At 59.0% G+C, this 96,151-nt stretch carries 82 protein-coding genes and 2 rRNA genes; 55 read left to right on the plus strand and 29 right to left on the minus strand.

Translation table 11 applies throughout. The features are described 5' to 3' along the window. Positions 1–65 precede the first annotated feature (65 nt). The 3 genes from A8O26_RS09825 (at position 66) to mrdA (ending at position 5,359) form a co-directional block, all read left to right on the plus strand. A 23S ribosomal RNA gene (locus A8O26_RS09825) occupies positions 66–2,959 on the plus strand. Between the two features lie 168 nt (positions 2,960–3,127). Further along, positions 3,128–3,243, plus strand: a 5S ribosomal RNA gene (rrf, locus tag A8O26_RS09830). Between the two features lie 223 nt (positions 3,244–3,466). Further along, positions 3,467–5,359, plus strand: coding sequence for a penicillin-binding protein 2 (gene mrdA, locus A8O26_RS09835; protein ID WP_064117818.1), 1,893 nt, complete (start codon positions 3,467–3,469; stop codon positions 5,357–5,359). A gap of 59 nt (positions 5,360–5,418) precedes the next feature. On the opposite strand, the gene A8O26_RS09840 is transcribed toward mrdA, so the two are convergent. The 4 genes from A8O26_RS09840 to A8O26_RS09855 form a co-directional block, all read right to left on the minus strand. Further along, positions 5,419–6,090: a hypothetical protein gene (locus A8O26_RS09840; RefSeq protein WP_064117819.1), complete on the minus strand. Its 672-nt coding sequence runs from the start codon at positions 6,088–6,090 to the stop codon at positions 5,419–5,421. A gap of 84 nt (positions 6,091–6,174) precedes the next feature. Further along, the gene (locus A8O26_RS09845) at positions 6,175–6,381 is read right to left on the minus strand and encodes a helix-turn-helix domain-containing protein (RefSeq protein ID WP_007910409.1); all 207 of its coding nucleotides are present in this window, start codon (positions 6,379–6,381) and stop codon (positions 6,175–6,177) included. A 9-nt stretch (positions 6,382–6,390) separates the two neighbouring features. Then, positions 6,391–6,993 (minus strand): hypothetical protein, encoded by a 603-nt coding sequence (locus A8O26_RS09850; RefSeq protein WP_064117820.1) that lies wholly within the window; start codon positions 6,991–6,993, stop codon positions 6,391–6,393. Positions 6,994–7,229: 236 nt separating this feature from the next. Next, positions 7,230–7,868, minus strand: coding sequence for an NAD(P)H-dependent oxidoreductase (locus A8O26_RS09855; RefSeq protein WP_064117821.1), 639 nt, complete (start codon positions 7,866–7,868; stop codon positions 7,230–7,232). A 114-nt stretch (positions 7,869–7,982) separates the two neighbouring features. Between A8O26_RS09855 and A8O26_RS09860 the strand changes: the two genes are divergently transcribed. From A8O26_RS09860 to qhpG, 5 genes are all read left to right on the plus strand, one after another. Next, entirely contained in the window at positions 7,983–8,423 is a 441-nt protein-coding gene (locus A8O26_RS09860) for a MerR family transcriptional regulator (protein WP_064117822.1), read from the plus strand. Positions 8,424–8,548: 125 nt separating this feature from the next. Beyond that, on the plus strand, positions 8,549–10,453 hold the full coding sequence (locus tag A8O26_RS09865; RefSeq protein ID WP_064117823.1) for a sigma-54-dependent Fis family transcriptional regulator: 1,905 nt from the start codon (positions 8,549–8,551) through the stop codon (positions 10,451–10,453). Next, positions 10,453–12,171 carry an ABC transporter ATP-binding protein gene (locus A8O26_RS09870; protein ID WP_064117824.1) on the plus strand — a complete coding sequence of 573 codons (1,719 nt, stop codon included), beginning with the start codon at positions 10,453–10,455 and terminating at the stop codon, positions 12,169–12,171. Before A8O26_RS09865 ends, A8O26_RS09870 begins: the two co-directional genes overlap by 1 nt. Beyond that, on the plus strand, positions 12,161–12,838 hold the full coding sequence (gene qhpE / locus A8O26_RS09875; RefSeq protein WP_064117825.1) for a subtilisin-like serine protease QhpE: 678 nt from the start codon (positions 12,161–12,163) through the stop codon (positions 12,836–12,838). Before A8O26_RS09870 ends, qhpE begins: the two co-directional genes overlap by 11 nt. Continuing rightward, complete coding sequence (gene qhpG, locus A8O26_RS09880; protein WP_064117826.1) at positions 12,835–14,136, plus strand: flavin-dependent monooxygenase QhpG; 1,302 nt, start codon at positions 12,835–12,837, stop codon at positions 14,134–14,136. Before qhpE ends, qhpG begins: the two co-directional genes overlap by 4 nt. A gap of 77 nt (positions 14,137–14,213) precedes the next feature. Here the strand turns inward: qhpG and A8O26_RS09885 are convergent, their stop codons facing one another. After that, positions 14,214–15,704 (minus strand): aldehyde dehydrogenase family protein, encoded by a 1,491-nt coding sequence (locus A8O26_RS09885; protein WP_064117827.1) that lies wholly within the window; start codon positions 15,702–15,704, stop codon positions 14,214–14,216. 413 nt (positions 15,705–16,117) lie between these two features. On the opposite strand from A8O26_RS09885, the gene A8O26_RS09890 reads away from it, so the two are divergent. The 5 genes from A8O26_RS09890 (at position 16,118) to peaD (ending at position 21,357) form a co-directional block, all read left to right on the plus strand. After that, positions 16,118–16,318, plus strand: a complete 201-nt coding sequence (locus A8O26_RS09890; protein WP_064117888.1) for a hypothetical protein — start codon at positions 16,118–16,120, stop codon at positions 16,316–16,318. Between the two features lie 472 nt (positions 16,319–16,790). Further along, positions 16,791–18,371, plus strand: a complete 1,581-nt coding sequence (gene peaA, locus A8O26_RS09895) for a quinohemoprotein amine dehydrogenase subunit alpha (protein ID WP_064117828.1) — start codon at positions 16,791–16,793, stop codon at positions 18,369–18,371. Positions 18,372–18,453: 82 nt separating this feature from the next. After that, positions 18,454–19,884: a quinohemoprotein amine dehydrogenase maturation protein gene (gene peaB, locus A8O26_RS09900; protein WP_064117829.1), complete on the plus strand. Its 1,431-nt coding sequence runs from the start codon at positions 18,454–18,456 to the stop codon at positions 19,882–19,884. A gap of 1 nt (position 19,885) precedes the next feature. Then, a complete protein-coding gene (gene qhpC, locus A8O26_RS09905; protein ID WP_064117830.1) occupies positions 19,886–20,209 on the plus strand; it encodes a quinohemoprotein amine dehydrogenase subunit gamma in 324 nt (107 codons plus the stop codon). A gap of 29 nt (positions 20,210–20,238) precedes the next feature. Beyond that, the gene (peaD, locus tag A8O26_RS09910; protein WP_064117831.1) at positions 20,239–21,357 is read left to right on the plus strand and encodes a quinohemoprotein amine dehydrogenase subunit beta; all 1,119 of its coding nucleotides are present in this window, start codon (positions 20,239–20,241) and stop codon (positions 21,355–21,357) included. A 121-nt stretch (positions 21,358–21,478) separates the two neighbouring features. Here the strand turns inward: peaD and A8O26_RS09915 are convergent, their stop codons facing one another. Further along, the gene (locus A8O26_RS09915) at positions 21,479–21,883 is read right to left on the minus strand and encodes a lysozyme inhibitor LprI family protein (RefSeq protein WP_064117832.1); all 405 of its coding nucleotides are present in this window, start codon (positions 21,881–21,883) and stop codon (positions 21,479–21,481) included. 52 nt (positions 21,884–21,935) lie between these two features. Next, entirely contained in the window at positions 21,936–22,229 is a 294-nt protein-coding gene (locus tag A8O26_RS09920) for a hypothetical protein (RefSeq protein WP_064117833.1), read from the minus strand. Between the two features lie 142 nt (positions 22,230–22,371). Here A8O26_RS09920 and A8O26_RS09925 point away from each other — a divergent pair, with 142 nt between their 5' ends. Both A8O26_RS09925 and A8O26_RS30445 read left to right on the plus strand, forming a co-directional pair. Beyond that, positions 22,372–22,860: an SRPBCC family protein gene (locus tag A8O26_RS09925; protein ID WP_064117834.1), complete on the plus strand. Its 489-nt coding sequence runs from the start codon at positions 22,372–22,374 to the stop codon at positions 22,858–22,860. A 12-nt stretch (positions 22,861–22,872) separates the two neighbouring features. Next, entirely contained in the window at positions 22,873–23,007 is a 135-nt protein-coding gene (locus A8O26_RS30445; RefSeq protein WP_301336275.1) for a hypothetical protein, read from the plus strand. Positions 23,008–23,296: 289 nt separating this feature from the next. Here the strand turns inward: A8O26_RS30445 and acnA are convergent, their stop codons facing one another. Then, positions 23,297–26,038: an aconitate hydratase AcnA gene (gene acnA, locus A8O26_RS09930; protein WP_064117835.1), complete on the minus strand. Its 2,742-nt coding sequence runs from the start codon at positions 26,036–26,038 to the stop codon at positions 23,297–23,299. A gap of 222 nt (positions 26,039–26,260) precedes the next feature. Here acnA and rlmM point away from each other — a divergent pair, with 222 nt between their 5' ends. Next, on the plus strand, positions 26,261–27,334 hold the full coding sequence (rlmM, locus tag A8O26_RS09935) for a 23S rRNA (cytidine(2498)-2'-O)-methyltransferase RlmM (protein WP_064117836.1): 1,074 nt from the start codon (positions 26,261–26,263) through the stop codon (positions 27,332–27,334). Positions 27,335–27,513: 179 nt separating this feature from the next. Continuing rightward, on the plus strand, positions 27,514–27,765 hold the full coding sequence (gene tusA / locus A8O26_RS09940; protein ID WP_064117837.1) for a sulfurtransferase TusA: 252 nt from the start codon (positions 27,514–27,516) through the stop codon (positions 27,763–27,765). A gap of 134 nt (positions 27,766–27,899) precedes the next feature. Here the strand turns inward: tusA and A8O26_RS09945 are convergent, their stop codons facing one another. Continuing rightward, complete coding sequence (locus A8O26_RS09945; protein ID WP_064117838.1) at positions 27,900–29,309, minus strand: MATE family efflux transporter; 1,410 nt, start codon at positions 29,307–29,309, stop codon at positions 27,900–27,902. Between the two features lie 159 nt (positions 29,310–29,468). Between A8O26_RS09945 and pdxB the strand changes: the two genes are divergently transcribed. After that, positions 29,469–30,611: a 4-phosphoerythronate dehydrogenase PdxB gene (gene pdxB, locus A8O26_RS09950; protein WP_064117839.1), complete on the plus strand. Its 1,143-nt coding sequence runs from the start codon at positions 29,469–29,471 to the stop codon at positions 30,609–30,611. A 169-nt stretch (positions 30,612–30,780) separates the two neighbouring features. On the opposite strand, the gene A8O26_RS09955 is transcribed toward pdxB, so the two are convergent. Beyond that, the gene (locus tag A8O26_RS09955) at positions 30,781–30,960 is read right to left on the minus strand and encodes a PA1571 family protein (RefSeq protein WP_064117840.1); all 180 of its coding nucleotides are present in this window, start codon (positions 30,958–30,960) and stop codon (positions 30,781–30,783) included. 256 nt (positions 30,961–31,216) lie between these two features. On the opposite strand from A8O26_RS09955, the gene A8O26_RS09960 reads away from it, so the two are divergent. Beyond that, entirely contained in the window at positions 31,217–33,022 is a 1,806-nt protein-coding gene (locus tag A8O26_RS09960) for an ABC transporter transmembrane domain-containing protein (protein ID WP_064117841.1), read from the plus strand. An 82-nt stretch (positions 33,023–33,104) separates the two neighbouring features. Here the strand turns inward: A8O26_RS09960 and A8O26_RS09965 are convergent, their stop codons facing one another. Beyond that, positions 33,105–35,033 (minus strand): transglycosylase SLT domain-containing protein, encoded by a 1,929-nt coding sequence (locus A8O26_RS09965; RefSeq protein ID WP_064117842.1) that lies wholly within the window; start codon positions 35,031–35,033, stop codon positions 33,105–33,107. Between the two features lie 214 nt (positions 35,034–35,247). Here A8O26_RS09965 and A8O26_RS09970 point away from each other — a divergent pair, with 214 nt between their 5' ends. Further along, positions 35,248–37,170, plus strand: a complete 1,923-nt coding sequence (locus A8O26_RS09970) for an ATP-binding cassette domain-containing protein (protein WP_064117843.1) — start codon at positions 35,248–35,250, stop codon at positions 37,168–37,170. A gap of 174 nt (positions 37,171–37,344) precedes the next feature. Here A8O26_RS09970 and A8O26_RS09975 read toward each other — a convergent pair whose 3' ends face one another. Further along, complete coding sequence (locus A8O26_RS09975) at positions 37,345–37,782, minus strand: universal stress protein (RefSeq protein ID WP_064117844.1); 438 nt, start codon at positions 37,780–37,782, stop codon at positions 37,345–37,347. 103 nt (positions 37,783–37,885) lie between these two features. Here A8O26_RS09975 and A8O26_RS09980 point away from each other — a divergent pair, with 103 nt between their 5' ends. The 7 genes from A8O26_RS09980 to A8O26_RS10010 all read left to right on the plus strand — a co-directional run bounded on the left by A8O26_RS09980 (position 37,886) and on the right by A8O26_RS10010 (position 46,292). Continuing rightward, positions 37,886–38,323 (plus strand): hypothetical protein, encoded by a 438-nt coding sequence (locus A8O26_RS09980; protein ID WP_064117845.1) that lies wholly within the window; start codon positions 37,886–37,888, stop codon positions 38,321–38,323. Positions 38,324–38,848: 525 nt separating this feature from the next. Further along, positions 38,849–40,996 carry a fatty acid oxidation complex subunit alpha FadB gene (gene fadB / locus A8O26_RS09985; protein ID WP_064117846.1) on the plus strand — a complete coding sequence of 716 codons (2,148 nt, stop codon included), beginning with the start codon at positions 38,849–38,851 and terminating at the stop codon, positions 40,994–40,996. Between the two features lie 32 nt (positions 40,997–41,028). After that, the gene (gene fadA, locus A8O26_RS09990; RefSeq protein WP_007910465.1) at positions 41,029–42,204 is read left to right on the plus strand and encodes an acetyl-CoA C-acyltransferase FadA; all 1,176 of its coding nucleotides are present in this window, start codon (positions 41,029–41,031) and stop codon (positions 42,202–42,204) included. A 98-nt stretch (positions 42,205–42,302) separates the two neighbouring features. Next, a complete protein-coding gene (locus tag A8O26_RS09995; RefSeq protein WP_007961814.1) occupies positions 42,303–42,539 on the plus strand; it encodes a DUF1653 domain-containing protein in 237 nt (78 codons plus the stop codon). Positions 42,540–42,653: 114 nt separating this feature from the next. Next, complete coding sequence (gene topA, locus A8O26_RS10000; RefSeq protein ID WP_064117847.1) at positions 42,654–45,284, plus strand: type I DNA topoisomerase; 2,631 nt, start codon at positions 42,654–42,656, stop codon at positions 45,282–45,284. A 143-nt stretch (positions 45,285–45,427) separates the two neighbouring features. Continuing rightward, positions 45,428–45,952, plus strand: coding sequence for a DUF6586 family protein (locus A8O26_RS10005; protein WP_064117848.1), 525 nt, complete (start codon positions 45,428–45,430; stop codon positions 45,950–45,952). Positions 45,953–46,058: 106 nt separating this feature from the next. Next, a complete protein-coding gene (locus tag A8O26_RS10010) occupies positions 46,059–46,292 on the plus strand; it encodes a hypothetical protein (protein WP_008082203.1) in 234 nt (77 codons plus the stop codon). Between the two features lie 82 nt (positions 46,293–46,374). Here A8O26_RS10010 and sulA read toward each other — a convergent pair whose 3' ends face one another. Both sulA and lexA read right to left on the minus strand, forming a co-directional pair. Beyond that, the gene (gene sulA, locus A8O26_RS10015; RefSeq protein ID WP_064117849.1) at positions 46,375–46,848 is read right to left on the minus strand and encodes an SOS-induced cell division inhibitor SulA; all 474 of its coding nucleotides are present in this window, start codon (positions 46,846–46,848) and stop codon (positions 46,375–46,377) included. 10 nt (positions 46,849–46,858) lie between these two features. After that, the gene (lexA, locus tag A8O26_RS10020) at positions 46,859–47,467 is read right to left on the minus strand and encodes a transcriptional repressor LexA (protein ID WP_003226590.1); all 609 of its coding nucleotides are present in this window, start codon (positions 47,465–47,467) and stop codon (positions 46,859–46,861) included. A 229-nt stretch (positions 47,468–47,696) separates the two neighbouring features. Here lexA and A8O26_RS10025 point away from each other — a divergent pair, with 229 nt between their 5' ends. The 3 genes from A8O26_RS10025 to A8O26_RS10035 all read left to right on the plus strand — a co-directional run bounded on the left by A8O26_RS10025 (position 47,697) and on the right by A8O26_RS10035 (position 50,323). Then, complete coding sequence (locus A8O26_RS10025) at positions 47,697–48,404, plus strand: TetR/AcrR family transcriptional regulator (protein WP_064117850.1); 708 nt, start codon at positions 47,697–47,699, stop codon at positions 48,402–48,404. Between the two features lie 158 nt (positions 48,405–48,562). Beyond that, positions 48,563–49,573, plus strand: a complete 1,011-nt coding sequence (gene nagZ, locus A8O26_RS10030) for a beta-N-acetylhexosaminidase (protein ID WP_064117851.1) — start codon at positions 48,563–48,565, stop codon at positions 49,571–49,573. A 12-nt stretch (positions 49,574–49,585) separates the two neighbouring features. After that, positions 49,586–50,323, plus strand: a complete 738-nt coding sequence (locus tag A8O26_RS10035) for an S-methyl-5'-thioinosine phosphorylase (RefSeq protein WP_064117852.1) — start codon at positions 49,586–49,588, stop codon at positions 50,321–50,323. Between the two features lie 127 nt (positions 50,324–50,450). Here the strand turns inward: A8O26_RS10035 and A8O26_RS10040 are convergent, their stop codons facing one another. The 3 genes from A8O26_RS10040 to mfd are packed head-to-tail and all read right to left on the minus strand — an operon-like array spanning position 50,451 to position 57,179. After that, on the minus strand, positions 50,451–53,141 hold the full coding sequence (locus A8O26_RS10040) for a DEAD/DEAH box helicase (RefSeq protein ID WP_064117853.1): 2,691 nt from the start codon (positions 53,139–53,141) through the stop codon (positions 50,451–50,453). Positions 53,142–53,152: 11 nt separating this feature from the next. Continuing rightward, positions 53,153–53,719: a CsiV family protein gene (locus A8O26_RS10045; protein WP_064117854.1), complete on the minus strand. Its 567-nt coding sequence runs from the start codon at positions 53,717–53,719 to the stop codon at positions 53,153–53,155. A gap of 10 nt (positions 53,720–53,729) precedes the next feature. After that, the gene (gene mfd, locus A8O26_RS10050; RefSeq protein ID WP_064117855.1) at positions 53,730–57,179 is read right to left on the minus strand and encodes a transcription-repair coupling factor; all 3,450 of its coding nucleotides are present in this window, start codon (positions 57,177–57,179) and stop codon (positions 53,730–53,732) included. A 354-nt stretch (positions 57,180–57,533) separates the two neighbouring features. On the opposite strand from mfd, the gene A8O26_RS10055 reads away from it, so the two are divergent. Then, the gene (locus A8O26_RS10055; RefSeq protein WP_016986741.1) at positions 57,534–58,997 is read left to right on the plus strand and encodes a glyceraldehyde-3-phosphate dehydrogenase; all 1,464 of its coding nucleotides are present in this window, start codon (positions 57,534–57,536) and stop codon (positions 58,995–58,997) included. 170 nt (positions 58,998–59,167) lie between these two features. On the opposite strand, the gene A8O26_RS10060 is transcribed toward A8O26_RS10055, so the two are convergent. Continuing rightward, positions 59,168–60,469: an MFS transporter gene (locus tag A8O26_RS10060; protein ID WP_064117856.1), complete on the minus strand. Its 1,302-nt coding sequence runs from the start codon at positions 60,467–60,469 to the stop codon at positions 59,168–59,170. A gap of 162 nt (positions 60,470–60,631) precedes the next feature. Here A8O26_RS10060 and A8O26_RS10065 point away from each other — a divergent pair, with 162 nt between their 5' ends. Together A8O26_RS10065 and sthA are read left to right on the plus strand one after the other, a co-directional pair. Further along, the gene (locus A8O26_RS10065) at positions 60,632–61,576 is read left to right on the plus strand and encodes an FAD:protein FMN transferase (protein ID WP_253756799.1); all 945 of its coding nucleotides are present in this window, start codon (positions 60,632–60,634) and stop codon (positions 61,574–61,576) included. A 197-nt stretch (positions 61,577–61,773) separates the two neighbouring features. Beyond that, positions 61,774–63,168, plus strand: a complete 1,395-nt coding sequence (sthA, locus tag A8O26_RS10070) for a Si-specific NAD(P)(+) transhydrogenase (RefSeq protein WP_064117858.1) — start codon at positions 61,774–61,776, stop codon at positions 63,166–63,168. Positions 63,169–63,210: 42 nt separating this feature from the next. Here sthA and A8O26_RS10075 read toward each other — a convergent pair whose 3' ends face one another. After that, complete coding sequence (locus tag A8O26_RS10075; RefSeq protein WP_007910500.1) at positions 63,211–63,933, minus strand: glycerophosphodiester phosphodiesterase; 723 nt, start codon at positions 63,931–63,933, stop codon at positions 63,211–63,213. Positions 63,934–63,947: 14 nt separating this feature from the next. Then, complete coding sequence (locus A8O26_RS10080; protein ID WP_064117859.1) at positions 63,948–64,529, minus strand: PilZ domain-containing protein; 582 nt, start codon at positions 64,527–64,529, stop codon at positions 63,948–63,950. Between the two features lie 94 nt (positions 64,530–64,623). On the opposite strand from A8O26_RS10080, the gene A8O26_RS10085 reads away from it, so the two are divergent. The 3 genes from A8O26_RS10085 (at position 64,624) to A8O26_RS10095 (ending at position 67,873) form a co-directional block, all read left to right on the plus strand. Beyond that, positions 64,624–65,874 (plus strand): lipoprotein-releasing ABC transporter permease subunit, encoded by a 1,251-nt coding sequence (locus A8O26_RS10085; protein WP_064117860.1) that lies wholly within the window; start codon positions 64,624–64,626, stop codon positions 65,872–65,874. Then, positions 65,867–66,565, plus strand: coding sequence for a lipoprotein-releasing ABC transporter ATP-binding protein LolD (gene lolD, locus A8O26_RS10090; RefSeq protein WP_064117861.1), 699 nt, complete (start codon positions 65,867–65,869; stop codon positions 66,563–66,565). The genes A8O26_RS10085 and lolD overlap by 8 nt, the downstream gene beginning before the upstream one ends. 63 nt (positions 66,566–66,628) lie before the next feature. Next, complete coding sequence (locus A8O26_RS10095) at positions 66,629–67,873, plus strand: lipoprotein-releasing ABC transporter permease subunit (RefSeq protein WP_064117862.1); 1,245 nt, start codon at positions 66,629–66,631, stop codon at positions 67,871–67,873. Positions 67,874–67,994: 121 nt separating this feature from the next. Here A8O26_RS10095 and A8O26_RS10100 read toward each other — a convergent pair whose 3' ends face one another. Further along, entirely contained in the window at positions 67,995–69,344 is a 1,350-nt protein-coding gene (locus A8O26_RS10100; protein WP_064117863.1) for a heavy metal sensor histidine kinase, read from the minus strand. Then, entirely contained in the window at positions 69,344–70,024 is a 681-nt protein-coding gene (locus tag A8O26_RS10105; protein ID WP_064117864.1) for a heavy metal response regulator transcription factor, read from the minus strand. The genes A8O26_RS10100 and A8O26_RS10105 overlap by 1 nt, the downstream gene beginning before the upstream one ends. Before the next feature lie 165 nt (positions 70,025–70,189). On the opposite strand from A8O26_RS10105, the gene copI reads away from it, so the two are divergent. Further along, positions 70,190–70,723 carry a copper-resistant cuproprotein CopI gene (gene copI, locus A8O26_RS10110; protein ID WP_064117865.1) on the plus strand — a complete coding sequence of 178 codons (534 nt, stop codon included), beginning with the start codon at positions 70,190–70,192 and terminating at the stop codon, positions 70,721–70,723. A 61-nt stretch (positions 70,724–70,784) separates the two neighbouring features. Beyond that, positions 70,785–71,615 carry an NADPH-dependent 7-cyano-7-deazaguanine reductase QueF gene (gene queF / locus A8O26_RS10115; protein WP_064117866.1) on the plus strand — a complete coding sequence of 277 codons (831 nt, stop codon included), beginning with the start codon at positions 70,785–70,787 and terminating at the stop codon, positions 71,613–71,615. 125 nt (positions 71,616–71,740) lie between these two features. Here queF and A8O26_RS10120 read toward each other — a convergent pair whose 3' ends face one another. Both A8O26_RS10120 and A8O26_RS10125 read right to left on the minus strand, forming a co-directional pair. Continuing rightward, positions 71,741–72,004: a DUF4404 family protein gene (locus A8O26_RS10120; RefSeq protein ID WP_064117867.1), complete on the minus strand. Its 264-nt coding sequence runs from the start codon at positions 72,002–72,004 to the stop codon at positions 71,741–71,743. Between the two features lie 108 nt (positions 72,005–72,112). Then, complete coding sequence (locus A8O26_RS10125) at positions 72,113–72,733, minus strand: hypothetical protein (RefSeq protein WP_064117868.1); 621 nt, start codon at positions 72,731–72,733, stop codon at positions 72,113–72,115. 197 nt (positions 72,734–72,930) lie between these two features. Here A8O26_RS10125 and A8O26_RS10130 point away from each other — a divergent pair, with 197 nt between their 5' ends. Next, positions 72,931–73,620, plus strand: a complete 690-nt coding sequence (locus A8O26_RS10130) for an MlaA family lipoprotein (RefSeq protein ID WP_064117869.1) — start codon at positions 72,931–72,933, stop codon at positions 73,618–73,620. Positions 73,621–73,672: 52 nt separating this feature from the next. On the opposite strand, the gene A8O26_RS10135 is transcribed toward A8O26_RS10130, so the two are convergent. Then, positions 73,673–73,972: a PilZ domain-containing protein gene (locus tag A8O26_RS10135; RefSeq protein ID WP_064117870.1), complete on the minus strand. Its 300-nt coding sequence runs from the start codon at positions 73,970–73,972 to the stop codon at positions 73,673–73,675. 275 nt (positions 73,973–74,247) lie between these two features. Here A8O26_RS10135 and rssB point away from each other — a divergent pair, with 275 nt between their 5' ends. Both rssB and rssC read left to right on the plus strand, forming a co-directional pair. Next, positions 74,248–75,429, plus strand: coding sequence for a two-component system response regulator RssB (rssB, locus tag A8O26_RS10140; protein WP_064117871.1), 1,182 nt, complete (start codon positions 74,248–74,250; stop codon positions 75,427–75,429). Next, positions 75,429–75,911, plus strand: coding sequence for an anti-sigma factor antagonist RssC (gene rssC / locus A8O26_RS10145; protein WP_042560140.1), 483 nt, complete (start codon positions 75,429–75,431; stop codon positions 75,909–75,911). Before rssB ends, rssC begins: the two co-directional genes overlap by 1 nt. 199 nt (positions 75,912–76,110) lie before the next feature. Here rssC and tal read toward each other — a convergent pair whose 3' ends face one another. Then, on the minus strand, positions 76,111–77,037 hold the full coding sequence (gene tal / locus A8O26_RS10150; RefSeq protein ID WP_064117872.1) for a transaldolase: 927 nt from the start codon (positions 77,035–77,037) through the stop codon (positions 76,111–76,113). Positions 77,038–77,239: 202 nt separating this feature from the next. Then, entirely contained in the window at positions 77,240–78,193 is a 954-nt protein-coding gene (locus A8O26_RS10155; RefSeq protein ID WP_064117873.1) for a cellulase family glycosylhydrolase, read from the minus strand. A gap of 294 nt (positions 78,194–78,487) precedes the next feature. On the opposite strand from A8O26_RS10155, the gene A8O26_RS10160 reads away from it, so the two are divergent. From A8O26_RS10160 to A8O26_RS10195, 8 genes are all read left to right on the plus strand, one after another. Beyond that, positions 78,488–78,928, plus strand: a complete 441-nt coding sequence (locus A8O26_RS10160) for a low molecular weight protein-tyrosine-phosphatase (protein ID WP_064117874.1) — start codon at positions 78,488–78,490, stop codon at positions 78,926–78,928. Between the two features lie 39 nt (positions 78,929–78,967). Continuing rightward, entirely contained in the window at positions 78,968–81,196 is a 2,229-nt protein-coding gene (locus A8O26_RS10165) for a polysaccharide biosynthesis tyrosine autokinase (RefSeq protein WP_064117875.1), read from the plus strand. Between the two features lie 40 nt (positions 81,197–81,236). Beyond that, on the plus strand, positions 81,237–82,319 hold the full coding sequence (locus tag A8O26_RS10170; protein WP_064117876.1) for a glycosyltransferase: 1,083 nt from the start codon (positions 81,237–81,239) through the stop codon (positions 82,317–82,319). A 15-nt stretch (positions 82,320–82,334) separates the two neighbouring features. Then, positions 82,335–83,447, plus strand: a complete 1,113-nt coding sequence (locus tag A8O26_RS10175) for a polysaccharide pyruvyl transferase family protein (RefSeq protein ID WP_034156412.1) — start codon at positions 82,335–82,337, stop codon at positions 83,445–83,447. Then, entirely contained in the window at positions 83,444–84,676 is a 1,233-nt protein-coding gene (locus tag A8O26_RS10180; protein WP_064117877.1) for a polysaccharide biosynthesis C-terminal domain-containing protein, read from the plus strand. Before A8O26_RS10175 ends, A8O26_RS10180 begins: the two co-directional genes overlap by 4 nt. Continuing rightward, a complete protein-coding gene (locus A8O26_RS10185; RefSeq protein WP_064117878.1) occupies positions 84,667–85,770 on the plus strand; it encodes a hypothetical protein in 1,104 nt (367 codons plus the stop codon). Before A8O26_RS10180 ends, A8O26_RS10185 begins: the two co-directional genes overlap by 10 nt. Positions 85,771–85,782: 12 nt before the next feature. Beyond that, positions 85,783–86,829: an acyltransferase family protein gene (locus tag A8O26_RS10190; RefSeq protein WP_064117879.1), complete on the plus strand. Its 1,047-nt coding sequence runs from the start codon at positions 85,783–85,785 to the stop codon at positions 86,827–86,829. Between the two features lie 128 nt (positions 86,830–86,957). Further along, on the plus strand, positions 86,958–88,085 hold the full coding sequence (locus tag A8O26_RS10195) for an SGNH/GDSL hydrolase family protein (protein ID WP_064117880.1): 1,128 nt from the start codon (positions 86,958–86,960) through the stop codon (positions 88,083–88,085). A gap of 44 nt (positions 88,086–88,129) precedes the next feature. Here A8O26_RS10195 and A8O26_RS10200 read toward each other — a convergent pair whose 3' ends face one another. Together A8O26_RS10200 and galU are read right to left on the minus strand one after the other, a co-directional pair. Next, positions 88,130–88,534, minus strand: a complete 405-nt coding sequence (locus tag A8O26_RS10200; protein ID WP_064117881.1) for a hypothetical protein — start codon at positions 88,532–88,534, stop codon at positions 88,130–88,132. A 32-nt stretch (positions 88,535–88,566) separates the two neighbouring features. Next, positions 88,567–89,400 carry a UTP--glucose-1-phosphate uridylyltransferase GalU gene (gene galU / locus A8O26_RS10205; protein ID WP_064117882.1) on the minus strand — a complete coding sequence of 278 codons (834 nt, stop codon included), beginning with the start codon at positions 89,398–89,400 and terminating at the stop codon, positions 88,567–88,569. Positions 89,401–89,789: 389 nt separating this feature from the next. Here galU and galE point away from each other — a divergent pair, with 389 nt between their 5' ends. The 6 genes from galE to A8O26_RS10235 all read left to right on the plus strand — a co-directional run bounded on the left by galE (position 89,790) and on the right by A8O26_RS10235 (position 95,990). Further along, on the plus strand, positions 89,790–90,806 hold the full coding sequence (gene galE, locus A8O26_RS10210; protein ID WP_064117883.1) for a UDP-glucose 4-epimerase GalE: 1,017 nt from the start codon (positions 89,790–89,792) through the stop codon (positions 90,804–90,806). Between the two features lie 231 nt (positions 90,807–91,037). Beyond that, the gene (locus A8O26_RS10215) at positions 91,038–91,274 is read left to right on the plus strand and encodes a hypothetical protein (protein ID WP_007910552.1); all 237 of its coding nucleotides are present in this window, start codon (positions 91,038–91,040) and stop codon (positions 91,272–91,274) included. 144 nt (positions 91,275–91,418) lie between these two features. After that, on the plus strand, positions 91,419–92,480 hold the full coding sequence (locus A8O26_RS10220) for a polysaccharide biosynthesis/export family protein (protein WP_064117884.1): 1,062 nt from the start codon (positions 91,419–91,421) through the stop codon (positions 92,478–92,480). 11 nt (positions 92,481–92,491) lie between these two features. Next, complete coding sequence (locus A8O26_RS10225; protein WP_064117885.1) at positions 92,492–93,157, plus strand: YjbF family lipoprotein; 666 nt, start codon at positions 92,492–92,494, stop codon at positions 93,155–93,157. After that, positions 93,157–93,915: a capsule biosynthesis GfcC family protein gene (locus A8O26_RS10230; protein WP_064117886.1), complete on the plus strand. Its 759-nt coding sequence runs from the start codon at positions 93,157–93,159 to the stop codon at positions 93,913–93,915. The genes A8O26_RS10225 and A8O26_RS10230 overlap by 1 nt, the downstream gene beginning before the upstream one ends. After that, a complete protein-coding gene (locus tag A8O26_RS10235) occupies positions 93,912–95,990 on the plus strand; it encodes a YjbH domain-containing protein (protein WP_064117887.1) in 2,079 nt (692 codons plus the stop codon). Before A8O26_RS10230 ends, A8O26_RS10235 begins: the two co-directional genes overlap by 4 nt. Positions 95,991–96,151: the final 161 nt, after the last annotated feature.

The following is a 96,151-nucleotide window of genomic DNA, read 5'->3' on the forward strand; positions in this document are numbered from 1 at the left end:
TTGAGAAATTCGAATTTTCGGCGAATGTCGTCTTCACAGTATAACCAGATTGCTTGGGGTTATATGGTCAAGTGAAGAAGCGCATACGGTGGATGCCTTGGCAGTCAGAGGCGATGAAAGACGTGGTAGCCTGCGAAAAGCTTCGGGGAGTCGGCAAACAGACTTTGATCCGGAGATGTCTGAATGGGGGAACCCAGCCATCATAAGATGGTTATCTTGTACTGAATACATAGGTGCAAGAGGCGAACCAGGGGAACTGAAACATCTAAGTACCCTGAGGAAAAGAAATCAACCGAGATTCCCTTAGTAGTGGCGAGCGAACGGGGACTAGCCCTTAAGTGGCTTTGAGATTAGCGGAACGCTCTGGAAAGTGCGGCCATAGTGGGTGATAGCCCTGTACGCGAAAATCTCTTAGTCATGAAATCGAGTAGGACGGAGCACGAGAAACTTTGTCTGAATATGGGGGGACCATCCTCCAAGGCTAAATACTACTGACTGACCGATAGTGAACTAGTACCGTGAGGGAAAGGCGAAAAGAACCCCGGAGAGGGGAGTGAAATAGATCCTGAAACCGTATGCGTACAAGCAGTGGGAGCCCACTTTGTTGGGTGACTGCGTACCTTTTGTATAATGGGTCAGCGACTTATTTTCAGTGGCGAGCTTAACCGAATAGGGGAGGCGTAGCGAAAGCGAGTCTTAATAGGGCGTCTAGTCGCTGGGAATAGACCCGAAACCGGGCGATCTATCCATGGGCAGGTTGAAGGTTGGGTAACACTAACTGGAGGACCGAACCGACTACCGTTGAAAAGTTAGCGGATGACCTGTGGATCGGAGTGAAAGGCTAATCAAGCTCGGAGATAGCTGGTTCTCCTCGAAAGCTATTTAGGTAGCGCCTCATGTATCACTGTAGGGGGTAGAGCACTGTTTCGGCTAGGGGGTCATCCCGACTTACCAAACCGATGCAAACTCCGAATACCTACAAGTGCCGAGCATGGGAGACACACGGCGGGTGCTAACGTCCGTCGTGAAAAGGGAAACAACCCAGACCGTCAGCTAAGGTCCCAAAGTTATGGTTAAGTGGGAAACGATGTGGGAAGGCTTAGACAGCTAGGAGGTTGGCTTAGAAGCAGCCACCCTTTAAAGAAAGCGTAATAGCTCACTAGTCGAGTCGGCCTGCGCGGAAGATGTAACGGGGCTCAAACCATACACCGAAGCTACGGGTATCACCTTCGGGTGATGCGGTAGAGGAGCGTTCTGTAAGCCTGTGAAGGTGAGTTGAGAAGCTTGCTGGAGGTATCAGAAGTGCGAATGCTGACATGAGTAACGACAATGGGTGTGAAAAACACCCACGCCGAAAGACCAAGGTTTCCTGCGCAACGTTAATCGACGCAGGGTTAGTCGGTCCCTAAGGCGAGGCTGAAAAGCGTAGTCGATGGAAAACAGGTTAATATTCCTGTACTTCTGGTTATTGCGATGGAGGGACGGAGAAGGCTAGGCCAGCTTGGCGTTGGTTGTCCAAGTTTAAGGTGGTAGGCTGAGATCTTAGGTAAATCCGGGATCTTAAGGCCGAGAGCTGATGACGAGTTACCCTTTGGGTGACGAAGTGGTTGATGCCATGCTTCCAAGAAAAGCTTCTAAGCTTCAGGTAACCAGGAACCGTACCCCAAACCGACACAGGTGGTTGGGTAGAGAATACCAAGGCGCTTGAGAGAACTCGGGTGAAGGAACTAGGCAAAATGGCACCGTAACTTCGGGAGAAGGTGCGCCGGTGAGGGTGAAGGACTTGCTCCGTAAGCTCATGCCGGTCGAAGATACCAGGCCGCTGCGACTGTTTATTAAAAACACAGCACTCTGCAAACACGAAAGTGGACGTATAGGGTGTGACGCCTGCCCGGTGCCGGAAGGTTAATTGATGGGGTTAGCTAACGCGAAGCTCTTGATCGAAGCCCCGGTAAACGGCGGCCGTAACTATAACGGTCCTAAGGTAGCGAAATTCCTTGTCGGGTAAGTTCCGACCTGCACGAATGGCGTAACGATGGCGGCGCTGTCTCCACCCGAGACTCAGTGAAATTGAAATCGCTGTGAAGATGCAGTGTATCCGCGGCTAGACGGAAAGACCCCGTGAACCTTTACTATAGCTTTGCACTGGACTTTGAATTTGCTTGTGTAGGATAGGTGGGAGGCTTTGAAGCGTGGACGCCAGTTCGCGTGGAGCCATCCTTGAAATACCACCCTGGCAACTTTGAGGTTCTAACTCAGGTCCGTTATCCGGATCGAGGACAGTGTATGGTGGGTAGTTTGACTGGGGCGGTCTCCTCCTAAAGAGTAACGGAGGAGTACGAAGGTGCGCTCAGACCGGTCGGAAATCGGTCGTAGAGTATAAAGGCAAAAGCGCGCTTGACTGCGAGACAGACACGTCGAGCAGGTACGAAAGTAGGTCTTAGTGATCCGGTGGTTCTGTATGGAAGGGCCATCGCTCAACGGATAAAAGGTACTCCGGGGATAACAGGCTGATACCGCCCAAGAGTTCATATCGACGGCGGTGTTTGGCACCTCGATGTCGGCTCATCACATCCTGGGGCTGAAGCCGGTCCCAAGGGTATGGCTGTTCGCCATTTAAAGTGGTACGCGAGCTGGGTTTAGAACGTCGTGAGACAGTTCGGTCCCTATCTGCCGTGGACGTTTGAGATTTGAGAGGGGCTGCTCCTAGTACGAGAGGACCGGAGTGGACGAACCTCTGGTGTTCCGGTTGTCACGCCAGTGGCATTGCCGGGTAGCTATGTTCGGGAAAGATAACCGCTGAAAGCATCTAAGCGGGAAACTTGCCTCAAGATGAGATCTCACTGGAACCTTGAGTTCCCTGAAGGGCCGTCGAAGACTACGACGTTGATAGGTTGGGTGTGTAAGCGCTGTGAGGCGTTGAGCTAACCAATACTAATTGCCCGTGAGGCTTGACCATATAACACCCAAGCAATTTGCTTGCTTCGAGCTGAAAAGCGAAAGAGCACCAGATTGCGGTGTGTGAAGACGAAACGAACCGAAAGTTCGATGTTCACAAACACCGAAAGCTGTCACATACCCAATTTGCTGAAGCGAGGCCACAGGCCACGACTCAGTACCCGAATTTCTTGACGACCATAGAGCGTTGGAACCACCTGATCCCATCCCGAACTCAGCAGTGAAACGATGCATCGCCGATGGTAGTGTGGGGTTTCCCCATGTGAGAGTAGGTCATCGTCAAGATTAAATTCCGAAACCCCAATTGCGAAAGCAGTTGGGGTTTTGTTTTGCCCGCAGGAAAGTTTTTCAACGCTTTCGGGCCACCCCAACCGTCGCTCAAGCTGCCATTGGGGAAAAACCTTATGAAGTCGCCGGGCAGTTTTTGGTATGGTGCAGCTCGTTTTTTAACGGACTGATGTCATGCCCACGGATCGGCACTCATTTATGTCAAAGAGCTGCTGTAGAAATGCCTGAACCAATCCCGATCAAGGATCACGAAAAAGAGACGCGCCTGGTCAACAAACGATTGATTGCCTGCGCCTTGTTCGTCTTCGCTGTCAGCTGCGCGCTGGTCGTGCGTCTGTACATCCTGCAAGTGGTGGAGTTCGACTACCACTCGACCATTTCCGAAAACAACCGCGTTCACGTTTTGCCGATTCCGCCGACGCGCGGCCTGATCTATGACCGCAACGGCGTGTTATTGGCCGACAACCGTCCCAGTTTCAACCTGACCATCACGCGTGAGCGCGCTACTGACGTTAATCAGGAGCTGGACGAGGTCATCAATCTGCTGCATCTGCCCGGAGAAGACCGCACAGTCTTCGACAAGGCGATGAAGCAGTCCCGTCATCCGTTCACCCCCGTTACGCTGTTCTACGAGCTGACGGAAGAGCAGATCGCCGTATTGGCAGTGAATGAGTTCCGCTTGCCGGGACTCGATGTCGAGCCACAGTTCGTCCGTCATTACCCGCTTGGCGCACACTTTGCCCATTCGATCGGTTATGTCGGTCGCATCAACGAAAAAGAATCCAAGTCCCTCGACTCGGTGGAATACCGTGGCACCCAGTCCATCGGCAAGACCGGCATCGAACGCTTCTATGAAGAGCAGTTGCACGGGCACGTTGGCTACGAGGAAGTCGAGACCAATGCGCAAGGCCGCGTGCTGCGAGTGCTGAAACACACGGATCCGGTACCAGGAAAAAACATCGTCTTGAGCCTCGACGTCAAACTGCAGGAAGCCGCCGAGGCCGCTCTGGGCGATCGCCGTGGTTCCGTCGTTGCGCTTGATCCGTCCACCGGCGAAGTGCTCGCCATGGTCAGTAACCCGAGTTTCGATCCCAACCTGTTTGTCACCGGCATCAGCTCCAAGGAGTATTCGGCGCTGCGTGATTCCATCGACCGGCCGCTGTTCAACCGCGTTCTGCGCGGCTTGTACGCACCGGGTTCGACGATCAAGCCAGAAGTGGCGATCGCCGGCCTCGACGCAGGTGTGGTGACGCCGCAGACGCGCGTGTTCGATCCGGGCTACTACCAACTGCCGGACTTCGATCACAAATACCGTAACTGGAACCACAGCGGCGACGGCTGGGTGGACATGGACGCGGCGATTATGCGTTCCAACGACACCTACTTCTACGACCTGGCGCACAAGCTCGGCATCGATCGCCTGCATGACTACATGGCGATGTTCGGCCTCGGCGAGAAAGTCTCGCTGGACATGTTCGAAGAGTCTCCCGGCCTGATGCCATCGCAAGCCTGGAAGCGCGCCACGCGCCGCCAGGCCTGGTTCCCCGGCGAAACCGTGATCCTCGGCATCGGCCAGGGTTACATGCAGGTCACGCCGCTGCAACTGGCCCAGGCCACTGCGCTGATCGCCAACAAAGGCGTGTGGAATCGTCCGCACCTGGCCAAGACCGTCGATGGCGTAGCGCCGGTCGACGAGCATCCGATGCCGAACATTCTGCTGAAGAATCCGCGCGATTGGGATCAGGTCAACCATGGCATGCAGATGGTGATGCACGATGCCCGGGGTATCGCTCGCGCGGCAGCGGCGGGTGCGCAATACCGTATCGCCGGCAAAAGTGGTACGGCGCAGGTGGTGGCGATCAAGCAGGGCGAACGCTATAACCGCGAGAAGACCCTCGAGCGCCACCGTGATAACGCGTTGTTCGTTGGTTTCGCGCCGGCAGAGCATCCGAAAATCGCGATTTCGGTGATGATCGAAAACGGTGAGGCGGGTGGTCGTGTCGCAGGACCCGTGGTGCGGCAGATCATGGACGCCTGGCTACTCGATCAGGATGGCCATCTCAAGCCGCAATATGCGGCGCCAACCAAACCGCCGGGTGATCCGCACGTTTAACGTGAGATAGCGTCACAGCGCAGGCTCACTTATGCGCAGCCTGTGCTGTGAAGCAGACCTCAACTGCAGCGATAACCTTCAGGCATCGTCACGGTGTAATTACGCTGCACGCGGTCCTCGAAGTTCAAGTTCTGCAAACCTTGCTCGACCAGAAAGTCTTCGACCTTGGCTGATTGGCAGTCATCGTTATAGGACGACGCTCGAAGCAAGTAGACCGAGCGCCTGCTGAGTTCATCCCGCGCAGTGATGTTGAAAGTACTCAGCGTGGTGTAACCGGTGCGTTCCGAGGTGCCTATCGGGCCATACGTCGTGTTGGGTGTACTCGTGCAGGTCAGTCGGTCGTCTTTTTTCTTGCTGTTCTTGCACACGGTAGAGGTGCTGGTCGGCACTTGCCCATACTCGGTGGCGGTATAACGATAAGTCACCTGTCGACTGCCAACGTCGAGGCTGACAGTCATTTTTATCGGCGCATGGTTCTTCGGCAGACTGGCGTCGGTAAAAACCTCCTTGAAGCCTCTGTCTTTCAGCGCGTTAACCATGTCGCGAAGATAGTAGCGGGCATTCAGTGCGTTCTCGTCACTGCCGCTTGCCGACGTCACCAGCACAGTCGCCTGTCGGTCAAAGTGGTAGTCGGGATCAGGCGTGGCATTTAGCGCTACGTCCAATTGTGTGGCGCAGCCACTGATCAACGCTGTCAGCGATAACAGCGCGCAGAATAAAAACCGGGTCATGACAAAGCCGCCTTACAACTAAGGATTGAATAAGAGTTAAACGGTGGGGACGGGCGACAATTAACGTGCGCGCCTGCGCAAGTCTCAGTCTTTCTGGTATTCCAGAAGATCGCCGGGCTGGCAATCGAGTGCCGCGCAGAGCTTGTCGAGGGTGGCCATTTTCACGCCCTTGACCTTGCCATTTTTCAGTAATGACAGGTTGGCCTCGGTGATGCCCAGCAGGCTGGCTAACTCTTTCGAGCGAATTTTTTGTGTGGCCATGACAACGTCAAGGCGGACGATAATGGTCATTGTATTGTTCTATATATATTGACTTTGCTCATCGCTGAGTACTTTTGCATCGCGCATGATAATGGAAAATAAACAGAGCAATACGCCTTTGACAATCTCGTAGGCAGAAGCGGAAGACAGGCCGATCGAGAACTGAAAAATGCGCTCGCCGGGCGGCAGATCAATCGACAGTGTCAGACCCTGCAAGGTCTCTATCAGCGGGTAGGCCGCCGGAGAAATGATGCACAAAATCCCCACTCGCCACAGCACCTTGATGTTGCGCTCAGTCCAGGTTTCGCCGCGCGACAAGCGCAGGAAAAACAACCCTGTCAGCCAGAGTACGTAGGTCGAGAGCAGCACCGGCAGAAAATCCAGCACGACGAGCAGCGCAGTGACCAGAGGCGAGAGCCAGGTGTCGGGCGCCAGCAGTGCACCTTCGACAAACGGATCAAGCAATTGCGGCGAGTTTTCGGCGAAGGCGTAGAGCAGGGCCGCGAGCATTTCATCCGTTTTGAAAAACCAGATCGAAGCGTTGCCACCGATCTCGGTAACAGCCAGAACCCAGACGAGAACCGCGGCCAGCAATCCGACCCAATGCATGCGCTGCGCCAATCCGTTGCTACGAGTACTCATGAAAAATCCTTGCGGTGTCATTGGGAATGACTAATTCTCGATGTAAAATTATCGAATTGCAATAATAAATTGAATTTTACGCATGCAGAAGAAATTCAGCATCAGAACGCTGGAGGGATTTTTCAGTATTGATCGGCTCTCGGATTCATTGCGAATCGAGGCAGTGAAGCGGGCGACTGTGATTAGCAAATCTCAACATGCCCCAGGCATGCGGCAGCCGCCCGCTCTTGTACGGCTTACTTGATCTCGGTAACGAAGTTTTCTCGCGAGCGGCGAACCTTCTTCAAGTTGACCAGCCAGTCGCCTTCCGCCGCCCGATGCCCGATAGGCAGTAGCACTACGCTGCGCAAGTTGCGCGCCGTGAGGCCGAGGATTTCGTCGATGGCTGCCGGGTCGAAACCTTCCATCGGCGTGGCATCGACTTCTTCGAATGCCGCGGCGATCAGAGCCGAACCCAGACCAATATAGGCCTGCCGCGCAGCCGCCTGATAATTGGCCTCTTTGCCACGTTCAGCGACAATGCCCAAGAGCATCTGACGATAGTTTTCCCAACCTTCGTTAACGCTCCCGCGCACTTCGTTCGTCAAGTCGAACATCATGTTGACCCGCTCCGGCGTGATGTCGTCCCACGCAGCGAACACCAACAAATGGGAGCAGTCGGTGACCTGAGCCTGGTTCCAGCTGACGGCTTTGATCTTTTCCCGAATCTCGTCATTGGTCACGACGAGCAGTTCAAAAGGTTGCAGGCCACTTGATGTCGCTGTTAACCGAACCGCTTCCAGAATGCGTTCAATTTTTTCCTCGGGCACGGTCTTGGAAGGATCGTACTTTTTCGTCGCGTAACGCCATTTCAGCAGTTCTGTCAGTGTGCTCATCAGCAAATTCCGTAAAGGTGAAAGATGATCAGGTGGCTCAATAACGACTGGCTGTCGTGCTGAGCCTGGGCTTATCCTAACGATTAAAGCCAACTTGAAGGTCAAGCACTTTTTATGAAGATCGGTGAGGTTTCCAAGCGCACGGGTGTTGCCGCTTCGGCCATACGCTATTACGAGGAGCAAGGCTTGCTGGAGCCTTCGACCCGTGACGCCAACGGATATCGGCACTATGCCGAGGCGGCGGTCGCGCGATTGATACTGGTGCGTGACGCCCAACGGCTGGGATTTTCCCTCGATACCATCCGCGGTCTGTTCTTGCGCGATGGCAGTTGTTCGAAATCGCTGACCATCGCGCAAATCGATATCCGCATGGACGAGATTCAACAGATCGAGGCCAACCTGGCGGTGCAACGTGAGGGCTTGCTGAGACTACGGGATGTGCTGGAAGAAAGTTTGCGCAGCGGTGTTCCTCCGGTCTGTGCCAGTGCGCCCAGGGCAGAGTCGTATCGAACTGAGCACAACATGCTCCCGCGTAACGCCTTGCAGGGGCGCTGATCCGCGCCACCTGCCGCAACCCCAATCGCCCTACGGTGCTTGCCATCGCCCTGACGTTAACGTAAAGATTGCCGGCAGGGCGCTGAAATAAAACAAGCGCAAAGCGGACCGCTATGGAGCGCTTGATGACTCTGATAAAAACAACCAATCCCAAGTCTCACCACGAAGCCCGGCTCGCCCGGGAAAAGCTTCATCTGGAAGGCCAGGTACCTGACGGCGTGCTGCGCGCGGAGATCGATGCATCGTGGCGACGCAGCCTCAGCCACGGCGTGCATTTCAACGGCAAACATGAACTGAGCCTGGAATCGAGCGCCAGCCTTGATGTGCTGCTGGCAAGCAATCGCCTGCTGATTGACGCAGCGATGCCGGCCATCGACTACCTCGCCGAACGCCAAGGCAAGGAAGGTCTGATTCTCCTCGCCAACTCCGACGCGACCATCCTCGCCGTCGAAGGGCGCGCCGACCGGCTCAAGGGCAGCGGCCTGCAAGACATCACCCTCGGCGCCTGCTGGAGTGAAGCGGCACGCGGCACCAATGCCCTCGGCACCGCACTGGTCGAGGCGCGGCCGACGTTGATCGATTGCGGCGAACATTACCTTGATCGGCTCACTGATTTTTCCTGCACCTCGGTGCCTATTCATTGCCCGCAGGGTGAGATTCTTGGTGTTCTCGACCTGACCCGCGAAGGTCCGCTCGGGCGTGTGCACGACAGCACCGCGCTGCTGAGCATGGCGGTCAGCCAGATCGAAAGCCGGGTGTTCAACAACAGCTTCCCCGATCAGATCGTCCTGGCTTTTCACAGTCGTCGGCAGTATCTGGAATCGCCGTGGCAAGGCCTGTTGGCCGTCAGTCTCGGCGGGCAGATTCTCGCCGTCAGCGCACAGGCCTGTCAGTTGCTACGGGCCGAACGTGCGGCGCTGGTCGGACGCCGTTGTGAAGAGTTTCTCGGTGTCGATGGCGTGCAACTGCTCACGCGTCTGCAGCAGGGTGGTGTTGGCAGTCTGCAAACCGCCAAGGGTGAGTTTTTCTACAAAACCCTGCGCGCGCCGGCACGCTCGGTCAACGTGGGCGGGCCGCCGCGCAGTGTGGCGAAAACCACTAAACCACAACCCGGTCTGGAAGCTCTCGCTGGCAGCAATGCCCGCTACGCCCGCGCGCTGCGCATGGCGCGCCAAGGCCTGGCCAATGAGTTGCCGGTGTTGCTCCTCGGGGAAACCGGCACCGGTAAAGAAGTCATCGCCCGTGCCTTGCACATGGCCGGCAGTCGCTGCGACAAACCGTTTGTGGCAGTGAATTGCGCGGCGATTCCCGAAGGCCTGATCGAGTCGGAACTGTTCGGCTACCGCGAAGGCGCATTCACCGGCTCACGGCGCGGCGGCATGATCGGCCGCTTGCAACAGGCCCACGGCGGCACGTTGTTTCTTGATGAAATCGGTGACATGCCACTGGCGTTGCAAGCGCGGCTGTTGCGGGTTTTGCAGGACCGCAAAGTCGCGCCGCTCGGTGCCGGCGAGGAACAGGACATCGACGTCGCGCTGATCTGCGCCACCCACCGCGATCTGAAAATCCTGGTTGCCGACAAACAGTTCCGCGAAGACCTGTTCTACCGCGTCAACGGCATCAGCGTGATGCTCCCGGCCCTGCGCGAGCGCGATGATTTCGCCGCTCTGGTCACCAGGCTGTTAAGCAAACTCGATGCGCCGAATGTGCGGCTGCACGATGAGCTCAATCGTCTGCTCGGCGCCTATCACTGGCCTGGCAACATTCGCCAATTGGAGATGGTCCTGCGCACTGCGCTGGCCATGCGTGAGCCGGGTGAAACCGTGCTGACCCTCGATCATCTGCCCGACAGCATGCTCGACGAACTCACTCCCACTGAGAAGCCGGCGGCCGGCAGCATTCGTGAAAACGAACTGGAGATGATCCGTCAGTCGCTCGACAGCCATCAGGGCAACGTCTCGGCCGCTGCCGACGCCTTGGGGATCAGCCGGGCGACCCTGTATCGCAAACTCAAGCAGTTGCGCTCGTGATGCAGCGTTTTATTGTTCGGCTGATCGACAGCCGTGACCCCGCCGCGCTGCAAGCGGCGTTGCGCTGGCTGTACGGTTTCGTCCGCCCGCAACGTTTGGCGATTGCCGGTTTGCTCGGGTTATCGGTGTGCGCCTCTTTGCTGGTACTGGTGCAGCCGTGGCTGGTGAAGCTGCTGATCGACGATGGTCTGCTGGCGCGCAATTTCCCGATGCTGGTGACGATTGCAGTGCTGATGATCATCGCCGGTTTGCTCGGCACGGCGTTGTCGGGGATCAACCGTTATCTGCACACGCGGTTGTCCGGGCGAATTCTGTTTGCCTTGCGCGATGATCTCTATCGGCATCTGCAAACCCTGTCGCCGAGCTTCTACGCACAGCGACGCATCGGTGATCTGATGTCGCGGCTCGACGGTGATGTTGCGGAGATTCAGCGCTTTGCCGTCGACTCATTGTTTTCTGCGGTGTCGAGCGTGATTGGTTTGGTCGTGGCGATCGCGATGTTGTTCACGCTGTCATGGAAGTTGTCTTTATTGGCGCTGGTGTTGATTCCGCTCGATGTGCTGTGGCTGCGCTGGATGCGGCGCAAGGTCGAGCGCGATGTGCGGCAGTTGCGCGAGCGTTCGGCGGACATGTCGTCGTTTATGGTCGAGACCTTGCCGGTGATGAAATTCATCCAGTCGGCGGGGCAGCAACAGCGTGAAGCGCGGCGCCTGGAGAACCTCGGGCAGGGCTACATGAGCCAGTTGCTGCGCCTGCAAGTCACCGAGTTCTTCACCCAGGCGGTGCCGGGTACGTTGACCTCGCTGTCCCGTGCCTGCGCGTTCTTGATCGGTGGTTATTGGGTGGTGCAGGGCACCTGGCAGCTCGGTGCGCTGATCGCGTTTTCCACCTATCTGGGCATGGCAGTCGGGCCGGTGCAGAGCTTGCTGGGGTTGTACGTGGCGATTCAGCGGATGACCGTCAGCCTCGGCCGGGTGATGGAATTGCGCGGCGAAGAGCCGACTGTGCGCTCGCCGCTCTCGCCACAACCGTTGCCGGCCTCGGGCGAGCTGCGTTTTGACAACGTGCACTTCAGTCATCCGGGGCGCCCGAGTACCTTGAGCGGTATCGAAGCGACGCTGCCCTATGGTCTGAAAGTCGCTCTCAGCGGCGGTTCCGGCGTCGGTAAATCTACCCTGATCGATCTGCTGCAACGGCATCACGACCCGCAGTCTGGCCGGGTGTTGCTCGGTGAAGTGGACCTGCGTGAACTGGACCTGTTTGAACTGCGTCGGCGTATCGCCGTGGTCAGTCAGGACATCGTGCTGTTTCGCGGCAGCCTCGCCGACAACCTCGCGTACGCGGTGCCCGACGCCAGTCGTGAGGCGATTGCCGAAGTGGCGCGCCTGGCGCAACTCGACAGCCTGATCGCCTCCCTGCCCGAAGGCCTCGACAGCCCGTTGGGCGAGCGTGGTCAGCAGTTGTCCGGCGGGCAAAAGCAGCGCATCGCGATTGCCCGGGCGCTGTTGCAGGATCCGTTGATTCTGGTGCTCGACGAGGCGACCTCCGCAGTCGACGAAGCCACCGAGCGTGAAGTGATCGAAGCCATCGACCGTTTGTTTGCCGGACGCACGCGTATCCTCATCAGCCACCGACCGTCGACCCTCGCCGATGCCGATTTGCGCTTCGAATTGCTCGACGGCGTGCTGACTTCGAAAACGGTGCTGCATGAAGCCTGAGTTGCGTGTCGGTGTGGTCGACAGCGGGCATTCGGCGGCGCAGCGGGTGCAGGTGATTGTCGGGCAGCGGTTCTCGTTGCTGGAGGACGGCTTGGCGCAAAGTGATCTGCGTGACGATCCACTCGGTCACGGCAGCGCGGTGATTGAAGCGATCAGTCGGCGCGCGCCAGGGGCGCAGATTTGCCTGGCACAGGTGTTTGATCAGCGCGGGGTGACCAGTGCGTTGCAGATCGCCACGGCAATTGACTGGCTGGTGGCGCAGGACGTGCGGATGATCAATTTGAGCCTCGGTTTGCGCCAGGATCGCAGCCTGTTGCGCGATGCCTGTGCGGCCGCGGTGGCGCGTGGCGTGTTGCTCTGCGCGTCGAGCCCGGCACAGGGGGCGCCGGTGTTTCCGGCGAGTTACCCGCAGGTGTTGCGCGTGACCGGGGATGCGCGTTGCACCGAGGAACAATGGTCGTGGCTCGACAGTGCGCAGGCGGATTTTGCCGCGTGTGTGCACGGCACCTATCCGGGGCAGTCCGGAGCCAGCCTGGGTTGCGCGGCGTTGAGCGGGCACGTTGCCGGGTTTTTGCTGGCGCATCCTCAGGCGAGCAATCTTCAAGTCATCGAATGGTTGCAACAGCACGCACGTTATCGCGGCCCTGAACGGCGCCTTGGGCCATGACGGCGATCGTGATTGTTGGCGCTGGCCCGGCGGGCGCGGCGGCCGCTCTGGGGCTGCGACGGCTGGGCTACCCGGTGACGCTGATCTGCGAATGGCGGCGCTTTGCGGCATTGGAAGGGGTGTCGCAACGGGTGCTGGAAGCCTTGCGCGGCGCGGGGCTGCAGCAAGCGTTGGCCGATGCGCTGCTGCCGTCCCAGCGGCAGGTGAACTGGAACGGCCAGCAGCACGCGCAGAACATCGAATTTCTTTTGGATCGCCCGAGTTTTGATCGCGGCTTGCGTGACGCTTTACGCGAGGCAGGGGTCGAGCTGATCGAGGCGCGGGTGCTGAGTGTGCAGTCCTCGGCAAACGGACATCGAATCGATCTGGATGGCGGGGCGACAGTGCTTGCGGATTTTCTCGTCGAGGCGCGCGGACGTCAGGCCCCGGCACTCGGCAAAGGCCTGCGCGGGCCGGAAACGGTCAGTCTGCTCAATCGCTGGCAAGGTACGCCAGGCACCACTGCCAGCGCGGTGGAGAGTCTTGACGATGGCTGGGCGTGGATGGCGCGCCGGGCTGATGGCCAATGTTATTGGCAATGGACCGTGGACGTCGCCAGCGCGCAACTGCCCGGCAAGGCGCAGTTGCTGGAATACTGCCGGCAACGGCGCCAGGCCTCGGATTTTGCGCGAGCTTTTTTTGCCGATGGGCCCGAAATCGATCCGCAACTGCACGCGCGCAGCAGCACGGCGATTCTCGCTGCGCAAGTCTGTGCTGATAACTGGATTCGCGTCGGCGATGCAGCGATGGCGGTGGATCCGCTGTCGGGCAACGGCATCTTTCAGGCGCTGTCGTCGGCGATGCAGGCGCCGGTGGTGATCAACACGTTATTGCGCAAACCCGAGCGCGCGGCGCTGGCACAACGTTTTCATCAGCAGCGGCTGGAGCAGTTGTTTTTGCGCTTTGCGCGGATCGGTCGGGATTTTTATGCCGATGAGCAGCGCTGGGCTGATCAGCCATTCTGGCAGGCGCGGCAGAATTGGCCGGATGCGCAGGTGGCCCATGCGGCGGCGGATTTTGCGGCGTTGCGGATTGAACGGATGCCGGTGCTGCGCGATGGCTTTGTCGATGAGGCTGAGGTGGTGATTACCGCGGATCAGCCGTTGGGGATCTGGCATGTGCAGGGCATCGAGGTGGCGGATCTGGTTCGGCGATTGCGCACGGAATCGGCTGATCGGGTGTTGGCGGGGTTGAATGACGAGCAGGGGCGGCTGATCAGGGGATGGCTGTTGAGTCAGGGATATCGGCCCTCACCCTAACCCTCTCCCAGGGGGAGAGGTGACTGATTGGGAGAGGGCTGGGCGGGCGGCGTTCCGATGAGGGTGTTCTTGATCTTCTAAAGTTTGATCAACACCGATTTGAGCTCGGTGTAATGCTCGATCGCGGCATACCCCATCTCCCGCCCGACCCCGGACATCTTGTACCCACCAAACGGCAACGCCGGGTCCAGCGCACTGTGGCAGTTGACCCACACCGAGCCCGACTTGATCCGCGGAATCATCCGGTGCACCGCTGCCAGATCATTCGACCAGATGCTCGCGCCCAAACCGTAGGGGCTGTCATTGGCCATGCGCAGGGCATCGGCCTCGTCATCGAACGGAATTGCTACCAGCACCGGGCCGAAAATCTCTTCCTGCACCAGCGAATGCTGCTGATCGACATCGACGATCACCGTCGGTTTGACGAAGAACCCTGGCCCGAACTGCTCGCCACCGCAGGCGATGGTCGCGCCGCTTTCCCGGCCCATTTCGATGTAGTTGAACACGCGTTCCTGCTGGCGCGCGGAAATCAGCGGACCCATCTGCACGCTCGGGTCGAGGCCGTTGCCCATCTTCATGGCGTTGGCGATGTCGCTGATATCGGCCACCACATTGTCGAAATGTTTGCGCTGCACATACAGCCTGGAACCGGCGCAACAGACTTGGCCCTGGTTGAAGAAAATCGCACTGGCCGCGCCCGCTGCAGCGGTTTTCAGGTCGGCGTCGGCCATGACGATGGTCGGCGATTTGCCGCCCAGTTCCAGGGTCACGCGGGTCATCGAATCCATGGCGATCTTGCCGATCTGCTTGCCGACAGCGGTGGAGCCAGTGAAAGTCAGTTTGTCGACCAAAGGGTTATGCGTCAGCGCCGAGCCGGCAGTGATCCCGGTGCCGGTGACCACGTTGAACACGCCTTGCGGGTAACCGGCTTCGAGCACCAGCTCCGCCAGTTTCAGCGCGGTCAGTGGTGTTTCATCAGCAGGCTTGAGCACCACTGTGCAGCCAGTGGCCAGTGCCGGGCCGAGCTTCCAGCAGGCCAGCAGCAGCGGAAAGTTCCACGCGACGATGGCGCCGACCACGCCGACTGCCTCGCGACGGATGAAACTGTGGAACTGATCATCCGGCATCAATGGCAGCGACACCTCGACGCTGGAACCTTCGATCTTGGTCGCCCAGCCGGCCATGTAGCGCAGAAAATCGATCGCCAGTTGCACGTCCATCACCTGCGCCACCGCCGCACTTTTGCCATTGTTCAGGCATTCCAGTTGCGCCAGCAGTTCGGCGTCGCGATGCATCAGGTCGGCGAGTTTCCACAACAGATTCTGCCGCTCGCGCGGGCGGGTGCGAGTCCATGCGGAATCGTCGAAGGCCTGGCGCGCGGCGAGTACCGCACGGTCGACATCGTCCGGCGTGGCGCGGGGCACCACGCACAGCACTTCGCCAGTGGCGGGGTTATGCAGGGGCATGGTCTGACCGTCGGCGGCCTCGACCCAATCGCCGCCAATCAGCATGCGCGGTGCGCGCTGGATGAAAGCCGAAGTGGCGGGGAGCAGATACGGAAGGGACATGGCAAAGCCTCTTGTTGTTCGTTGTTGTCGAGAGGGCTTTCGCAATGGCTGTGCCAAATGTGCCATGGCGGCGTGCGGGCCTGACATGCTGGGCATGTGAGGTGAGTGTTGAGGCGTGCAGGGTGGTGAATTTGTCGCAAAAAGCGACAGTCCTTGAGATGCAAGATACGGATCGGAGTAGTGCTGGCGGACTCCGGACAAAACGGTGACCGAACTGCTGTAGGAAGAGTCGCTAGGCTGGCAGTTTACGTTGGCTGGTGGATCGAAGATGTTCGGGCTAAGGTCTTTTTTCAGCAGCGTATCGAGGGTGGATATGGGGTGTTCGGTGCCAGCGAAATGATGGATTTATCGCTGTCGCTTTTCAGTTTTACCTGCCATGGAATCGGCAGGTTCAGTGCTGCACAGGGATGTCGATGAAAAACAAAAGCATTCGATGGGCCGCCAGTTTAATGATGGGCATTGGTACTGGATTCATGGTGACTGGCGCAGCTTCGCTGGTGATTGGCGACGGAGACGATGCTGATGCGATCCGGTCAAGCGCAGTGATGGCTGTGACGAGCTTTTTCGTAATCCTTGCTTCTTTTGCCGTTTCTTTGTTCGAGGATAAATCATGAGTTTTTATATCATCATGGGACTCTGGTCACTCAGCATGATTGTGCTTATTACGAGTGTGCTTTGGTGGGGGAATCGGGTTGAAACCGCCAGGCGTAAGGCCAGGGAGTCAGTCGCCAACGAGCGCCCACGAGGGACGTGCCCAATGTGCTGCCAGTCTTGCGGGCGATACCCGATTCACCCGGACCATTCCGTTCGCTGACCCATTCTCTTCATCCCGCGACAACTATGCTTGTCTCACACTGCAACAGTTGTCGCGAAATTGGACGCCAGTCGACATTCCCGCCACCTCTGCAACGCAGTGATCTTCACGTAAATGCTTGATTGAAAAGCTTATCTGCAAGCTGGCACGCTCCGTGTATTGCTCATCACAGACGTTTCTCTTGCCTCCGTTTGCGCGACAGCGCCGACGGCAGAAACCATAAAAACGATAAGCGACAACAATAAGAAAGCACCGTGCGAGGTTCGACGTTGATGAAGAGAAGACTCCGATCAGGCATGAGCGCCAGCCTGCTGGCCGTGGCCGCTTGCGTGGCCCTGCATTCGCCGCACAGCCTGGCTGCCCGCGATGCCCAGACCATCCTGAAAGAAACCTGTCAGGGCTGTCACACCCCCGAAGCCGATAACGCCTTGAGCCGCATCAGCCACCAGCGCAAAACCCCGGAAGGCTGGCTGATGAGCATCGCCCGCATGCAGACCATGCACGGTTTGCAGATCAGCGATGACGACCGCCGCACCCTGGTCAAATACCTGGCTGACACTCAAGGCCTGGCGCCGAGCGAAACCGATGGCGTGCGTTACGCGCTGGAACGCCGGTTGAACACGGTCGAGCAGTTCGATGAGAAAACCAGCCAGATGTGCGGTCGTTGCCACTCCGGTGCGCGGGTCGCGTTGCAACGGCGTCCGGCACAGGAGTGGGAGCGCCTGGTCAACTTCCACCTCGGCCAATGGCCGTCGCTGGAGTATCAGGCGCTGGCGCGTGATCGCGACTGGTTCGATATCGCCCGCAAAGAGATGGTGCCGCTGCTGGCCAAGCGTTATCCACTGGACAACCCGGCGTGGCAGCAATGGCTGAAAACCGCACCGAAAGCCGCAGCGCTGGTCGGCCACTGGAGCTTCAGCGGTCACCTGCCGGGCAAAGGTGAAGTCGCCGGTGTGATGAGCGTGACCGCCGATGGCAACGACACCTTCAAGGTCAGCGTCAAAGGCCAATACGCCGATGGCAGCGCCTTCAATGGCGACGGCAGTGCGATTCTCTACAGCGGCTACGAGTGGCGCGGCAACGTCAGTGTCGATGGCGTGACCATGCGTCAGGTGCTCGCCGCTCAAGGCAACGCCATGCAAGGGCGGATGTTCGACGCCGAGCACGATGAACGCGGTCTCGATTTTGTCGCCGCCAAGCAAGGCTCGCAGCGTTTGCTCGCGGTGCAGCCGGGTTACGTCAAGGCTGGCAGCGAAACCGAAGTGACCCTGATCGGCACGGGTCTGAGCGGCAAACCGAACTTCGGCAAAGGCGTTGAAGTGGTCGCAGTGCTCGAGCAAAACGCCGAGCGCATCAAGGTCAAAGTCAAAGCCGCTGCCAATGCGCAACCGGGTGTACGCGCCGTCAGCATCGGTGCGCTGAAAGGCCCGAGTCTGTCGGTCTACAACACGATTGCCTCGGTCAAAGTGGTACCGGAATTCTCCGTGGCACGGATTGGCGAGGGCGGTGGTTCGACGCCGAAAGTCCAAGGCCGTTTCGACGCCGAAGCCTGGGGCAAGGGCGCCGATGGCAAGCCGTATCGCATTGGCGTGTTCCCGGCGCAGTGGAAGGTCGAAGCCTTCGACGACCGCGCCAAAGAGGACGAAGACGTCAAGTTCGCCGGCACCATGCAGGCTGACGCCGGCGTGTTTACCCCGGGCGATGCCGGGCCGAATCCTGCGCGCAAAATGTCCACCAACAATGCCGGCAACCTCAAGGTGATCGCCGCCGTCGACGATGCGGGGAAATCCCTCACCGGTGAAGGCCATCTGATCGTCACCGTGCAACGCTGGAACAACCCACCCATTCCTTGAGTTGCCTTGAACGCACACGCTTCAGACACTTTTCGGAATGACCGCAAGCCTCGCCAAGCGAGGCCTGCACAGGAGGTTTGCAATGGGCGCTATCTTGAATCTGGTCGAACGCAATCTGCACGAAGTGCACGTCGACGCCGACCGCATGCTGTTCCATATCCCCAGCAGTTCGCTGTTTGCCAGTGATGAGCTGACCGGCACCATTATCGACACGTTGCGTGGCCCCGGCTGCTCTTCGGAAGACCTGATCGAGCGCCTCGCCGCGCGCTTCAACGGCGAGGAAATCAACGAGACCCTGCGCGAACTGATCTCGCTGGAACTGGTCAGCGACGGCTCGCCACTGACCCCGGACATCGCGGCCAAACGCGTCGAGCGCACGGCAATCAACACCGTTGTGCTCAACGTCAACACCGGTTGCAACTTGAGCTGCACCTATTGCTACAAGGAAGACCTCGACAAACCATCCGCCGGCAAGAAGATGGACGTCGAAACCGCCATCGCTTCGGTGGAAATGCTCCTGCGTGAGTCGCCCGATGAAGAGCGTTTCACCGTGGTGTTTTTCGGTGGCGAGCCGCTGAGCAATCGCAAGCTGATTGAATACATGGTCGACTACTGCGAGAAGCGTTTCAGCGAGGCGGGCAAGTTCGTCGAGTTCGTCATGACCACCAACGCTACGTTGCTGACCGAAGACACCGTCGACTACCTCAACGCCCACCGTTTCGGCTTGTCAGTGAGCATCGACGGGCCGAAAACCGTGCACGACCGCAACCGCATCACCGTGGGCGGGCAGGGCACTTATGACGTGGTACGACGCAAGGCCCAGATGCTCCTGTCGCGCTACAACAGCCGTCCGGTCGGTGCGCGCGTGACCCTGACCACCGGCGTCACCGATGTCGAAACCATCTGGGATCACCTGTTCAACGAACTGGGTTTTGCCGAGGTCGGTTTTGCCCCGGTGACCTCGGGCGATATCAGCAGTTTCAACCTCAGCAGCGAAGAGCTGATCGAAGTGTTCGCCAGCATGAAACGCCTCGGTCGGCGTTATCTGCAAGCGGCGCTGGAGCACCGCAACATCGGTTTCTCCAACCTGCACCAGTTGATCACCGACATCCATGAAGGCCACAAAAAAGCCCTGCCGTGCGGCGCCGGGCTGAAGATGCTGGCGGTCGATCACAAGGGCGAACTGAACCTGTGTCATCGCTTTACCGGTTCAACCCTGCCGACTTTCGGCAACGTGCACAGCGGCGTAAAGCAGGTTGAATTGAACGACTTTCTGTCCCAGCGTCTGGATCGCACCAACACCGGTTGTGAGGATTGCCAGATCCGTAACCTGTGCTCCGGCGGCTGCTACCACGAGAGTTACGCGCGCTACGGCGACCCGACTCACCCGACGTATCACTACTGCGAACTGATGCGTGACTGGGTCGACTTCGGCATCGAGGTCTACACCCGAATCATGGCCAATAACCCTGCGTTTATCAGCAGCTACATCACTCCGCGCAAGGCTCACTGATATGAAACATCTCAAGGCAATCAATAACAAAGCGTTGAAGCTCGATCAGGCCGCAGAAGAAAACCGCATCGAAGAAGTGGTGGCGATGAGTTCGGTGGCGGGCTGCGCCTCGACCACCGACCCGGGCTGGGAAATCGATGCGTTCGGCGGCGTGTCGTCGCTGTGCCAGCCGATGGAAGCTGACCTGTATGGCTGCTCCGACCCGTGCTGGTGGCCGGCGCAGGTGCCGGACATGATGAGCACCTACCCGGACTGGAACAAGGATGCCCAGGCGTCCAACGACAACTGGCGCAACCTCGGCACGGTCTTCCCGAAAGACAAGTGATCGTCCCGGACACGAAGAAGGATTCCAGCATGCATAGCATCAAAGCCTGCGGCCTCGCCGCGTTCGCCGCGCTGAGCGTCTGCTCGTTCAGTGTTCTGGCCGATGAAAACACCGCGCTGCAAGACGGTCACGAGTACATGGTGACCACCAATTACCCGAACAACCTGCACGTCCTCGATCTGGCCAGTGACAGCCTGTACAAGACCTGCAAGATGCCCGACGCGTTTGGCCCCGGCACTGTGCAGCTGTCGCCGGATCGCAAGACTGCGTATGTGTTGAACAACCATTACGCCGATGTTTACGGTGTCGAGCTGGACAGCTGCAAACAGGTGTTCCACGCCAGCATTACTCAGCAACCGGGGGAAAAGGCGCGGTCGATGTTTGCCTTTACCGTCAGCCATGACGGCAAAGAGCTGTACACCATCGCCAACCCGACGCAGATGCTCAATGACCGCTACGAGGTCAAACAGCCGCGTCTGGATGTCTACGCGACTGATGCCGGACTGAACGCCAGGCCCGTGCGCAGCTTCCCGGCGCCCCGGCAACTGACGATCATGCAAAGCGGCGATGACGGCACGCTCTATGTGGCCGGTGCCGATGTGTACAAGGTCGATGTGCAGAGCGGCAAGTTCGATGTGCTGATCCCCAGCCGTCACTGGAAACGCGCGAACTACAGTGCGCCGGACGTGCTGTATGTGTGGAACCAGCAGACTTATCGGCATGACTTCTCGCTGCTCTACACAACGGCGAAGTTCAAGGACAAGAAGCAGGATCCGGCGACCGCCGAGTATCTGTACGGGCTGTTCAGCATCGACCTGAAAACCGGCAAGACCGAAACCACCGACTTTGGCCCGCTGACCGAAATCTACTTCAGCGGCATGCGTTCACCGAAGGATCCAAACTTGATGTTTGGCGTGCTCAACCGCTTGGCCAAGTACGACATCAAACAGAAGAAGCTGATTCAGGCGGCGACGCTGGAACATTCTTACTACTGCATTTCGTTCAACAAGGACGGCAGCAAAATCTATCTGGCCGGGACGTTCAATGACGTGGCGATTTTTGATGCCGGGACGATGAAGCAAACGGGGAGCATCAAGTTGCCTGGGGGAGATATGGCGATTACTACCGCGCAGATATTTGTCCGGTAAGTCGTGGCGTCTGCTCTGACGCCATCGCCAGCAGGCTGGCTCCCACAGGGTTTGTGAACGACACAAAACCAAGGTGGGAGCTCGCCTGCTAGCGATGAGGCCCTTGAAATCACTGGAAGATTCAAGCCCCCGGCACCGGGCAACTCATGTCACCTTCCTCACACTTCAAATACTCCTTCAGTGCCTCGACCCGCACCTTGGTCACCGCCGTCAGGCAATTGCTGTAAATCAACGGATAAACACTCCCACCCGTCACCCCGGACGCCGAAAACTTGCACTCGGCATCACGAAACCCGACCCACGCCCGCTGCGCGCTGACCAACAGCTTCTTGCCATCCGGATTGTCCTTCAAGCGCCCGGTGATCTGCTGATACAGCGTGTTCAACTCTTTGTCCGCCGCTTTGAATTCCTGCCCGGCGCACTGGTTCATCGTCGCCTGATCGCTGGCGTTTGCGCAGTCGACGGCGGCGTGGGCGAGGGGCGTGAACAGAAAGGGCGTCAGGGCCAGAAGCAGGCGTGGGGACATGGTCAAATCTCGCTGTAGATGTCAGGAATAGCAGCCATTGTAGCGATCAGGCTCAACTACCGCTGTAACCGCGCAGGCGCATGCAGTCGTTGGTCAGGTCGATCTGTTTCTCGGCCACGACGATTCCGTCACCCACCCCGGCGCCGACTGCCGCTGTCATACTTTTGTCCGACGGCGTGCTGCTGTAACTGGCGGTTGCCGATTTGGCCTGATACTGGCACTCGGCTTTGTCGTGGTCGATAGTCGCCTGGGACACACCCGGCTTGCTCCAGTGATCTACGGAAGTGACGCAGGCGGACAGCGTCAGCAGCAGGGTCCACAGGGTGGCATATCGCAAAGACTGCATGGTCTTCTCCAGTGCTCGTCGGAATAACCACTGAGTCTAGACGCTAAGACGGACGCTCAACGTCGACCGGATGACGGTTTGATACAACTTCACATTGGACATGTGGTCATACAGGCCTAGTGTTCAAAACAGGAGGTGACGTATGAAACCAGTACCCAATAGTTTCGAACGCAAAATCACGCTCAAGGCGCCGCGTTCCCATGTCTGGCGTGCATTGGTCGATGCCGAGGCGTTTGGCCAGTGGTTTGGGGTGGCGCTGGAGGGCAGGCGGTTTATTGCCGGTGAATGGACGCAAGGGCAGGTCACGTATCCGGGTTATGAACATGTGTTGTGGAATGTACTGATCGAACGGGTCGAGCCGCAGCAGCTGTTTTCGTTTCGCTGGCATCCGTATGCGGTCAATCCCAAGATCGACTACTCCCAGGAGCCGACCACGCTGGTCAGGTTTGAGTTGCAGGATTACGAGGACGGGACACTGCTCAAGGTGTCCGAGTCAGGTTTCGCGCATATCCCTGATGTGCGTCAGAAAGAGGCCTATTTCATGGACAGTCGTGGCTGGGAAGAGCAGTTGAGCCGGCTCGAACAGTTTCTTGTCGAGAGCGCCAAGGCCCGTGAGCGTAACGGTGGCTGATATTTTTCAACCTTGGCTCAAGCGCTGGTCGGCAATCGATCCGAAGCGGGTCAGGGGCGAGCGTGGTTTCTGGAAGACTACGCGCTGGAGCAGGTATCGGGGCAGCTGAAAGTCGCGCAGATCGCGGCGTCCATGCTCGATGCCTGACGCATCTAAGGGTTTTCGGAAGGGCTGCTATGGCGAATGTCTTACACGCGCTGGTAGCTTTTACGACTATTGCTGATTGGATCCACTGCGTAATCTACACACATCAACTGAGACACAGGGAGTGTTTCAGGATCACGGATGATCGACCATTTGCAAGGATCGCTGCCGACAGGGAGTCGATAATGGTCTTGGGAAAAACCCGCTTCGGCGGGTTTTTTTTCGCCCACAGAAAAGTGCATTGCTCTGACAGAAACACCGCCAAATGGCGGTGTTTCTGCATCCGCAGATCTTACGAGGCGATCAGTTGACGCAGGACATAATGCAAAATCCCGCCCGACTTGAAGTACTCCACCTCATTCAACGTATCGATCCGACACAGCACCTCGATTTTTTCCTGGCGCCCATCCTCGCGCGTGATCACTAACGGCAGGTTCATCCGCGGGGTCAGCTCGACCCCGGTCAAACCCTGGATTTCGAAGGTCTCCTTTCCAGTGAGGCTGAGGCTCTTACGGTTCTGATCAAGCTTGAACTGCAGCGGCAAGACGCCCATGCCCACCAGGTTGGAACGGTGAATCCGCTCGAAGCTTTCCGCGATCACCGCTTTGACGCCCAGCAAATTGGTGCCTTTGGCCGCCCAGTCACGGCTGGAACCAGTGCCGTATTCTTGCCCGGCAACCACCACCAGTGGCGTGCCCGAAGCCTGATACTTCATCGCCGCGTCGTAGATCGCCAGTTTCTCCCCGGTCGGCATGTAGATCGTGTTGCCACCTTCTTCACCACCGAGCATTTCGTTGCGGATCCGGATATTGGCGAAAGTGCCGCGCATCATCACTTCATGGTTGCCACGCCGTGAACCGTAAGAGTTGAAGTCCCGCGGTTCGACGCCTTTCTCGCGCAAATAGCGCCCGGCCGGGCTATCAGCCTTGATGTTGCCGGCAGGGGAGATGTGGTCGGTGGTCACCGAGTCGCCGAGCAGGGCCAACACCCGCGCACCTTTGACGTCCTTGATTTCCGGCAGCGGCCCGGAGATATCGTCGAAGAACGGTGGATGCTGGATGTAGGTCGAATCGTCCTGCCACACGTAAGTCGCGGCCTGCGGCACTTCGATGGCCTGCCATTGTTCATCACCGGCGAACACCTCGGCGTATTCCTTGTGAAACATCGCCGTGTTGACCTGACTCACCGCATCGGCGATCTCTTTACTCGATGGCCAGATATCGCGCAGATACACCGGATTGCCTTGCTGATCTTCGCCCAGCGGTTCGCTGCTGATATCGCTGCGCACGCTGCCGGCCAAAGCATAGGCGACCACCAGCGGCGGCGAGGCCAGCCAGTTGGTTTTCACCAACGGGTGCACACGGCCCTCGAAGTTGCGGTTGCCGGACAGCACCGAAGCGACGGTCAGATCAGCTTGCTGGATGGCTTTCTCAATGGGCTCGGGCAGCGGCCCGGAGTTGCCGATGCAGGTGGTGCAGCCATAACCGACCAGCGAAAAACCGAGCTGGTCGAGGTATTGCGTCAGCCCCGCCGCCTTGTAGTAATCGGTGACCACCTTCGAGCCCGGTGCCAGCGAGCTCTTCACCCACGGTTTGCGGGTCAGGCCTTTCTCCACGGCTTTCTTCGCCAGCAACCCGGCGGCCATCATCACGCTCGGGTTGGAGGTGTTGGTGCAAGAGGTGATCGCGGCAATGACCACCGCGCCGTTTTTCAGGCGGTAGGTGTGGCCCTCGTATTCGTATTCGGTTTCGCCAACCAGATCGGCATTGCCCACCGCGACGCCACCACCGCCCTCACTTTCCAGGCGGCCTTCTTCTTTGCTGGTGGGTTTGAATTGCAGGTCAATGAAGTCACTGAAGGCTTGCGGCACATTCGGCAGCGACACGCGATCCTGTGGGCGTTTCGGACCGGCAAGGCTGGCCTCGACGCTGCCCATGTCCAGCGCGAGGCTGTCGGTGAACGCCGGTTCCTGACCGGGCAAACGCCACAAGCCCTGAGCTTTGGTGTAGGCCTCGACCAGTTTCACCGCTTCCGGCGGCCGCCCGGACAGGCGCAAATATTCCAAAGTCACGTCATCAACGGGGAAGAAGCCGCACGTTGCACCGTATTCCGGGGCCATGTTGGCGATGGTTGCACGGTCGGCCAGCGGCAGGTCGGCGAGGCCGTCACCGTAGAACTCGACGAACTTGCCGACCACGCCTTTCTTGCGCAGCATTTGCGTGACCGTCAGCACCAGGTCGGTGGCGGTGATGCCTTCCTTGAGTTTGCCGGTGAGTTTGAAACCGATCACTTCCGGAATCAGCATCGACACCGGTTGCCCGAGCATCGCCGCTTCCGCCTCGATCCCGCCGACGCCCCAGCCGAGTACGCCGAGGCCGTTGATCATGGTGGTGTGCGAGTCGGTGCCGACCAGCGTGTCGGGGAAGGCGTAAGTGCGGCCGTCCTCATCCTTGGTCCACACGGTGCGACCGAGGTATTCAAGGTTGACCTGGTGGCAGATCCCGGTGCCCGGCGGCACCACGCTGAAGTTATCGAAGGCGCTCTGGCCCCAACGCAGGAACGCATAACGTTCGCCGTTGCGCTGCATTTCGATGTCGACGTTCTGCTCGAAAGCGCTGGCGGTGGCGAATTTGTCGACCATCACCGAGTGGTCGATCACCAGATCCACCGGCGATAGCGGATTGATCCGCTGTGGATCGCCGCCGGCCTTGGCCATCGCCGCACGCATCGCGGCGAGGTCGACCACGGCGGGGACGCCGGTAAAGTCTTGCATCAATACCCGGGCAGGGCGGTATTGGATCTCGCGGTCGGAGCGGCGCTCCTTGAGCCAGGCGGCAATGGCCTTGAGGTCGGCGCCGGTGACAGTTTTTTCATCTTCCCAGCGCAGCAGGTTTTCCAGCAGGACTTTCAGCGACATCGGCAGCTTGTCGAGGTCGCCCAGGCTTTTGGCGGCATCCGGCAGGCTGAAATAGTGATAGGTCTTCTGGTCGATCTGCAGTGTTTTAAGGGTCTTCAGACTATCGAGGGACGGCATTACGATCACTCCTTTGAATCCGCACGGCTACGGATTGAGGGGACGGGCAGAGCTATCAACGTAGCCCTGTTTTCATTAGCTGGCTAATAACTGGACTCTATGAGCGGAACCAAGGTTCCGACATCGGCTATCATGCGCCGGTTTTCGTGACAGGCTTTGCTGCAACGCAAGGCCTGAGCATCGCGCAGGGGCCGAATCACCGCCCTCTGCCCAGGAGTAAGAATGAACACCCTATTCATGCATTGCCGGCCGGGCTTCGAAGGCGAAGTCTGTTCGGAGATTTCCGACCTCGCCGCGCAACTTAACGTAGCTGGCTACGCCAAGGCCAAAGCGGCCTGCGCCTACGCCGAGTTTGTCTGCACCGAAGAAGACGGTGCCGAGCGCCTGATGCGCGGTCAACGCTTTGCCGAGCTGATCTTCCCGCGCCAATGGGCGCGCGGGGTTTTCATCGACCTGCCGGAAAACGACCGTATCAGCGTGATCCTCGCGCACATGGCCGATTTCCCGGTGTGCGGCAGCCTGTGGCTGGAAGTCGTCGACACCAACGACGGCAAAGAACTGTCGAACTTCTGCAAGAAATTCGAAGGCCCGCTGCGCAAGGCCCTGACTGGCGCCGGCAAACTGGTGGAAGACGCCAGCAAGCCGCGTCTGTTGCTGACCTTTAAAAGTGGTCGTGAAGTGTTTCTGGGCATGGCCGATGCCGGTAATTCGGCGATGTGGCCGATGGGCATTCCGCGTCTGAAGTTCCCGCGTGAAGCGCCGAGCCGTTCGACGCTGAAGCTGGAAGAAGCGTGGCATCACTTCATCCCGCGTGATCAGTGGGAAGATCGCCTGCACAGCGACATGACCGGTGTTGACCTCGGCGCTGCGCCGGGCGGCTGGACCTGGCAACTGGTCAACCGCGGCATGCTGGTGACCGCGATCGACAACGGTCCGATGGCCGAAAGTTTGATGGACACCGGTCTGGTCCAGCATTTGATGGCGGATGGTTTTACCTTCAAGCCCAAGCAACCGGTGGACTGGATGGTCTGCGACATCGTCGAGAAACCGGCGCGTAACGCCGCGATGCTTGAAGAATGGATTGGCGAGGGGCATTGCCGCGAAGCAGTGGTCAACCTGAAACTGCCGATGAAGCAGCGTTACGCCGAAGTGAAGCGTTTGCTTGAACGCATTGCCGAGGGTTTCAAGGCACGCGGGATCAAGGTCGATATCGGCTGCAAACAGCTGTATCACGACCGCGAGGAAGTGACCTGCCACTTGCGCCGGCATGACATCAAAAAAACCAAATCCCGCTGACACACTGCAAAACCCTGTGGGAGCGAGCCTGCTCGCGAAAGCGCAATCCGATCCAGCAATGATGTTGGCTGATACGACGCCTTCGCGAGCAGGCTCGCTCCCACAGGGGGGGTGTAACGCCACAGATGACCGAATACCCGGCAATGCGCGACAATGCCGGCCAGTTTCAGGAGTGAATCATGAGTGAAATGATCGATACCCCGGTCGACGGCACCCTCGACGCCACCGGCCTCAATTGCCCGGAGCCAGTGATGATGCTGCACCAGCACATCCGTGACCTGCCGCCCGGCGGCCTGCTCAAGGTGATCGCCACCGATCCGTCGACCCGTCGCGACATTCCCAAGTTCTGTGTGTTTCTCGACCACGAACTGGTGGGCCAGCACGAAGAGGCCGGTACTTACCTGTACTGGATCCGCAAGAAACACGCTTAACAGCAGCTACACATAAAACAACGGTGGGAGCGAGCTTGCTCGCGAAAGCGGAGTGTCAGTCACTGTAAATGTCGACTGAATCACCGCATTCGCGAGCAAGCTCGCTCCCACTTTTTTTGTCCTGTGTTAATGGCTTAGCCTGCGCTACGACTGATCCGAATTCGCTTGCGCGCACTGCGCGTCAGGCGGATCGACAGCATAAACGCCGCACAGCTCAAGCCCACGATCAGACCCTGCCACAAACCGCTCGGGCCACGTGGTTCACCGAGCCAATCGGTCAGGCCGAGGGCGTAACCCACTGGCAAACCGATGCCCCAATAGGCGAACAACGTCAGGATCATAGTCACCCGTGTGTCCTGATAACCGCGCAGCGCACCGGCGGCGGTGACCTGGATCGCGTCGGAAAACTGGAACAGCGCCGAATACACAATCAGCATCGCCGCAATGTGAATCACCGTCGGATCAGCGGTGTAGATCGCCGCAATCGGCTCACGCAGCAACAACATCATGCTCGCCGACAGGCAGGCGTAAGCCAGCGCAGTGCCCATGCCGACGCCCGCGGCAAAGCGTGCTTCACGCGGTTCTTCACGGCCCAGGGCCTGACCGACACGCACAGTAACTGCCATGCCCAGCGAATACGGAATCATGAACACCAGCGAGCTGACGTTCAGCGCAATCTGATGCCCGGCCACGACGGTGGCGCCCAAGCTACCGATCAGCAGGGCGATCACCGCGAAAATACTCGATTCGGCAAACACCGCGATGCCAATCGGCAGACCGATCGACAGCAGGCGCTTGATCACCGCCCATTGCGGCCAGTCGAAACGGCTGAAAATCTCGCTCGAGCGATAGGCCGGGGCCCAGCGCTCATAACCGGCCAGGCCCAGCGCCATCACCCACATCACGATCGCCGTGGCCCATCCGCAGCCAACGCCGCCCATCGCCGGCACGCCGAAGTGGCCATAAATGAAGACGTAATTCAGCGGAATGTTCAGCGCCAGACCGCACAGGCCCAGCACCATCGCCGGGCGGGTACGGCCGATGCCGTCACTGGTGCAGCGCAGCACGTGATAGAACGCCACCGCCGGCAAGCCGCTGGCGATGCCATGCAGGTATTGCATGCACGGGCCGATCAACTCGGGATCGACCTTCATCAGGTGCAGCACCGGCTCGGCGGCAACCAGCATGGCGGTGGCGATCAGCCCGACCACCAGCGCCAGCCACAATGCCTGACGGACGATCGGGCCGATCTCGCTGTGGGTGCCGGCGCCAAAGCGCTGGGCGACTTTCGGCGTTGTGGCCAGCAGGGTGCCGGTCATCAGCAGAAACACCGGCACCCAGATCGAGTTGCCCAGCGCCACGGCCGCCAGATCCTTGGGCCCGACGCGGCCGGCCATCACCGCATCGACGAAGCCCATGGCCGTGGTCGCCAGTTGCGCGATGATGATCGGTAACGCCAGGGCGAGCAGGTTCTTGAACTCCAGGCGAATGCGCGCGGGGCGGGTGAGGGAGACGGCGACAGGTTGATCGGTTACAGAATTCACGGGCAAAGCGTCCACAGGAGTTGATGCGCAGGGCGCCGCATTCTACGCCGCTGACGCCTTGGTCAGGAAAAATCCTCTGTTGCGGATTTGTAAGCGCAAAGCTCGCTGGCTCAGCGACCGATCTGCACCTAAACTGCCGATCCGCCAAAGGAGCCCGCCATGCTGATTGTTGCCGACGAAAATATCCCGCTGCTCGATGCCTTTTTTGCCGGTTTCGGCGAGATCCGCCGCGTGCCGGGCCGTTCCATCGACCGTGCGACGGTCGCGCAGGCCGACGTATTGCTCGTACGTTCGGTGACTAACGTCAACCGTGCATTGCTTGAAGGCAGCAAGGTGCGCTTCGTCGGCACCTGCACCATCGGCACTGATCATCTGGATCTCGACTACTTCAATGAGGCCGGCATCACCTGGTCGAGCGCACCCGGCTGCAACGCCCGTGGTGTGGTCGATTACGTGTTGGGCAGCCTGATGACGCTCGCCGAAATCGAAGGCGTCGATCTGCCGCAACGGACCTACGGAGTCGTCGGCGCCGGCGAGGTGGGCGGGCGCCTGATCAAGGTCTTGAAGGGCCTGGGCTGGAACGTCAAAGTCTGCGATCCGCCGCGCCAGGCCGCCGAGGGTGGCGATTACGTCAGCCTTGAGCAGATCATCGATCAATGCGACGTGATCAGTCTGCACACACCGCTGACCCGTAGCGGCGATGGCGCCACCTGGCATTTTTTCGATCAGCCGCGTTTACAGCAGCTCAAGCCTGGCGCCTGGCTGATCAACGCGGCACGTGGCCCAGTGGTGGACAACGCCGCGCTGCGCGAAGTGCTGTTGGCGCGTGAAGACCTGCAGGCGGTGCTCGATGTTTGGGAAGCCGAACCCGAAGTCGATGTTGCTCTGGCTGATCTCTGCGTGCTGGCCACTCCGCACATTGCCGGTTACAGCCTTGATGGCAAGCAGCGCGGAACGGCGCAGATCTATCAGGCTTACTGTGAATTCATCGGGCAACCGGCGAGCATTCAGCTCAGTGAGCTGTTGCCGGCACCGTGGTTGTCGGAAGTCACCTTGCATGCCGACAGCGATCCGGCCTGGGCGCTGGCGATGTTGTGCCGTGGTGTGTACGACCCGCGCCGCGATGATGCGGATTTTCGCCGCAGTCTCGTCGGCAATGTCGGCGAGCAGCGCGCGGCGTTCGATGTGTTGCGCAAGCAATATCCGGTGCGGCGCGAGATTGAAGGGTTGAGGGTGCGGATTGAAGGGAAATCGCCAGAGTTGGCGAAGATCGTGGCGGCGCTGGGGGCGGTGGCTGTCTAGAAACCGAGGTTGGCCCTTTCGCGAGCAGGCTCGCTCCCACATGGATCTGTGACTCACAAAAGATCTCCTGTGGAAGCGAGCCTGCTCGCGAAGGCCGCGCCACAAATACCTGATCTGCAGCCAGAAAAAACCCGGCCAAAGGGGCCGGGTCAGGAAGACGGTGGCTATATCACTCTTGTTCGGCAGGCTTGACCAATCGCTTCTCCAGTTCGCGGCACGCGTCCTGGATCATGTCTTCAGTGATCGGTACTTCACGCCCGTCCTTATCGATAATCGAGCAACCCAGAGTCTGGCCGGGCTTGGTGCGGATCACTTCAATCTTGTCATCGCTGCTGTGTTGCAAGGACATGGCCTGTCTCCTCATCAGGTTGTGTACGCAGATTAAAGCCGCCACGTGACCAGGCTGTGACAACGCCTTTCGGTCCGTCATGAGCGGCCATTCCAGTCCAACAGAAATGACCGTTCGTCTCAACTGCGACGTTAGACCGTTAGTAACTATGGCCTAGTCTTTGGGGGCATATTTAACCTGACTCATTGTGATTTACAGAGTTCCACCCCAAAGAAGGTTTACGCTAGCCCTTTCATCAACACGGATGCGTACCTGAATGACCCCGAAGCTTTCTTCAAGGCACCGGCGCGCCCTGCGTCTGACCAGTCGATTTCTGGCCCCTTACCGCTGGCAAGTCATCGGTGCGCTGCTGGCGTTGATCGTCACGGCTGCCGTCACGTTGTCGATGGGGCAGGGCATCAAGTTGCTGGTCGATCGCGGCTTCATGACCCAGTCGCCGCATCAGCTCAATCAGAGCATTGGCATCTTCATGTTGATGGTGCTGGGCCTGGCCGTCGGCACGTTCGCGCGATTTTATTGGGTGTCGTGGATCGGCGAGCGCTGTGTGGCCGACATCCGTCGCGAGGTGTTCAACCATCTGGTCTATCTGCATCCAGGCTTTTACGAGAACAACCGCAGTTCGGAAATCCAGTCGCGGCTGACCGCCGACACCACGCTGCTGCAATCGGTGATCGGCTCGTCGCTGTCGATGTTCCTGCGTAATCTGCTGATGGTGATCGGTGGCGTGATCCTGCTATTTGTGACGAATGCGAAACTCACCAGCATCGTGGTGATTGCCTTGCCGTTCGTGGTTGCGCCGATCCTGATTTTCGGCCGCCGCGTGCGCAATCTGTCGCGGCTGAGCCAAGACCGGGTCGCCGATATCGGCAGCTATGTGTCGGAAACCCTCGGCCAGATCAAAACCGTGCAGGCCTACAACCATCAGGTCCAGGACGAGCGGCGTTTTGCGACGACGGTCGAGGACGCGTTCGACACGGCGCGCAAACGCATCTTTCAGCGCTCATGGATGATCACCATGGTGATCGTGCTGGTGCTCGGCGCGGTGGCGGTGATGTTGTGGGTCGGTGGCATGGACGTGATTGCCGGGCGCATCACCGGTGGCGAACTGGCGGCGTTTGTTTTCTACAGTTTGATCGTCGGAAGTGCGATCGGCACTCTGAGTGAGGTCATCGGCGAACTGCAACGTGCGGCAGGTGCCGCCGAGCGGATCGCTGAATTGCTGGGCTCGGAAAACATCATCCAACCGCCCACCACCGGTCTGGTGACGTTGCCGCAGCGTGTGCGCGGCGAGTTGCAATTGCAGGAAGTGCGCTTTTCCTACCCTTCGCGTCCTGAAAGCTATGCCGTCAACGGCTTGAATCTGACCATTCGCGCTGGTGAGACCCTGGCGCTGGTGGGACCGTCCGGCGCTGGCAAGTCCACGGTGTATGACTTGCTGTTGCGTTTTTATGATCCGCTGGAAGGGCGGATCCTGATTGACGGTGTGCCGCTGACCAGCCTCGATCCGTTGGACCTGCGCCGCCACTTCGCACTGGTGTCACAGTCGCCGGCGCTGTTTTTCGGCAGCGTTGAAGAGAACATCCGCTATGGCAATCCCGGGGCGACACTGGAGCAAGTCATGGACGCGGCAAAAATTGCTCACGCTCACGACTTCATCGAGAAAATGCCCAACGGTTACCAGACGCATCTTGGCGATGGTGGCCTCGGTCTTTCCGGTGGCCAGCGTCAGCGCCTGGCGATCGCCCGTGCGTTGCTGGTCGACGCACCGATCCTGCTGCTGGACGAGGCCACCAGTGCCCTCGATGCGCAGAGCGAACATTTGATTCAGGAAGCCTTGCCGAGCCTGATGCAGAACCGCACCACGCTGGTGATCGCGCATCGACTGGCCACGGTGAAAAACGCTGACCGGATTGCGGTGATGGATCAGGGCAAGCTTGTGGCCATTGGCACCCATCAGGAATTGATTGCCAGCAATCCGCTGTATGCGCGGTTGGCGGCATTGCAGTTCAACGATGGCAAGAGCGCTTCAACGAACCCTGTCACCGACCCTGCCATTCACTGAGTAACCGCTCAGGTTGTGCCCATAAAAAATGCCCGTATCTCGCGATACGGGCATTTTTTGTTACTCGGCGTCAGTCGCGGGATCACTGATCGTCGAAGTAGCGCTCATGCCAGTCCACCAGTGGCTGTGGCGAGTTGAGCTTCTGCCCGTAGATTACCGAGTACGACAGCACGTTCTGCACATACTGACGGGTTTCGTCGAACGGAATGCTTTCGACCCACACGTCGAAGCTCAGATGATCAGCGCCGCGCAACCATTGGCGGACGCGACCGGGACCTGCGTTGTAGGCGGCGGAGGCGAGGACGCGGTTGCCGTTGAACTGGCTGTGCACTTGGCTCAGGTAAGCGGCGCCGAGCTGGATGTTCTTGTCCGGGTCGAGCACTTGCTGCGGCGAGGCCAGTGGAATGCTGAACTTGCGTGCGGTTTCCTTGGCGGTGCCCGGCATCAGTTGCATCAGACCGCTGGCGCCGACGCCGGAGCGGGCATCGTCCATGAAGGCACTTTCCTGGCGGGTGATGGCAAACACCCAACTCGAATGCAGGCCACGTACCTTGGCTTCACGCACAAGGGTTTCGCGGTGGGCCATCGGGAAACGGATGTCCAGGTCATCCCAGTACTGCGCCTGGCTGATGGTGCGGATCGCCGGGAAATACCATTTCAAGTCGTAAGCGAGTTTCGCCTGGGCAACCATTTCATCGCGGCTGAAATGGCGGCTGACGTGATACCACTCGCGACGACCGTCGACGATCTGCCCGCGTGCATGGAACTCCAGCGCGCGGCGCACGCCAGGGGTGTTGCGCACTTTGTTGATCAGCGCCTGGCTGAGCACCAGTGGTTTGTTGTTCAGCGAGTACGGCGATTGCGAACGGTCGGCGGCAAGGAACCCGTAGAAGTCACGTTCCCGTGCGAGGCCCTTGTACAGCGTCTGCGCTTGCGGGTTCTGTGGCTGGGCCAGTTCCAGACTGCGCGCCTGCCAGTAACGCCAGCGATTGGTGGTGGCGAGGTCTTGCGGCAGACGTTTGGTCAGTTGATAGGCATCGTCCCAGCGGGCCAGACGCAACAGCAGGCGCAGGCGCCATTCCGAAACCGTGTTGTCGCGCAACTCGGGGTCGTATTTGGTCATCACGTCCAGCGCACGGCTGTCGAAACGCCGGGCCAGGGTCAGGCCGATTTCCCGGGCGATCGCAACTTTTTCATCGCGGGAGAAATGCATGCTGCTGGCGTAACCATCGAGCAGGGCCATGGCCTTGTCCGGGTCCTGACGCGCCAGTCGGCGCAGGCCGAGGCTGACCACATCGGACATCGGCTCATCGGCCGGGGTGAAGCGCGAAGGCTGATTGAGCAGCTCTGGCTTCTGCGCCACATCTACCAGCAAGCGCCCGCGTGGGGCGAGGGTAGTCAAGCCGTTGACCAGGCTGTTGGCCAGCGGATAGTTGCGCGTCTGCGCGGCGAGCTTGGTGCGCTCCCAGCGTTTCTGTTCGGTGAGCTGGCCGTCGGCGGCCCAGATGCCGAACAGCGCGTCACACGCGGCGGGCTGCGATTTGCCGGTCAGCCAGAGCTTTTCGGCGTTGGCATACCCTTCGGCCTTGTGGCCGCTGCTGATCTGGTACTGCGCATTGAGGCAATCCAGTTCAGTGAAGTTGAGTTTTGGGTCGTAGTACTTGACGAAGGTCGCCCAGTCGCCCCGGTCGGCGAGCCAGCGCAACCAGCGCAGCTTCATCCAGTTGGCCTGGGGCAGGTCACCGTGTTCGGCGAGAAATTTCTCGATTTCCGCGTTGCTTGCGGTTTTCAGGCGCGCGGTCAGTTCGTCGTAGGCCAGGTACGGTTCCAGCGGATAATCGGCCAAGGCCTGGCTGTAACGGAAATACGGGCCGGTATCACCTTTGGCCAGTGCGCGCTTGGCTTCATCGTAATACTGGCGTTGGGTGGACAGGTCCACCGCCTGGGCGGATTGAGCGGCAGCGGCGGTAAGTAGCAAACAGGACAAAACACTGAAAAGGCGACTGCGCATGAGACATCCGGGCAGAGAAATCATGACAAGTGCCGACACGAATCAGCACTGAATTGTCTGTAGCTTAGCCTTTTGCCAGCAAGCGGCGAAAGCTTTGCCGGCCTCGCAGCACAAGTTCGCAACAAATGTTGTGCAGAGTGCTTCGACAGACAAATTGCCGGCCTGCTGGAGCCCTAACTCAGGTAGAATGCGCGCCCGGTTTTTGGAGAAGCTCATGACCCTGCTCAAATTCAGCGATGTGTCCCTTGCGTTCGGCGCTATGCCGTTGTTGGACAAGGTGTCCTGGCAGATCGCCCGTGGTGAGCGGGTGTGCATCATCGGCCGCAACGGCACTGGCAAGTCCAGCATGATGAAACTGGTCAAGGGCGACCAGAAGCCCGATGAAGGCTCGGTGTGGCGTGCCCCCGGTCTGAAAATCGGCGAATTGCCGCAAGAATTGCCGGTGGCCGACGATCGGACGGTGTTCGACGTGGTCGCTGAAGGCCTTGATGGCGTGGGCGCGTTGCTCGCCGAATACCATCACCTTGCGCAGAACTGCGTCACTGAAGAAGATCTGAACAAGCTGATGCACGTTCAGCAAGACCTCGAAGCCCGTGATGGCTGGCGTTTGCAGACTCTGGTCGAAAGCACCTTGAGCCGCCTGCAACTGCCGGCGGACAAGACCCTCGCCCAGTTGTCCGGCGGCTGGCGTCGGCGCGTGCTGCTGGCACAGGCGCTGGTGTCCGAGCCGGATCTGCTGCTGCTCGACGAGCCCACCAACCACTTGGATATCGGTGCGATTGCCTGGCTCGAAGAGGCGCTGAAAGATTTCCAGGGCGCCGTGCTGTTCATCACGCACGACCGTTCCTTCCTGCAAAACCTCGCCACGCGCATCCTCGAACTGGATCGCGGCGGCCTGATCGACTGGAACGGCGATTACGCGAGTTTCCTCGTACACAAAGAAGCCGCGCTGGCCGCTGAAGAAACCGCCAACGCGCTGTTCGACAAGAAACTGGCCCAGGAAGAAGTCTGGATCCGCCAGGGCATCAAGGCTCGCCGCACCCGTAACGAAGGCCGCGTTCGCGCCCTAAAGGCGTTGCGCGTCGAGCGTAGCGAACGTCGTGAACGCACCGGCAAGGCCAACATTCAGTTGGACACCGCCGACAAATCCGGCAAGCAGGTGATGGTGCTCGAGAACGTGAGTTTCGCTCACCCGGGCGGTCCGTTCCTGATCAAGGACTTCTCGATGGTCCTGACGCGCGGCGACCGTATCGGTCTGCTCGGCGCCAACGGCACCGGCAAGACCACCCTGCTGAAACTGATGCTCAGCGGTCTGCAACCGACCAGCGGCAAAGTGGAAGAGGGTACGCGCATCGACGTGGCCTACTTCGACCAGTTGCGCCATCAGCTGGATCTGGAAAAAACCGTGATCGACAACGTCGCCGAAGGTCGCGACTTCATCGATATCGACGGCCAGAGCCGTCACGTGCTGAGCTACCTCGGCGACTTCCTGTTCAGCCCGCAGCGTGCCCGCACGCCGGTCAAGGCACTGTCGGGTGGTGAGCGCGCGCGTCTGTTGCTGGCCAAACTGTTCAGCAAGCCGGCGAACCTGCTGGTCCTCGACGAACCGACCAACGACCTTGACGTGGAAACCCTCGAGCTGCTCGAAGAAGTGCTGCTGACCTTCAACGGCACCGTGCTGATGGTCAGCCACGACCGGGCATTCCTCGACAACGTGGTTACCAGCACCCTGGTCTTCGAAGGTGAAGGCAAGGTGCGTGAATACGTCGGCGGCTATCAGGACTGGATCCGTCAGGGCGGTTCACCGCGTCTGCTGGGCGTGACTGAAAGCAAATCGGGCAAGGCTGATTTGAATTCGGCGGTGGTCACCGCCGAGCCAGCAGTCGTTGCAGCGCCTGCCGCCGCGGCCCCGGCTGCGAAGAAGAAGTTGAGCTACAAGCTGCAGCGCGAGTTGGAAGCGTTGCCAGGCGATATCGATGCCAAGGAACAGCAGATCGCTGCGGTAGAAGCCGAAATGGCTGAAGCCGGTTTCTATCAGCGTCCTGCGGCCGAGACGGCCAAGGTGATTGCTTCGCTGGAGCAGTTGCAGGCTGAACTGGATGCGTTGGTGGAGCGTTGGGCCGAGCTGGATGCCTGATTGACCCGGATGTGAAAAAGCCCGGCGCTCAGTGATGAGCGCCGGGCTTTTCATATGGGGTTGGGGATCTAATGTGGGAGCGAGCCTGCTCGCGAATGCGGTGTGTCAGGCGGCATTAATGCTGAATGTGCCAACGCCTTCGCGAGCAGACTCGCTCCCACAATGATCAGTGTTTCAACGTTTGACCAGGTGGACGGCGAGGACGTCGCAAGGCGCGCCGTGCAGTACGTCATTGGCGGTCGAACCGAGCAACAGCGCCAGGCCATGTCGACCATGGCTGCCGACCACGATCAAATCGCACGTTTGTTCCTTGGCGAAATGGTGGATTTCCTGACGTGGCTGGCCGTAGGTCAAATGGCAGTTGGCGCCTTCGAGTTCGGAGTACTTGAGCTTCAGGCGCTCAAGACGCTCCTTGGCCTGATCGAACTGCTGTTGTTGCAGTTGTGACAGATCCATCGGCACGTCGCCGCCAAAGGCCATGGCCATCGGTTCGACGATATGCACCAGCGACAACTTGGCGCCATTGTTCACCGACAGCTCTCGGGCACGGTGAATCACAGGGTCGCACTCTTCAGTCAGATCTACGGCGACCAGGATGTGGTGGTAGGGCATGAGGTGCTCCTCGTGAGTTTTCAATATTGTTAAGTATGGCTGGTTTCAAGCGCATTGGTTCCAAAGTGACACAATGCGCTCACCAAGAATTGGGAATAGAGATATGACGGTCTGGTTAGTGGTGTCAATCCTGTTGGTGGTTTTGAGTCCGCTGGCGTGGTTGCGTCCTTCGCGCGCGCAAAGCGGTCGCATCGCCTTGCGCATGGAGGCGCGGCGCATCGGTCTGGCCATGCAACTGGCGCCTCAGGAATGGCCGCACTGGCTGGCACAAGAGCCGCCGAGCCCGTGCGCGCAGTATCACCGGCCACGTCGGAGCAAGCAGCCTGTCTGCTGGACTTACTGGCAGAAATCGCCGGGCGTGTGGGTCAATCAGTGGCAGGAAGTCTGCGAGGATCGAGCGCTGCTCAATCATTTCGAAAAGTTGCCAGGCAACGTTTTCAAAGTCGAGGCAGACAAGCAGATGATCGCCTTGTATTGGGGCGAGAAGGGCGAAGCCTCGGTTTTGCAGGATATCGACGCCACTCTGAAAGCGCTGGCGTGACACGCGGACTTTTCCCACTGCAACGGTGGGGAACGTCCGGCAGACGCGTAATAAAAAGCCCGACATGATTCATCGGGCGGGGTTGGCCAGGCAGGCCGGAAACTTTTTGAAGCTGATGTGGCTTGGCGCGTTCGGCGCATTTCCCTGTAGTCCCCCAGCGTAGCCCTTTAAACAGGGGCTGCCGTGAATTAGGGCGACATTTCTAACTATTGATTCTATGAATGGGTCCACATGCAGACGCGTGTTGCTGGTCTTCGTCGTACGGAAGTGACCGCAAAGTCGCATTTCAACCCGTATTTTGGGCGATTGACAATTGTCGGAAATTCCGTGAAGGTGACGTACCCAAATCAAACGGGCGTATGAATTGAGCGTTTGTCTTACAGACTGCTCCTACAGAATCCCGACTATCGCGTTGGCGGGTGTGCCGGGTGGATTGGCGTTAGCATCGACGAAAAAGCGTCCTGCCGAGCCATTCGCCTGCGTCCGACGTGTACTGTTCAGCTTCCATATCGTGGAGATCAGTTGATGATTTACGAAGGTAAAGCCATCACGGTTAAAGCTCTTGAAAGTGGCATCGTCGAATTGAAATTCGACCTCAAGGGTGAGTCCGTCAACAAGTTCAACCGTCTAACCCTGAACGAACTGCGTCAGGCCGTAGACACCATCAAGGCAGATGCTTCGATCAAGGGCGTGATCGTCAGCAGTGGCAAGGACGTGTTCATCGTCGGCGCCGACATCACCGAATTTGTCGACAACTTCAAGCTGCCGGATGCCGAGCTGGTTGCTGGCAATCTCGAAGCCAACAAGATCTTCAGCGATTTCGAAGACCTCAACGTTCCGACCGTAGCGGCCATCAATGGCATCGCCCTGGGCGGCGGTCTTGAAATGTGCCTGGCGGCTGACTATCGCGTCATGTCGACCAAAGCCAAGATCGGTCTGCCGGAAGTCAAACTGGGCATCTACCCAGGCTTCGGCGGTACTGTCCGTCTGCCGCGTCTGATCGGTGTCGACAACGCCATCGAATGGATTGCCTCCGGCAAGGAAAACCGCCCGGAAGACGCCCTGAAAGTCAGCGCCGTCGACGCTGTGGTTGCTCCTGAGAAGCTGCAGGAAGCTGCCCTTGAACTGATCAAGCGCGCCATCTCCGGCGAGTTCGACTTCAAGGCCAAGCGTCAGCCGAAACTTGAAAAACTCAAGCTGAACGCCATTGAACAAATGATGGCTTTCGAAACCGCCAAAGGTTTCGTCGCAGGGCAGGCTGGCCCGAACTACCCGGCGCCGGTTGAAGCGATCAAGACCATCCAGAAAGCCGCGAACTTCGGTCGTGACAAGGCACTGGAAGTCGAAGCCGCCGGTTTCGTCAAACTGGCCAAGACCTCTGCCGCGCAGAGCCTGATCGGTCTGTTCCTGAACGATCAGGAACTGAAGAAAAAGGCCAAGGCCTACGACGAAATCGCCAAAGACGTGAAGCAGGCTGCCGTACTGGGCGCCGGCATCATGGGTGGCGGTATCGCTTATCAGTCGGCCTCCAAAGGTACGCCGATCCTGATGAAGGACATCAACGAGCACGGTATCGAGCAGGGTCTGGCCGAAGCCGCCAAACTGCTGGTTGGCCGCGTTGATAAAGGTCGCATGACCGCTGCGAAAATGGCTGAAGTGCTCAACGCCATTCGTCCGACCCTGTCCTACGGCGACTTCGGTCACGTCGATCTGGTGGTCGAAGCTGTGGTCGAGAACCCGAAGGTCAAGCAAGCCGTATTGGCTGAAGTCGAAGGTCAGGTCAAAGAGGACACTATCCTCGCGTCCAACACCTCGACAATTTCTATCAGCCTGCTGGCCAAGGCCCTCAAGCGTCCGGAAAACTTCGTCGGCATGCACTTCTTCAACCCGGTGCACATGATGCCGCTGGTGGAAGTGATTCGTGGCGAGAAGTCGAGTGAGCTGGCCGTTGCCACCACCGTTGCCTACGCCAAGAAAATGGGCAAGAACCCGATCGTCGTCAACGACTGCCCGGGCTTCCTGGTCAACCGCGTACTGTTCCCGTACTTCGGCGGTTTCGCCAAGCTGGTCAGCGCCGGTGTGGACTTCGTCCGTATCGACAAAGTAATGGAAAAATTCGGCTGGCCGATGGGCCCGGCGTACCTGATGGACGTGGTCGGCATCGACACCGGTCACCACGGTCGTGACGTGATGGCCGAAGGTTTCCCGGACCGCATGAAGGATGACCGTCGTTCGGCCATCGACGTGCTGTACGAAGCCAAACGCCTGGGTCAGAAGAATGGCAAGGGCTTCTACGCCTACGAGGCCGACAAGAAAGGCAAGCAGAAGAAAGTCGCCGATCCGTCGGTGCTGGAAGTGCTCAAGCCGATTGTTTACGAGCAGCGCGAAGTCACTGACGAAGACATCATTAACTGGATGATGATCCCGCTGTGCCTGGAAACCGTGCGTTGCCTGGAAGACGGCATCGTTGAAACCGCCGCCGAAGCCGACATGGGTCTGGTCTACGGTATCGGTTTCCCTCCATTCCGTGGCGGTGCGCTGCGCTACATCGATTCGATCGGTGTTGCCGAGTTCGTTGCCCTGGCTGACCAGTACGCTGATTTGGGCGCGCTGTACCACCCGACCGCGAAGCTGCGTGAAATGGCCAAAACCGGCCAACGGTTCTTCGGTTAAGCGTCCCAACTTTTGAGCGAGAGTGAAATTTTATGAGCTTGAATCCAAGAGACGTCGTGATTGTCGACTTCGGTCGTACTCCGATGGGCCGCTCCAAGGGCGGCATGCACCGCAACACCCGCGCCGAAGACATGTCGGCGCACCTGATCAGCAAATTGCTGGAACGCAACGCCAAGGTCGATCCTGCTGAAGTCGAGGACGTGATCTGGGGCTGCGTCAACCAGACCCTGGAGCAGGGCTGGAACATCGCGCGCATGGCGTCGCTGATGACCCAGATCCCGCACACCTCGGCCGGCCAGACCGTCAGCCGTCTGTGTGGCTCGTCGATGAGCGCGTTGCACACTGCTGCGCAAGCGATCATGACCGGTAACGGTGACGTGTTCGTGGTGGGCGGCGTCGAGCATATGGGCCACGTGAGCATGATGCACGGTGTCGATCCGAACCCGCACATGTCGCTGTACGCGGCGAAAGCCTCGGGCATGATGGGCCTGACCGCTGAAATGCTTGGCAAAATGCACGGCATCACTCGCGAACAACAGGACGCTTTCGGCGTGCGTTCCCACCAGTTGGCCCACAAGGCCACCGTGGAAGGCAAGTTCAAAGACGAAATCATCCCGATGCAGGGCTACGACGAGAACGGTTTCCTGAAACTGTTCGACTATGACGAAACCATTCGTCCGGAAACCACCCTGGAAAGTCTGGCGGCTCTCAAGCCAGCCTTCAATCCAAAGGGCGGCACCGTGACTGCCGGTACTTCGTCGCAGATCACCGATGGTGCTTCGTGCATGATCGTGATGTCGGCGCAGCGTGCTCAGGACCTGGGTATCCAGCCAATGGCGGTTATCCGTTCGATGGCAGTGGCGGGTGTGGATCCGGCGATCATGGGCTATGGTCCAGTTCCGGCAACACAAAAAGCCCTGAAGCGTGCAGGCCTTGGCATCAACGATATCGACTTCTTCGAGCTCAACGAAGCTTTCGCCGCACAGGCCCTGCCAGTGCTGAAAGATCTGAAAGTGCTCGACAAGATGAACGAGAAGGTTAACCTGCACGGCGGCGCGATCGCCCTGGGTCATCCGTTCGGTTGCTCCGGTGCCCGTATTTCCGGCACCTTGCTGAACGTGATGAAGCAGAATAGCGGCACATTCGGGGTGGCCACTATGTGCATTGGTCTCGGCCAAGGCATCTCCACCGTCTTCGAACGCGTTTAAGCGTCTCGTCGATGGAAGCCGGGGCCAAGTGCCCCGGTTTTTGTTTTTGTGGATTTATTTTGTTTTTATTTTGAAAAAATTTGAGTGAGGGCCAACACATGCCGATACAACCTGGGCTCTACCAACATTACAAAGGTCCGCAGTACCGCGTATTCAGTGTTGCGCGGCATTCCGAAACCGAAGAAGAAGTGGTCTTTTACCAAGCCCTGTATGGCGATTACGGCTTTTGGGTACGCCCTTTGAGCATGTTCGTCGAGTCGGTCGAGGTTGACGGCGAGCAGGTGCCACGCTTTGCTTTGGTGCAAGCTGAACCGAGCCTTTTTTCCAAGGCATGAGGCGAGTGCGCACAGAACCCTGTGCTTGACCTCACCTTGTATCAACTATATATAGCGGTGCCGCGTCAGGCGCCAACCGCCTTTCACTTCTAGAATTCAGGAATTTTCTGATCCATGGGCAAATCGCTGGTCATTGTGGAATCCCCGGCTAAGGCCAAGACCATCAACAAGTATCTGGGTAACCAATACGTGGTGAAGTCGAGTATCGGCCATATCCGAGACCTGCCCACCAGCGGTTCGGCTAGCGCCAGCAAAGAGCCAGCCGCCAAGCGCGGCAAGGCTGCTGCGGGCGAAGGTCCGGTGCTCTCGCCGAAAGAGAAGGCGCGCAAGCAGCTGGTCTCGCGTATGGGTGTCGATCCCGATCATGGCTGGAAAGCCAAGTACGAGATCCTCCCGGGTAAAGAGAAGGTGATCGAAGAGCTGCGCCGGCTCGCCAAAGATGCTGACACCATCTATCTCGCAACCGACTTGGATCGCGAGGGGGAAGCCATTGCCTGGCACCTGCGCGAAGCCATCGGTGGTGACGACAGCCGCTACAAGCGTGTGGTGTTCAACGAAATCACCAAGAAGGCGATTCAGGAAGCCTTCTCGGAACCGGGCGAGCTGGACATCGATCGCGTCAATGCGCAACAGGCGCGGCGTTTCCTCGACCGCGTGGTCGGCTACATGGTTTCGCCGCTGCTGTGGGCAAAAATCGCCCGTGGCCTGTCTGCCGGTCGCGTGCAATCGGTGGCCGTGAAGCTGGTGGTCGAGCGTGAGCGTGAAATCCGTGCGTTCAACCCGGAAGAGTACTGGGAAGTGCATGCCGATCTCGGCACCACCAAAGGCTCGACCGTGCGTTTCGAAGTAGCCCGCGAGAAAGGCGAAGCCTTCAAGCCGCTCAATGAAGCGCAGGCTATGGCCGCGCTGGAGAAGCTCAAGTCTTCCAGCTACAGCATCGTCAAGCGCGAAGACAAGCCGACCAGCAGCAAGCCGTCGGCGCCGTTTATCACCTCCACCCTGCAACAGGCTGCGAGCAACCGCCTGGGCTTCGGCGTGAAGAAAACCATGATGATGGCCCAGCGTCTGTACGAAGCTGGCTACATCACTTATATGCGTACCGACTCGACCAACCTCTCGGCTGATGCCGTGACGATGGCGCGCACTTACATCGAAGACGAGTTCGGCAAGAAGTACCTGCCGGAAACGCCAAACGTCTACAGCAGCAAGGAAGGCGCGCAAGAGGCTCACGAAGCGATTCGTCCTTCCGACGCCAACACCACGCCGAGCAAGCTCGCAGGCATGGAGCGCGACGCTGAGCGCCTCTACGAGCTGATCTGGCGCCAGTTCCTCGCTTGCCAGATGCTGCCGGCGCAATACTTGTCGACCACCGTCAGCGTAGGCGCTGGCGACTTCGAGCTGCGTGCCAAGGGCCGTATCCTCAAGTTCGACGGTTACACCCGCGTGATGCCACAGATCGCCAAACCAGGTGACGACGACGTTCTGCCTGATATGGCGCAAGGCGACGTGATGAAGCTGATCAAGCTCGATCCGTCGCAGCACTTCACCAAGCCGCCGGCCCGTTACTCGGAAGCCAGTCTGGTGAAAGAAATGGAAAAACGCGGCATCGGTCGTCCTTCGACTTATGCGGCGATCATTTCGACCATTCAGGATCGCGGTTACGTGACCCTGCACAACCGTCGTTTCTATTCGGAAAAGATGGGCGACATCGTCACCGAGCGTCTGTCGGAAAGCTTCTCCAATCTCATGGACTACGGCTTCACCGCCGGCATGGAAGAGAACCTCGATGACGTGGCGCAGGGCGAGCGCGACTGGAAAAACGTACTGGACGAGTTCTACGGCGACTTCAAAAAGAAACTCGAAGTGGCCGAAAATCCGGACAGCGGCATGCGTGCCAACCAGCCGGTGATGACCGACATTCCGTGCACCACTTGCGGCCGTCCAATGCAGATTCGTACTGCATCGACCGGCGTGTTCCTCGGTTGCTCGGGTTACAGCCTGCCGCCGAAAGAACGCTGCAAAGCCACCGTCAACCTGGTGCCGGGCGACGAGATCGCTGCGGACGATGAAGGTGAGTCGGAATCGCTGGTGCTGCGCGGCAAGCATCGCTGCCCGATTTGCAGCACGGCGATGGACGCTTATCTGCTCGACGAGAAGCGCAAGTTGCACATCTGCGGTAACAACCCGGATTGCGCAGGCTACGAAATCGAAGAGGGCAGCTATCGCATCAAGGGCTACGAAGGTCCGAGCCTGGAATGCGACAAGTGCGGAAGTGAAATGCAGCTCAAGACTGGCCGTTTCGGCAAGTTCTTCGGTTGTACCAACCCGACCTGCAAGAACACCCGTAAGCTGCTGAAGAGCGGTGATGCGGCGCCGCCGAAGATGGATCCGGTGAAGATGCCTGAGCTGAAATGCGAAAAGGTCAACGACACCTACATCCTGCGCGACGGTGCGTCCGGTCTGTTCCTGGCGGCCAGTCAGTTCCCGAAAAACCGCGAGACCCGTGCTCCGCTGGTGATCGAGATTCTGCCGCACAAGGACGAGATCGATCCGAAGTATCACTTCCTCTGCGACGCCCCACAGAAGGATCCGGACGGCCTGCCAGCGGTGATTCGCTACAGCCGCAAGACCAAGGAGCAATACGTGCAGACCGAAGTCGATGGCAAGCCTACCGGTTGGAAGGCTTACTTCGACGGCGGTAAGTGGACGGTAGAAGACAAGCGTACCAAGGCCAAAGCTGAGTAAGCGTTAGCCTAATACTGAAAGGCCGCATGACAACCCTTGGGTTTTCATGCGGCCTTTTTGTTTTGTGCTTGCGGTGGGATCGGCTGATCCACGACACTGTCCGGCCTGTGTGAAGCAATTATTTCGTTGTGGAGAGCGCCGTCATGGCTCACGAACTCTATACCCGTACCAATCAGAAGATCTATTTCGCCGGCCTGTCGCTGGAAGCCCTGGCTCGTGCTGAAGAAGGGCGGGCGATGAATTCTCTGGCGTTGATTCAGGCCGGTCGTGAATCGGCGTTGTTTCACCTCTATGGCGCTCTGCTGGGGCTTTGCCATGAGATCGCGGGTTTCTATCGTCTGCCCCAGGCCAATGCGCCACGCGCGGAGATGCTGTTGACGCGCGAAGTTCTGGAGTCGATCGCAATTCCCGAACTGGCAGAAATGGTCGAATTGGCGGGCAACCCGGAAACCTGGCTGGCTCAACTGCTGGCTGCGCATTCGGCGCTGTTTCAGCCGCCACGGGTGCCACACAAGCCAAAGGGCGACGTGACGCAGCCGCTGATTCAGGCGATTAATCTGGATGAGGAAGAGGCACCGGAAGAACTGAGCCGAGAGGAGCTGGAGAGCTGGCGGCAGAATCTCAAAGGCTTGGCGATTCGTTTCCGCGAAGGGTTGAACGAATGCTGAGGGCGATTGACACGGTGGCAATCTGAAACATGCTGCTGGTCAAGATCCCGAGCGAAGCCCGAATGATGTCTATATAATCCCTGCCTTTCGTGGAGAACAGACCTTTATGCCAACGTCCTTTCTAGAAATTGTCGAGTTACCAGACGGCCGAATCGAACTGCGCAGGGCTGAGGACGAAGGTTCTTTGGTGACTCTGGATTTCTCCGAGGATGCCAAGACTTTCCTTCAGGGCCAGCACGTGGAAATCGCCAAGGCGATGTTGAGCGTCGGTGTGCAGATGGCGGGCCGGATGATCGAAGGCGAGTTTGATAAGGAAGAGGGGCCGCGGGTTCTTCATTGATCCCCACCTGCTTCTTGCCGCTTCAGATCGGCTTCTCTGTCCTTGGAGAAGCCCTGCGCTTCACACAGCGCACATCCCCAGATCAACCCAATCGAATGTTCAGGCTTTGAGCGTCGCCCGTGCGTGCAGCGCTGATCAGTTGTTGCCGTGAATTGTTGTTCAACGGGTTGAGCCAGGTGACCACGGTGTGGCTGCGGCCCAGGCGCAGCGCTTCGCATGCCAGTTGCTGGGCGCTTTGAGTGCCCCGTGGTTGCAGTAACAGAATGCGTTCGCGGTTCAGGCCGGCATCCCGCAACCACGTTTGCGTCAGGCTTGCCGGCGGTGCGATCAATGTCAGCCAGCGTGCGTCCTGATCCTCGCTCAATTCACGCAGGATCGGTGCCAGCAGGTTCAGGCAGTTCCCGGCCGCACCACGCAGTGACAGCTCACTGAATACTTCGGGTTCGGCATTCCATGGACGCTCGACGACCTCTTTGAGGATCGGCGCCATCGGTTGCGCCAGAAACGCTTCGAATAGCGGCAGTTGTGTTTGCTGAGGTGTGTGTGGGAACTGCATAAAGCCTCCTTTAGCGGCGGATGACGCCGACACTCAAGCCTTCGATCACCAGTTCCTGATCTTTCAGGTCGACTTCGATGGGAGCGAACTCAGGGTTTTCGGCAATCAGCCAGACCTTGCTGCCTTCGCGCTTGAAGCGTTTGACGGTCACTTCATCGCCGATTCGAGCGACGACGACCTGGCCATTACGCGCTTCGCGGGTGGTATGCACGGCGAGCAGGTCACCGTCGAAAATACCGATGTCTTTCATGCTCATGCCGTGTACGCGCAACAGGTAGTCGGCACGCGGATGGAAGAAAGCCGGGTTGATGTTGCAGGATTCTTCGATGTGCTGCTGGGCGAGAATCGGTGCGCCGGCAGCGACCCGGCCAATGATCGGCAGCGTGGAGTCGTCGGCCTTGGCTTCGAAGCCCGGGATACGGATGCCGCGAGAGGCGCCAGGCGTCATCTCGATGGCACCCTTGCGCGCCAGAGCCTTGAGGTGTTCTTCAGCCGCGTTCGGCGACTTGAAGCCCAGCTCCTGAGCGATTTCCGCACGGGTTGGCGGGTAGCCGTTGTCTTCGAGGCAACGTTTGATAAAGGCCAGAATCTCGGCTTGGCGTGGCGTCAGCTTTAGCATATTGATCGCTCTGTCTTTTTATACAGTGACTGGGATTATATACAGTGAAGCGAGCTTGGCAATGGCCGTTTTTTTACCGGCCGCCAGACGGTCGGCAGGTGTGTTTATTAATGCAGCGGGCTTGTGTGGTTAAATAGCTGACCGACCATTCCCAAAACGAACCGGCAGGCTTGACAAGGCACAGGCTGAAACGTATGTTTCAAACAAGTGTTTGTCAGGCGGAGTAGCCATGGCCCAGTCGGAAACCGTTGAACGCATTCTTGATGCTGCCGAGCAGTTGTTCGCGGAGAAAGGTTTCGCTGAAACCTCATTGCGTTTGATTACCAGCAAGGCTGGCGTCAACCTGGCAGCAGTGAACTATCACTTCGGTTCGAAGAAAGCCCTGATTCAGGCAGTGTTCTCGCGCTTCCTCGGGCCGTTCTGCATCAGCCTCGATAAAGAGCTGGAGCGCCGCCAGGGCAAGCCTGAAAACAAGCCAACCCTTGAAGAACTGCTGGAGATCCTCGTCGAACAGGCTCTCGTGGTTCAGCCACGCAGCGGCAACGATTTGTCGATTTTCATGCGCTTGCTCGGTCTCGCCTTCAGCCAGAGCCAAGGCCACTTGCGGCGTTATCTGGAAGACATGTACGGCAAGGTGTTCCGTCGCTATATGTTGCTGGTCAACGAAGCTGCGCCGCGTATCCCGCCGATCGAACTGTTCTGGCGCGTGCACTTCATGCTCGGCGCCGCTGCGTTCAGCATGTCCGGCATCAAGGCGTTGCGAGCGATTGCCGAGACCGATTTCGGCGTCAACACCTCCATCGAACAAGTGATGCGCCTGATGGTGCCGTTTCTCGCTGCAGGCATGCGCGCCGAAACCGGCGTCACTGACACCGCCATGGCCACCGCGCAACTGCGTCCGCGCAGCAAATCAACGCCGGTCGCCGCCAAGGTTTAACCGCGCACGGGTGGGCGCGGCAGCTTGTATCCGCTAAGCTAGCCGCCCATGCCGACTCTCGTTCTGAACCCGATCTCCATAGAAATTGCCGACCTGCCGAGCGTTGCTCACGGTAGCGATTTCCTGCCGATCGGGTTTTTCGTTTTCAAGGAATCTCTATGACTGCTGGCCTGCAAGGCTCGTTGATGGTGGACGTCGCCGGTACCTGGCTGACGGCCGAAGATCGCCAATTGTTGCGTCAGCCCGAAGTGGGCGGCCTGATCATTTTCGCGCGCAACATCGAGCACCCACGCCAGGTGCGTGAACTCAGCGCGGCGATTCGCGCGATTCGTCCGGATCTGCTGCTGGCCGTGGACCAAGAGGGCGGTCGCGTGCAGCGCCTGCGTCAGGGCTTCGTGCGTTTGCCGGCGATGCGCGCCATCGCCGACAACCCGAATGCTGAATACCTCGCCGAACAATGTGGCTGGATCATGGCCACCGAAGTGCTGGCAGTCGGCCTCGACCTGAGTTTCGCCCCGGTGCTCGATCTGGATTACCAGCGCAGCGCTGTCGTCGGCACTCGTTCGTTCGAAGGCGATCCCGAACGCGCCGCATTGCTTGCTGGCGCATTCATTCGCGGCATGAACAGCGCCGGCATGGCCGCCACCGGTAAGCACTTTCCTGGCCACGGCTGGGCCGAAGCCGATTCTCACGTCGCAATTCCGAATGACGAGCGCAGCCTCGACGAGATCCGTGCCAACGACCTCGTGCCATTCGCCAAACTCAGCAAACAACTGGCCGCGATCATGCCGGCGCACGTCATCTATCCGCAGGTGGATTCGCAGCCAGCCGGTTTCTCCCGGCGCTGGTTGCAGGACATCCTGCGCGGCGAATTGCAGTTCGACGGCGTGATTTTCAGTGACGATTTGTCGATGGCCGGCGCCCACGTGGTCGGCGACGCCGCCAGCCGCATCGAAGCCGCACTGACTGCCGGTTGCGACATGGGCCTGGTGTGCAATGATCGCGCCGCTGCCGAACTGGCCCTCAGCGCCGCTCAGCGCATGAAGGTCAAGCCATCCGCGCGCATCGCGCGTATGCGTGGTCAGGCATTCGCCAGTACCGATTACCGTCAGGATCCGCGCTGGCTCACCGCCATCGGCGCGCTCAAAGACGCTCAACTGATCGATTAAGGATTTTTCGCTATGACGGTTTACGCAATCATCGGTGGCACCGGCCTGACCCAGCTCGAAGGCTTGACCATTCGCCAGTCGCTGGCGGTGGACACGCCCTACGGCGCGCCATCGGCCGACGTGCAGATTGGCGAATACGCAGGCAAGGAAGTGCTGTTCCTCGCCCGTCACGGCCACCCGCATCGCTTTCCGCCGCACAAGGTCAACTACCGCGCCAATCTGTGGGCATTGAAGCAGGCCGGCGCCGAAGCGATCATCGCGGTGAATGCCGTGGGCGGCATTCATTCGGCCATGGGCACCGGGCATTTCTGCGTGCCACACCAGATCGTCGACTACACCAGCGGCCGCGAGCACACGTTTTTCGCCGATGATCTGGAGCATGTCACCCATATCGACTTCAGCTTTCCCTACAGCGAACCGCTGCGTCAGCAATTGATTGCTGCGGTGGCCGCTGAAGGCTGCGATTACAGTGATCAGGGCGTTTACGCCTGCACCCAGGGCCCGCGTCTGGAGACGGTCGCCGAAATCGTGCGTCTGGAGCGTGATGGCTGCGACATCGTCGGCATGACCGGTATGCCGGAAGCGGCGCTGGCGCGGGAGCTGGATCTGGATTACGCCTGTCTGGCTTTGGTGGTGAACCCGGCGGCGGGCAAGACCACGCAAGTGATCACCATGGCCGAGATCGAGCAGGCGTTGCATGACGGGATGGGCAAGGTGAAATCGGCGTTGGCGCGGGTGCTAAAGGGCTGATCCTGGCTTGAAATCGAGTCGAGTCAATCGCGAGCAGGGCTAGCTCCCGCATCGGATTTGTGGCGTTCACAAACCCCTGTGGGAGCTAACCCTGCTAGCGATAGCTTTCTATCTGGCGACGCAGATCTCAGCGCTTTTCGAGCTTATCCGGCAACGGTGCAAACAACGCTTCGATATCATCACTCTGCAACTTCCAGTCCCCGGCCTTGCGCCCATCCAGCACGCCCGCCGCCAAGTCGGATTTTTCCTTCTGCAAGTGCTGAATCTTCTCTTCCACCGTGCCCCGGGCAATCATCTTGTAGACGAACACCGGCTTTTCCTGGCCAATCCGGTACGCCCGATCCGTCGCCTGATTCTCGGTTGCCGGGTTCCACCACGGGTCGTAGTGGATCACGGTGTCCGCCTCCGTCAGGTTCAAGCCGACGCCGCCGGCCTTCAAACTGATGAGAAAGATCTGACGCTTACCGCTCTGGAATTCCTTCACCGGCGTACGTCGATCGCGGGTCTGGCCAGTCAACAGCGCGTAGGAAACATTGCGTTTTTTCAGCTCCGCTTCGATCAATGAGAGCATCGAGGTGAACTGCGAAAACAACAGAATCCGCCGACCTTCTTCAAACAGTTCCTCCAGCATCTCCATCAAGCTGTCGAGCTTGCCGGAGGTGCTGCCGCGAGCGGGCAGGGTGGCGTCGTTGACCAGGCGCAAATCGCAGCAGACCTGACGCAACTTGAGCAGCGCCTCAAGAATGATGATCTGACTGCGCGCCACGCCTTTGCGGGTGATCTCGTCGCGGACTTTCTTGTCCATCGCCAAACGCATGGTTTCATACACATCGCGCTGCGCTTCGTTGAGGTCGACCCAGTGGATGATTTCAGTTTTCGGCGGCAGCTCGGTGGCCACCTGTTCCTTGGTGCGGCGTAGCAGAAACGGCTTTATCCGACCGTTCAGGTGTTGAAGTCTGACTTCACTGCCACGCTTTTCAATCGGCACACGGTAATCGGCGTTGAAGCTTTTCACGTCGCCGAGCCAGCCCGGCAGCAGGAAGTGGAACAGTGACCATAGCTCGCCCAAGTGGTTTTCCAGCGGCGTGCCACTCAGGCACAGGCGCTGGCGTGCGTTGAGCTCTCGCGCGGCTTGAGCGGCTTTGCTGTTCGGATTCTTGATGTACTGCGCCTCATCCAGAACCAGCACATGCAACGGTTGCCTGGCCAGACGTTCGACGTCCTTGGGCAGCAGCGCGTAGGTGGTGAGGATCAGGTCGAAATCCGCCAGATTGTCAAAATGCTTTTTGCGACTGGCGCCATACAGCGCGACCACTTTCAGTTGCGGCGTGAAGTGCGCCGCCTCATCGAGCCAGTTCGGAATCAGGCTGGTCGGCATCACCACCATGCATGGCCGATCCAGGCGTCCGGCGTTTTTCTCGCTGAGAATATGCGCCAGGGTCTGTAGGGTTTTACCCAGCCCCATGTCGTCCGCGAGAATCCCGCCGACCTCCAGTTGCCGTAGCGATTGCATCCAGCTCAAGCCCTCGAGCTGATAAGGACGCAGTGTCGCGTTCAGGTCTTGCGGCGCTTCAGCGCTGAAATCACGAATGTCGCGCAGGCGTTGCGCGAACGTGCGGATTTGCTCACCGCCCTCCCACAGCAGCGGCAGGCCTTCCAGCGAATTGAGGCGCGTGGCGTCGGCCTTGCTCAGGCGCAAAGTGGTTTCGCCCGGCTCCTGTAAATAAAACTCGCCGAGCGTCATCAGCACCGGCTTCAATCGGCCCAGTGGCAAAGCCACCTGCAACGGCCCGTGTTCGCTGTTGCGCTGCGGAATATTCACCAGAATCAACTCGTCATCGCGGCGCCGTGCAAGGCGTTCCGGATTGAGGATTTCCGCGTGCGAGCGCATCAGGTTGAGCAGGATCGGCAGCAAGCTCAGGCGCTCACCGTTGACGATGATGCCCAGCTCCAGATCAAACCAGTCACGCTCCGGCGCCTGCTCAACCGTGGCGTACCAGTCATCCACGGCGGTCAGGTCGAAGCCGAATTCCTCGTCGATCTGCAGTTCCCAGCCTTGGCTGCGCAGTTTCGGCAGGTCGTTGAGGGTGAAGGTCAGCCAGGCGCTGTCATTGACCATTTCGTAGAGCTCGCCGGCGCTTTCCGGCAGGGCTTTACTCTGGCGGGTAGCGATGCGAAAGCCGAGGATTCTTAACTGTTCGCGGTAGGACTGTTCGACTTCCGGGTGGCGTTTTATCCGCAGCGTCTGGGTTTCCTGACGAATCAGGATGTCGCTGTTCTTCTGCCCGCTGACGTATTCATCGAGATAGCTGAACGACAGTGCCGCGCGATGCTGAATGTAGCGCTGCATTTTGCCGTTGCGTGGCTCGAACGCGCTGAACTCGACGCTGGCCAGCCACAGGCGTGGCAACGGCTGCACGTTGTCGACCAGCACTTGCGGTGGCGCTTTCGGGCCACGGTTTTCCAGCACGGCTTGAAGTTTTTCCAACAGCTCAGCGTCTTTGGCAGCGGCGGGGTAGTCGAGGGTTTCCTGCACTTTGAGCAACACTGCCGCGCAGTGTTTGCAATTGGTGCGCACCGGGCAGGTGCAGCCAGCGTCCACCAGCAACAAAGTGCCTTTGGCTGACTCGCGAAGATGAATGGTCTGACGGTAAACGTTACCGCCAGAGCCTTCGCAACTGGCGGTAATCGTTGCATCGCCGACCTGGGCGATACGTACCCGGTTTTCCACGGCGTAGCGACGGCCACGCTCCAGGCTCTGTTCCTTGAATCGGCTGACCCAGGAGGGCGCCAACGGTTTACTCAGCGGCGGGTTCATAAGGACTTCGATCAGTCCGGAATCGCTTCAGGCGCTTCCCGTGGCGCAGGCGCGGTCAGGGAAGTGATCTTGATCAGCAGGGCCAGATGGCCGTTGTCGAGATAGTTGAGTTGGCCGTTCTTGGTGTGGCTGTCCTGTTTCAGGCGCTCGCTGGCGGTGACCAGGCCATTGGCGTCGATCTGATTGACCCAGAAGTCGGCAGTCACGTCGGTGAAACGTCCGAGCTTCATCTCCAGCGTGCCTTCGATCGGGAACTGGCCGAACTGTTCCTGGCCATCGCTGACCGCGACTTTTGCCGGTGCTTCGCCAAGGGTTTGCTGCCAGGCCTTGTGCATCAGCACGCTGTAATCGCCGCTGGCGGTGAGTTTAGTCACCACGTCATTCAGCGCAGGTGTGCGTTTGCTGTCATCGCCCAGGCGCTGAGCGCCAGCGGCCCAGTCTTCCGGCGCGGCGCGGCTGACGATCGCCGGTACGGCGTTCTGCCGGACCAGAATCATTTCGACCTGATACAGGTCATCGGCAAACGCCAGCGGTGCTACGAAAGTGAGTAGCAAAGTCAGTGAGCGAAACAGGCGCATGCGGCGTCCTTCAAACAGATTTCGGGAGGAGGCGCTCAAACAGCGCCTCTACAGTATTAAAGCGCTCTTCCGGGCGTTCCATCGGCACCTGGAACTTGAACATCGTCGCGCCTTCGAATTTGTAGCGTTTTGGCTGGCTCTGGATCAGCTTGATCAACGTCATCGGATCGACCGGCGTCTGCGCTTCGAACTCGATGCGCCCACCTTGCGGGCCGCCATCGACTTTCTTGATGCCCAATTGTTCGGCCTGCAACTTCAACGCCGTGATCCGCACCAGATTCTTCGTCGGTTCCGGCAGCAGGCCGAAGCGGTCGATCATCTCGACTTGCAGATCCTTCAGGCCCTCCTCGTCGGTGGCCGAAGCGATGCGCTTGTACAGAATCAGGCGCGCGTGAACATCCGGCAGATAGTCTTCCGGAATCAGCGCCGGCACCCGCAGATTGACTTCCGGGCCACCGCCGAGCGGTTGATCGAGGTTTGGTTGCTCGCCCTTGCGGATCGATTTCACCGCGCGTTCGAGCATCTCCATGTACAGGGTGAAACCCACTGCCTGAATCTGCCCGCTCTGGCCATCGCCGAGCAACTCGCCGGCGCCACGGATTTCCAGGTCGTTGGTCGCCAGCACGAAACCGGCGCCGAGATCCTGAGTATTGGCAATCGCTTCCAGGCGCTTTTCCGCGTCCGAAGTGATTTGCTGGCGCGGCGGTGTCAGCAGGTAGGCGTAAGCCTGGTGGTGACTACGGCCGACACGGCCACGCAACTGGTGCAGTTGCGCCAGACCGAATTTGTCGGCGCGCTCGATGATGATGGTGTTGGCGCTCGGCACGTCGATACCGGTTTCGATGATGGTCGAGGCGATCAGCACGTTGAAGCGCTTGTGATAGAAGTCGCTCATCACCTGTTCGAGTTCGCGTTCGCGCATCTGTCCGTGACCGATGCCGATACGGGCTTCCGGCACCAGTTCGGCGAGGTCGGCGGCGCATTTCTCGATGGTTTTCACATCGTTGTGCAGGTAGTACACCTGACCGCCACGCAATAGTTCGCGGAGCAGGGCCTCTTTGACCGTGCTCTTGTTCTGCTCCATGACGAAGGTGCGCACCGACAGGCGTCGTGCTGGCGGCGTGGCGATGATCGACAGATCGCGCATGCCCGACACCGCCATGTTCAGCGTGCGCGGAATCGGCGTGGCGGTCAGCGTGAGGATGTCGACTTCGCTGCGCAGGGCCTTGAGCTGTTCTTTCTGACGCACACCGAAACGGTGTTCTTCGTCGATGATCACCAGCCCGAGGTTTTTGATTTTGACGTCGTCGGACAGCAGTTTATGCGTGCCGATAACGATGTCGATCTTGCCTTCCGCCAGATCGGCGATCGCCGCGTTGACTTCCTTGGCCGATTTGAAGCGGCTCATCACTTCCACGGTCACTGGCCAGTCGGCGAAACGGTCACGGAAGCTGTTGTAGTGCTGTTGGGCGAGCAGGGTGGTCGGCACCAGGATCGCCACTTGACGGCCACCGTGTACGGCGATGAACGCCGCACGCATGGCCACTTCGGTCTTGCCGAAGCCAACGTCGCCGCAGACCAGTCGATCCATCGGTTTCGGCGCGAGCATGTCTTCGCGCACGGCCTCGATGGTCGATTGCTGATCCGGGGTTTCTTCGAACGGGAAACCGGCGCTGAACGTCGCGTAATCGGCTTTCGGGTCGGCGAATGCATAACCTTCGCGAGCAGCACGGCGGGCATAAATGTCGAGCAGTTCGGCGGCGACGTCACGCACTTGCTCGGCGGCTTTGCGCTTGGCTTTCTGCCAGGTCTCGGAGCCGAGGCGGTGCAGCGGGGCCAGCGAGTCGTCGCTACCGGTGTAGCGCGCGATCAAGTGCAGATTGGCCACCGGCACATAAAGCTTGGCGTTCTCGGCGTATTCGAGGGTGAGGAATTCGGCGGCCTGATTATCGATTTCCAGAATCGTCAGGCCGAGGTAGCGACCTACGCCATGATCGATGTGCACCACCGGCGCGCCTTCGCGCAGCTCGGTGAGGTTCTTGATCACCGCGTCATTGCTGACGTCGCTGCGTTTTTCGCGACGACGGCGTTGCATCACGCGTTGGCCGAACAGCGGACTTTCCGCGACCAGTGCCAGCGCCGGGTCATCCAGCATCAGGCCTTCGTCGAGCGGGGCAATGGTGATCGCCAGGCGATCCTTGCTCGCAACGAAATCCGGCCAGCTGTCGACGGTTTTCGGCCGCAGCTTCAGACGCTCGAGCAACTCCAGCAAGACTTCGCGACGGCCAGCGGATTCGGCGGTGAACAACACACGACCAGGGAACTCATCGAGGAACGCCGCCAGCGCCGCCAATGGTTGCGTGGCTTTGGCTTCGATCGCCAGATCCGGCAGTGCCTGCGCCGGGAAGCGCTCACGGCCGACGCCGGTTTCCACATCTTGCTGGCTGGCGACCACGCGCGGCCAGCTCTTCAAGCGAGCGAAGCAATCTTCCACCGGCAGGAACAATTCTGCGGGCGGCAATAAAGGACGCGAAGGATCGACGCGGCGCTCTTCATAGCGATTGCGCACGTCGTTCCAGAAATTTTCCGCCGCTTGCTCGATGCCCGGCAGCGAGAATACTTGCGTGTCTTGCGGCAGATAATCGAACAGAGTCGAGGTTTCGTCGAAAAACAGCGGCAGGTAGTACTCGATACCGGCCGGGGTAATCCCGCTGCTCAGATCCTGAAAGATCGGGCAGCGCCGGAAGTCGACGTCAAAGCGTTCACGGAAGCGCGCCTTGAAACGGGTGACCGCGTCTTTTTGCAGCGGAAACTCGCGGGCCGGCAGCAGCTTGACCGAATCGACCTTGTCGATGGAACGCTGGTTTTCCGGATCGAAGGTGCGCAGGGTTTCGATTTCGTCGTCGAACAGATCGATGCGATAGGGCAGTTTGCTGCCCATCGGGAACAGGTCGATCAGTGCGCCGCGTACGGTGAATTCGCCGTGTTCGTAAACCGTATCGACGTAGCGATAGCCACTGGCTTCGAGCCGCGCACGCATCTGCTCAACGTCGAGCTTCTGCCCGACATCCAGCACCAGGCTGCTGCCGAGCAAAAACTTGGTTGGCGCCAGGCGGTGCAACGCTGTGGTGATCGGCACTACCAGCACACCGTGTTCCAGTTCCGGCAGCCTATATAGGCTGGCGATGCGCTGGGAAATGATGTCCTGGTGCGGCGAGAACAGATCGTACGGCAGGGTTTCCCAGTCGGGGAAATGCAGCACGGGCAAATCCGGGGCGAAGAAACTCAGCTCCTGTTCCAGTCGTTCAGCGCTCTGGCTGTCGGCGGTCAGTAGCAGGGTGAAGCGCTTGGCAGCGCTGGCAGCCTCGGCAATCGCCAGGCTGAGGGCGGCACCGGGCAAATTGCCCCAATGCTGTTTACCTGCCTCGGCAGGGAGTTGCGGTAGACGCAGAACGGGCACGGAAGGTTGAGCTCCAGGCTTTGCGACAAAGTCGGTAATTGTAGCGGCGTCCGGTGCCGCCTGTCAGTTGCAGACTACGTCTATCTTCGTTGTTTGGACGAAATGTAGTGGTAACCATAAAAACCAGGCGTTTTTTAGCGATTATGTAGTGCCGAAAGTGGCTGGTGTTACGGAGGGTTACAGACATCGTCTAACAGTCGTCGAAAAATTGACTGCGCTGAAAGCCCCGGTTTTACTGGGCTGGAGAGAGGCGTAATTTTTTTGAACGGAATTTTGTTACCGATTGCGCGACAAGCGCGCATTGCTACAAGAGGTTGTCGGCGGCATAATGTAGCCCCTTTTTTCTGCCCCTACATGTGGAAGGTTACCGTGACTCAGAAGCCCGACCAGTGTCTTGGTGAATGGATCGACCGTGAAGCACTCGCAGAAGCGATGATTCCGCTAATCGGTCAGCTCTACCGCAATAACAACGTGGTGAGCTCGATCTATGGCCGCAGCCTGATCAACCAGTCTGTCATCGCGATTCTCAAAGCTCACCGCTTTGCGCGCCACCGTTCTTCCGATGACAGCGAACTCTCCGTCCACGAAACATTCCCACTGCTCAAAGCCATGAGCGAGCTCAAGCTCGGCGCGGCTTCGGTAGATCTGGGCAAGTTGGCGTTCAAATTCCGCAACGAAGGCAACGGCCGCAGCGCCGAGCAGTTCGTTCGTGAAGAGATGGCTGATGTGGTTGGCCAGCAAAACGCTTCCGCACGTAAAGGCACCGACGTTGTGCTGTACGGCTTCGGTCGTATCGGCCGTCTGCTGGCGCGCATCCTGATCGAAAAAACCGGTGGTGGCGACGGCCTGCGTCTGCGCGCCATCGTCGTGCGCAAAGGCGCCGAAAACGACCTGACCAAACGCGCCAGCCTGCTGCGTCGCGATTCGGTGCATGGTTCGTTCAACGGCACCATTACCATCGACGAAGAAAACAACACCATCACCGCCAACGGTAACCTGATCCAGGTGATCTACGCGAAGAACCCGACTGAAGTGGATTACACCCAGTACGGCATCAAAGACGCGCTGCTGGTGGACAACACCGGTGTATGGCGTGACGCTGATGGCCTGGGCCAGCACTTGCAGTGCCCGGGTATCGACCGCGTGGTTCTGACCGCACCTGGCAAAGGCAAGCTGAAGAACATCGTGCACGGCATCAACCACGGTGAAATCACCGCTGATGACAAGATCGTCTCCGCCGCTTCCTGCACCACCAACGCCATCGTGCCGGTGCTGAAAGCGGTAAATGACAAGTTCGGCATCATCAACGGTCACGTCGAAACCGTTCACTCGTACACCAACGACCAGAACCTGATCGACAACTTCCACAAGGGCGATCGTCGTGGTCGTAGCGCCGCGCTGAACATGGTGATCACCGAGACCGGTGCTGCCACCGCTGCTGCCAAGGCCCTGCCTGAGCTGGCCGGCAAGCTGACCGGTAACGCGATCCGTGTGCCGACGCCGAACGTGTCGATGGCCATTCTCAACCTCAACCTTGAGAAAGCCGCCACCCGTGAAGAGATGAACGAGTACCTGCGCTACATGGCGCTGCACTCCGATCTGCACAAGCAAATCGACTTCGTCAACTCGCAGGAAGTGGTTTCGACTGACTTCGTCGGTTCGCGTCACGCCGGTGTGGTCGACGCTGAGGCGACCATCGTGCAGGACAACCGCGTTGTTCTGTACGTCTGGTACGACAACGAGTTCGGTTACAGCTGCCAGGTGATCCGCGTGATGGAAGACATGGCTGATGTGAATCCGCCAGCGTTCCCGCGCTAAGCGATAGCTGCACATGAAAACGCCCCGACCTAGGTCGGGGCGTTTTTGTTTGTGTGCCTTTTAAAGCTGTGTTGTCAGTGCTGGCCCGTTCGCGAGCAGGCTCGTTCCCACACTGGATCTGTGTCGTTCAGAAAATCCCCTGTGGGAGCGAGCCTGCTCGCGAAAGCGTCCTATCGGGCGCCGCCGGGCACGGCTGCTTGCGCGGTACGCAGTTCGTGCTTGTTGCCATGGAACAACACCAACGTCGCAATCAACCCCAATACCGCCGCACCACTGAGCCAGATCCCCGGCGCAGCCTTGTTATCCAGCACATGAATCAGATACGTACACGCCGCCGGGGTAAACCCGCCGAAGGTTGCCGTCGCCAAGCTGTAGGCCAGCGAGAAGCCGGTCGTACGCACTTCCACCGGCATGATCTCGGTCAGCGCCACCACCATCGCGCCGTTGTACGAGCCGTAGAGGAACGACAGCCACAACTCGACGATCAGCAAATGGCTGAAGCTCGGATTCGCCACCAGCCACGACAGGGCGGGGTAAGCGGTGAGAATCGCCAGAATCGTCGCCGCGAGCAGTAAGGGTTTGCGTCCAATCTTGTCAGATACCGCGCCCATCACCGGCAACCAGAAGAAGTTCGACAGACCGATGCACACCGTCACCAGCAACGCATCGAAGTCCGACAGGTGCAACTCAGCCTTGCCGAAGGTCGGGGTGTACGCGGTGATCAGGTAGAAGGACACCGTGGTCATCACCACCAACGCCATGCCGGCGATGACGATGCCAAAGTTCTGACCGATCGAGCGGACAATTTCCTGCAGGGTAGGGCGATGTTTCCGTGCCTGGAATTCCGGGGTTTCCTCAAGCGAACGACGAATGACGAAGATCACCGGCACAATCATGCAGCCGATCAGGAACGGCACGCGCCAGCCCCAATCGCCCATTTGTTCCGGGCTCAGCCAATGGTTCAGGCCGACCCCGAGCAACCCGGCGAACACCACCGCTGCTTGCTGACTCGCAGACTGCCAGCTGACGAAGAAGCCCTTGCGGCCGGGCGTGGCGATCTCCGCCAGATACACCGACACGCCGCCCAGTTCCACGCCCGCCGAAAACCCTTGCAGCAAGCGGCCAAACAGCACGATCAGCGGCGCAGCGACGCCGAGGGTCGCGTAGCCCGGCACGCAGGCAATCAGCACCGTGCCGGCCGCCATCAGCGCCAACGTGATAATCAGGCCTTGGCGACGACCATGGCGGTCTATATAAGCGCCAAGGAAAATCGCCCCCAGCGGACGCATGAGGAAGCCGGCACCGAAGGTTGCCAGCGAAAGCATCAGCGAGGCGAAGGCGCTGTCGGTCGGGAAGAAGGTCTTGGCGATGGCCGTGGCATAGAAGCCGTAGACCATGAAGTCGAACATTTCGAGGAAGTTGCCGCTGACAACGCGAAAAATCGCTTTGCCTTTGCCCGTGGTGGAGGACATGTTCAGGTACTCACTATTGGATTTTGTATAAAGATGTTGCAGATCCTTTAATTCATAATGGCCGCCGTGGTTTTACGGAGAGATGAATAATTGTTCACTGGACGGTTGCCTGGACTTGTGATTTTGGCTGGCGTATTGGCTGGCTGCGGGAGTGGCGACTCCATGGAAGCTTTCGGCGGGCCGACCATGGGCAGCACCTATTCAATCAAGTACGTGCGCCACGCCGGCATGCCCGAATCAACCCAGGTTCGCAGTGAAGTGGAGCGCATCCTCGGCGAAGTCGATCAGCAGCTGTCGACTTACCGCAATGATTCGGACATCGAGCGCTTCAACGCTTTGCCCGCCAACAGCTGTCAGAAAATGCCTGCGTCGGTGCTCGAATTGGTCGGTGTCGGCCAGCAACTGTCAGCGCAAAGCGAAGGCTCCTACGACCTCACCGTCGAGCCGCTGATGAATCTCTGGGGCTTCGGCCCGCAAGGTCGCGAAGAGAAGGTCCCCGACGCTACAGCGCTGGCCGCAGTCATGCAGCGGGTCGGTTATCGACATCTGCGCATCGATGGCGAGCAGTTGTGCAAGGATGCGGCGGTGGAAGTCGACTTCAACAGCATCGCCGCCGGGTATGCCGTCGACACCATTGCGGCACGGCTCGATGCCATGGGCATCCACGATTACCTCGCTGAAGCCACGGGGGAGCTCAAGGCCAAGGGCCGCAAGCTCGACGGTTCATCGTGGCGCATCGCCCTGGAAGAGCCTCGTGATGATCAGCAGGTCGCCGAGCGCATTATCAATGTCGACGGCTACGGCGTTTCCACCTCCGGCGACTACCGCAACTATTTCCTGCAGGACGGTCGGCGCTATTCCCACACCTTCGATGCCCGCACCGGTGCGCCCGTCCTACACGACCTGGCGTCAGTCACGGTGATTCATCCTTCAGCGCTGATGGCCGATGGACTATCGACGCTGTTGCTTATTCTCGGCCCGGAAAGGGCGTGGGACTATGCCGAAAAACATGACATTGGTGCATTCTTTGTGATTCGTGCCGATACAGGTTTTGTCATCCGCACCAGTCAGGCTTTCGAGCGCCTCAGTGGCGCAAAAACTGACTGAGAACAATACGAAAGCTGGCGTTGTAGTGCAGGCAAAAGTAGCCTACGACGCGACCAAGGGTTAATGTGCGCGGCGTTGACGCTTCTATAGACTGTGTCCGGGTTCTTGATTGACCCCCAATTGTTCCTTCGCGCCGCCGTTCGGCGTGATTTAGCCGTAGGTGCTGCTGGCACCGCGGCCTGTTCTGAGGAGTACGCATGGCTGTCTACAACTACGACGTGGTGGTGCTGGGTTCCGGCCCGGCGGGAGAAGGCGCGGCAATGAACGCCGCCAAAGCAGGGCGCAAGGTCGCGATGGTCGACAGCCGTCGCCAGGTCGGCGGCAACTGCACCCACCTCGGCACCATTCCGTCCAAGGCACTGCGTCACTCGGTGCGGCAGATCATGCAGTTCAACACTAACCCTATGTTCCGGGCGATCGGCGAGCCACGCTGGTTCTCCTTCCCGGACGTGTTGAAAAGCGCCGAAAAGGTTATTTCCAAACAAGTCGCTTCGCGCACCGGCTACTACGCCCGTAACCGCGTCGACGTGTTCTTTGGCACCGGCAGCTTCGCCGACGAGCAAACCATCGAAGTGGTCTGCGCCAACGGCGTGGTCGAGAAGCTGGTGGCCAAGCACATCATCATCGCCACCGGTTCGCGCCCATATCGCCCGGCGGACATCGATTTCCACCACCCGCGTATCTACGATAGCGACACTATCCTCAGTCTCGGCCACACCCCGCGCAAACTGATCGTTTACGGCGCCGGCGTGATCGGTTGCGAATACGCGTCGATCTTCAGTGGTCTGGGTGTGCTGGTCGAACTGGTCGATAACCGTGGTCAGTTGCTGAGCTTCCTCGACTCGGAAATCTCCCAGGCGTTGAGCTACCACTTCAGCAACAACAACATCACCGTGCGCCACAACGAAGATTACGATCGCGTTGAAGGTGTCGACAACGGTGTGATCCTGCACCTGAAATCGGGCAAGAAAATCAAGGCCGACGCCTTGCTCTGGTGCAACGGGCGTACTGGTAACACCGATCAGTTGGGTCTGGAAAACATCGGCGTCAAGGTCAACAGCCGTGGCCAGATCGAAGTCGACGAGGCTTACCGCACCTGCGTGCCGAACATCTACGGTGCCGGTGACGTGATCGGCTGGCCGAGCCTGGCCAGTGCCGCCCACGACCAAGGCCGTTCGGCCGCTGGCAGCATCGTTGATAACGGTAGCTGGCGTTTCGTCAATGACGTGCCAACCGGCATCTACACCATTCCGGAGATCAGCTCGATCGGCAAGAACGAGCAGGAGCTGACCCAGGCCAAAGTGCCGTACGAAGTCGGCAAGGCGTTCTTCAAAAGCATGGCGCGAGCGCAGATCGCCGGCGAGCCGCAAGGCATGCTGAAGATCCTGTTCCACCGTGAAACCCTGGAAGTGCTGGGCGTTCACTGCTTCGGTTATCAGGCGTCGGAGATCGTCCACATCGGTCAGGCGATCATGAGCCAGCCGGGCGAACTGAACACTCTGAAGTACTTCGTCAACACCACGTTCAACTACCCGACCATGGCTGAAGCCTATCGGGTAGCGGCGTACGACGGCCTCAACCGGCTTTTTTGACGGGCTCCGGCCGGTGGCCTGAGCCGGCCGGGGAGACCGATTTCAGCAATTCTCGAGCGTGGCAGTGGCCAAACCGGGAAAGTCTGTAATCAGGCTGTCAACGCCGAAGTCGGCGAGTCTGCGCATCAGCGCAGGCTCGTTGACGGTCCATACCGACACATGCAGCCCCTGACGCTGCGCCTTCTGCAGGCGTTCCGGCGTACACAGGGTCCAGTTCAGCGCAAGAATCTCACAGCCATAGCTCGCCGCGACCTTCAACGGGTCGAGCCAGGCGTATTCGGCGACCAGCCCCCGCGATACATCCGGCACCAGATCCAGCGCCGCTTTCAACACTTCCCGCGAACTCGAGGTGATCGTCACCTTGTCGAGCAAGCCATGCCGTTGGGCCATTTCACGAATCGCCAGCACCGTAGTTGCCGCACGCGTGCGTGAAGCGCTTTTCACCTCCAACTGCCAGTGCTCGAAATCGCACTTCTCGAACAACTCTTCCAGCGTTGGAATCGGGCACGGCTTGATCCAGCCCGGACCACCCTTGCGCGCGTCGTAAGTCACCAGCTCGGCAGCGGTGTGCTCGACGACCTTGCCGCGCCGCTCCGTGGTGCGTTTGAGGGTCGGGTCGTGGATGACCATCAACTCGCCGTCCTTGGACAGGTGCAGATCGAGTTCGCAGCGGCGCACGCCGTGCTTGAGACATTCCTGAAAACTGCTCAGGGTGTTTTCCGGTGCTTCGCCCTTGGCGCCGCGGTGGCCGTAGATGAGGGTCACGGTTCTTCCTTAAATTAAATGCCTGATTCGTTCTGTTCGCGGGCCAGACGTCGTTCCTGAGCCTGCTTCTGCAAGATATAGCGGGCGAGCAACTGGCGCTGGGCGTCGGTCAAGTGTTCGAACTCGGTGCCGACGTCATAACCGTCGCCCTTGCTGTCGCAATGGGTCACGCGCGCGCGCAGCAACAGGCCGAGCGCTTGCGGCATCAGCACCAGTTTCACCGACAGGTGTGCGCCGGTGGCAATCGGCGTCGGGTACTGAAAGTCGATCCCGCCTTCGGAGATGATCACCGGTTGCGGCTCGCCGATATGGCCGAGCACGGTCAGGGCGACCACCTGGCTGAGCAGGTCGATGCGCTTGTTCTGGGATTTCAGGAACGCGGCGATGGCCCGGTCGCGCTCGCTGATCTGCCGCAACAGGTGCTGCGACTCGAATTCGCTCAGGTGCAGTTCACTGAGCAGGTTGAACAGTGGGGAAGCATCCTGCAACACTTCCTGGCCTGCGGCTTCGGGAGCGGACAGGGGCCGAATTTCCAGTGCGATCGTGTCCTCGATACGGTAGTATTCGCGGCGATCTTCTTCATCTAATGTCGACATGGCGAACCCATGGTAGCGGCGGTGGTCTGAGTGTAAAGCTGGTTATCGACCCCCGCCACAAGGACGTTCCTTTTCCCTCCGAACAAGCCCCGACATGTTCAGACCTCTCTTCGTATTTATCGGCACGCGTTATACCCGTGCAAAGCGTCGCAATCATTTTGTGTCATTCATTTCCCTGACTTCGATGATCGGGCTCGCCCTTGGCGTGGTCGTGATGATCGTCGTGCTGTCGGTGATGAATGGCTTCGATCATGAGATGCGCACCCGCGTGCTGGGCATGGTGCCCCACGCGACCATTGAATCCACCGAGCCGATCAACGATTGGCAAAGCCTGGCGACCCAGGTCAAGCAGAACCCGCAGGTGACGGCCGTTGCGCCGTTCACCCAGATGCAGGGCCTGCTGACCAATCACGGCCAGGTGTCCAAGGTGTTGCTCAATGCCATCGACCCCGCGCTCGAACGCAATGTGTCGATCATCGACAACTTCATGAAGCAGGGCAAACTCGACGATTTGACGCCGGGTAGCTTCGGCATCGTCATCGGCGACAAGGCCGCGACCAAACTCGGCGTGGGCCTCGGTGACAAGGTCACCTTCGTCGCGCCGGAGGTCAGCGTGACCCCGGCCGGGATGTTCCCGCGCATGAAGCGCTTCACCGTGGTCGGCATTTTCCATGTCGGCGCCGGTGAGCTCGACGGCTATCTGGGCGTCACCAACCTGCAGGATCTGGCGAAGATGCACCGCTGGAAGCCTGATCAGGTGCAGGGCATTCGCCTGAAGTTCGACGACCTGTTCCAGGCGCCGCGTGTGGCATGGAACATCGCTCAGCAGCTTGGCGAAGACCATTACTACGCCCGCGACTGGACGCGCACCCACGGCAATCTGTATCAGGCGATCCGCATGGAAAAAGCCATGATCGGCCTGCTGTTGCTGCTGATCGTTGCTGTAGCTGCGTTCAACATCATTTCCACGCTGGTCATGGTGGTCAACGACAAGAAGGGTGACATCGCCATTCTGCGCACCTTGGGCGCGACGCCGGGCACGATCATGCGCACGTTCATGGTGCAGGGCACGGTGATCGGTGTGGTCGGTACGGCGATTGGCGCGGTGGTGGGGATTTTCGCCGCGCTTAATGTCAGCGCCGCGATTTCGGCACTGGAAGGCCTGATCGGCCACAAATTCCTTAATGCTGACGTGTATTTCATTGATTATCTTCCGTCGCAGGTGCAGAGCCAGGATGTCGTCATGGTCTGCGCGGCGGCGTTGGTCCTGAGTTTCCTCGCCACCCTGTATCCAGCCTGGCGTGCCGCGCGCACCCAGCCGGCGGAGGCGCTACGTTATGAGTGAGTCGGGCATGAGTGAACAAGCAATCTTGAGCTGCCGCAACCTGGGCAAATCCTACGAGGAAGGCCCGGAATCGGTAGAAGTCCTCGCCGGCCTGCAACTGGAGTTGCACCCGGGCGAGCGTGTGGCAATTGTCGGCACCTCGGGTTCGGGCAAAAGTACGTTGCTCAACCTGCTCGGCGGCCTCGATACGCCGACCAAGGGCAGTGTCTGGCTTGACGGTGAAGAACTGTCGGCGCTGAGCGAGAAGAAGCGTGGCCTGCTGCGTAACCGTTCGCTCGGTTTCGTCTACCAGTTCCACCACTTGCTGCCGGAATTCACTGCGCTGGAAAACGTCTGCATGCCCCTGCTGATCGGCAAGACGCCGATCCCGGAAGCCCGTCAGCGTGCCACGGCATTGCTGGAGCGCGTCGGCCTCGGCCATCGTCTGGAGCACAAACCGTCCGAACTGTCCGGTGGTGAGCGTCAACGTGTGGCCATCGCCCGTGCTCTAGTGAACAAACCGGGCCTGGTGATGCTCGATGAGCCGACCGGCAACCTCGACTCGCACACCGCGCAAGGCATTCAGGATCTGATGTTGGAACTCAGCACCTCGATGCGCACGGCGTTCCTGGTGGTGACTCACGACATGAACCTGGCCCGCCAGATGGATCGTGTACTGCACCTGCAAGAAGGTTGCCTCACGCCTATCTGATTGGCTGAAACCCGACACCTGAAAAGGCGTCGGGTCTTTTATTTTTTTACGGTGCCCCAGCGAATGTTCAGACCGTTATCGATCTTTATCGGCACGCGCTATACCCGCGCCAAGCGCCGCAATCGCTTTGTTTCGTTCATTTCGATGACCTCGATGATCGGCCTCGCCCTCGGTGTGTTGGCGATGATCGTGGTGTTGTCGGTGATGAACGGCTTCCAGCGCGAAATGAGCTCGCGCATCCTCGGCATGGTGCCGCACGCCACCATCGTTGGCGTCAAGCCGATTGATGACTGGCAGCCGGTGGCTGCCGCCGCGATGAAAAATCCTGAAGTGACCGCCGCCGTGCCGTTCACTGAGATGGAAGGCATGCTCTCCTACAAGGGCTTGATGCAGCCGATCCAGATCAGCGGTGTTGATCCGGCTCAGGAAGGCAAAGTGTCGATCGTTGCCCAGCACATTGTGCAGGGCCGCCTCGACGCGTTGAAACCGGGTGAGTTCGGTGTGGTGATCGGTGAGATTACTGCGCGTCGTTTCCGTCTCAACGTCGGCGACAAAATCACCCTGATCGTCCCTGAAGTCAGCACCGCACCGGGCGGCATCACCCCGCGCATGCAGCGTCTGAATGTAGTGGGTGTGTTCAAGGTCGGCGCTGAGCTGGACGGCTCGATGGGCCTGATCCACGTGGCTGACGCCGCGACCATGCAGCATTGGGAGCCGAATCAGGTGCAGAGCGTGCGTCTGGCGGTGAAAGATCTGTACGCCGCACCGAAAGTCTCCGCGGACATCGCCGCCGGTTTGGGGGCCGAGTTCAAGGCTGACGACTGGACCCACACTCAGGGCAGTCTGTTCAGTGCGATGAAAATGGAAAAAACCATGATCGGCCTGCTGTTGCTGATGATCGTCGCGGTGGCGGCGTTCAACATCATCGCGACCCTGATCATGGTGGTGAACGACAAGGGCGCGGACATCGCGATTCTGCGCACCATCGGCGCCACGCCACGGCAGATCATGGCGATCTTCATGGTGCAGGGCACGGTGATCGGCATTGTCGGCACTCTTATTGGCGGTGTGCTGGGCGTGATTGCGGCGCTGAATGTCAGCGAACTGGTCGGTTGGGTCGAGCGCGTGAGCGGGCAGCATATTTTCAGTTCGGACGTGTATTTCGTCAGCAATCTGCCGTCGGAATTGCAGGGTGGGGATGTGCTGTTGATCTGCTCGGCGGGATTCATTCTGAGCTTTTTGGCGACGGTGTATCCGGCTTGGCGGGCGGCGAAGATCGAGCCGGCTCACGCGCTGAGATATTCCTGAGTTCAAGTCCGTCTTCGCGAGCAAGCTCGCTCCCACAGGGTTTTGGGTCGTTCACAAATTGTGATTCAACTCGATACCTGTGGGAGCGAGCTTGCTCGCGAAGGGGCCTGAATGGCTGGCCTCAATTCTGCTTGGGCAACTCAATCACAAACCGCGTCCATCCCGCCTCTGATTCGCAATGAATCTGCCCACCATGGGCCCGGGCGATGGATTGAGTAATCGCCAGCCCCAACCCCGCATGCTCACTGCTGCCTTCCTGCCGCGCCGGATCCGCTCGATAAAAACGGTCAAACAGCCGTGGCAACAACTCCGCAGAAATCCCCTCACCACTGTTTTCGACTGAAACCCGCACAGCGTTCGATACATCAACGATTCGCACATTCACCGCGCCCTCAGCCGGGGTAAACCGCAGCGCGTTATCCAGCAAATTCGACAAGGCCCGCCGCAACATACTGCGGTCACCTTCGATCTGCGCATTGCCCTCACGCGTCAGCTTGACCCCGGCGTCCTCAGCCAAGGGCGCAAAAAACTCCAACAACACATCGCTCTCATCCGCCAGTTCCAGCGGTTCGCGCTTGGGCATTAGCAAGCCGTGGTCAGCCTTGGCGAGGTACAACATGTCGTTGACCAGTTGCGCCATCCACTGCAGTTCTTCGAGGTTGCTGTGCAGCGCTTCACGGTAATCCTCGATCGGTCGAGGGCGGGTGAGGGTGACCTGGGTGTGGGTCAGCAGGTTCGACAGCGGTGTGCGCAGTTCATGGGCGATGTCGGCGGAAAACGCCGAGAGCCGCTGAAACGAGTCGTCGAGGCGTGCGAGCATGGCGTTGAAGCTGTGGGCCATTTCCGCGAGCTCTGGCGGCATTTGCGCTTCTGGCAGTCGGGCATTCAGCGATTGTGCGGAAATCCCACGGGCGACTGCGCTCATGCGCCGCAACGGCCTTAATCCACTGCGTGCCGCCCACGCGCCGAGTAAGGCAGTGGCCAACGCCGAAAGGCCAACGGTGAGCCAGATCAAGTTCTGCATGCGTTGTAGGAAGTGTTGGTGATGGGTGATGTCGAGCAGCAAGGTCAATTGCGGCGAATCGGTTTTGTCCGGGTAGAGCGGGGCGTTGAGCACGCGATAGTCCGCGCCGTCATTGCTGATTGTCGACAGGCCGGATTGTTGTGGCAAATCCTTGGGAATCTGCGTTGAACTGTCGTACCAGCGTTGGCCGTCACTGCCAGTGATGCGCAGCGACAGATCGGCCTGGCGGCTCAGCTCATCCGCCAGCCGCGCCTGACGTTGCGCGGGCTGAACATCCTGCAAGGCGCGGCGCAGGCCGATCAGTTTGCCGTCCAGTTGCTGTTGATCGAGTTCGATGAAATGCGCCTCGCTGGCTCGGGTGAACAACACCCCGGCGAACAGTGAAACCACGGCGGTGCAGGCGGCAAACAACAAGGCCAGGCGTGAACTGAGGGACAAGCGGCGCATCAGGCGCAACGCTCTTCAAGCACGTACCCCATGCCGCGCACGGTGTGGATCAGTTTGTGAGGGAATTCGTCGTCGATTTTCAGGCGTAAACGGCGGATCGCGACTTCGATGACATTGGTGTCGCTGTCGAAATTCATGTCCCAGACTTGCGAGGCGATCAGCGATTTCGGCAGCACTTCACCTTGGCGACGCAGGAGCATTTCCAACAGCGCGAACTCCTTGGCGGTCAGATCGATGCGCTGGCCACTGCGCTCGACCCGACGACGGATCAGGTCCAGGCGCAGATCCGCCAGTTGCAGACTGGTTTCCTGGGGTGTAGCGCTGCCACGACGCAACAGGCTGCGCACCCGTGCCAGCAGTTCGGAGAAGGCGAACGGTTTGACCAGGTAATCGTCGGCGCCGAGTTCGAGGCCATGAACCCTGTCCTCCACCGCGTCTTTGGCTGTGAGAAAAAGTACCGGCGTATCCAGCCCGGCGCTGCGCACCGCTTGCAGAATCTGCCAGCCACTGCGACCGGGCAGCATCACGTCGAGGATAAGCAGTGCGTAATCGCCGCTTAGTGCCAGTTGCTGGCCGCTGTTGCCGTCGGCCACCAGTTCAGTGTTGAACCCGGCCTCGGTCAGGCCCTGGCGCAGGTATTGGCCGGTTTTCGCTTGGTCTTCGACGATCAACAGTTTCATGGGTAGCTCGGGTTTGTTCGGGGGTGTAGAAACGAACGCTTTATACCGCGACAGCAAGCGACAAGTGCCAACCTGACAAAGTTGTAATCTGCCTGTCAGGTAGATGCCAGCGCAGGCCGGCTAGAGTTTCCCACAGGCTGAACCTTATCTTGTTGGAGTATGACCATGTTTTCGCGCAAATCCCTGACGTTGGCCGCTTGTCTGTTGGCGCTGAGTTCGCCAGTCTGGGCCGCGCCGGCCCACACTTACGATTTTGGCCAGCCAGCACCGGCCGCCAAAGCCACGCGCAGCATTGAGGTGGTGTTGAACGACATGTCGTTCGATCCCAAGGCCATTCAGATCAAGGCCGGTGAGACGGTTCGTTTTGTCTTGGTGAATAAAGGCCAGTTGTTGCACGAATTCAACCTCGGTGACGCGGCAATGCATGCCAGACACCAGCAGGAAATGTTGCAGATGCAGCAAAGCGGCATGCTCACGCCTACCGGCATGAAGGAAATGTCCCACGACATGGCCGGCATGGATCACGCAGCGATGGGCCATGGCATGAAGCACGACGACCCGAACAGTATGCTGGTCGAACCGGGCAAGACCGCCGAGCTGACCTGGACCTTCAGCAAGGCCACCAGTCTGGAATTCGCCTGCAATATTCCCGGGCATTACCAGGCGGGCATGGTCGGCAAACTGACTGTCAGTCAGTAAGCACTCAAAGGCGCGGGCAAAGGCTGGTAGAATCCGCTGATTCTTCAGTCAGGTTTCCGCCATGCATCCCGCAGCCGAACACTCGCCGCTGGGCAAATCCAGCGAATACATCGCCACGTACACGCCGTCCCTGCTGTTCCCGATTCCGCGCAACGCGAAATGGGCCGAGCTGGGCCTGACCGCCGACACCCTGCCGTATAAAGGTGTGGACTTCTGGAACTGCTTCGAGCTGTCGTGGCTGCTGCCATCCGGCAAGCCAGTGGTGGCGATCGGCGAATTCAGCATTCCGGCGGATTCGCCGAACATCATCGAGTCGAAGTCGTTCAAGCTGTATCTGAACTCGCTGAACCAGACGCCGTTTGCCGACGTCGGCGCATTGGAAGCGACGCTGGTCAAGGACTTGTCTGCCGCCGCGGGCAAACCGGTCGGCGTGCGGGTTCGCAGCCTGAAGGACGTTGAAGCGGAAGGCGTGGTGGCGCTGCCCGGCGTGTGCATCGATGATCTGGAGATCAGCGTCAGCAACTATGAGCATCCGCGCCCGGAACTGCTGCGTTGCGATGACTCGCGGATCGTCGAGGAGACGGTTTACAGCCATCTGCTCAAATCCAACTGCCCGGTGACCAGTCAGCCGGACTGGGGCACGGTGGTGGTGGAATATCGTGGCTCGGCGCTGGATCACGCCAGCTTGCTCGAGTACATCGTCAGCTTCCGTCAGCACTCGGACTTCCATGAGCAGTGTGTGGAGCGGATTTTCCTTGATCTGCAGCGCTTGTTGAAACCGGAGAAACTCACCGTGTTTGCACGTTATGTGCGTCGCGGCGGTCTGGATATCAATCCGTATCGCAGCACCGAAAGCGTACAGCTGCCGAACCACCGCCTCGTGCGTCAATAAAGATCCGGAATGTGCGATATCCCCTGTGGGAGCGAGCAGGCTCGCTCCCACAGGGGACTGTGTTTCAAGTCCGGAAATGAAAAAGCCCTGCCATCGCTGGCAGGGCTTTTTTGTAGGGCGGGGAATCAGATCCCCATGCTGCCCAGCGCATTGACGATGTTGCGCAGGGTGCCGGCGATGGCCGGGTGTTCAACTTCGAAGCGTTCGACCGCGAGGTTCACGCCATCGGCGATGCTCGCGTCTTGCGTGGCATTTTCCAGTTGAATTTCCGATTCAATCTGCGCCATCAGCGCACGCAGGTCTTCACGCTCGACTTCCGACAGCGGCGGATTCTGCTCCAGCTGCTCGCGCAGGGTTTCGAGCTGTTTTTGCAGTTCTTGGGCGGGCATGGTGTTTTCCTTTTATCGAGAGGCACTGGCATTGACCGCAGCCGCGCGCCAAAGGTCTATGGCTGACCTTTAGATTAATCCACTCCCGTCAAACCTGCATGATCCCGATCAGGGCTTTTCGCCTTTGAGCCGGCGCAGACTGATGTCGGCGAGGCAGGTGTCGAGTTCGCCCAAGTGATCGATCACCGAATGCACGCCGAGGCCGAACAGCTGCATGGTTGCCTTGCCGCGCAACTGTTCGCGTTGTTTCTGGCTCAAGGCTTGCCATTCGCCCGGCGCCAGGCCGCACAGTGAACCGCAGGAGGCGAGGCCGATGGTCCACAGTCCGGCATTCAGGCCGGCTTGCAGCAGACGCGGCTCGCCGCTGACCAGAACGCAGCCGTCGAGGCTGCCGACATTTAAATCCATCAGGGCTTGCCAGCAGGCGTTCGGGGCTGGCCACGGATTGTTTGTTGCTGAATGTTGCGCCGGCCTGATCCACGCCGGTAAGGAGGCCGACAACGGTTGGGCGAGGGCAGGGGGCAGTTCATCCAGCCAGGCGCAGGGAATGTGCTGACGCTGCAAGCTCTGCAGGCTGTCGAGTGCGCCCGGCGTGGCTTCGGCGTACTCGGGCAGGGCGATGGTCTGTTGCCGGGCACGGGCGCCAAAATCCACCAGACAACCGCTGAGTCCGAACAGCACAGCGGTCAGGCTGGACGCGGCGAGGGGCAAGGTTTCAGCGTGTGTCATGGCAACGTCCCTGAAATAACGATCAGGCTAGGGCGTGTCAGTGACAGTTGGATGACAGCGCTGTGAAGGGCGGCGAGTGAAGTGTCCTACAGAACGCTGCATAGGGTGGACTGTCCAAACCGGCTTTTACGCTTATACTAGCGGCCTTAATCCCGGGCTCAGATGTCCGCGACAGTACCATTCCAAGGAGTTTTTCTATGCGCTGGAGCTACCCGCTCGCTCAGCTAAGTGTATGTGCCGGCCTGTTGCTGGCGCCGTTCGCCACTCAGGCCGCAACGGAAGAAGACCCTTGGGAAAGCGTCAACCGCCCGATTTTCCAGTTCAACGACTTCGTTGACACTTATGCGCTGAAGCCACTGGCCCAGGGCTATGAGTTCGTCACGCCGCAGTTTCTCGAAGACGGCATCCACAACATGTTCCGCAACGTTGGCGATGTCACCAACCTGGCGAACAACATTCTGCAAGCCAAACCGGCTGCTGCAGGCGTTGACACCGCTCGCCTGATCTTCAATACCACCTTCGGTCTGCTCGGCTTCTTCGATGTCGGCACCAAAATGGGCTTGAACCGCAGCGACGAAGACTTCGGTCAGACCCTCGGTTACTGGGGCGTGGGCAGCGGTCCGTATGTGATGCTGCCACTGATGGGCCCGAGCACGCTGCGTGACGCGCCTTCGAAGTACGTCGACAGCTACACCGGCATGTATCGTTACATCAACGATGTGCCGGTGCGTAACTCGATCTTCGGCCTGAACATCGTCGACACCCGCGCCAGCCTGCTGTCGAGCGAGAAGTTGATCAGCGGCGACAAGTACACCTTCATCCGCAACGCTTACTTGCAGAACCGCGAATTCAAAGTGAAGGATGGCCAGGTCGAAGACGATTTTTAATCTCGACCGGTAAAAACAAAGGCGACCTTCGGGTCGCCTTTTTTGTGTGCAGCTATTTCATCTCGAGGATGCTCAGGCCGAGCCTCTGGCTGTCGCCTTCCTGCGCCTTGACCCACACCACTTCAGTCTCTGCCTCGAGGCCGCTGAGCGCTGCGTGATCGGAGTCGATGCGCACGCGCAAACGGTCGCCAACCGCGAACTGGCGCGGTGCTTCGACCTGCATGCCACTGCTGGACAGATCGATACAGGTCGCTGAAACCTGATCGCCTGCATGAATCAACACGACATCGGCATCGACCCGCATGCGGATGAAATCGCGCTTTTCGCTGTAGTCCCGACCGGTTTGACTCATGGTTCCGTCCTTCCATTGGGTTACGGTTTGAGCTGTTCTTATAACTCTCGGTGATTTGACAAGTAAAGTCGTCAAGCGACCATCGGCGCATGCTTGAAACGCTCTGCGGATGGGAGTACCGTCTGCGCCTTAGAAGGGCACCTCTGGTGCAATCGCGTTTGGAGCCAATGCTCGAAAGCGGTGCAGCAGAGAGGCTAGAAAGCGAATCCAGTAGTCTGCGCAGGGCCCGATGCCCCGCCAACTACGCCAACCTAATTCTGGCGCCGTTTGCCCACATGCCAAAAACCAGTGCCACGCTGCTGATAATCGATGATGACGAAGTAGTGCGCGCGAGCCTCGCGGCCTATTTGGAAGACAGTGGTTTCAGCGTCCTGCAGGCCAGCAATGGCCAACAGGGTCTTCAGGTATTCGAGCAAGACACGCCCGACTTGGTCATCTGCGATCTGCGCATGCCGCAGATGGGCGGTCTCGAACTGATCCGTCAGGTCACCGAGCGGTCGCCGCAAACGCCAGTCATCGTGGTGTCGGGTGCCGGCGTGATGAACGACGCGGTCGAGGCCCTGCGCCTGGGCGCGGCGGATTACCTGATCAAGCCTCTCGAAGATCTGGCTGTGCTCGAGCACTCTGTGCGCCGGGCCCTGGATCGTGCGCGCCTGCTGCTGGAAAACCAGCGCTACCGCGAGAAGCTGGAAAAGGCCAACCGCGAGCTTGCGGCCAGCCTCAACCTGCTCCAGGAAGACCAGAACGCCGGTCGCCAGGTGCAGATGAACATGCTGCCGGAAAGCCCGTGGAGCATTGACGAGTTCAAGTTTGCCCACCAGATCATCCCGTCGTTGTACCTGTCGGGTGATTTTGTCGACTATTTCCGTGTCGACGAGCGCCGGGTCGCTTTTTACCTGGCAGATGTTTCCGGTCATGGCGCCTCTTCAGCCTTTGTCACCGTGCTGTTGAAGTTCATGACCACGCGCTTGCTGTTCGAATCCAAGCGCAACGGCACATTGCCGGAATTCAAGCCTTCGGAAGTCCTTGGTCATATCAACCGGGGGCTGATCAGTTGTAAGCTGGGTAAACACGTCACGATGGTCGGTGGAGTCATCGACGAGGAGACCGGTTTGTTGACCTATAGCATCGGCGGCCATCTGCCGTTGCCTGTGTTGTACACGCCTGACAGTGTTCGTTATCTGGAAGGCCGTGGTCTGCCGGTGGGGCTTTTCAATGAAGCCACCTACGAAGATCACGTGCTAGAGCTGCCGCCGACGTTCAGCCTGACGCTGATGTCTGATGGCATTCTGGACCTTTTGCCAGAACCTACGCTCAAAGAAAAAGAAGCCGCTTTGCCTCAACGGGTGAAGTCGGCGGGCGGCAGCCTGGATGGTCTGCGGCAAGTGTTTGGATTGGCCACGCTAGGGGAGATGCCGGATGATATCGCCCTGTTGGTGTTGAGCAGGAATCTTTAATGAGTACCGGTAGAATCCAGTTCGCCGAGCAGGACGGCACCTTCGTCCTGAAATTCGTCGGTGAAGTTCGCCTGACCCTGTGTTCGGCGTTGGATGCGACTATTGAGAAAATCTTCACCGCGCTGAATTTCAACGCGATCGTGATCGATTTGACCGAAACCCGCAGCATCGACAGCACCACCTTGGGCTTGCTGGCCAAACTGTCGATCCTGTCGCGGCAGAAGGTCGGCCTGCTGCCGACCGTCGTCACCACCCACGATGACATCACCCGTCTGTTGCAATCGATGGGTTTCGAGCAGGTGTTCAACATCGTCAACCACCCGGTGCCATGCCCGGAGTGCCTGGACGACCTGCCGGATCAGGACCAGTCGGAGGAAGTGGTGCGGATCAAGGTGCTGGAAGCGCACAAGATCCTCATGGGCCTGAACGATTCCAATCGTGAAGCGTTTCATGATCTGGTGAATGCCCTCGAGCGGCATTGATCTCATGAAGTGATGTTGTCTGGGCTGGCCCCTTCGCGAGCAAGCTCGCTCCCACACTGGATCAGCGTCGTTCACAAATCCCCTTGTGGGAGCGAGCTTGCTCGCGAAGGCTTCAGTTCAATCAACGCGGCTCTCAATGCAGAATAAAAAAAGGGCGAACCTGTGAAGGTTCGCCCTTTTTGCATTTCACTCACTCAAATCACAGCTTGGCCTGCAACAGCGCCTCAAGCTTCTCCTGATCGCGGGCAAACTGACGAATGCCCTCAGCCAGTTTCTCGGTGGCCATCGCGTCTTCGTTGGACAACCAGCGGAACTGCGCTTCGCTCAGGCTCAGACGCGCTTCACCGGCATTGCCCGGTGCGAGTTTGCGCTCCAGCTTGCCGGTGTCGGCCGCCAGTTTGTCGATCAGGTCCGGGCTGATGGTCAGACGGTCGCAACCGGCCAGTTGCTCGATCTGATTGAGATTGCGGAAGCTCGCGCCCATGACCACGGTCTTGTAGTCATTGGCCTTGTAGTAGTTGTAGATGCGCGTCACCGACTGTACGCCCGGATCATCGGCGCCGGTGTAGTCGTTGCCGTTGGCCTTCTTGTACCAGTCGTAGATGCGGCCCACGAATGGCGAAATCAGGAACACCCCGGCGTCAGCGCAAGCCGCTGCCTGAGCGAAGGAGAACAGCAGGGTCAGGTTGGTCTGGATGCCTTCCTTCTCCAGCACTTCGGCGGCGCGGATGCCTTCCCAGGTCGAAGCGATCTTGATCAGCACGCGATCGCGGCCAACGCCGGCCTTGTCGTACAGTTCGATCAGACGATGCGCGCGTTTCAGTACGGCATCCTTGTCGAACGACAGGCGCGCATCCACTTCGGTGGAGATACGGCCCGGGATCACTTTGAGAATTTCCTGGCCGACCGCAACGCCGAAACGGTCGCTGGCCAGGCCGACATCGCCCTTGCAGTCGCTGACGCAAGCGTTCAGCAGTTCGGCATAAGCGGGAATGGCCGCCGCTTTGAGCAGCAGGGAAGGGTTGGTGGTGGCGTCGACCGGTTTGACTCGGGCGATCGCTTCGAAGTCGCCGGTATCAGCAACAACGGTGGTGAATTGTTTGAGTTGTTCCAGCTTGGAAGTCATGGGCGTGCTCTATCCTATGGGTCTGATGACATTACCCGAGCGCTGACGGTCACTCAAGGGCGTGTACGTGTATCGATGGCCCCTGCGGCAACAACCTGAAAACGATTGTTTGAAAGGTGGGGCGGGCTATCGATGAATACGATGCCAAAACAGCCAACAGGTTCAAAGCAACCGACCTGCGTACAGGCCGGTTGTGCACGCACTATTGGGCGTTCAACAGGGCTTCGACCGACATGCGCGCCGGTTTCGGTTGTCCGTCGGAGGTCAGCAGGCCGAAGTTCTTCTCGCGTTCATTGCTGCCGCTATCGCTGTTTTTCCATTCATAGATGGAGGTCAGCGGGATGTTGAGTTTTTTAACATCGCCGATAAACGCGTTGATCTTGCTCGCTTGCCCTTCAGGCCCGCCATTGGACGCGAGTGCCGAAATCCCCCATTCACTGATGACCCCCGGCAGATGGAAGTTCTGCTGAATAAACGATTGTGCATTGCTGATCTGCGTGGCGGTCATGCCATAGGGGTGATAGGACACCGCGCTCAGGCATTTCGGGTATTCGCTGACGATACGATTAAGCGCCACGGTAGAGGCCGAGCCCGCGCTGGGTGGCCGGGCGAAGCCGTAACCGATCACCGGCGTCGATGGCGGTTGCCCTTGCAGGGTCTTGCACACGGCGCTCATGAACGGCACAAACGTGGTGTCGAACTTGCCCGTCGGCCAATAGGTTTCCAGGTCCGGCTCGTTCCATAACTCAATCGCGACCATTTGCGAGCCGTACGTTTGTTCCAGCCCGGTCACGGCTTTGGCGAAGCCTTCACCGGCGCTGGCCAGTTCGGCGTTTGAAGTGGCGGGCAACGGCTTGATTGCGCGGACCGTCAGCAGCACCTCCAGTCCTGCGGACTTGGCCGCTGCAAAAGCGTCGCTGACTTGTTGCTGATAAGCCTTGGCAGTCAGGCTCTCGCTCCACACGCCGAAGCGGACAAAACCGAAGCCCGCCGTTTTGATCTGTGCGGCGTCGGCCGCCGTGAAGTTCTGGATCTTCACCTGAACGCCGATGTTCTTGGCGGGAAGGTTAGGGAACAGTTCGCTGGCGTGAACCTGAGTGGCACCCAGCACCATCAGCGCCAGGGCGCCGAGTTTTTTGAGATGTACGGATTTCATGTCTGCTCTCCCGAAGAGAAGTGACAACTACGAATGTTTTATCTCGTTACTCAATTTTCGAGTGAGGTGATGGCACTTAGTGCGCGAATGTTATTTTTTGTCGGAAAACCATTGCCCGAAAATCACAGTTATTTTTAGTCCGCTAATTGTGGTTGGGGCGCTTTTAAACGCTGTGGTACTTAATGCTTCGGTACTAACAGGGCGAATCTATTTCTGAGTGCAGGAAGATCTTGAGGGTTCATTCAAATGCTCTCGGGATGTTGGCCGTTTGACATTACACAGGAAAGTAAAACCTTGTTCAGAAAGATCCTTGTCGTTTGCGTGGGCAACATATGCCGAAGTCCAACGGCAGAACTGATGCTGCGCAACGCGCTGGCCCCTTCGGCCATCACAGTGTCCTCCGCAGGCCTGTCGGCACGGGTCGGCGAGGGTGTCGAAGCCTCCGCCCGCCAAGTGCTGGAAGACCATGGGCACAGCGCCGAGGGCTTCACGGCACGGCAACTGACCGCGGACATCGTCAATGAATCGGACCTGATTCTGGTGATGGAAAAACAACATGTAAATCAAGTATTGAAGATTGCCTCTCACGCCAGAGGCAAAGTATTTCTGCTCGGCAAGTGGCAGAGCGAACGTGAAATACAAGACCCGTATCGTCAAGGCAAGGCCGCTTTTATTCATGCCCATGCATTGATTGAAGATGCTGTCAGCTCATGGGCACAACGCCTCGCGCGTTGATGAATATTCTTCAGATCAATGAATGGTAAGAACAGACTTATGCAGTTACCGTCCGTCATCGGCACCCGCGACAATGATCAAGACAGTATTGATCTTCTCGGCATATTCGGCAGTTTGATCGACCAGAAGTGGTTGATCGGCGCGCTCACCGGCGCCTTCATGGTCACCGGCGTGGCTTACGCGGTGTTGGCCACCCCGGTTTACCTGGCGAACGCGCTGGTGCAGGTCGAGCCGAAAAAGAACGACATGCTCGGCTTCTCCGACCTCAACAGCATGCTCGGTGGGCAATCGCCATCGGTGACCGAAATCGGCATCATCAAGTCCCGCGCGGTGATCGGCAAAACCGTCGATGACCTGCGTCTGGACATCGATGTCACCCCCAACACCTTCCCGATGATTGGCGGCTTTCTCGCCCGGCGTTATCGCGGTGAGACCGAGACCAGCGTCGCTGTGCCGCGTTTCGGTTTGAACAGCTACGCCTGGGGCGGTGAGCGTCTGGAGTTCGCCCGGCTCAATCTGCCGAAAGAACTGCTCGGCAAAAAACTCACCCTGATTGCCGGTGAACAAAAGCACTTCCAGTTGCTCGATGACAACGACAACCTGCTGGTCGAAGGCGTCGCCGGTGAAGCGTTCGCGCAGGACGGCGTGGAAGGGCAGATCTCGCAACTGCAGGCCAACCCCGGCACGCGTTTCGAAGTGGTGCGTAACCCGCGGATCGTGACGATTCAGGGTTATCAGGACGCGCTTGATATCTCCGAGCAGGGCAAGGAGTCGGGGATTATCCGTCTGGCGCTGGCCAGTTCCGACGCCGCTGAAGCGGTGAAGATTCTGAACAAGATCGCCGCGCTGTACGTCGATCAGAACGTGCGTCGCACTTCGGCGGAAGCGGCGCAGAGTCTGGCTTTCCTGCAAAGCCAGTTGCCGCAGGTCAAACGTGATCTGGCCAAGGCCAGCGATGCGCTGAACGCCTATCAGACCCACGGCAAGACCGTGAACATCTCGCTGGAAACGCAATCGGTGCTCGGTCAGTCCGTGGCCTTGGAAACGCGGATCTCCGAGCTGAAAATGCAGCAGGCGGAGATGGACCGCAAGTTCACCAAACAGCACCCGGCCTATCGCGCATTAATGAGCCAGATCGGCGAGCTGACCCAGCAACAGAAGTCGCTGGAAGGCAAGGTCGGCGATCTGCCCGCGACCCAACAAGAGCTGCTCAACCTGACCCGCGATGTCGAAGTCGCTTCGCAGATCTACACGCAGTTGCTGAACAAGTCCCAGGAGCTGGACATCGTCCGTGCCGGTGCCGTGGGGAACGTGCGTTTGGTCGATGCGGCGGATGTCGACCTGACCAGTCCGGTCAAACCGAAAAAAGCCCTGATCGTTATCATCGCGACGTTCCTCGGTGCCTTTGTTGGCGTGGCGCTGGTGCTGCTGCGCAAATCCCTGAGCCGTGGTCTCGAAGGCCCGGAAGCCATCGAGCAACTCGGCCTGCCGGTGTACGCCTCGATTCCCTACAGCGCCTTGCAGGAGGAAGAGGACAACAAAAAAGGTCGCGCCCGCGATGGCGTCGACAAACCGGCATACCTTTTGGCGCTGCGTAACCCGACCGATCTGTCGATCGAATCGATCCGCAGTCTGCGCACCTGCTTGCACTTCGCCGGCCTCGATTCGACCAACAACCGCATCATGATTTCCGGGCCGAGCCCGCAAGTCGGCAAGACCTTCGTCTCGTCCAACCTCGCGGCGGTCATGGCGTTGAGCGGCCAACGCGTGGTGCTGATCGACGCTGACATGCGCAAAGGGCACCTGCACAAAACCCTCAACACGCCGATCACCAACGGTTTGTCCGACCTGCTGGTCAAGCGTTGCAGCATCGATCAGGCAATCAACAAAGTCGAAGTCGACAACCTGCACTTCATCAGCCGTGGTCAGGTGCCGCCCAATCCCTCCGAGCTGTTGATGCACGCCAACTTCCGCGAACTGCTGGCGGAACTGAGCGAACGCTATGACCTGGTGATCATCGACACGCCGCCACTGCTGGCGGTGACCGATGCGGCCATCGTTGGCCGTGAAGCCGGGATTAGCCTGATCGTCACGCGCTTCGGGGTGAACCCGGCCAAAGAGATCGAACTGACCATTCGCCGCTTCGCGCAGAACGGCATCGAGCTCAAAGGCGCGGTGTTCAATGGCGTCGAGAAGCGCGCCGCCAGCTACTACGGCAACGGTGGTTACGGCTATTACAACTACGAATACGCGTCCGACAAATCCTGACTGTCAGCGACTGTTTTTTCCTCTTTGAAGTGGGTGATTTGTGAAGAAAATACTGCACGTGGCAGAGACGATCAAAGGTGGCGTCGCGACGGTCATCCGTACGATTTCGGCGTCGCCTGAAGGCGATGCGGCGAACTACGAGCTGGTGTATCTGGTCCCGGAGGATCAGGCCAAAGAGTTGCACGGCATTGGCGAGGAACAGATCCGCACCTTTCCCCGCACCGGGCGCAATGTGCCGTCGTTGCTGCGTTTCGCCTGGCGCCTGACTCAGGTGATGCTCAAGGAAAAACCTGATGTGGTGCATTTGCACAGCACCTTTTCCGGGGTGATTGGCCGGTGTGTCTGCGTGCTGTTGCGACCGTGGCGCAAGCCGAAAATCGTCTACTGCCCGCACGCGTTTTCGTTCCTGATGGAAAGCTCGCCGACCAAGCAGAAAGCCTATGCGTGGATCGAGCGGGTGCTGCAAAAAGTCACCGACGTGATCATTTGCGTCAGCCAGTACGAACTCGACAAAGCCGCGCGGTTCGGCATCGAGCGCAAGCGCATGACGCTGATCTACAACGGTATTCACCGTAAGGACGTCGAGCCTAAAGCGGCGAGTCCCGAGCCGATTCATCTGCTGTTTGTCGGTCGCCTCGATTACCAGAAAGGCTTCGACGTGTTGCTCAAGGCCTTCGCCAACGTGCAGCGCAACGACCTGAAACTGACCGTGGTCGGCAGCGCGGTCAACGAGGATGCGGTGGAGTGCCCACCGATGGACGCCGTCGAGTATTTGCCATGGGTCACGCCGAGCGAAGTGCAGGCGCTTTACCAGCAAGCCGACGCGTTGATCGTGCCGAGTCGCTGGGAAGGTTTCGCCATGGTGCCGCTGGAAGGCATGGCCATGGGTTTGCCGGTGATCGCCAGCAATTGCACCTCGCTGCCTGAACTGGTCACCAACGAAGTGTCCGGCTACGTCTTTCCCTCCGGCGATCACCAGGCATTGGCCGACGTGCTAACGATCATCCAGAAGCCACGCCTGCTCGACCTCGGCAATGAAGGACGGAGCATCGTCCGCGAGCGTTTCAGCGCCGCGTTGATGATTCGCCAGACCTACGACCTGTATCGCGCTCCCACTTTTTAAGTAGAACTCAAGCATATGAACGTAACGATTTTGCATGGCTACAGTGCGTCCAACTCCGGTGACGGCCTGCTCGTCGATCTGGCCATCGCGCTGGTGCAGCGCAACTTTGGTGAAGACACCGCGATCAGTGTCGTCGCGTCCGATCCGGACTCTTTCAGCTACTTGCCGCACCCGCGTTTCGACGCCCCGGTGATGGCGGCCAAGGGCTTGGGCCGGGTCAAGCAAGCGGTGTTCCTCAATCAGTCTTACGCAGGACTGGCTGACCTGCTGAAGAAAACCGATCTGATCGTCGGCGTCGGCGGCGGCTACATGCGTTCGAAAAGTGCCTTCGAACACATCAAGCTGAAACTCGGCCACGCCAAGCAACTGGAAACCGCGATCCTCAGCAAAGTGCCGTCGGTGTACCTGCCGCAAAGCATCGGCCCATTCCACGGCGAGAGCAGCAAGATCGTCGAGCACTACGCCAGTGCCGACGCGGTGTTCGTGCGCGACAATCGTTCTTCGGCGATTTTCGATGCCTGTGCCAACGTCTACCGCGCGCCGGATCTGGCGGTGCAGTCGCTGGCGAGCAAAATCCTTCAGCAAGCGAAATTCACCCGCTGCGCGTCGTCGCCAGCCACGGTGTGCGTGGTGCTGCGCAAGCCGCCAGAGTGGAGCAAGGAGAAGAAAGTCGCTTACGTGGCCAATCTGAAGTTGCTGCTGCAGCGCCTGAAGAACAAAAGCAAAGTCGTCTGTGCGGTACAGAGCGCGGTGCGTGGCAACGATGACGGCGCGTTCTATCGCGAGCTGGGCATCACTGAAGACCTGCTGTCGTTGAAGGCGACCATCGCCAAATACCAGCCGGACCTGGTGATTTCCGTGCGTCTGCACGGCGCCATCGAATCGCTGCTTTCCGGCGTGCCGGCGTACCACATCAGCTATGAGCGCAAAGGCTTTGGCGCCTATCAGGACATGGGCGTCGAGGACTGGGTGATCAACGGTGGCGACATCAATGTCGACACCATCATCGACACCGTTTACGCGCCGAATGCGTTGTCGAATTTCGGCAAGCGCCTGACCGACACCTGCCGTGAAATCGAAGCAAAAACCGTGGCCATGGACGAGATCATCAAAGGTGTCGTTCGATGATATTTCGGCTGCTGCTTCGCGGCGGAGCGTTAGGCGCGAAGTTTTTGCTGGTGTTGGCGATCACCCATTACCTCGGTTATGAGGCGCTGGGTTTTTACGGCGTGGTGGTCGCGGCGTCGTTGATCGCGTCGAAGTTTTACAGTGTCGGTTTCAGTTCCGAGATCAATCGGCTGATCAGTGTCGGCGGCAGTTCGCGCCGCGTGGTCGACAAAGTCCTGCTGCTGTATCTGGCGGTGGGGCTGTTGTTGTCGGTAGCGACGGTGCTGATCTATTCACTGTTTCAGACGGTCGAAGCGACGACTGCGCTGATCCTCTGCGTGACGCTGGTATTGCTCACTGAGCATCTGTCGTTCGAGATCAATTCGTTCGTGTTTTCCGCGCAGAAAGCCACAGCCGGCGCATTGCTGTTCTTCATCAAGACCGGCCTGTGGGCGGTGTTGGCGGTGGGCGGGATGATGCTCGACTGGGTGTCGGGAATCGCCAGCGTGTTGTGGCTGTGGGTCGCCGCCAACGTGCTGGTGATCATCGCCGGTTACCTGATCGTGGTGAACGAGCACAAGGGCCGGGTCGCCGGCACGTTGGCCACGGGTACCGTGTGGAAGGCCGGGTTACCGTTCTATCTCGGCACTGGTTTGATCGCGCTGAGTCAATACGCCGAGCGCTTTCTGATCGCCGATCTGGAACCCTATGCTGCCCTCGGTAAATACGTCTACGCGTGGTCGGCGGCCAACACCTTGCAGGCGTTGTCTTACGCGGTGGTGGCAGTGGTCGGCATCCCGGTGCTGGCCAAGCGTTTTCAGGCTGATCAGCAGGCGTTCACGGTCAAGCAGCTGTTCATCAACAAGTGGGTCATGCGCTCGCTGGTGGTGTCGGCGGCGGTGGCGGTGGCGATTTATCTGTTCTTCAACGTGGTGCTCGATTACGTCGCTACCAGCGTGCCACGTCCGGACAACGCGATTCTTGCTGTGCTGATTTTTTCCTTCGCCTTGCGCGCGATTGGCGACATTGTCTGGGGCGGTTTGATTGCCTCGAAAAACAGTCGGGTATCACTGGCCAGCGCGGCGATTTGCCTGCTGGTGTCAGTGCCGGTCAGCTATCTGCTGATCAAGCATTATTCGATTTACGGCGCGGCGTGGGGCAATGTCTTCGCGATCATCGTCCAGCTTGTGGTGATTGCTGTGCTGACCCGTGCGACCCAGGCGAAAAAGGCCGCATTGTCATGGGCCTGAAACTGCCGTGCATCGAGTTTCGTGGCAAGCGACTCGATTCGTATGTGTCGTTCCTGATCCTCTTCACCGGGCTGTTTCTGTCGGTGGCGATGCCGCTGCTGATCCCGCGTGATCCGGGGCCGGATGCGATGACTTTGTGGTCGTCCTACGCGCGTGCCGACAACTGCAACTTCTGGAACCCGTTCTCGCCGGATCGCTCGTCCTACGAGTGCTCGGCGTTCCTGCTGCGGCCCACCGGGATTAACCTGACCAATGCCTGGGCCTACGGCATGTTCTGCAATTTTTTCCTCACGGCGATACCGGTGGTGGTGTTTCGGCGCATGCCGTTGGCGATCTTCGGCACGTTGTGTCTGTGGGGGATCGTGCGCTCGTTTTTCCTCGAGAACCTGACCAAGGAAATCATCGTGTCGGTAGCGGTGTTGAGCATTCTGCTCAGCTCGCTGACGCGCAAATATCGCGGCGGGTTTTTTCTCTCGGCAGTGATATACGGCGTGCTGATCCGGCCTTACTGGATTCTGTTTTCGCTGTCGTGGGTCGGCGTCTGCGTGATGAAAAAGTACGTGTCTCGCACCACGTTCTTCCTGATGCTGTTCCTGTTCTACCTCGCGGTGGCCATGTCGATTCAGCTCGCCCTGGGTTTCCCGGTGTCGTCGATTCGCGCCAGTAACAACGAACTGCGCACGGCGGGCGAGGAGGGCTCCAAATCGTTGATCGTGTCGTGGCTGACTGGCAGCGACTTCGTTTCGCAGGCGCTGGACTCGATGATCATCTTCTTCCGCCTGTCGTTCCCGGTGGAACTGATTCTGCTGTCCGGGCCGGGGCAAGTGATCTTCGTCGCGTTGATGATCATGACCGCGTTGCTGCTGTTCAAAGTCATCACCTCGACCGACTACAAAGGCGCACCGATCCAGACCAAACCCAAGGAGCTGATTGCGATTCCGTTGGCGTTTCTGCTGGTGCAAGGCCTGTTCGAGCCGGACTTCGGCTCCTTCGCCCGGCACTTTTCGATGGTGGTGCCGGTGTTGTTTGTCGGCCTGGGCTTGATGCTGCGGGCGAACAAACCGGTGCAGGTTGAATCACGAATTCTGAATTGAGGCAGGTGCTTTATGTCGAGCAAGAAAAAGTCCCTGGAGATTGAAACCCTGCGTGGCCTGGCGTGCCTGCTGCTGGTGCTCTATCACGTCATCGGGCCGCTGGGCGGTGGCTTGAAAATCGATATCGGCTCGCCGTTCCGGGTGATCGCCGACTCGATGGTGTACGTGCGCATGCCGCTGTTCACCTTCATCTCCGGGTACATCTATTCGATCTACAAAATCCGTGGCAATGACTTTTCCGCGTTCTTCAGCGGCAAGGTGCGCCGCTTGATCGTGCCGCTGTTTTGCGTCGGTGTACCGTTCTCGGTGTTGCAAGCGGTGGGGCCGGGGGTGAACAAGGACGTCGGCGTGATCGACGCGTTGTTGTCGTTCTGGGTGCCGGTGAATCACTTCTGGTTCCTGCAGGCGGTGTTCATCATTTTCATGTTCGTCGGGCTGCTGGAGTGGCGCGGGATGCTGCGCTCGGCGACGCGGCTGTATGGGTTGTTCGCGTTTGCGGCTGTGTTGTTTCTGTTGCCGCCGTTCAAGTTCGATGCGTTCGGGATCAACGGCGCGATTTATCTGCTGCCGTTTTTTGTCGCGGGGATGATTGGCCAGGAGAATGTCGACGCCCTGAAACAGCGCTTCAAGGTCATCGGGCCCGTGGTGTTTGTGCTGATTTCGCTGACGCTGTTGTACGTGGCGGCGATTGATCGCGAGTTGATTGTCGATCGTCGTAGCTTGGTTGGTTTGACCGTGGGTTGCGTGTCGTGCATCGCGTTGTTGTCGAGTGATATGCGCTCGAAGGCGCTGACCTGGCTCGGTGGTTATTCCTATGCGATTTTCCTGTTTCATGTGCTGTTCGCGGCGACGTCGCGGTTTGTGCTGGGGCGGTTGGGGGTGAAGGATGAGAGCTTGCTGGTGCTCGGCGGCTTGAGTTGTGGCTTGCTTGGGCCGGTGGTGTTGTCGATGGTTTTCAGTCGGTTCAATTTCACTTCGGTGTTGTTCCTTGGTGAGCGGTCGGCGAAGAAGAAGCCGTTGGTGCCCATCACTCCGGTGCCGCAAACCCAAAGCAGCTAAGAGCTTCGCGAGCAGGCTCGCTCCCACAGTGGATCTCTGCAAGTCACACAATCCCTGTAGATGACCACAATCCCTGTGGGAGCGAGCTTGCTCGCGAAGGGGCCATTTCAGACTGAAGGAAGTTTTGCATGTTGGCAGTAGATGACGCGCAACCCGTCGCAGCGTCGGTAGTTGAGGTGGGCGATGCCCGCGAGCGTTTTGCGCAGTGGCGTGAAGGCAAGGGCGGCGCGGTGTTGTCGGTCTCGGTGATCGGCGACAGCTACAGCGCCGGGCAGGATTTCTACCTGAACAAACTGGTGCAGCGCGTGGCCGGGGAGGTGGGTTTTGCCGGGCCGGGTTATGTCGGTTTCAACCACGGTGCCGCGTTGGGTGGCACGCATTTCAAATACACGCGCAGCAGCGACAAGTACTTCGGAGGCGACTGGAAAGTTTCTGGCCTGGGGCAGGCGAGTCCGGACAGTCGCACAGTCACGGGCCACCCCGGCGCGTGGTTGCAAGTGGATGCGAGTCCGACGCCGCGCATCGATACGGCAGTTACTCAGGCGAAATTGCTTTACCTCGGCACTGGCGAATCCTCTGAGATCCGTTACCGCTGGTCACCTTCACAAGATTGGCAGCCCATGACGCTGACAGGCGCCGGGGTTCAGGAAGTGCCATTGGCGGGCCTGTCCGCAGCGAAAGACTGGTCCTTCAAACTGGAAGTGGTGAAGGGCGCACCAACGTTGTTCGGCCTGTGGATGCGTAACGATCAGAACGGCATACGCGTGTCGAAACTGGCGGCTTCCGGTGCGGCCTCCGCCGATTTCTATCACAAGGATCCGCAATGGCAGGTGCAGTGGAAAGCCGCGGTGTCGAAGATTCCCGCTGATGTTTACCTGATCATGCTCGGTGGCAACGATCAGGGCTTCGGCGTGAAGCCTGCGCAGTACCTGCAGAACGTTCAGGGGCTGGTGGGCATGCTGCGCGAGATTCAGCCGCAGGCGAGCATCAACCTGATCATGCGTCAGGACACCACGCGCTCCAGCGCTTATCCGATGTCGGCGTATGCGCAGGTGCTTGAGCCGTGGGCGCGCGAGCAGCATCTGGGGTACGCCAACCTGCAATGCGCGTTCGGCCCCGATGTTAAGCGCTACGCGGCGGCGATGATCGGCCCGGACAAGATTCATCCGCTGCCGGCCACGGGCGGGAAGGTGATTGCCGATTACTTCTACGGCTGGATCATGGGGGCCAAGGACCGGTGCGATGCCGCCCAGTAATGATCGTTCCCACGCTCTGCGTGGGAAAGATCAGGCGAGAGGCGTTATTCGAAGGCGTCGACTTGCTCGAGCAACTCCGCAATCCTCTGCGGCATCAAGCGCGTATCGCAGCGAGTCTCAACGTTGATGATGATCGCCGGGTCGTTACAGCAAATCCGCACCCGGAAGCGCCAGTCGCTGAAGATCACTTTCAGCCCGTCACGGTCATCCATCTCCAGCGCCTGCTCGCCGTAAAGCTTTTTCAGATGCGCGAGCAGCGGATACGGATCGCGCAGCGGCCGGCGAATATCGCCGGACGCGGGAAACACGCCAATCCGCTCCACCAGCAGAATCGTGCCCAGCCAGGACTCATTGGCGCTGGGCAACGGTTGATGGCGCGACAGCCAGCTCATCACCCCGAGGTTACCCATCTCGCGTTCAATCTCTACGGAATGTTGTGCAATGTTCATAGTGGCCTCGTGGGGTAGGGAGCGGAGCCGTCTCAGCGGCCCTTGAGATAGACGTTTTCGTAGCAGAAATTGGTCGCCTGCAAGTAACCCTCGGCATCACCGCAGTCAAAGCGCAGGCCTTTGAATTTGTAGGCCAGTACGCAACCGTTCTGCGCCTGTTTCATCAGCGCGTCGGTGATCTGGATTTCGCCGCCCTTGCCCGGTTGGGTGTCGGCGATCAGGTCGAAAATGTCCGGTGTGAGGATGTAGCGGCCGATGATCGCGAGGTTCGACGGCGCGTCTTGCGGGGCCGGTTTTTCCACCATGTTGTTGACCCGGTAAATGCCGTCGGACATCAGCTCGCCGGCGATTACCCCGTACTTGTGCGTCTGGTCGGCCGGGACTTCCTGGATGGCGACGATCGAGCAGCGGAATTTCTTGTACAACTGGATCATCTGCGTCAGGACGCCGTCACCTTCCAGGTTCAGGCACAGGTCATCGGCCAGCACCACGGCGAAGGGCTCGTCGCCGATCAGCGGACGACCGCTGAGAATCGCGTGACCGAGGCCCTTCATTTCCACCTGACGGGTGTAGGAGAAGGTGCAGGTGTCGATCAGCTCGCGGGTGCCGGCGAGGAATTTCTCTTTCTCGGTGCCACGGATCTGGTGTTCGAGTTCGTAGCTGATGTCGAAATGGTCTTCCAGCGCACGCTTGCCACGACCGGTGACGATGGCCATGTGTTGCAGGCCGGCGTCCCGCGCTTCTTCAACGGCGTATTCGATCAACGGCTTGTTGACGATCGGCAGCATCTCTTTCGGCATGGCTTTGGTGGCCGGCAGGAAACGCGTGCCATAGCCGGCAGCGGGGAACAAACATTTACGAATCATAAAAGTATCCTGGACAGTCATGGAACACAGGCGACAAATGCACGCACTCAATGAGGGCGTGCAAGTTTGAATAATATTGAACGCCTGCTTTAATACCTGAGTCAGGTTGTTAATGGCAATTAATCGAGGGGGTAAAAGCCGGCAATGTTATGAGATGTCGGTTAGCGCGTTATTAGTTATTTTTAGTCGGTATCTGTTGATAGTGATTGGTGCACTTGCAGTGCTAATAAGTACCGGGCAATACAGTTTGAACTGGCAAAATAATTATGGCCAGTCATTGAACTAATTTTGTTTGAGGTTGTTGTCGGCTTGTTTGTGTGGATTGTGACACATCTCCAGCACAAGAAGCTTGACACCCACTCGGTACTTATCCAATGACGGACCGCGCTATGAAGATTCTGGTAACGGGTGGCGCCGGCTATATCGGCTCGCACACCACACTTGCGCTGCTTGAAGCAGGTTATGAAGTTGTCGTACTGGATAATCTTTGTAACAGCAGCGAAGCAGCGTTGCACGCCGTTGAAACCATCTGCGGCAAGAGTGCCTGGATGATCCGCGGCGATGTCTGTGATCGGGCGCTGCTCGACCGCATCTTTCGCGAGCACAACATCGAAGCGGTGCTGCATTTTGCCGGCCTGAAAGCCGTCGGCGAGAGCGTGCGCAAACCGCTCGAATACTACGAAACCAACGTCAGCGGCAGCATTAATCTATGCCAGGCGATGGCGGCGGCGGGGGTGTTTCGCCTGGTGTTCAGTTCGTCGGCCACCGTATATGGCGAGCCCGAACAGATGCCGATCCGCGAGGACTTCCCCACCGGCAACCCGACCAATCCCTACGGCCAGTCCAAGCTGATCGTCGAGAACGTCCTGCGCGACCTGAGCCAGGCCGAGCCGCGCTGGAGCATCGCCTTGCTGCGCTACTTCAATCCGATCGGCGCGCACGACAGCGGCCACATGGGCGAAGACCCCAACGGCATCCCCAATAATCTGGTGCCTTACATTAGCCAGGTGGCGGTCGGCAGCCTTCAGGAATTGTCGATTTTCGGCAACGATTACCCCACCGTCGATGGCACTGGCGTGCGCGATTACATCCACGTCGTCGATCTGGCGGACGGGCATTTGAAGGCGTTGCAGTCGATCTCCGCGCGCACTGGTATTCATACCTGGAACCTCGGCACCGGCGATGGCTACAGCGTGCTGCAAGTGCTCCACGCCTTCGAGCAGGCCTGCGGGCAACCGGTGCCGTATCGGATGATGCCGCGCCGCTCCGGGGATATCGCCGAGAGTTGGGCCGATGCTTCCAAGGCTGCAAAAGAGTTGGGCTGGAAAGCCACGCGCAACTTGCAGGATATGGTCACTGACACTTGGCGCTGGCAATCGAACCATCCCAAAGGCTACTTGCGATGATGGCCATTTAGTCCAATGTTATTTTCAGTCAGCTTGTTAGATAACGTCGGGAAATTACACTGGCAATGCCTTTTGCAAGTCCGTAGATATAAACCTGCCGTTCGACTTTTATCAGTTGGGTAAGACTGTGAAAGAACAACGGATCTTGTTCGCGCTTTTTGCGGACTTGAACGCTACCACCTCTAACTCAGACCGGTTTTTTAACAGGTCGAATGTTAGAAAGGAGTTGTTATGAAAAAAGTGATGGCAGTTGCCCTGTTGACGATGTTGAGCAACTGGGCTGCCGCCGCTGAAGCACCGCTGACGGCGGTGACCAATGTAGGTGGCAATGTGGCGGCTTCTCAAGCGCCGGCAGCCAGTACTGCAATGGTCGCCAGCGCAGTAGCGGCGTCTAACAGCGGTGGCAGTGCCAATGGCGGTACTACCGGTACCACGGGTACCACCGGTACCACCGGCACGCATAACTAACAGGAACATTTGTTAGTGCAGTACAAGGTCGCCCGACGTAAGTCGGGTGACTTTGTTTTAGGATTCGCCCTTGAATAGCGTAGTGCCATTATGACTCGTAGTGTTTATCTTTTAATGTTGGCAAGTCTCGCTTTGCAAGGTTGCATGTTTTCCCCCGGTCAATACCTCAGCACCGGTAGCATTACCCGCCAGGGCGCCAGCGAAAGCAGTCGGGTCGAGCTGATTCCGATCACCCCCAAGTTGATCGCCATGAATCGCGCCACGCAAAAGCGTGAGTCAGTGCCGGCGGAGCTGTTGGCGACCCCGGCCGAATACCGCATCGGCAACAACGATGTTCTCTACATCACCGTGTGGGATCACCCCGAGCTGACGGCACCATCGGGCGCGCAACAACAGATCGATGCCAACGGCCGACTGGTGCGTTCCGACGGCACGCTCTATTACCCGTTCATCAAGGAAGTCCAGGCCGCCGGCCGGACCATCCAGCAACTGCGCTCGGACATTGAACAGCGGCTGTCGGCGTTCATCGCCGAGCCGCAAGTGGATGTCGCGGTGTTGCGTTTCGCCAGTCAGAAAGTCGTGGTCACCGGTGCGGTGGCCAAGGCCGGCCCGCAAGCGATTTCCACCAATCCGCTGAGCGTGGTCGAAGCCCTCGGCTCGGCCGGTATCGACACCAACAACGCCGATTTGTCCGGGCTGCTGCTGACGCGTAACGGCCGCACTTATCCGCTGAATCTCGACTCGCTCAATCAGCAGGATTCCGAGTTGCAGAACGTTTACCTCAAGGGTGGCGATCAGCTGTATCTGCCGTACAACGACAACAAGCGCATCTACGTGATGGGTGAGGTCAACCAACCGCGAGCCCTGAGTTTCAAGACCGCGACAATGAACCTCACCGATGTGCTCGGTTCGGTCGGCGGCTTGAGCCAGACCACCTCCAACGGCAACGCGGTGTACGTCATTCGTGGCGTGGAAAACCTCGATGTCGAACCGGCGAAGATCTACCAGCTGGAAGCCGAGTCGCCGACCGCCATGGCGCTCGCCTCGCACTTCGAAGTCCGCCCGCAGGACGTGGTGTATGTCGGGCCTGCCAACGTGACTCGCTGGAACCGTCTGATCAGCCAATTGGTGCCGTCGGCATCGATTGTCGGCACTGGCGCTTCCGCTGCGAAGAACTGGAGCGAATACAGTAACAACAGCAAATAAGGTCGCCGACTTTGAACATTTTGAAAGTTGGCCTGTGCCTGATGGCGGCCTCGTTGCTGTGCGGCTGTAACCCGCTGATGAGCGCTTCACTGAACAACCTTAAAGCGGCGGTGGTCGGCCCGGATGAAGTCGACGTGTCGGCGGCCGAGGTCGCTGGGGTCAACTACCCGCAACTGAAACTGACCACGCCGTCTGGCTCCGGGGTGCTGGCGCTGGTGCGCGAGCGTGAAGACCTGCAGTTCTGGGTCGCCTCGGGCAAACAAGTGCTGCTGCTGCGTAATGGCCTCGCCGTGCGCAGCATTGGCCTGGGTCTGGAAGGTGATCTGGATGGCACGCGGCTGGCCGACGACTCGCCGTTCAAACAAGGCCTGCATCACGTCGCCGATGGTTTCACCACGCGGCGCTGGATCGACCTCTACAAGGGCCAGGAAGTCGGGGTGATCGTCAACAGCCGCTTCTCGCGCCGCTCGGAACAGACCCTGCAGATTCTCGACAAGGAATACACCGTGCTGCGTGTCGATGAGCAGATTGAGGCCCCGGCCATCGGCCTGAGCGCGACCAATCGTTACTGGGTCGACCCGCGTGACGGTTTCATTTTGCAGAGCGAGCAGCAGCTGACGACGCAGTTGCGCGTCAAGTTCGTGCAACTGACCCCTGATCGCAGGCACCTGCCGTGATGCGCCTGAAAATGTTATCGGCGAGCCTGGTGCTGGTCGCGAGTGTCAGCCAGGCCGCCGTCACGGTCTCGGGCGATGTCGCCAATCCCGGGCCAGTTCCGCTGCCACCCGGCGGGCGCTTGCTCGATGTGATCAGTGAAGCCGTGCCGAATGCCGAAGGCTATTGGCTGGCGGGCGGGTTGTTGCGGCAGTCGCTGATTGAGGAGCAGACACGGCTCAAGGTTGGCGTGCTGTTCGATCTCGACGTGCTGCAACGCATGTCGATGCTGTTCGACCGGCCGAGTCGTGCGGCGCTGGCGCAGCGCATTGCCGAAGAAGTGCGGCAGATGCCGGTGACGGGACGGCAGATTGCCGATCTTGATCCTGTGGCGCTGGAAGTCGGCTTCGCGCGCAACATTCGCCTCGACGACGGTGATCGTCTGATCTACCCGAAACGCGTCGACGAAGTGCAAGTGCTCGGTGCCGTCGCCGAGCCTTGCCACTTGCCGTATGAGCCGTTGCAGGAAGCCCGTGAATACCTGCAAGGCTGCTCGATCCTGAGCGATGCCGAAGCCGATTACCTGTGGCTGATTCAGCCCAATGGCGAGTCGCGGCGCGTCGGCATTGCCCACTGGAATCGCGAGAGCGGGCAATTCCCCGTGGCCGGCAGCAAGATTCTGGTGCCGGTGAAAAATGATGATCTTGATCCGCCTATCCCTGAGCTGAATCAGCAGTTGGCTGAATTTATTGCCACGCAGCTGGCCGAGGTGGTTCGTTGAAGTTACGTTTTGCAGCTGTGTTGTTATTGCCGTGTGGTTTGGCTCATGCAGAGCCGCGCATTACCCAGAATGACTTCGGTGGCACCGGTCTGTTGCAGACGCCGACCGCGCGCATGGCCCCGGCCGGCGAGTTGAGCGTCAACGCCAACCGCACCGATCCGTACAGTCGCTACAGCGTGTCGTTGCAACCGCTGGACTGGCTCGAAGGTTCGTTTCGTTACACCGCGATCACCAACCGGCCGTACGGCTCGGAGGCCCTCAGCGGCAGTCAAAGCTATAAGGACAAGGCGGTCGACGTCAAAGTCCGGCTGTGGCAGGAAAGCCACTGGTTGCCCGACGTGGCCCTGGGCTTCCGAGACGTCGGCGGTACCGGCTTGTTCTCCAGTGAATTTTTCGTCGCTAACAAGCGTTACGACAATTTCGATTTCAGCGCCGGGATTGCCTGGGGTTACCTCGGTAATCGCGGCGACATCGACAACCCGTTGGGCTACGTCAGCGATCGCTTCGATACCCGCCCGGCCCTGGAAGGCACCGGTGACGTCAACTCGGGTTCGTACTTCCGTGGTCGGCCGTCGTTTTTCGGTGGCGTGAGCTATCAGACGCCGTGGGATCGCCTCAGCCTGAAACTCGAATTTGAGGGCAACGACTACAAGCACGAGCCGAAGGACAACGAGATCAAACAGGACTCGCCGATCAACCTTGGCGCGGTGTTCAAAGTCACCGATTCGGTCGATGTCAGCGCGGCGTGGGAGCGCGGTAATACGGCGATGTTCGGCGTGACTTTCCACACCAATTTTGTCAGCCGCAAGGCACCGGCCAAGACTTACGATCCGACCCCGGAACCGCTGCCGGCGAAGGCACCGACCACGGCAATGGATCAGGTCAACTGGGCCAACGTCTCGCAGCGTTTGCAGCAGAATGCCGGCTACAAGGTCGAGCGCATTGCGCAGCGTGATTCCGAGCTGATCGTGTATGGCGAGCAGCAGCGCTACTTCCATTCGTCCAAGGCTGTCGGGCGGGCGAGCCGGATTCTCGACAACAGCGTCAACGACGACATCGACTGGTTCACCGTGGTCAACAAGCGCTACGACTTGCCGCTGGAAGAAACCAGCGTGCCGCGCCAGACCTTCCGCGAAGTGATCAACAACGAAGAGCCACTTGAGTCGCTGCACCGCACCACCGAGATCAACCCGGCGATGCCGCACAACGAGAAGACCCTCTACACCGAAGCGCCGCAGCATTTCAGCTATGGCGTGGGGCTGGGCTTCAAGCAGAACGTCGGCGGCCCGGATGGCTTGCTCTATCAATTGAGTGCTGATGCCGACGCTGAATATCGCTTTAACCGCAACACCTGGTGGAGCGGTTTGCTCAGTGCCAACCTGGCCAACAACTTCGATAAATTCACCTACGATGCGCCGAGCGGTCTGCCGCGTGTGCGCACGGATTTGCGTCAGTACCTGACCACGTCTAACACCACCATGCCGTTGTTCCAGGTCAGTCATGCCGAGCAACTGGATAAAGACCTGTATGGCATGGTCTACGGCGGTTATCTGGAGTCGATGTTTGCCGGTGTCGGCGGTGAGGTACTGTTCCGCCCGACCGGCGAGCGCTGGTCGGTGGGTGCGGATATCAACTGGGTGCGGCAGCGTGATTTCGATCAAGGCTTTGCGCTGCGCGATTACTCGGTGGTGACGGGGCATATCACTGGCTATACCGATTTGCCGTTCGATACGTTGGCGGCGGTTAGTGTTGGGCGTTACCTGGCCGGAGACTGGGGCGGCACGCTGGACATCTCGCGCGAGTTTTTCAATGGCGTGCGCTTTGGCGCCTGGGCGACGATTACCACGGCGGGCAGTGCCGAGTATGGCGAGGGTAGTTTCGACAAAGGCATCTACCTGTCGATCCCGTTCGACGAAATGATGAGCATGTCGACCATGCGCCGCGCCAACCTGGTCTGGGCCCCACTGACCCGTGACGGTGGTGCGCGACTGAGCCGCAGCTACCAACTGCACTCGATGACCGACAGCCGGGAAGGGGACATGTTCTATCGTAATTTCGAGAAGATCACGGAGTAAGCGCGGATCTCCCGAACACCCTCTGAAACCTGTGGGAGCGAGCTTGCTCGCGAAGGCGTCAGCACAGTCAACATCAATGTTGCCTGACCCACTGCTTTCGCGAGCAAGCTCGCTCCCACATTGGATTTTCATCACGCCACAAATCCCGATGCCATCCCAAA

This window comes from Pseudomonas fluorescens (genome assembly GCF_001648775.1).
GTDB lineage: Bacteria > Pseudomonadota > Gammaproteobacteria > Pseudomonadales > Pseudomonadaceae > Aquipseudomonas > Aquipseudomonas fluorescens_M.

Coding starts and splice junctions, on each gene's coding strand:
- mrdA (WP_064117818.1), top strand. CDS start 3,467: ATGCCTGAACCAATCCCGATCAAGGATCACGAAAAAGAGACGCGCCTG.
- A8O26_RS09840 (WP_064117819.1), bottom strand. CDS start 6,090: ATGACCCGGTTTTTATTCTGCGCGCTGTTATCGCTGACAGCGTTGATC.
- A8O26_RS09845 (WP_007910409.1), bottom strand. CDS start 6,381: ATGACCATTATCGTCCGCCTTGACGTTGTCATGGCCACACAAAAAATT.
- A8O26_RS09850 (WP_064117820.1), bottom strand. CDS start 6,993: ATGAGTACTCGTAGCAACGGATTGGCGCAGCGCATGCATTGGGTCGGA.
- A8O26_RS09855 (WP_064117821.1), bottom strand. CDS start 7,868: ATGAGCACACTGACAGAACTGCTGAAATGGCGTTACGCGACGAAAAAG.
- A8O26_RS09860 (WP_064117822.1), top strand. CDS start 7,983: ATGAAGATCGGTGAGGTTTCCAAGCGCACGGGTGTTGCCGCTTCGGCC.
- A8O26_RS09865 (WP_064117823.1), top strand. CDS start 8,549: ATGACTCTGATAAAAACAACCAATCCCAAGTCTCACCACGAAGCCCGG.
- A8O26_RS09870 (WP_064117824.1), top strand. CDS start 10,453: ATGCAGCGTTTTATTGTTCGGCTGATCGACAGCCGTGACCCCGCCGCG.
- qhpE (WP_064117825.1), top strand. CDS start 12,161: ATGAAGCCTGAGTTGCGTGTCGGTGTGGTCGACAGCGGGCATTCGGCG.
- qhpG (WP_064117826.1), top strand. CDS start 12,835: ATGACGGCGATCGTGATTGTTGGCGCTGGCCCGGCGGGCGCGGCGGCC.
- A8O26_RS09885 (WP_064117827.1), bottom strand. CDS start 15,704: ATGTCCCTTCCGTATCTGCTCCCCGCCACTTCGGCTTTCATCCAGCGC.
- A8O26_RS09890 (WP_064117888.1), top strand. CDS start 16,118: ATGAAAAACAAAAGCATTCGATGGGCCGCCAGTTTAATGATGGGCATT.
- peaA (WP_064117828.1), top strand. CDS start 16,791: ATGAAGAGAAGACTCCGATCAGGCATGAGCGCCAGCCTGCTGGCCGTG.
- peaB (WP_064117829.1), top strand. CDS start 18,454: ATGGGCGCTATCTTGAATCTGGTCGAACGCAATCTGCACGAAGTGCAC.
- qhpC (WP_064117830.1), top strand. CDS start 19,886: ATGAAACATCTCAAGGCAATCAATAACAAAGCGTTGAAGCTCGATCAG.
- peaD (WP_064117831.1), top strand. CDS start 20,239: ATGCATAGCATCAAAGCCTGCGGCCTCGCCGCGTTCGCCGCGCTGAGC.
- A8O26_RS09915 (WP_064117832.1), bottom strand. CDS start 21,883: ATGTCCCCACGCCTGCTTCTGGCCCTGACGCCCTTTCTGTTCACGCCC.
- A8O26_RS09920 (WP_064117833.1), bottom strand. CDS start 22,229: ATGCAGTCTTTGCGATATGCCACCCTGTGGACCCTGCTGCTGACGCTG.
- A8O26_RS09925 (WP_064117834.1), top strand. CDS start 22,372: ATGAAACCAGTACCCAATAGTTTCGAACGCAAAATCACGCTCAAGGCG.
- acnA (WP_064117835.1), bottom strand. CDS start 26,038: ATGCCGTCCCTCGATAGTCTGAAGACCCTTAAAACACTGCAGATCGAC.
- rlmM (WP_064117836.1), top strand. CDS start 26,261: ATGAACACCCTATTCATGCATTGCCGGCCGGGCTTCGAAGGCGAAGTC.
- tusA (WP_064117837.1), top strand. CDS start 27,514: ATGAGTGAAATGATCGATACCCCGGTCGACGGCACCCTCGACGCCACC.
- pdxB (WP_064117839.1), top strand. CDS start 29,469: ATGCTGATTGTTGCCGACGAAAATATCCCGCTGCTCGATGCCTTTTTT.
- A8O26_RS09955 (WP_064117840.1), bottom strand. CDS start 30,960: ATGTCCTTGCAACACAGCAGCGATGACAAGATTGAAGTGATCCGCACC.
- A8O26_RS09960 (WP_064117841.1), top strand. CDS start 31,217: ATGACCCCGAAGCTTTCTTCAAGGCACCGGCGCGCCCTGCGTCTGACC.
- A8O26_RS09965 (WP_064117842.1), bottom strand. CDS start 35,033: ATGCGCAGTCGCCTTTTCAGTGTTTTGTCCTGTTTGCTACTTACCGCC.
- A8O26_RS09970 (WP_064117843.1), top strand. CDS start 35,248: ATGACCCTGCTCAAATTCAGCGATGTGTCCCTTGCGTTCGGCGCTATG.
- A8O26_RS09975 (WP_064117844.1), bottom strand. CDS start 37,782: ATGCCCTACCACCACATCCTGGTCGCCGTAGATCTGACTGAAGAGTGC.
- A8O26_RS09980 (WP_064117845.1), top strand. CDS start 37,886: ATGACGGTCTGGTTAGTGGTGTCAATCCTGTTGGTGGTTTTGAGTCCG.
- fadB (WP_064117846.1), top strand. CDS start 38,849: ATGATTTACGAAGGTAAAGCCATCACGGTTAAAGCTCTTGAAAGTGGC.
- fadA (WP_007910465.1), top strand. CDS start 41,029: ATGAGCTTGAATCCAAGAGACGTCGTGATTGTCGACTTCGGTCGTACT.
- A8O26_RS09995 (WP_007961814.1), top strand. CDS start 42,303: ATGCCGATACAACCTGGGCTCTACCAACATTACAAAGGTCCGCAGTAC.
- topA (WP_064117847.1), top strand. CDS start 42,654: ATGGGCAAATCGCTGGTCATTGTGGAATCCCCGGCTAAGGCCAAGACC.
- A8O26_RS10005 (WP_064117848.1), top strand. CDS start 45,428: ATGGCTCACGAACTCTATACCCGTACCAATCAGAAGATCTATTTCGCC.
- A8O26_RS10010 (WP_008082203.1), top strand. CDS start 46,059: ATGCCAACGTCCTTTCTAGAAATTGTCGAGTTACCAGACGGCCGAATC.
- sulA (WP_064117849.1), bottom strand. CDS start 46,848: ATGCAGTTCCCACACACACCTCAGCAAACACAACTGCCGCTATTCGAA.
- lexA (WP_003226590.1), bottom strand. CDS start 47,467: ATGCTAAAGCTGACGCCACGCCAAGCCGAGATTCTGGCCTTTATCAAA.
- A8O26_RS10025 (WP_064117850.1), top strand. CDS start 47,697: ATGGCCCAGTCGGAAACCGTTGAACGCATTCTTGATGCTGCCGAGCAG.
- nagZ (WP_064117851.1), top strand. CDS start 48,563: ATGACTGCTGGCCTGCAAGGCTCGTTGATGGTGGACGTCGCCGGTACC.
- A8O26_RS10035 (WP_064117852.1), top strand. CDS start 49,586: ATGACGGTTTACGCAATCATCGGTGGCACCGGCCTGACCCAGCTCGAA.
- A8O26_RS10040 (WP_064117853.1), bottom strand. CDS start 53,141: ATGAACCCGCCGCTGAGTAAACCGTTGGCGCCCTCCTGGGTCAGCCGA.
- A8O26_RS10045 (WP_064117854.1), bottom strand. CDS start 53,719: ATGCGCCTGTTTCGCTCACTGACTTTGCTACTCACTTTCGTAGCACCG.
- A8O26_RS10055 (WP_016986741.1), top strand. CDS start 57,534: ATGTGGAAGGTTACCGTGACTCAGAAGCCCGACCAGTGTCTTGGTGAA.
- A8O26_RS10060 (WP_064117856.1), bottom strand. CDS start 60,469: ATGTCCTCCACCACGGGCAAAGGCAAAGCGATTTTTCGCGTTGTCAGC.
- A8O26_RS10065 (WP_253756799.1), top strand. CDS start 60,632: ATGGAAGCTTTCGGCGGGCCGACCATGGGCAGCACCTATTCAATCAAG.
- sthA (WP_064117858.1), top strand. CDS start 61,774: ATGGCTGTCTACAACTACGACGTGGTGGTGCTGGGTTCCGGCCCGGCG.
- A8O26_RS10080 (WP_064117859.1), bottom strand. CDS start 64,529: ATGTCGACATTAGATGAAGAAGATCGCCGCGAATACTACCGTATCGAG.
- A8O26_RS10085 (WP_064117860.1), top strand. CDS start 64,624: ATGTTCAGACCTCTCTTCGTATTTATCGGCACGCGTTATACCCGTGCA.
- lolD (WP_064117861.1), top strand. CDS start 65,867: ATGAGTGAGTCGGGCATGAGTGAACAAGCAATCTTGAGCTGCCGCAAC.
- A8O26_RS10095 (WP_064117862.1), top strand. CDS start 66,629: ATGTTCAGACCGTTATCGATCTTTATCGGCACGCGCTATACCCGCGCC.
- A8O26_RS10100 (WP_064117863.1), bottom strand. CDS start 69,344: ATGCGCCGCTTGTCCCTCAGTTCACGCCTGGCCTTGTTGTTTGCCGCC.
- A8O26_RS10105 (WP_064117864.1), bottom strand. CDS start 70,024: ATGAAACTGTTGATCGTCGAAGACCAAGCGAAAACCGGCCAATACCTG.
- copI (WP_064117865.1), top strand. CDS start 70,190: ATGTTTTCGCGCAAATCCCTGACGTTGGCCGCTTGTCTGTTGGCGCTG.
- queF (WP_064117866.1), top strand. CDS start 70,785: ATGCATCCCGCAGCCGAACACTCGCCGCTGGGCAAATCCAGCGAATAC.
- A8O26_RS10120 (WP_064117867.1), bottom strand. CDS start 72,004: ATGCCCGCCCAAGAACTGCAAAAACAGCTCGAAACCCTGCGCGAGCAG.
- A8O26_RS10125 (WP_064117868.1), bottom strand. CDS start 72,733: ATGACACACGCTGAAACCTTGCCCCTCGCCGCGTCCAGCCTGACCGCT.
- A8O26_RS10130 (WP_064117869.1), top strand. CDS start 72,931: ATGCGCTGGAGCTACCCGCTCGCTCAGCTAAGTGTATGTGCCGGCCTG.
- A8O26_RS10135 (WP_064117870.1), bottom strand. CDS start 73,972: ATGAGTCAAACCGGTCGGGACTACAGCGAAAAGCGCGATTTCATCCGC.
- rssB (WP_064117871.1), top strand. CDS start 74,248: ATGCCAAAAACCAGTGCCACGCTGCTGATAATCGATGATGACGAAGTA.
- rssC (WP_042560140.1), top strand. CDS start 75,429: ATGAGTACCGGTAGAATCCAGTTCGCCGAGCAGGACGGCACCTTCGTC.
- tal (WP_064117872.1), bottom strand. CDS start 77,037: ATGACTTCCAAGCTGGAACAACTCAAACAATTCACCACCGTTGTTGCT.
- A8O26_RS10155 (WP_064117873.1), bottom strand. CDS start 78,193: ATGAAATCCGTACATCTCAAAAAACTCGGCGCCCTGGCGCTGATGGTG.
- A8O26_RS10165 (WP_064117875.1), top strand. CDS start 78,968: ATGCAGTTACCGTCCGTCATCGGCACCCGCGACAATGATCAAGACAGT.
- A8O26_RS10175 (WP_034156412.1), top strand. CDS start 82,335: ATGAACGTAACGATTTTGCATGGCTACAGTGCGTCCAACTCCGGTGAC.
- A8O26_RS10180 (WP_064117877.1), top strand. CDS start 83,444: ATGATATTTCGGCTGCTGCTTCGCGGCGGAGCGTTAGGCGCGAAGTTT.
- A8O26_RS10185 (WP_064117878.1), top strand. CDS start 84,667: ATGGGCCTGAAACTGCCGTGCATCGAGTTTCGTGGCAAGCGACTCGAT.
- A8O26_RS10190 (WP_064117879.1), top strand. CDS start 85,783: ATGTCGAGCAAGAAAAAGTCCCTGGAGATTGAAACCCTGCGTGGCCTG.
- A8O26_RS10195 (WP_064117880.1), top strand. CDS start 86,958: ATGTTGGCAGTAGATGACGCGCAACCCGTCGCAGCGTCGGTAGTTGAG.
- A8O26_RS10200 (WP_064117881.1), bottom strand. CDS start 88,534: ATGAACATTGCACAACATTCCGTAGAGATTGAACGCGAGATGGGTAAC.
- galU (WP_064117882.1), bottom strand. CDS start 89,400: ATGATTCGTAAATGTTTGTTCCCCGCTGCCGGCTATGGCACGCGTTTC.
- galE (WP_064117883.1), top strand. CDS start 89,790: ATGAAGATTCTGGTAACGGGTGGCGCCGGCTATATCGGCTCGCACACC.
- A8O26_RS10215 (WP_007910552.1), top strand. CDS start 91,038: ATGAAAAAAGTGATGGCAGTTGCCCTGTTGACGATGTTGAGCAACTGG.
- A8O26_RS10220 (WP_064117884.1), top strand. CDS start 91,419: ATGTTTTCCCCCGGTCAATACCTCAGCACCGGTAGCATTACCCGCCAG.
- A8O26_RS10230 (WP_064117886.1), top strand. CDS start 93,157: ATGCGCCTGAAAATGTTATCGGCGAGCCTGGTGCTGGTCGCGAGTGTC.